A 97163-nucleotide genomic window follows, 5' to 3' on the forward strand; every position below is an offset into this window, starting at 1 on the left:
GGTTTCGGGCTCAGCGACATTCCTCGGGCCTACGGGCGCGAGTTTTCGCGGTGAGCGACAGTTCTCGCGCCCGTAGGCCCGAGGAATGTCGCTGAGCCCGAAACCCGGGCACCGGGCGCCGCGGCGCTCAGACTCACCGCTACGCCCAGCCGAGCTCGTGCAGCCGCCCGTCGTCGATCCCGTAGAAGTGGCCGATCTCGTGCACGAGGGTGGTGTGCACCTCGTCCTTGAGCTCCTCGACCGTGTCGCACTCGGCCAGGTGCTGCTTCCGGAACACGACGATGCGGTCGGGCAGCTCGCCGAAGCCGTACTGCCCGCGCTCGGTGGCCGCGACGCCGTCGTACACGCCGAACAGCTCTTCGCCGTTCTCCGGCTCGTCCTCGACGACGAACACCACGTTGTCGAGCCCGTCGACCATCTCGTCGGGCAGCAGGTCGAGTTCGTCGGTCACGAGTTGCTCGAACGCGTCGGCGGACATCTCCATCACGCAGGGATCGTCCCACACCGCGCTGACCACCCGCGGCTGAGCACCTGCGGCTGACCAACCGCGGCTGAGCCCTCGCGGCTGAGCACCTGCGGTTGACCACCCGCGGCGAAGCTGCACGGCGCCGGAGGTGCCCAGACAAACACTGAGGGAGAGCCCCGGTTGCGTCACACGCAACAGGACTCTCCCTCGACTGGGGTGAATAACGGGTCTCGAACCCGCGACCTCCTAGACCACAACCAGGCGCTCTACCAACTGAGCTATATCCACCATGTTCGAACCGGCGGACCGGCGCGACCACTCAATAGTAGTACATGCGGGACGGGGTGCGGACCACCCGTGTCGCTACTCGGCCGCAGGCTGCGCCAGCCGTGACTCCCACTTCGCCACGACGTCGGCCTGCACGGCCCGCACGTCGTCGGTGCTCGGGCCGGGCTCGGCGACGAAGCCGGCGCGGCGGTAGTACTCGAGCTCGCGGATCGACTCGAGGATGTCCGCGAGGGCCCGGTGCCCACCGTGCTTCTCCGGCGCGTTGAAGTACACGCGGGGGAACCAGCGGCGGCAGAGCTCCTTGATGCTCGACACGTCGACGCTGCGGTAGTGCAGGTGCCCGTCGACCCGCGGCATGTACTTCGACAGGAATGCGCGGTCGGTGCCGATCGTGTTGCCGGCCAGGGGTGCGGAGCCCTCGGCGGGGACGTGCTGGAGGATGTACTCGAGCACCTGGTACTCGGCGTCCGCCAGGCTCACGCCGTTCGGGATCTCCTCGAGGAGCCCCGAGGTGACGTGCATGTTCGTCACGAACTCGTTCATGTTGTCGAGCGCGGACTGGTCGGGCTTGATGACGATGTCGAAGCCGGGGTGCACGGGCTCGAGGTCGAAGTCGGTGATGACCACGGCCACCTCGACGAGTTCGTCGACCTCGAGGTCGAGGCCGGTCATCTCGCAGTCGATCCAGACGAGGCGGTCATTCGCGGTTGCCATGTCCTCGATCCTATTCCCGCCCCGCGTGCCTCCCGTACGTGCCGCTGCGCCCGCCCTGCCCGTGCCTGCCCGTGCTCGCCTGTGCCTGCCCGTGCTCGCCTGTGCCTACCCGTGCCCGCCTGTGCCTACCCGTGCTCGGGCTCGGTGGCCGGTGCTCGGTCACCCGTCCCGCGCGTCCGATCCGCGAGCGGGCGAAATGCCGCGGTCGTCTTGCGGACGCACCCGGATGTTCCGCCCGCTCGTCGATCACGTGAGCCGCATGCGGTGCAGGCGACCGCCTGGAGGCCCACCGCGCCCCGGCGGGGCACCCCGCGCCTCCAGGCGGTCGCTTCCACCCCGCCTGCCGCACCGATCCCGCCGGCCCCCGCGTCGTCACCGCGAGCGGGCGAAATGCCGCGGTCGCCCCGCGGACGGACCGCGGTATTCCGCCCGCTCGCCCACGGCGGCGCCGCGGTCGCGCCTTGGCACGCCCGCGCCCAGCCGAGCGGGCGAAATGCCGCGGTCGCCTTCTGGACGCACCCGGATGTTTCGCCCGCTCACGCGGGTGAGGGTGAGGGGTGAGGGGGAGAGAGGCCGCGCGAGCGCGCGGACGCGCGAACTGCCGGCGTGCCCGAGGGGGACACTCCGGCATTTCGCCCGTTCGTGGGGAAGAGGGGAAGTGGGGAAGTGGGGCGTGCGTGAGATGAGAGCGCGGGCCCCCGGGCGGCTAAGCCATGTCGCCGGCGGTGATGGCCTCGGCCTCGACACGCTCCGGCTCGGCACCGTCGTCGACGCGACGCAGGACCCTCGTGGTGCAGAGGATCACGACGAAGGCGACCGCGACGGACGCACCCGCGAAGACGTACGCCGCCGAGGGCGAGTACGCGTCGGCGAGCAGGGTCGCGACGGGCGGGGCGATGGCGCCGCCGATGAACCGGACGGCGGAGTAGGCGCTCGAGGCGACCGAGCGGGGGAGGTCGGTGGCCTCCATGACGCATTCGGTGAGCACGGTGTTCAGGACGCCGAGCACGAGGCCACCGATGACGACGCAGATGATCAGGCCGACCTGGGAGCGCACGACGACGGCCGCGGCGAACAGGTCGACCGCGAGCAGGGGCAGGGCGATCTTCAACACCGTCGTCCTCCGGAGACGGGCGGTGAGCATCGGGGCGACCCACACCGACGTGATCGCGAGACCGACACCCCAGCCGAAGAACGTGAACCCGATGCCGAGCGCGCCGAAGCCGAGCGGGAACGGGGTGTACGCCAGCAGGACGAAGAAGCCGATGTTGTAGAACAGCGCGGTCGCGGCGAGAGCTGCGAGCGCCGGACGGGTCAGGGCGCGGAAGGGTGCGGAGAGCTTCGTCGGTGTGGGCTTCTCGAGGCTGCCGGTCTTCAGCAGGGCGACGATGGCGATGAACGCGACGGCCATCAGGGTCGTGACGCCGAAGAACGGGCCGCGCCAGCTCACCGAGCCGAGCAGACCTCCGACGAGGGGACCGACGGCGATGCCGAGGCCGAGCGCTGCCTCGTACAGGATGATCGCCGAGGCGGTGCCGCCCGACGCTGCCCCGACGATGGTCGCGAGCGCGGTGGAGATGAAGAGCGCGTTGCCGAGACCCCAGCCGGCGCGGAAGTCGATGATGCTCCACACGCTGTTCGACGTCGCCGCCAGGACCGAGAAGACCACGATCAGGGCGAGTCCGATGAGCAGGGTGCGCTTCGCGCCGATGCGGCTGGAGACCCAGCTGGTGAAGAACATCGCGACACCGGTGACGGCGAGGTAGCTCGTGAAGAGCAGTTCGGTCTGCGCGGGGGTCGCCTTGAGGGACGCCGCGATCGCCGGGAGGATCGGGTCGACGAGGCCGATGCCCATGAACGCGACGACGCAGGCGAAGGCGATCGCCCAGACCGCGGACGACTGCTTGAGGATGGAGCCGGACTGGCCGGCGGGTGCGTGGGCGTTCACGCGGGGATCTCCGTTCCGTTGGGGGTTGTCCGGGTGCGCTGGGCGATCAGGTTCGCCGCGTGGTGCAGGACGTCCCAGTCGTCGTCGGTCAGGTCGGCGAACAACGGACCGACCGTGCTGGTGAGGGTGGAGCGCCAGGAGGCGAGTCGTTCGCGTCCGGCCTCGGTGAGTTCGATGAGCTGCCCGCGGGAGTCGTCCGGGTCGACGCTGCGGCTGACCAGGCCATCGGCGAGCATGCCGGCGACGAGTCGGGTCATCGTGGGCTGCGCCACACGGGAGGCGGTGGCCAGTTCACCGAGTCGCAGGGGCTCGTCGGTCTCGAGGATGCCGAGCGTGCGCCAGACCGCGGCGGACGTGGTGTTGCCCGTCGACTGGACGGCGCTGCGGATCAGGCGGTTGACGGAGACGAGGAGGGTCTCGATCGTCTGCTCACGCGGTGTTTCCATAGCTGAACTATATAGCCGTGCTATGCAAAGCGCAACGGAAGAGCGACGGCGGTGCAGCCGAGCAGCGACGGGCCTGAACAGACTGCACCAGCCGCCGCCTGGTAGAAGGGAGGCATGAGCGACATCACCATCCACGAAGGCGACGAGTACACCGCGATCTTCCACGGCGGCCCCTTCGACGGCACGACCGACACCCGCACCGCCACGAGCGACGCGCTGGACGACGAGGTCACGGTGTTCGCCGACGTCGAGGGCCTGCAGACGGCCTTCACCTACCGCGCCACCAAGTCCCGTCAGGTCCTCGACCAGATCTCGGTCGAGTTCACCTACGAGCCGGAGGAGTCGGACCCGGTGGACGACCTGCAGGACCGCGGCGACCGCAGCGGCGAGTTCGACCGGGAGTAGAACCCCCACCCGCCGCGTTGCAGGACCACATGCAGCTCGACCTCTGGACGTCCGCCTTCTGTGCGCCGTGCGCCGCCGCCCGCCGGGTGTCGGCCGAGGCCTCGGCGCTCGTCCCGGGGCTCACCGTGACCGAACGCGACGTGGCGGCACACCCCGACGACGCGGAAGACCTCGGTATCCGGTCCACGCCCACGATCATCGTGCGGCAGGACGACGGCACCGAGGTCTTCCGTTCACCCGGCGTCCCGACCCGTGACCAGCTCCTGCTCGCGGTGGCCAAGGCGCTCTGAACGAGCCGCAGCCGCGGCCGCGGCCGCCGCGGCCGCCGAAGCCGCCGCCGCCGCCGCCGCAGCCGTCGCAGCCGCAGGCGCCGCGGCCGTGCCAGCGGCGGCCCCCGGCGCAGGCACAGCGGCGCGGACCCCCGCGCGCTGCGACGTCGGCGCCGCCACCACCACGGGTGCCGGCGGATCGACCATCGCCCGCACGCGTCGCACCAGACGCTTCGCGCCCCGGATCGGCGCCCCGATGCCCAGCGCCACCAGCCCGAGCGGGCTGCGATCCGCCCCGCCGAGGGCGTTCTTCCGCTCCCACGCACGGCGCAGCACCCCACCGCGACTCCGCCGCGCCGGCGCCCGGTCCACCAGGGCCCCGGCGTCCCGTCGGGCCATGAGCTCCACGAGCCGGTGCTGCCAGTCGTCCTCAGAAGCTGGGTGGAAGTAGTTGTCCCGCATCCACTCCGGCCGGACGACCCCGAACCGTCCATCGACCAGGTCGACGGCGTCACCCTCGAGGCCGCTCCCCACGAACACCTCGTTGATCAGGTGCCGCCCGATGCCGAAGTCGGTCAGCGTGAGCGCGGCGACACCCCGTGCCGCCGCCTCGAGCACCGCGGTCGAGCTGATGGTCACGAGTGCCACCGCCCGGTCGAGGTGTTCGGCCATCGGCCCGCTCTCCACCACGAGGTTGGTCGGCGCGTCCGCGGGCACCAGGTCCGGGTAGGGGTGCTCCTCGCGGTGCGTCTGGTGCTCGCCGGCAGCAGCGCGCGTCTTGATGACGACGCGCCACTCCGGATGCGCCCGCGCCGTCTCGACCAGCCACCGCACGACGAGCGCCCGGTCGGCCCGCTCGGACGGCACACTCGGCTGCGCCGCGAAGACGACGGAGTCGCGAACCGTCCCACCGACACCGCCGACAGGATCGGTCGCGCCGGCGCTGCCGGTCGATCCGGCACGCCGCGCGAACGGCAGCGTTGCGAGCGCGAAGTGCGGCTCGACGCCGCCCTCGCGCGCCATCTCCTCGTACGCGCGGACCTCACGGTGGCTGTGGAGCACGAACAGGTCGGCTCGGGCGCGGAAGAAGATGCCCTTCCACTTCGACGGGAACGAGATCCCCGGCAGCCCCGACACCAGCACCGGCCGGTGCGGGATCCGCCGATGCACCTCGTCGATCACGAGTTCAGCCACCGGTCCGATCAACGACACCAGGACGGCGTCCGGCGGGTCCTGTCGGAGCTCCTCGACGACGGCGTCGACGTCCTTGGGCGCGGGTGGTTCGCGGTGCAGGTGGGCGAGTCGCCGGTCGAGCCCGCGGAACGCCGACCGCAGCTGCTTCGGACTCGCCGACCGCGGGGTCGCCACGGTGCGCAGCTCCAGGTCCCAGTCCGCCGGGGCGCTCGCCAGCAGGTGGGCGCCCCACTTCGCGAACGAGTCGGTGTCGACCAGGCCGACCACGCGTCGGACGCGTGGTGACGCGTCGGACGGGAGGCGCGCCTCCAGTCCGACCGTCGGCGCACCACCGTCACCCGGCCCGTCCAGGGCACCGGTCCGGTCGACCGGGCCGGTCACGCGCCGACGCGACGCAGCTTCGCGAGCGGTGCCTGCTCGCCGGGGAAGATCCTCTTCACGCCGTCGCCGAGGGCGGTCTCGATGATGCGGATGTCGCGGGCGAGCGTCTTGAGGCCGTGCGGCTCGAGCGACGCGGCGTGGTCGGAGCCCCACATCGTGCGGTCGAGCGTGATGTGGCGCTCGACGGCCGTGGCGCCGAGAGCGACCGCGGCGATGGAGATCTGCAGGCCGGGCTCGTGGCCGGAGTACCCGACGGGGACGCCCGCGTAGCGGTGGGCGAGGGTGTCGATCATGCGGAGGTTCGCCTCCTCGGCCGGCAGCGGGTAGGTCGACGTCGCGTGCATGAGGACGAGATGGTCGGTGCCGAGGGTCTCGACGGCGGCGTCGATCTGCTCGAGCGTGGACATGCCGGTCGACAGGATGACGGGCTTGCCGGTCGCGGCGACGGCGGCGAGCATGCCGAGGTCGGTGACGGACGCCGAGGCGATCTTGTAGGCGACGACGTTGAGGTCCTCGAGGAAGTCGACCGACGGCTCGTCCCACGGCGACGCGAACCAGTCGAGGCCCCGGAGGGTCGCGTGGTCGCCGATCTCGATGTACTGGTCGCGGTCGAACTCGACGCGGTAGCGGTACTCCAGGTAGGTCATGTCGCCCCACGGGGTACTGCGCGGGGTGTTCTTCATGTGCTCCGGCGTGGAGATCGCGGGGGTGCGCTTCTGGAACTTCACGGCTTGCAGGCCCGCGTCGGCAGCGACGTCGATGAGCTGCTTCGCGATGTCGACGTCGCCGTTGTGGTTGAGGCCGATCTCGCCGATGAGGTACGCGGGGTGGCCCGCGCCGATCGTGGACGTACCGATGGTGACGGTCATGGTGCTCCGTTCGGTGCGGGGGTGGCCCGCGTCGGGGATGGGTCTCGGGTCGTGGTGGCTGTCGGGGTCGGGGTCGGGGTCGGGGCTTCGGCGTGGGCTTCGGCGAGGGCCAGGTCGGCCTCGTCGTCGATGTCGATCGCGCCGGCACCGTCGACGACGGCCAGCTCGACGCGGCCGTGGAACCGGTGCCGGTTCTCGAGGAACCCCGCCGTCCGCATCACGTAGAAGGCGCCGGTCTCGCGGTACTCGGGCTCGCGGTCCTGCCGACGGGGCCTCGTCGCAGCGTCGTGGTTCACCGCCACCGCGGTACCGTCCGGGGCGGTCCGCCACAGGAACGCGTGTGACGGAGCGGCGGCGAACACCGCGTCGGCGTGCCCGTCGACCACGCGCGCGACGGCCGCGTCGAGGTCGGCCGGGTCGATGAACGGCGAGGTCGCCTGCAGGAAGACGAGGACCTCGGGCAGCGGCGTGCTGATCGCGTCGAGGACGTGCAGCAGCGCGGACTCCGAGGACGCCTCGTCGCCGGCGAGCTCGGGTGGACGGCGGACCACGGCGGCACCGGCGGCGACGGCCTCGGCAGCGATGGCGTCGCCGTCGGTCGTGACGACCACCTCGTCGATGCGCGCGGAACGTCGTGCCGATTCGACCGCTCGACGGACCAGCGAACGACCCGCGACCGTGCGGAGGTTCTTGCCGGGGATCCCCTTCGACCCGGCACGGGCGGGCACGACGGCGAGGACGGAACCGGTGGTGCGCATGCTCCGGACGCTACGAAGCGCGGGTGTCGTGGAGGGGAACGGGGAGCAGACGGTGGCCGACCGTTGGGCGACCGCCGAGCCCTGTCGCGGCGACGCGGCGGGGCGTGCATCGAGCGTCTGAGGGCCGCTCGCCGCTACAATCGACGCTGCTCGCCTCCGTAGCTCAGTGGATAGAGCAGGTGGTTTCTACCCACCGTGCCGCGGGTTCGATTCCTGCCGGGGGCGCCGAAGACGAACAGGGCCGCCATCCTCTCCGGATGGCGGCCCTGTTCTCGTCGTGCTGGCTACTACTCGTCGTGCTGGCTGCTACTCGTCGTGCTGGCTGTCACTCGTCGTCGTCCGCGGCACGGCGCCGGAGTTCGGCGGCGCTGATCGGCTGCGTGTACGGCGCCTCGGACGTCTCGTTCGCGTCGGCCGGCTCTGCGGGGGCCTGGTTCAGCCGCGTCGGGACGGACGTGGTGTTCGTCGCGCCGGGGGTGTCGACCCGGGGTGCCGAGGCGGGCGGGACGTCGTTGGCGGGTGCCCGGTTGACGTGGGCGTCGGCTGCGGTGGGCGTCGCAACGGGGCGGTCGGACGAGGACGGACGGTCGTTCCGCGGTGCGCGGTCGGTGTCGCCGAAGGCGCGGGTGGCGCTGTCGTCGTCCACGACCTCGGTGTCGTCCGTGCCGCGTCCCTGGGGGGAGCGGGAGGGCGAGGTCGGGGTACCCAGCGTCGGTCGGACCGGGGGTGCAGCCTCGTCGTCGCCGTACACGCGGGTGGTGTTGTCACCGAAGGAACGCGTGGCGTTCGGGTCGGCGGTGCCGCGGTTGGGGTTCGTGCCCGCACCGCGGTTCACCGAGAACGACGGGGTCGTCCCGCCGGCAGCACCTGGTGCAGCAGCACCTGGTGCAGCAGCACCGGGGGCGGCAGCGGCCGGCGCCGGAGGAGTCGAGGGTGCGGACGTGGGGCGCTGCGCCGGACGCAGCGAGGTCGTCGTCGGGGTGGGACGCTCGGCGGGAGCGGCCGGGGCCGTTGCCGGCGCCTGCGTCTGCGACTGCGTGCGCGGGGGTTCGGCCTGGTCGGCGTTCCAGTCCTGCTGGCGCTTGATCAGGTCGGCGTCGGGGTCCGGGGACTCGAACTTCCAGCGCTCGAGGTCTGCCTTGAAGAGCTTGCGCGCACGGCTCGGTCGCGCCTGCCAGTCGAGCAGGCGGTCTCGGAACTCGGCGAGGGACTGGTCGGCCTGGAAGCTGAACGTCGACGAGTTCTTCTTGATGTCGGCGATCTCGTGCTGTGCCCAGTTGGCAGCCAGCGGCGCGCCCTGCACGGGGAGCAGGCGTAGCCGGATGTCTGCGTCCTCGGCGAGGTGGTCGGCGTAGGCCCGCTCGTCGTGTCCGAGCGATCCCCACGCAGCTGCCTTGCGCGCAGCCGTCAGGATCGCGGCCACGGCCGCGTTCTTCGATTCCCGCTCCTGCAGCGCCACGACCCGCTTCGTCGCGCTGCGCCCGATGAGCGCCGCGATGACGCCCGCCACGACGATGGCGACGAAGGGGATCACAGCGCCCGAGAGCACCCGCCAACCCGTGTCGGACGAAGTCCAGTCGGTCAGGTCGTTCCACCAGTCCATGCGCGCACCATACCCACGGAACGTTCAGGCGTCGGGGAGGCCGGACGGCGTTCCGCGCATCCCACCGCAGATGATTCCAATCTGGAACATCATGACCAGCGCAGGGTGTCGACGGCGTCGTCGGCGGACCACACGCTCGGCAGCTCGACGAACCGGCGCTCGGTCTCGACGTACCGGCGGGCACGGTACGCGGTGTCGCCGGCGACGTCGATGCGGTCGACGTACCCGACGATCTCGCCGTTGGCCCGGGTGACCCGGCTCAGGTCGTCGCGGACGTCGAGGATCCGGTAGTCGCCCCGGGCGCGGGCCAGCGGGACGGTGCGGATCCGCAGTGCGGGTTCGGTGATGGTCTGCATCGCTGGCCTCCTGGTCGGTGTGGTGCCGACGCTACGGCGGACCACCGACACGCCGAGGGGTGCCATCAGATCTGGGGAACAGGGTCTCCGCGCACACTGTTGTGGAGGGACGAGGCGGCTGCATCGGCGGCCCGGAGAGAGGGAGTGGCCATGACCACGTTCGTGCTCGCAGGTGGATGTTTCTGGTGTCTCGACGCCGTGTACCGCACGCTCCAGGGTGTGCAGGACGTGGTGTCCGGCTACGTCGGCGGACACGTCGAGGAGCCCTCCTACGAACTGGTGTGCACCGGCACGACGGGGCACGCCGAGGCGGTCGCCGTGACGTTCGACGAGTCGGTGATCCCCGCCGACGTGATCCTCGACGTCTTCTTCACGCTGCACGACCCCCGTCAGCTGAACCGTCAGGGCGCCGACGTCGGCACGCAGTACCGCTCGGCGATGTTCCCGGCCGACGACGCGCAGCGCGAGCTGTTCGAGCGCGCGATCGAGCGGGCTTCCGACATCTGGGACGGCGGCATCGTCACCACCATCGAGCCGCTCTCGACGTTCCACCGCGCCGAGGAGTACCACCAGGACTTCTTCGCGAAGAACCCGGGCCAGGGTTACTGCCTCGCAGTGGCGCTGCCCAAGGTGAACAAGGTCCGGAAGGCCTACAGTCAGTACATCCTGGCGTCCTGACCCCGGGACGGCAGGGCCACAAGGAGGTGGTTCGAACATGACGGACAACACGGGAACCTGGGTCGCGATCGGTCCGGCCGGCGCGGTGGGCAGCATCCACCGTGCGGCGGACGGCTTCGAGGTCGAGCTCTACGGACGTCGACGGGCGGGTGGGCCCTACCCGTCCCTCGAGTCCGCGAAGGGTGCGGTCCACGCCGCGCTCGGACCGTTGGCCGCCCGGCCCGAGTTCCGAGCACACTGAGCGGGTCCGTCCAGGAGGCCCGGGGGACTCGTCCTCCACAGGTCACCTGATCGGGTCCACACGCCACAGATCGAGCCCGGGGCCGCTGACGCAGCCCCGGGCTCCGTGACGATCGACGCATGAACGACATCATCACCGTCTGCGGAATCGTCGCCACCGAGCCCCGGCACCTCGTCACCGAGACCGGCATCGCCATCACGAGTCTCCGACTCGCGTCGCCCTCACGGCGTTGGGACCGGGCAACCGCCGCCTGGGTCAACGGCGCGACCAACTGGTACACCGTCACCGCGTTCCGGTCGCTCGCATCGAACGTGTTCAAGTCCCTGAAGAAGGGCGACCGGATCGTCGTCGCCGGCCGGGTCCGCATCCGCACCTGGGAACGCGACGGTCGCGGTGGGACCTCGGTCGAGATCGACGCCGACGGCATCGGGCACGACCTGGCGTGGGGCATCAGCAACTGGGTCAAGGTGCCTCGACACACCTCGGACTCGGCGGTGACGCCGGGTGTCACCCCGGACGTCGACCCCCGGACCGGCGAGGTGCGCGGCCCGACCCCGGACGAGCCCGGGTCGGCTCCTGGGCACGACCAGGCCCGGGCGGACGGCGAGGAGTCGGTCGTTCACGTCGAGCCCGACCACGTCGATCGGGACGACGAACACGACCACGATCTCGACGACGCCGGTCAGGTCGACGGCCTGCGCGCCCTGGACGCACCCGAGGAGCACGAACGCACGGCCGCGTGATGCCCGTCGCGCGGATCAGTGTCCGACGATCACCAGCGCTGGGTGATCATGCCGATGCCCGCCACTTCGGTCGTGTCCCAGTTGCCGCCCTTCGGCAGGCCACTCACACGGCCGTCCACCCAGAACGTCGCTCCCTGGACCGCCGGCGAGTTGACCTGGCGTGCCTTCAGGCCGTGGAACGAGAAGTTCGTGTTCCACGTGCCCTGCAGGCCGCTCACGCCGGGCTTGTTGCGCACCGTGATCTTCACGTTGCGCATCGACGAGTGGACGACGTCGCCGTTCAGGCGGCCGTTCCCCTCGACGTTGAAGAACAGGCGCCCCTTCAGGTTCAGCCCGACCGCCGCGATCGTGTGGCCGTTCGCGAAGAAGGTCCCGACGTTGTTCGGGTAGAAGCGGAGTCCGACCGGGGTCACGTTGTGGGTCGCCGGGCCGAGGTAGCCGTACGTGAACTTGCCGTTCTGCACGCGCTCCCAGATGAACCGCGGCGCACCCTTGCTCACGGTGGACCCCTTGTCGGACTGGATCCCCACGGAGAACGCGTTGTTGTAGGCGTCGTGCACGTTGATGTACGAGGAGTACCCGGTGCCGGCCCCGCCCTCGGTGATGTTGGCGGTGTACTCGACCAGCGGAGTGCCGTGCGGGGCGACGGTGGCTGCCGATGCCGTCGCGCCGGTGGGTGCGACGAGACCGACCGCGAGTGCGACCGCTCCGACGAGGGGGAGTGCGAGCCGGCGGATTCGTGTTGTGGGCATGTCCCTGATCCTGATCTCCGTGTGGACGACGAGGCCTCTGGTGGAAGGCGAGGCAACCGTACGTCGAAGTGTGCCGATGCAACACCCCTTGTGCGCGTTCCGACAGCGGGCCGGGTTCAGTAGACTCATCGAGATATGGCTGAGTACATCTACCAGATGGTCCGCGCCCGCAAGGCGGTCGGCGACAAGCTGATCCTCGACGACGTCACGATGTCGTTCCTCCCCGGTGCCAAGATCGGCGTCGTCGGACCGAACGGTGCTGGCAAGTCGACGATCCTGAAGATCATGGCGGGTCTCGACCAGCCGTCCAACGGCGAGGCGAAGCTCACGCCGGGCTTCAGCGTCGGCATCCTCATGCAGGAGCCGGAGCTCGACGAGAGCAAGACCGTGCTCGAGAACGTGCAGGAAGGCGTGGGCGAGATCCACGGCAAGCTCGCGCGCTTCAACGAGATCTCGGCGCTCATGGCCGAGCCGGACGCCGACTTCGACGCGCTCCTGGCCGAGATGGGCACGCTGCAGGAAGACATCGACGCCGCTGACGCGTGGGACCTCGACTCCCAGCTCGAGCAGGCCATGGCCGCGCTGCAGTGCCCCCCGGGGGACGAACTCGTCACGCACCTGTCCGGTGGTGAGAAGCGCCGCGTCGCGCTCTGCAAGCTGCTGCTCCAGAAGCCCGACCTGCTCCTCCTCGACGAGCCCACCAACCACCTCGACGCCGAGAGCGTGCTCTGGCTCGAGCAGCACCTGCAGCAGTACCACGGTGCCGTCCTCGCCGTGACCCACGACCGGTACTTCCTGGACCACGTCGCCGAGTGGATCGCCGAGGTCGACCGCGGCCGCCTGTACCCGTACGAGGGCAACTACTCGACCTACCTCGAGAAGAAGCGCGCTCGCCTCGAGGTCCAGGGCAAGAAGGACGCCAAGCTCGCGAAGCGCCTGTCCTCGGAGCTCGACTGGGTCCGGAGCAACACCAAGGGCCGTCAGGCGAAGTCGAAGGCCCGTCTCGCCCGCTACGAGGAGATGGTCACCGAGGCCGAGCGCACCCGCAAGCTCGACTTCGAGGAGATCGTCATCCCGGTCGGCCCGCGTCTGGGTTCGCAGGTCATCGACGCCGAGCACCTGCGCAAGCAGTTCGGTGAGCGGGTGATCATCGGCGACCTGTCGTTCACGCTGCCCCGCAACGGCATCGTCGGCGTCATCGGCCCGAACGGCGTCGGCAAGACCACGCTCTTCAAGACGATCGTCGGGCTCGAGCCCCTCGACGGCGGCACGCTGAAGATCGGTGACACCGTCCAGATCTCCTACGTCGACCAGACCCGCGGCGGCATCGACCCGAACAAGAACCTGTGGGAGGTCGTGTCCGACGGACTCGACTACATCCAGGTCGGCAAGACCGAGATCCCGTCCCGCGCCTACGTGTCGCAGTTCGGGTTCAAGGGCCCGGACCAGCAGAAGCGCGCCGGCATCCTGTCCGGTGGTGAGCGCAACCGTCTGAACCTGGCACTGACGCTCAAGCAGGGCGGCAACCTGCTGCTCCTCGACGAGCCGACCAACGACCTGGACGTCGAGACGCTCGGCAGCCTCGAGAACGCCCTGCTCGAGTACCCCGGTTGTGCCGTGGTCATCACCCACGACCGGTGGTTCCTCGACCGCATCGCCACGCACATCCTGGCGTGGGAGGGCCTCAACGAGGACGGCACGCCGAACTGGTACTGGTTCGAGGGCAACTTCGAGGCCTACGAGGAGAACAAGATCGAGCGCCTCGGCGCCGATGCCGCGAAGCCCGGGCGCGCGACGTACCGCAAGCTCACCCGCGACTGACCCTCGTGGCGAGACTGCACGCTCCCATCCGCATGCGGTGGAGCGACATCGACGCCTACGGTCACGTCAACAACTCCGCGATGCTGCGCCTGCTCGAAGAGGCGCGCATCGTGGGGTTCTGGGGTGCGGACCCGGGTGAGGACCCGGACGGCAACCTGCCCGAGCCGATCATCGACGGTCGGCCCGGTTCGGGCACCATGACGGTGATCGCCGGCCAGCGCCTCGAGTACCTGGAGTCGATCCCGTACCTCCGTCAGCCGCTCGACATCCAGATGTGGATCGGGCGGCTCGGGGGTGCGAGCATCGACGTCTCGTACGAGGTCTGGTCGCCGGCGGGGCAGCACCCCGTCCTGTACACCCGGGCGACGACGGCGCTCGTGATGGTCGACGCGGCGACGAACCGTCCGCGTCGGCTGACCGACACCGAGCGTGCCGCGTGCGAGCACTACCTCGAGGAACCGGTCCAGTTCAGCCGGCCGTAGGCACCCGCATCATGCCCTCCTGGGCGACGGTGGCCAGCAGCTTGCCGTCACGGGAGAACATCCGGCCGAACGCGAGTCCCCGTCCGCCCTGTGCGCTCGGGGACTCCTGCGTGTACAGGATCCACTCGTCGGCGCGACCGTCGCGGTGCCACCACATGGCGTGGTCGAGGCTCGCGCTCTTGACCCCCGGGGTGCCCCAGGCGACGCCGTGCCGCCGCATGATCGGCTCGAGGATCGACAGGTCGCTCGCGTACCCGAGCACCGCACGGTGGAGCGCCGGGTCCTCCGGCAGGTCGCCTTGCACCCGGAACCAGACCGCCTGGTGCGGCACGTGCTCGCCCTGCACGTCGACGAACACCGGTCCCTCGACGTGTCGCAGGTCGAGGGACCGCGCGGCCCAGGCACGTGCGACCGGGTGGTCGATCGCGGACAGGATCGACGCGGCCGACGGCAGGGACTCCGGGTCCGGGGTGTCCACCGGGTACGGGTCCTGGTGCTCGATGCCGGTGTCCGGCACCTGGAACGACGCGATCATCGAGAAGATCGGGACACCCCGCTGGTAGGCCTGCACGCGACGGGCCGCGAACGACCGGCCGTCGTGGATGCGCTCGACGCCGAAGGTGATCGGCACGTCGATGTCGCCGGGCCGGAGGAAGTAGCCGTGCATCGAGTGGACGTCGCGTCCCTCGATCGTGCGCTGCGCGGCGACGATGCACTGCGCCAGGACCTGGCCGCCGAACACCCGTCCGCCCGGGGACCAGTGGCTGGCACCGGTCAGGATCGTCTCGCCCGTGCTCGCGCCGGTGTCCTCGAGTCGCAGGGTCCGCAGGAAGTCGGGTTCGCCGTTCACGCTGTGCAGTCTACGAACGGCTGCCCGCCGCCGTCGCAGGTCGTCGCGCCCAGGCTGCGCGGCGCCGATGGCCGGTAGGATCGGGGACGACATGGGCAACTCGTTCACGCTTCCCGACGCCGCCTCACTCGGTGACCTCCGCACGTACCTCGGACGTGCCGCTCGGATCGAGGACGGCTCGGTCCGGCTCATCGCCGACTCCGGCGTCCTGGCCGTCTACACGGCGATCCTCTACCCGCTCGGGCTGCTCGACGAACTGCCGACGGTGCTCGGGCTCCGCACGTTCTCGCTCACCGAGCCCGCGTCGATCGACACCGTGGTCCCGCTGCAGTCGCTCCTCGAGCGCCTCCGCCTGCTGGCCGAGGCGCAGGACGCCGAACACGCCGAGGGTGCCGACCCGACGCGGGCCACCCCGATCGAGGTCGAGCTGCCGCACGAGGTGCACACCGTGACGTGGGCGGCCATCTCCCCGCCCCGCGGTGGCTGGGTGCCGCTGCCGGACGTCTCCCCGGAACTCCTCCGCCGGGCCACCCGCGACGGCATCGCCGAGGTCGCCGACGCGGTGCCGTCCAACTCGGGCGAGGCCATCGTCCGGCGGATCCGTGCCGAGGTCTGGGGCCGACCGGTCCCGGGCGTCGAACACCTGCCCGCCGGCGCGGGCTTCGCGGGCGAGAGCCTCGGGTTCCTCGGGCACGACCCGGTCCGCCTGTTCGAGACGGGTCCGTGGAGCCGACTCACGACCTCGCGCGGCCACGTGCTCGTGAAGCGCCGCGCCTGGACCCTGAGCTCCTAGCGACGACGCCGACGTCGGCGACGCCACCCAGCCGCCGTGGTTGGCTGGCCGCATGCACGTCTTCCTCACCGGCGCGTCCGGCTACATCGGCTCCTCCGTCCTCCGCTCCCTCGTGGCCCACGGCGACGAGGTCACCGCGCTCGTCCGGTCCGACGAGAAGGCCCAGCACGTCCGTGACGCCGGTGGTCGGGCACTGGTCGGCGACGTCACCGACACCGACGTCGTCGAACGGCTGCTGCACGAGAGCGACGGTGTGGTCCACACGGCATCGGCGCCCGGCGTCGACCCGGACTTCATCGGCACCGCGATCGGTGCCCTGGCCGGCACACCGAAGCCGTTCGTGCACACCGGTGGGATCTTCACCTTCGGCGACTCGACGGACATCTCCGAGCAGTCGCCGATCGACCCGCCGGCGTTGACCGCCTGGCGCGGACCGAACGAGGCCCTGCTGCGGGCGAGCGACGTGCGGAGCACCATCGTCGCCCCCGGCATCGTGTTCGGGCGCGGCGCCGGCATCCCGGCGATGTTCGTCAGCGACGGCGAGCAGCCGGTGCGGCTGGTGGGCGACGGCTCCCAGCGGTGGACGACGGTGCACGTCGACGACCTCGGCGAGCTCTACGTCCTCGCGCTGCACCGCGGCGAGCCCGACGGGTACATCGTCGCCGCGACCGGGGACAACCCGACCGTCCGTCAGGTCGCCGAGGCCGGGGCCCACGGTGCACCGGTCGTCGCCGAGAGCGCCGACGCGAGCCGGGATCGGCTCGGGCGGGACTACGCCGACGCCCTGCTGCTGCACCAGGAGGCGTCCGGCGCGCACGCCCGCTCGGCCTTCGGCTGGCGTCCGTCGCGGCCGTCCCTGGTCGAGGACCTCACCTCCGGCTCGTACGTGCGCTGAGACGCGTTTTCCGAAGACGACGGCGTCCCGCCGGGCACGAGAACGCGGGGACCGGCGGACGGGAGGCCCGTGGCGGCGCCGCCACGGGCCTCCCGTCCGCCACGGGCAGTGTCCACCGCGCCGGCGTCGCGCCGGGCGCGCGTCAGTCGAAGGTGTTCGTCATCGCGTGGGCGGCGCGGTCGAGGTAGCCCCAGAGCTCGGCTTCGTCGAGGGGCGCGAACTCGAGCGACTCGACCGCCTCGTGCATGTGGCGGAGCCAGCGTTCCCGGGCCTCGGAGGTGATCCGGAACGGGTGGTGCCGCATCCGCAGGCGGGGGTGCCCGCGCTGTTCGCTGTAGGTGCCCGGGCCGCCCCAGTACTGCTGCAGGAAGGCGGAGAGGCGCCAGATCGCACCCTCGAGGTCGTCGGCCGGGTACATCGGCCAGATGACCTCGTCCTGCTGCACGCCCTCGTAGAAGCGCCGGACGAGCCGGTCGAAGGTGGGGGCGCCGCCGATCCGCTCGTACAGCGACCCCGTGGCCGAGGCGCCGTGCTCGCCGACGCGCAGGGTGATGGGCTGCGCCGGGACCCCGACGGAGCCGTTCGCGCCGGGGGAGCCGGGCATGCCGAGCGAGCCGCGCGCTCCGGGCCCGCCCGTGCCGCCGCTCGGGGGTGTGGGGTCGGTCATCGGGGGTCCTTCCCGCTGTCGGGGTCGTCCGTGCGGATCGGCTGCCCGAGGATGTTGCGCTTGGTCCGCCGGGGCTTGGTGGGTGCCGGCGTCGGCTGGGTCCGGACGGTGCGCAGGCCGTTGATCGAGGTGGCGTTCTCCCAGCCCTCGGGCATGATCATCGCCATCGCGGGCAGGGTGATGCCGAGTTCGTCGACGGCGTGCTTCAGGCGGGTGCGGAGCTCCCGGCCGACGACGTCGAGCTCGGACGCGCGGGTCTTCACGACCAGGCGGAAGACCATGCCGGCGTCGGTGATCGACTGCAGCCCCCAGATCTCGGGCTTCTCGACGATCCGCTGCCGCCAGCGGGACTCCTGCGACATCGTGACGGCGGCCTTGAGCAGGGCGTCCTGCACGGCGTCGATGTCGGTGTCGTAGGGCACGGTGATGTCGACGAGCACGCGCGACCAGCCCTGCGACAGGTTGCCGACGCGCAGGATCTGGCCGTTCGGCACGAACCACAGGATCCCGTTCACGTCGCGGATCTGCATGACGCGCAGCCCGACGTTCTCGACGACGCCCGTGGCCTGACCGGTGTCGACGACGTCACCGACGCCGGCCTGGTCCTCGAGGATCATGAAGATGCCGGACAGCAGGTCCTTGACGATCGACTGGGCGCCGACGGCGAGACCCGCTGCGACGAGCGATGCCCCGCCGACGATGCCGACTGCGGCGCCCTTCCACACAGCAGTGGCGATGATGACGAGTGCGATCGCGACCACGACCACGGTCGCGAGGTTCTCGAGGACGCTGCCGAGCGTCCGGGTGCGCTGGACGACCCGAGCCGTCTGCACGGGCGACGCGATGAGGGCCTGGGTGTCCGCGGCTCCCTGGCGCTTCTTGACGCCGTTCACGATCCGATCGACGACCTGCTTGATCATCCGGCGCAGGATCAGCCGGAGGATGATCGCGGCGATGATCGTGATGACGATCGTGATCGGCGCCTGCCAGGTGTCGACGAAGTCCGTGAACGCGTTCGAGACCAGTTTGGACGTGTCTTCGGTCGTTGCAGCCAAGTTCATATCCGGTCGATGCTAAGCGGCGGGGCCTCGGCGTCCCTGGAGGAACACCAAGACCCCGCCGGATCAGAGCAGGGGTCAGGCGTCGGCGGCCTGGACCCGGAGCGCGCGCTCGGTGCCCGCGAGGCTCTCGGACACGATGCGGCGCAGCGCCGGCGTCTCCGGGTGCTCCTCGAGCCACGCGGCGGCGGCGTCACGGAGCTCGGCCGACGCGAGCGGCGCCGGGTAGAGGCCCGAGACGATGGTGTCCGCCATGTGGTAGCTGCGCTCGGCCCAGATGCGCGTGAGCACCTCGAAGTACTTCGGTACGAGGCCCTCGAGCAGCACCGGGCTGTTCACGTGCTGGAACCCGACCGTGGTCTGGCGCACGATGGCGTTCGGCAGCTCGGACGAGTCGACCAGCGACGAGAACGCCGCCAGCTTGCCCTCGGCCGTGGGGATCGTCGCCCGGGCGCGGGCCGCGGCCTGCTCGCCCGACGCGGTCTTGTCCGCGGCGAGCTCGGCGTCGATCTCGGCGTTGTCCGCAGCACCCGCGAGCACGAGGCCCTCGAGCAGCTCCCAGCGCAGGTCCGTGTCGATCTCGAGGCCCTGGAGCGTGACCGATCCGTCGCGGAGACCCTGCAGGGTCGCGACGTGCTCGGGCGTGGACGGGATCTGCGCGAAGAACTTCACGAACTGGAACTGCGCGTCCGAGCCGGCCTCGGCCGAGGACGCGAGCTGCCAGAGCGTGTCGCCGACGGTGCGGACCGTGGCCTCGACCGAGCCCGGTGCCACGTAGTTGCGTGCGGTGAGCAGCAGCTGCGAGAGCGTCGTGCGGATGGTCGTCGACTCGGTCTCGGTCGCGATGTTGCCCAGCACGAGGCGGACGTAGTCGCTGGCCGGGGACTCGGCGTCGCGCGTGGCGTCCCACACGGAACCCCAGACGATCGAGCGGGCGAGCGGGTTCGCGATCGATGCGAGGTGCTCGATCGCGGTGCGCCGGGAGTGCTCGTCGAGACGGATCTTGGCGTAGGCCAGGTCGTCGTCGTTCAGCAGCACGAGGTCGCCGCGCTGGACGCCGACGAGCTCGGGCACCTCGGTGCGGGCCCCGTCGACGTCGATCTCGACGCGGTGGACCCGCTCGAGCTTGCCGCCGGCGGAGGCCGTGTCGGCACCGAACGGCGCGGACTCGTCGTTCCGGAAGGCGTACACGCCGATCGCCAGACGGTGCGGGCGCAGCGTCGGGTAGTCGGCGGGGGCTTCCTGCAGGACGGTGAACGACGTGATGACACCGGACTCGTCGGTCTCGATCTCGGGACGCAGGGTGTTGACGCCCGCGGTCTCGAGCCAGAGCTTCGACCACTCGGTCAGCTCACGGCCGCTCGTCGCCTCGAGCTCGACGAGCAGGTCGCGGAGCTCGGTGTTCGAGTGGTGGTGCTTCTTGAAGTAGGCGGAGACACCCGCGAAGAACGCGTCGATGCCGACCCAGGCGACGAGCTGCTTGAGGACCGAGCCGCCCTTCGCGTAGGTGATGCCGTCGAAGTTGACCTGGACGTCTTCGAGGTCGTTGATCGTCGCGACGATCGGGTGCGTCGAGGGGAGCTGGTCCTGGCGGTAGGCCCAGGACTTCTCCATCGCCTGGAACGTGGTCCAGGCCTCGGTCCACTCGGTGGCCTCGGCCGTGGCGATCGTGGAGGCCCACTCGGCGAAGGACTCGTTGAGCCACAGGTCGTTCCACCACTTCATGGTGACCAGGTCGCCGAACCACATGTGAGCGAGCTCGTGCAGGATCGTGACGACCCGGCGCTCCTTGATGGCGTCGGTGACCTTCGACCGGAACACGTAGGTCTCGGTGAAGGTGACCGCGCCGGCGTTCTCCATCGCACCGGCGTTGAACTCCGGCACGAACAGCTGGTCGTACTTGTCGAAGGGGTAGGCGACGTCGAACTTCTCCTCGAAGTACGCGAAGCCCTTCTTCGTGATGTCGAACACGTACTCGGGGTCGAGGTACGAGGCGAGCGACTTGCGCGCGAACACGCCGAGCGGGATCGTCCGGCCGTCGCGGCTGGTCAGCTCGTCGCGCACGACCTCGTACGGGCCGGCGACGAGCGCGGTGATGTAGCTCGAGATGCGCGCGGTGGGCGGGAAGGCCCAGGTCGCGACGTCGCCGTCGACGTGCGGCTCCGGAGTCGGGGAGTTCGAGACGACCTGCCACCGTGACGGCGCCGTCACGGTGAAGGAGAACTCGGCCTTCAGGTCGGGCTGCTCGAACACCGCGAACATGCGGCGGGAGTCGGGGACCTCGAACTGGGAGTACAGGTACACCTCGTCGTCCACCGGGTCGACGAAGCGGTGCAGGCCTTCACCGGTGTTCGTGTACAGCGCGTCGCTGACGACCACGAGCTCGTTCTGCTCCTGCAGGTCGTCGAGCCGGATGCGCACGCCGTCGTTCACCGCGGTGACGTCGAGCGCCGTGCCGTTCAGCGTGATCAAGTGCACGGTCTTCGTGATGGCGTCGATGAAGGTCGATGCGCCGGCGGTGGCGGTGAAGCGCACCCGCGTGGTGCTGCCGAAGCTGTCGGCGCCGCGGGTCAGGTCGAGCTCGACGTCGTACGTCTGCACGGCGACGACGGCCGCGCGCTCCTGGGCTTCGATTCGGGTGAGGTTCTCTCCGGGCACGCAACGCTCCATCTTCGCTGGGGACGCGGACGATCGGTGTCCGCGTACGGGGCCCCGGACGGCGTCGTGCGCCGGCGGGACGATGGGTTCCAGCCTAGCGACGCCGCGTACGCTCGGATCGTGACCGAGACGACTGTGGACAACCCGACCGACCCCACCACCGAGCGCACCGCCGTGGAGTTCTGGTTCGACCCGAACTGCCCGTGGGCCTGGATGACGAGCCGCTGGGTGGGCGAGGTCGCCGAGCACCGAGACCTCGACGTGACCTGGAACGTGATGAGCCTGTTCGTCCTCAACGAGGACCAGGACGTCCCGGACTCCTACAAGGAGCGCCTGCACGCCGGTCAGGTCTACCCGCGCATCGTCACGGCGGCGAGGCTCCGGCTCGGACAGGACGTCGTGAAGCCGCTCTACGACGCCCTCGGTGAGCACATCCACCACCGCCAGGAGTCCGACCCGGAGCAGGTCGTCCCCGCCGTGCTCGCCGAACTCGGCCTCGACGCCGACCTGCTCGAGTACGCCTGGACCGACGAGGTCGACGCCGCCGTGCGCGCCAGCCACCAGGACGGCATCGACCGCGTCGGACAGGACGTCGGCACGCCGGTCATCGCCGTCGAGGGCACCGCGTTCTTCGGACCGGTCATCTCCCCGGCTCCCAAGGGGCAGGAGGCGCTCGACCTGTGGGACGGCGTCGTCGCCGTCGCGAAGGTCCCCGCCTTCTTCGAGCTCAAGCGCTCGCGCACGGTCGGCCCGATCTTCGAGACCACGGACTGACGGACTGGAGGCGCGGCGCGGGCTGGCACCGCGCCTCCAGTCCCTGCTACGGTCGCTTCCGGCCGGTGAAGTATCAGGGGATGGGGATCCACATGGGGGAGTCGTACCGCGTCGACCGCGCGGCGTCCGCGAGGACCGTGGCGAACGTGCGCACGGTGGCATCCGGCGTGAGCCGACGTGCGGACGAGGTCACGCGAGCGCTCAACGCGCTCGCCGAAGCGGCGAGCGGATCGCCGGAGATCGCAGCGGCGCTGCGGTCGTTCGCGTCGGGGCGCATCGAGACAGCGTCGAGGATCGGCACGCACCTCCAGGCGGTCAGCGCGGTTGGGACAATCGCGCTCGCTGCCGTCGACGAAGCGGACGGTCAGATGGCGAGCACCGCCGATCACGCGGCAGAGCGATGAGCGGCATGGTCTCGGTCGCGTCGCTCGACGAGATCCGTCTCGACATGAGCGCCGTGGTGGACGCAGCCGCGACGCTCCGTGCCGCATCCGACGACGTGCGGACCACGGCATCGGACGGCGAGCACTCCTGGTCCACCATGCCGGCGGTGTTCGAGATGGCCGGCGTCAGCGCCGCGATGCCCGCCATGACCCACCGGTCGACCGCCGTCGCGACAGAGCTCGCCGAGAGCGCCGAGCGCCTGCACGAAGTCGTCGATCGGGCGTCCTTCGACTTCGCCGAGCTCCAGACGCGACGGGCCGCACTGGTCGAGCGGATCGCGTCGTTCGCCGGCGGGCTCCACGCCGCGGTCGAACGTCACGACGCCGCGTTGCCCGAGCCGCCGGACTCGAGCACGTCGTTGGACAAGATCCCCGGCCTCGCTGCCGAGGACGCGACGCTCCGGGCAGCGGTCTCGGACTGGAACGAACAGTGGCGAGACTGGCAACGGCGACTCGCTTCGCAGATCCGGGCCATCACCGGCGGTGACTCGACCGCCGGCCTCGCCGGGGATGAGACCGACGTGCGCACCGCGAGCCTCGTGGCGCCGATGCCGCTTCCGGGCTTCCCCTCCGCACCCTTCCAGTTCCCGTGGCCGTGGCTCGGCGCTGCTGGTGGGACCGCTGCCGGTACCGGCAGCGCCGTCGGCGGACTGTCGGCGCTCGGGCTGCTGGGCATCCTGTTCGGCCTCAGCGGGGACACGAAGCAGCAGACCCCGGCCGATGCCATGCGGCAGCGTATGGCGCAGGCGGACCAGGACGCGTGGGCCTGGACGCACGATCCGCTCACGGGCAAGCCCCGCGAGGTCGCGGGTGGCGCCGGGATCATGACGGATGTGGTCGGGCCGATGACCGGAGCGCAGGCGGAAAAGGAGATCCGGACCCGCGGGCGGCTCGGTGACAGCCCTCCTCATCGAGAGGTCGACACACCTGAAGAGGTCGTGCAGGCCTGGCGGGATCTCAGCCGTGGGGGAAAGGTCGCTGCGGATTCCACTCCTGAACGCATCGCAGTGGTGCTTCCGGACGGAACTCGCGTCCAGTACCGACGAGACAGCAAATCCGGTGGTCCGGTCGTCGAAGTGCAGAGCAACGGTGCGAAGCCGGTCAAGCTACACATGCCCAAGGGAGCCGACGCCCACGATCTGCCCGATGACGCAAAACCAGAGGGATTCGAATGAACGAACTGACCTACTACGTCCTTGCGACGACCTACAACGGAACGGGCGAGAACCTCTGGGGCTGGGCATCGACGTTCGAGATCGAACGACATCGTCCCCGCGAGGAGACGCGCGAATGGGTACTCGACAACCTTCGACGTCTCCTCGCCGAGGGACTCGTGTCCGTCGGCACGTACGAGCCGGACGGGCCCGGACGTGCCGGCTGGGACGAGTGGCAGGGCACGCCTGACGAGATCGTCGAACGAGTAGCTGCTGTCTACACGCTCGAGCCGGGCGACGTCGAGGTCCCGTTCTGGGATTGCTACATCATGGACACGCCGAAGGGAGATGCCCTGTTCGAAGCCGAGCGTGCCCGACGGATCGCCGCCGGTCTCGACCCCTTCGCACGGGATGACGGCATCTGGGATGAGGACGGCAACGTCATCGAAGAACACGGAGACGAGATCGTTGTCTGACGCCGGCCTCGAGTACGTCCCCTTCCCCGCAGAGGAAGTCCGCTCCATGCCGGACGGCTCCGTCGCCGCGATGCGTGAACCCCTCCCCGGGCACGAGGCCTACATCGACGTCATCCCGCCCGCTGACGCCGAGGACCCCCGGGTGCAGCGGCGCAGTGTCCGGCACGACGATGGCCTGACACCGAGCGCCGAGCCGGCACCCCGGACGCCCGAGGAACAGCTGCTCCTCGAGCTGACGGAGTTCAACCGGAACGGTTGTGCGACCGACCTCCGCGCGCTGCACCGCATGGTGCGGACCGATCACGAACCCGACGCCACCCGAGCCCGGGCGATGGCGCTGCGGTCCGTCGAGATCGGCCTCCGTCGGGGGCTCCTGACGAGCGGGATGTTCGTCCGCGTCGCTTCGGAGCTCGCGTTCGTCGAACCCGAGCGGAGCGCCGCTGACCGGATTGCGACCGTCCGGGAACGCTACGTCAGCGCACCCCAGGCCGGCGAGTCCGACGGTGACCTCGCGAACTCGGTCTGGCTGATGAACACGACGGACGGCGAGCGGTACGCGCGGACCCACAGCGCCGACCAGGCCAGGGACGACCGGGCGAGCGATGCTGGGCCGGCGACGACCCCGAGCGTGCCCGCGGTCGTCGTGCGGTCCTCGAGCGACGAGTGGGGCGACAAGAACCACGAGCTGCTCGCGGACAACGTCTTCGAGGAACTCCGCAACGGCTGGCTCTCGTGGGACAAGGGCATCGGCGACGATGCACTCAAGAACCTCGCGTGGGGGATCGCCGCTGAGATCGTGTACGCCTTCGACGTGAAGTGGTCGCCGGACTGGGTCGCCAAGGGCCATCCACACCGTTGGCACGACGAGGCCGGCTGGCACACACGGTGCAACGACTGCCTCGACGAGAGTCCGGCCGAAGCCGACGAAGCGGTCGCGTACTCCTGGTTCGCTGACCACCGTCCGGTCGCGCACGGTGACACCGCGCCGCCGTTCCGACCGTCGCCACCGCCCCTGGACGTCCCGATGCCGGGCACGGACTGACCGGCGGCGGTCAGACGAGCGGCAGCCGCATCATCGTCAGGTCGAGCCAGCGGTCGAACTTGCGTCCGACCTCGGGGACGACCGCGACCGTGGTGAACCCCAGGCGTTCGTGCAGGGCGATCGACCCGGTGTTGGTGCTGCAGATCCCGGCCATCATGACGTGCCGGCCCTCGGCGGTCGCGCGCGCGACCAACTCGGCCATCAGGGTCGTCGCGATGCCCCGGCCGCGGAACGTCTCGACCACGTAGACGCTGTGCTCGACGGTCAGCCGGTACCCCTGGTGCGGCCGCCACTGGGAGTACGTGGCGTACCCGGCCACGGTGCCGTCGACCTCGGCGACGACCACCGGGTACCCGCCTCCCTGCCGCTCGGCGAGCCACCCGTCGAAGTACGCACGCGGGTGCGGGGTGTCCTGCCAGATGGCGGTGGAGTGCAGGACGGCGTCGACGTGCAGGGCGTGCACGACGTCGAGGTCGGTCGGGGTGCAGTCGCGGATCACGACCCCGTTCGTCGCATATGCTGTCGTCATGTCTCACATCGTAGACGACGAGCATCTCGATCCCGCAACCGGCGCCGACGACACCTCGGTCGCCGAGCAGCGGGCGCTCGGTGAACGCCTCCAGCGGCTCCGCACCGAGCGGAAGTGGAGCCTCACCGAGCTCGCCGAGGAGTCCGGCGTCTCCCGCGCGATGATCAACCGCGTCGAGCGCGGGGTCTCCAGCCCCACCGCGACGATCCTCGGTCGTCTGTCCGGTGCCTTCGGCCTGACGATCTCGCAGCTCCTCGACGATGCCCTGGAGCACGAGGTGCCCAGGGTGACGGACCCCGACGAGGCGCGCGGGGTCCAGCGCGGCGCGACCGCCGATTCCTGGACCGATCCCGACACCGGGTACCGCCGCCGTCCGGTCTCGAGCGCGGCGTTCCCCGCCGACGTCACCGAGGTGCGCCTCCCGGCCGGCCGCGAGGTGGCCTACCCGGCGTCCGCCTACGCGTTCCTGCGGCACTGCATCTGGGTCGTCGACGGCGTGCTCGAGGCCGTCGTCGGCGGCGAGCCGACGCGCCTGGCCGCGGGGGACCGGATCGAGCTCGGCGACCCCGCCGACGTCGTCTACCGCAACCCGGGCGAGGACCCCACCCGGTACCTCGTCGTGGTGGTCCGCGCGCCGTAGTCCGTGGTGGTCCGGGCCCCGGAGCCGCAGGAATATGATCGGTTCCATGCGCATCCACCTCGGAACGGACCACGCCGGCCTCGAGTTCAACAAGACCCTCGCAACCCACCTGACCGAAGCCGGGCACGAGGTGGTGGACCACGGTCCGACCGAGTACGACGCGCTCGACGACTACCCCTCGTTCTGCATCAACGCCGCGCACGCCGTGGTGCAGGACCAGCGCGCCGGCGTCCAGGCGCTCGGTGTCGTCTTCGGTGGTTCCGGCAACGGTGAGCAGATCGCCGCCAACAAGGTCGAGGGCATCCGTGCCGCGCTCGTGTGGAACGAGTCGACCGCGCTGCTCGCCCGTCAGCACAACGACGCCAACGTCATCTCCATCGGCGCACGCCAGCACACCGAGGACGAGGCGATCCGGTTCGTCGACCTGTTCATCGCCGAGCCGTTCTCCGGCGAGGAGCGCCACGCCCGCCGCATCGCCCAGCTCGCCGAGTACGAGACCACCGGGCTGATCGCCGGCCGCCAGATCGACGCGTAGTCCGGCCCGTCAGGGGTACCGGGTAGAACGGTAGTCATGCCCGAGGGTCACTCCGTCCACCGCATCGCCAACCAGTTCACCCGGCACTTCGTCGGCAAGCGCTGCGAGGTGTCGAGCCCCCAGGGGCGCTTCGCCGCCGGGGCCGCACAGCTCGACGGCAAGCGCATGATCGCCGCGCGTGCGGTGGCGAAGCAGATGTTCCTGGAGTTCGAGGGCGACCTGTTCCTCCGCGTCCACCTCGGGCTGTACGGGGCGTGGGACTTCGCGGGCGTGATCTCCACCGCCGAGGCGCTGTCCGACGACGACGACCGCGAAGAGTCGCTCAGCTCGATCGGCGCACCGCGGCTCGCCCGCTACCGGATGGCCGAGCAGGAGAAGGCGGAGGACCCGATCGAGTCCTTCCCGCCGGACCCGGTGGGCCAGGTCCGGGTGCGGATCCTCACCGAGGACACCGTCGCCGACCTGCGCGGCCCGACGGCGTGCGTGGTGGAGACCCCGGCCGAGGTGCAGCGCGCGCTCGACAAGCTCGGCCCCGACCCGATGAACGACGACGGGCCCGAGGCCGAGAAGACCTTCGTCGACAACGTCCGCCGTCGGAACGTCGCGATCGGGCAGCTGCTCATGGACCAGTCCGTCGTGGCCGGCATCGGCAACATCTACCGCGCGGAGCTGCTGTTCCGGCAGCGCATCGACCCGTACAAGCCGGGCAAGAAGATCACGGTCAAGCAGGCCAAGGCGCTCTGGGCCGACTGGTCGAAGCTGTTGCACGACGGCGTCCGCGACGGCCTGATGATGACGATGGACGACCTGTCCGAGGCCGACCACAAGAAGGCCCTGCGCTCCCGCAAGGACCGCCACTGGGTGTACCACCGTCAGGGCGAGCCGTGCCGGGTGTGCGGCACCGAGATCCGGATGGCCGACATGGCCGGCCGGAAGCTCTACTGGTGCCCGAAGGACCAGAAGTAGCCCACGGGGCACAGACGCAGCCGCCCGCCCTCCTGGTCACAGCTCCCGGTACGTGAACCGCCCGGCCACGGCCGTCCCGAGCACCCGCATGCCGCGCAGTGCGGCGGACGACGACGCGGCGAGCGGATCGGACTCGACGAGCACCAGGTCCGCCACGTCGCCGACGGACACCCCGACCCGCCCGTCGGTCGACCCCTGCCAGGCGACGAGCGCCGAGAGCCGTTCGGCCGGGTGCCACGGGTCCCGCCCGTCGCGGTCCCGCCCGACGGCTGCCGCCATCGACACCCACGGGTCGAGCGGCGCCACCGGAGCATCCGACCCGAGCAGCAGGCGCGCTCCGGCCCGGGCGAGCGAGGCGAAGGCGAAGGCCCGGTCGGTGTGCCCGGCCCAGTGCCGGTCGGCGATGTCCCGGTCGTCCATGGCGTGTTCGGGCTGCACGGACGCGGCGACCCCGAGCCGGGCGAACCGGTCGACGTCGGTGTCGACGAGCAACTGCGCGTGCTCGATCGTGCCGCGGGCCCCGACGGTCTCGAAGACGTCGAGCGCCAGGGTGTTCGCACGGTCGCCGATCGCGTGGATCGCGGGGACGAGTCCGGCGTCGACGGCACGGCGGGTGATCGCGACGAGCTCCTCGAACGGCCAGGCGAGCACGCCGGAGCCGTCGGTCATGGCGGCGGTCCGGGTGCCGAGCGACCCGTCCGTGACCACCTTGAACGGCCCCATCGTGAGCAGGCCCCGCGTGCCCTCGACCACGTCGCCGGTGCGCAGACCCCGGGCGATGGCCTCGTCGAGCTCGGCCGGGTACACCCCGGACGCGACCCGGATCGCGTCGGTGCCGGCGTGGATCCGGCGGCGCCAGCGGTCGAGCCCGAAGCGCATCTCGAGGTCGACCACGCCCGTCACCCCGCGGGCCGCCGCGGCCTCGGCAGCGTCCGCCACGTAGGCGTCGAGCAGGTCGTCCGGCACCTGCGACAGCGCACCGGTCACGTCGAACGCGTCCTGCTCGCGCAGGACCCCGTCCTCGCCCGCCTCGAGCGGGCGGCCGACAGCAGCCGAGAAGTGCGCGAGCGCGAGCGCGTTGCACCACACCGCGTGCAGGTCCGCGCTGATCACGACGACCGGGAGGCCCGGTGCGGCACGGTCGAGCAGCTCGCGTCGTGCCGGGCGCGGCCACATCCCGTCGCGGTAGCCGTGTCCGACCAGGACGCGGTCCGTCACGCCCGCCCGCGCGACGGCGGCGAGCAGGTCGGCGGTCGCCTCGGCGGAGTCGCAGCCGGTCACGTCGACACGGCGGCGGACGAGTGCCCACTGGTCGAAGTGCGTGTGGTGGTCGCGGAGCCCCGGGCCGAGCCAGGCGCCGACGGCCTCGACCACGTCGGTGTCGACGCTCGTGGGGTCGAGCGTGCCGGCCGGCGCGATCTCGGTGACCCGGCCGTCGACGACGCGGACGGCGGCAGGGGCCCCGGAGGTGCCCACCCGCCGGACGGCGCGCAGCAGGATCTCGCTCACCGTTCCTCCAGGTCGTCGACGCGCGCAGCGTGCGCTCGCTCCATTTCGTCGGCGAGCGCCGGCGACGCGTAGGGGCCGTCGCCCCGCAGCCCGGCGACGATGCGGTCGATCACCTCGGGAGCCTTGTTCTGCGACAGCTTGGCGCGGGCGTCGAACCGGGTGACGCGGATCCGGATGCCGACGGTGCCCTTGGCCATCCGGCGGGCGGTCTCCTCGTCGATCTGCAACGACACGGGCGAGGGCATGACGTGCTCGAAGTGGTCGACGAGTTCGCCGAGGACCCGGAAGTTCTCGTCGTCGGACAGGATCTCGGGGGTACCCCAGACGTGGGCGGTGACGTGGTTCCAGGTGGGCACGAACTGCTCCGGCGGGTACCAGGCGGGGGAGACGTAGCCGTGCGGGCCCTGGAACACGACGAGGACCTCGTGCCGTCCGAGTTCGTGCGCGACCTCGTCGGGACGGCCGACGTGGGACACCAGGACGAGGGCGTCCGGGTCGTCGTCGGGGTCGGGGGCCTCGAGCAGCACCGGGTAGTGCGAGGCGACCAGCCCGGCCGCGGTGTGGGACACGATCGTCGCCCACGGGTTCCCGGTGATGAGGCGTCGGACCTCGTCGACGTCGGTCATCAGGAAGTGCGGTGTGTGGCGCATGTTCCGAGCGTGGCACAACGGGCCCGGTCGCGCGACGGGTGTCGTTTCGTCAGTGTTTCTGCGCGGTAAAACTCTCAGAGCGCATTGAAAGAAGTCTTGTGGTCGGGATTCGAACCGTCCTAGCTTTCCCACCACGACGACCGGGCAGGGATCCGGCCGCACCCGATCGAGGAGAGATCATGCGACGCAGGACGATCGCCGCGCTGGCCGCGGCGGCAACCTTGGCACTGGTGGCGACCGGCTGTTCGGCGGGCGGCGCGGCCGACGACGACGCTCCCTCGAGCCTGGTCTACGCGACCGGCGAGCCCGACCACCTGACCCCGGGACGGCAGACCGTGGCCTTCGACCAGGTGATGAGCGTCTTCGCGCCGCTGACCCAGACCGACGCCGACGGTGACCTGCACGACGTCGCGGCGAAGAGCGTCGAGAGCGACGACGCCACCACCTGGACGATCACGTTGCGAGACGGCTGGACGTTCCAGAACGGCGAGGCCGTCACGCCGGAGAGCTACGTGAAGGCGTGGAACCACGTCGCCTACGGCCCGAACGCGTGGGAGAACAGCGGTCAGCTCGCCGGGATCGTCGGGTACACCGACCTCAACCCGGCGAAGGGCACCCCGAAGACCAAGGAGATGTCGGGACTCAAGGTCACCGGCAAGGACACCTTCACGGTCACGCTCACCCACGCGGACAGCCAGTTCCCCCTGCAGCTCAGCCAGGCCCAGACGGCGTTTTACCCGATGCCCGAGGCCGCGTACGACGACCTGAAGGCGTACGACAAGAAGCCGATCGGCAACGGCCCGTACGAGATGACGAAGGCGTGGAAGGCGGACCAGGAGTTCACCGTCACGGCCTGGAAGGACTACGAGGGCACGAAGCCCGCCACCGACGAGGTGACCTTCCGCAGCTACTCCGACATGAACACCGCGTACACCGACGTCCTGGCCGGCAACGCCGACGTGCTGTTCCTGCCGACCGACAAGATGACGAGCGCGAAGGCCGACTTCGGCGACCGCCTGCACTCCTTCGACGCCCCCGGCATCGACTACCTCGGGTTCCCGCTGTGGGACGACCGGTACTCCGACCCCGACGTGCGCCGCGCGATCTCGATGTCGATCGACCGTGACGAGGTCAACGAAGCGATCTACGGCGGCCTGTACGACCCGGCCACCGCGCTGACCCCACCGTCGATGTCCGGCACCGAGGAGGGCATCTGCGGCGACGCCTGCGAGTTCGACCCGGCAGCGGCGAAGAAGCTCCTCGCCAGCGCCGGCGGGTTCGACGGCACCATGACGCTCGTCTACCCGGGCGGCACCGGCCTCGACTCCCTGTACGAGGCGTACGCCAACCAGATCCGGCAGAACCTGGGCGTCGACGCCGAGGCGAAGGCCACCACCGACTGGGCGTCCTACTACTCGGAGCTCACGGACAAGACCGTCGCCGGCCCGCACTTCGGCCACTGGGGCGCGCTGTACATCAGCCAGCAGAACACGCTCCGCGCGCTGTTCACCACGGCCGGCGGCTGCTCCCCGTGCACCGGCTACTACCAGTCCGACGACGTCGACTCGCTGCTCGCGAAGGCCGACTCCGCGGGGTCGCAGGACGAGGCGAACGGGTACTACACGAAGACGCAGGAGGCGGTCCTCGAGGACTTCCCGATCGTCCCGACCTTCTTCGACAAGTACTCGTACGTCACGAGTGACAAGATCGCGAAGCTGCCGGCGGTGGCGGGCAGCCCCGTGATCGCGCAGATCGCCGTGAAGTAGGGCGGGCATGGAGCAGCACACCGTCCTCGACCTGGTCCGCGACGTCCCCGACCGCGACGGCTTCCCGCTCGTCGACGACCTGCACACCCGGTTCGCCGCGCTCGCCGCGGCGCACCCGGACCGGGTCACGGTCACCCGGATCGGCACGAGCCGCCTCGGCGAACCCCTGCACAGCTACCGCATCGGCACCGGGTCGCACGCGGCCGTCGTGGTCGGCGGGGTGCACCCGAACGAGCCGATCGGTTCGTGGACGGCGCTGCACCTCGCCGAGACGGCCCTCGGCGACGAGCGGGTGGCCGGGCTCGACGTCACCTGGCACATCGTCCCGACGATCGATCCGGACGGCATGCGGCTCAACGAGGCGTGGTTCCACGACCCGCACGACCGGGTCTTCTACTCGCGGCACTTCTACCGGCCCGCGCCGGACAGCCAGGTCGAGTGGACGTTCCCGAACAGCTACAAGTCGGTGTACTTCGACCAGGTGCTGCCCGAGACGCTCGCGTTCATGCGGCTCATCGACGACACCGAGCCGGACCTGCTCGTGAGCCTGCACAACGGCGAGATGGGCGGCGTCTACTACTACCTGTCCGAGGACCTGCCCGACGTCGTCGACACCCTGCACGCGGTGCCGGCCGCACTCGGGCTGCCGCTCGACACCGGGGAGCCGGAGTCCCCGTACCTGCGGGAGCTCGCCCCGGCGGTGTTCGCGATGGACGGCATCGAGACGGCGTACGCCTACCTCGAGGAGCTCGGCGTCGACCCCGGCGAGCACATCCACGGCGCATCGAGTGCGGCGTGGGCGATGCGCCACGGCGCCCTCTGCATGGTGGCCGAGCTGCCGTACTGGAGCCACCCCGACGCCGACGACCCGACCCCGACCGACGAGTCGTACGCCGACCTGCTGCGTCGGTGCGCGGACGACCTCGGCGCCTCGGGTGCGGAGCTGCAGGCGTTCCTCGACGAGGCGTCGCCGATGCTCTCGATCCCGTCCCCGTTCGTCGAGGCCTCCCGGGCGTTCGTCCCGATGCTCGCCGGGATCGCGGACACCGACCGCCGCCGGGCCGAGCGGGAACCGGCCGACCGGACGGCCACCGTCGCGGAGCGCTTCGGCTGCGAGGACCTCGTCCGCTGCTTCCGCCTGCGCTACGGCGGCATGCTCCTGCGCGCCGTCGAGGCGGAGACGACCGCCGGCACGGCATCCGCGCCGCTCCGGCGGCTCCGCGACCGCCTGGCCGAGCGGTACGCGCACTGGCAGGCGGACGCGTCGGCGGGTGCGCAGCCGATCCCGGTGGGGAAGCTCGTGGGCGTGCAGTACGGGGCGATCCTCGCCTGCGCGGCGCACGTGGCGGACCCGACCCGCGCCTCCCGTCCGGTGTCGGCGGCCGTGTCGGGAGGCGCGTGATGCGTCCGACGCTCGCCGTCGGTCGCCGACTCGGCGGCCTGGTCATCGTGTTCCTCGGGGTGACCTTCCTGATCTACGCGATGACGTTCGCGCTGCCCGGCGACCCGATCAAGGCGCTCGGCGGCGAGCGCCCCCTCACCGACTCGGTCGTGCGGGCGCTGCGGGCCGAGTACCACCTGGACCAGCCGCTGTGGCTGCAGTACGTGCAGTACCTGGGCGGCCTGTTCCGGGGTGACTTCGGCACCGACTTCAACGGGCAGTCCGTGGGCGAGCAGATGGCCTCGCGGTGGCCCGTGACGATCACGCTGGCGCTGAGCGCCTGGGCGCTCGAGATCGTCCTCGGCATCGGGCTCGGCGTGGTCTCGGCACTCAGGCGCGGCACCGTGCTGGACAAGACGGTCCTCGTCGGCACCATCGTCGTCGGCGCGGTCCCGGTGTTCGTGCTCGGTGTGGCCCTGCAGCTGGTGTTCTCGGTGCGGCTGCACTGGTTCCCGGTCGCGGGCGTCGCCGCCGGGTGGCCGACCGCGTACGTCCTGCCGGCGTTCGTGATCGCCCTGTTCGGCCTGGCCGCGGTGTCCCGGCTCACCCGGACCTCGATGATCGAGACACTCGACGCCGACTACGTGCGGACAGCCCGCGCCAAGGGGCTCGCGCCGGGCCGGATCGTCGGCGTGCACGTGCTGCGGAACTCGCTCATCCCCACCGCCACCTACCTGGCGACCGACCTCGGGTACCTGATGGGCGGCACCGTCATCATCGAGGGCATCTTCAACCTGCCGGGCGTCGGGAACCTGCTGTTCCAGGGCATCCGCTCGCACGAGGGTGCCGTCGTCGTCGGCATCTCGACCGCCCTCATCCTGGTGTTCCTCGTCACGAGCGTGCTCGTCGACCTGCTGCACGCCGCCCTCGACCCGCGCGTCCGGACAGGAGCCTCCCGATGACCACCGAAGCCCTCGGCGCCACCGTCGAACCCGTCGTCGGGGTCCGGCGCCGGCCACTGCTCGCCGCCGCACGGACGCCGGGGTTCTGGGTGCCCGCGTCGGTGCTCGTGGTGGTCCTGCTCATCGCGGCGTTCCCGCAGCTGTTCGCCGGCCTGTTCGGCCACGGCGACCCCCGGGTGTGCGACCTCGGCCGGAGCGGGGCGTCACCGACCGCCGGGCACCCGTTCGGCTTCGACCTGCAGGGCTGCGACGTGTACGCGAACGTCGTCTGGGGCACCCGGTCGTCGATCGCCGTCGCGGTGCTCACGACCCTGCTCGCCGGCATGGCCGCGGTCGTCGTCGGGACCGTCGCGGGCATGGTCGGCGGGTGGGTGGACGCCGTCCTCGCCCGGCTCACCGACGTGTTCCTCGGGTTCCCGTTCCTGCTCGGCGCCGTCGTCGTGCTGAACAGCGTGGGGGAGCGGTCGGTGCTCACCGTGTCGCTCGTGCTCGCCCTGTTCGGGTGGCCGACGATGGCCCGGCTCGTGCGGTCGAGCGTCCGCAGCGTCCGGGGCGCCGAGTTCGTGCTCGCCGCCCGGACGATGGGGTTGTCGACGTGGCGGATCACCACCCGGTACGTGCTGCCGTCGTCGATCTCGCCGCTGCTCGTGCTCGCCACCATCACGGTCGGCGGGGTCATCGTGTCCGAGTCGTCGCTGACCTACCTCGGCATCGGGCTGGAGCGTCCGGCGATCTCGTGGGGGCTGCAGCTGTCGGCGGCGACGTCGCAGTTCCTCCGGGCCCCGCACATGCTCATCGCCCCGGCGGCGTTCCTCGCCGTGACCGTGCTCGCCGTCATCGCGCTCGGCGACACGCTGCGGGCCGCACTCGACCCGCGTCGGCGCTGACGGCCGTCGACCGCGTCGCGGCGGACATCGCCGCGACCGACGCGCCAGACTCGCTGCAGAACCGTTCTCGAAAGGACCACCGTGACCGACACCCTCTCCGCGTACCGGAAGACCCTGCCCTACATCCGTGAGTGGGTGTCGTACAAGGTGTGGCAGCTGCGGGTGCCCGGCGTGCAGGTCGCCGTCGGGTACGGCGGCGAGGTCCTGTTCGACGAGGCCTGGGGCTACGCCGACGTCGAGGCCGGGCGCCGCCTGACCACCACCGACCTGTTCCGCATCGCCTCGCACTCGAAGACCTTCACCGCGACGGCCCTGCTGCAGCTCGCCGAGCGCGGGTCGCTCCGGCTCGACGACACCGTCGGCACGTACGTCCCGGCACTGGTCGACGGCGGCTCCCCACTCGCCGACGCCACCCTGCGCGAGCTCATGGAGATGGGTGCCGGCGTCATCCGCGACGGGCACGACGGCGACTACTGGTCCCTGCTCCGCCCGTTCCCCGACGAGCAGGAACTCCTGGCGCTCGTGCTCGACCGGGGCCAGAAGGTGCCGACCGGCTCGTCGTTCAACTACTCGAACCTCGGCTACTCCCTGCTCGGCCTGGTCATCGCCGCGGTGTCCGGGCAGTCGTACAACGACTTCGTACGGGAGTCGATCACCGGACCCCTGGGCTTGCGGAACACCGGCCCCGACTGGGACCCCGCACGCGCCGACGACTTCGTGGTCGGGTACACCGGCTTCCACACCGCCAGGCACCGGCAGCGCATCGACCACGTCGACACCCGCGCGATGGCCGCCGCCACCGGGTTCCACGGCACCGCGTCCGACCTGGTCCGCTACTTCTCGCAGCACGTGATCGGGCAGGGCACCCTGCTCGACGACCACTCCAAGCGCCTCGCGCAGCGGAAGGCCTGGAGCGCCACCGACGACCCCGCCGCCCGCGGCTACGGCGCCGGGTTCATCGTCGACCGGATCGGCGGACGGGAGATCCGCGGCCACTCGGGCGGGTTCCCCGGCCACATCACCCAGTCGATGTTCGACCCGGCGTCCGGGCTCGTCGTGTCCGTGCTCACGAGTGCCGCCGCCGGACCCGCCACGCTCATCGCCACCGCGGTCATCGCCCTGCTCGACGCAGCGGCCGACGCCGACGCCCCGGGGACCCCGGTGCCCGACGACGTCGACACCGCCACGTTCACCGGCCGCTTCGCCAACCCGTGGGGCGTCACCGACGTCGCCCGGATCGGTGACCGGCTCGTCGAGGTCGACCCGTCCGGCCCCGAACCGATGGACACCCCCACGCGGCTCGAGGTCGTCGACTCCGACACCCTGCGGATGACCCACGGGAACCGCTTCGGATCGGTCGACGAGGACATCACCTACACGCGCGACGAGGACGGCGCCGTGCGGGCGATCCGCGGCGGTGGCGGCATGTCGCAGGAGCCGTGGTCGATCCCGGACGAGCGACCCGAGGTGGCCGCCGGGCTGGCCTCGTGACCGACGACCGGCTGCTCGGACCGGAGCGCCAGGCGTTCGTCGAGGAGTTCGCCCTGATGCTCAACGACGGCGCGGGCATGCCCCTCACCGACGCCCGGGTGCTCGGCTACCTGATGATGACCCGCGCACCGCACTCGTCGTCGTCCGACCTGCAGGCAGCGCTCGGCGCCAGCTCGGGGTCGGTGTCGATGGCCACCCGGCGGCTCGTCGACTCCGGGTTCGTGAAGCGCCACATCGTCCCCGGCGAGCGCAGTCACTACTTCCGCGCCGAGGCCGACGTCTGGGGCTCCTGGCTCGCCAGCGAACGGAAGTACCTCGACCGGCAGCGCGACATCATCGGCCGCGGGCTCGCCGTCGTCGAGGGTGCCGGCCGCACCGGCACGGGCGACGTGGACGCCGAGGTCCGCGAGCGCCTGCTCAACGGCCGCGACTACATGCAGTGGCTGCAGGGCTACCACCGCAAGATGCTCGAGGAGTGGGAGGCCTTCAAGGCTGCCCGCGACGACACCGACCCCCCGGAGACCCCATGAGCGGCACCACCGACGTCCTGACCGTCGAGCACCTCACCGTCACCTTCGACGTCGACGGCGAGGTCGTCCGCGCCGTCGACGACGCCTCGTTCACCGTCGCCCGGGGTGAGGTCGTCGCGGTCGTGGGGGAGTCCGGCTCCGGCAAGAGCTTGACCGCGATGACCGCGATGGGCATCGCCCCCGACGGTGCGCGCGCCTCGGGGAGCATCCGGCTCGGCGACCTCGAGGTCATCGGCACCGACGAGCGCACCCTCCGGTCGGTCCGGGGCCGCAGCGTGTCGATGATCTTCCAGGACCCGTCCGCGGCGCTGAACCCGGTGTTCACCATCGGGTTCCAGCTCGCCGAGGCCGTCCGACGCACCGACGGCCCGCACGACCGCGCCGCCGTCCGGGAGCGCTCGCTCGAGCTGCTCCGCGCCGTGGAGGTCCCCGAACCCGAACGCCGCCTGGGCCAGTACCCGCACGAACTCTCCGGCGGGCAGGCCCAGCGCGTGATGATCGCGATGGCGCTCGCCGCCGACCCGGACCTGCTCATCGCGGACGAGCCGACGACCGCCCTCGACGTCACGGTGCAGGCCGAGGTGCTCGACGTCCTCCGCGCGCTGCGCGAGCGCACCGGCACCGCGATCCTGCTCATCACCCACGACATGGGCGTCGTCGCGGACCTCGCCGACCGCGTGGTCGTGATGCGCCGCGGACGCGTCGTCGAGACCGGCACCGCCGAAGCGGTCTTCGCCGCACCGTCCGCCGACTACACGCGGGAACTCCTCGCTGCGGTCCCGCGGATGGGCACCGGGTCCGGCCAGGAGGCCCGGCTCGGCTCCGCCACGGAGCCCCCGGCCGCCGTGCTGGACGTCCGGCACCTCGTGGTCGAGTACGGCGGCGCCCTGCGCGGGCGCTTCCGTGCCGTCGACGACGTCTCGTTCACCGTCGGCCGTGGCGAGATCGTCGGCCTGGTGGGGGAGTCCGGCAGCGGCAAGACCACCATCGGGCGGGCCGCGGTCGGCCTCGCGCCGATCACCTCGGGCTCGGTGGTCGTCGACGGCACCGACGTCGCCGGCGCACGACGAGCCGCCCGCCGGCAGATGCGCCAGCACGTCGGCGTGGTGTTCCAGAACCCGCTCCGGTCGCTCAACCCCCGGTACACGGTCGGGCAGACCGTCGCCGAGCCGCTCCGCCAGATCCTCCGGCTGCCGGCGGTGCAGGTCGAAGAGCGTGTCGAGCGGCTCCTCGCCGACGTCGGCCTCGACGGCGGGTACGCCGAGCGCTACCCGCACGAACTCTCCGGTGGCCAACGGCAACGCGTCGCGATCGCCCGCGCGGTGGCCCTCGACCCCGCGCTCCTGATCGCCGACGAGCCGACGAGCGCGCTCGACGTGTCGGTGCAGGCCCGCGTGCTCGACGTGTTCCGCGAGCTGCAGGAGCGCCTCGGGTTCGCGTGCCTGTTCGTCACGCACGACCTCGCCGTGGTCGACACCCTGTGCGACCGGGTCGTCGTGCTGCACGGCGGCCGGGTCGCCGAACACGGGACGCGCGACGCCATCCTGCGCTCGCCCCAGGACCCGTACACACGACGGCTCATCCAGGCCGCCCCGGTGCCGGACCCCGGGGAGCAGGCACGCCGACGCTCCGAGCGACTGGCGGCCCGCGCAGGCTGAGGCGGGCGGGAGTCCGGGTCAGCGCACCTCGGCCGAGGCCCACAGCACGCCGACACCGCGGCCCACCGGGCGCAGCAGCGGCATCGCGACGAGCACCGCCGCGGCCAGGTAGGCGACGGTCTGCAGCAGCCCCGGGACCGCGATGGCCACACCGAGCGACTCCTGCGGGAGCGCCGTGAGGAGCACGGTCTCGGACAGCAGTGCGGTGACGAACCACGCCGCGGCCGCCACCGTGACGATCCACCCGAAGGCCCGCTGCACACCCGGTTCACTCCGGACGGTGACGACACCGAAGGCCACGAGCGCCGCCTGCGCGACGACGAGGAACACGTCGATCAACAGTCCGGGAACCAGTGACACGAGCGCGAACGCGAGCACGGACACCGCGAACGTGAGCGCTCGGCGGTCCCGGGCATGCACCGCGGCGACGAGCACGACGACTGCGGCGATGCCGGCGACGACCGTGGCGCCGAGGAGCAACCCGCGGGGCAGGTCCCAGGGCGCCAGCCAGACCGTCCCGACCAGTCCGGCCGCTCCGACCACCAGCGCCGCCACCACCGCGGCCGCCGACACCACCCGTACCCCCGTGCTGCTCTGCATGCCCGCACCCTATGCCCCGGGACCCCGCCAGCGGAACACGCTCCCCGCCGTTCGGGGCCCCGACGACACGCCCGTCCGGCCCCAGGTGCTCGTCCACACGACGCGGTCGACTTGACTGTTGTTCGAACACACGTTCGAATACCGTCGTGGGACGGCGTCGCGAGAACCGGTGGCAGCCCCCGGAACACCCGGAGGTCGAGCGTCCGCGCGCGTACTCCCTGTCCGAGGACGCCCGCGGTGGTGACGTCTGCCACGCCGTCACCCCGAAGCCGGTCTGGGCGTGGATCCAGTTCCCGACCTTCCACGTCCGGGTGAAGGCCTTCGCGAAGAGCTGGACCCGCGACGCCGTGCTGGTCGAGTGGGCGCAGTTCGGGCAGCAGGCCGAGGCGTGGGTGTGGCGCTCCGCGGTGAAGCACCGCACGCTCCGTGCCGACCGGGACAGCGCGAACCGGAGTCCGCAGAACGCACTGCGTTGACTTCCGCCCGCACCCCGAGGATGGTTTAGCGAACACGGGGTCAGCAAGTAACTCACTGATCGAGGCATTCGGTCCGGACCCCTGTCCCAGAAGGAGGCACCATGAAGAACGCAGCGGTGCCGTCCTGGGTCGCCCACGTGCTCACCCCGCCCGAGGTCATCAGCGCCTACGTCGAGCGTCGGATCAACGATCCGGCCCTGCTGTCGGGCGAGCAGTCGGAACCCACGTACGCAGACTTCCTGCGCGACGAGTAGACGGTCTTCTCCAGGAGGCCCGGATCACGCACCGCCGTCGGCGGACGTGATCCGGGCCTCCTCTTCGTTCACCCCACCGGTCCGCCGCGTCGGCGACGTGCCGACAGCGTCACGCCGACGCTCGCGGCGGTGACGCACGCCAGGGCGACCGTCTCGAGCACCGACAGCCCCTCGGCCAGCACCACCAGGCCGGCCAGGGCGGCGATCGCCGGGCCGAGGCTCTGCAGCACGCCGAACACCCGCGTCGGCATCCGGCGGAGCGCGAGCATCTCGAGGGCGTACGGCAGCACGCTGGACAGCACGGCGACGGCACCGAAGACGATCAGGAGCGTCGGTTCGCGCAGGACGCCGTCGACCGCGGACCGGAGCCCGAACGGCAACGACACGAGCATCGCGACCACCATCGACACGACGAGCCCGTCGACGCCGGGGATCGCGGCGCCGACGTGCCGGTTCATCACGATGTAGCCCGCCCAGCACCCGGCGGCCAGGACCGCCCAGACGACCCCGCCCACCTCGGTCACCGCGGTCGGGCCGACGCCGAGCAGCACGACCCCGGCGAGCGCCAGCACCGCCCACAGTGCATCGCGCCAGCGCCGAGTGTGCACGAGCGACAGGGCGAGCGGCCCGAGGAACTCGATCGTCACGGCGACCCCGATCGGGATGCTCGCGAACGACAGGTAGATGAAGACGTTCATGCCGCCGAGCGCCAGGCCGAGGCCGACCGCACCGAGCCACTGCGCCCGCGTCCAGTGCCGGACTCGGGGGCGGATCACCAGGGCGAGCACGACGGCGCCGATGACGAGCCGCAGCGTGGCGGCCCCGACCGCGCCGACGTCGTCGAAGTGGGTCTTCGCGATCGCGGCGCCGAGCTGGACGGACACCATCGCGGTGAGGGCCAGCAGGGGCGCGGGGACCCGGTTCATCCGCGGGCTCGGTTCATCCTCGGGCTCGGCTCATCCGAGGTAGGCGAGGACGGCGAGGACACGGCGGTGGTCCTCTCCGGTGTCCTCGAGTGCGAGCTTGCCGAAGATGCTCGACACGTGCTTCTCGACGGCACCGGTGCCGATCACCAGGGCGCGGGCGATCGCGGCGTTCGTGCGGCCCTCGGCCATCAGCCCGAGCACGTCACGCTCGCGCGGGGTCAGGGCTGCGAGCGGGTCGCGGCGGCGGCTCATCAGCTGCGTGACGACCTCGGGGTCGAGCACGGTGCCCCCGGCGGCGATGCGGCGGACGGCGTCGTCGATCTCCTCGAGCCGGGTGACACGGTCCTTGAGCAGGTAGCCGATGCCGGTCGCGCCGGCGGCGAGGACGTCCTCGGCGTAGGTGGCCTCGACGTACTGGGAGAGCAGGAGCACGCCCGTCCGCGGGGCGATCCGGCGGGTCTCGACGGCGGCGCGGACGCCCTCGTCGGTGAAGGTCGGCGGCATCCGCACGTCCATCACCACGACGTCGGGTGCACCCTCGGGCAGGGTCGCCAGGAAGGCCCGGGCGTCGGAGTACTGCCCGATGACGTCGATGCCGGCCTCGTCGAGCACGCGGGCCAGGCCCTCGCGCAGCAGGACGGCGTCGTCGACGACGACGGCCCGGATGCGTGCTGCATCCGGGCCGTCTGTCATGCCGACCAGCCTAGTGGGAGCGCGGACGCTCCCGTGGGGTCACGACCGCTGGTTCGCCGCCGTCGGGACGCCGTTCAGGGCACCGAGGGGGATCCGGGCGGTGGCCTCGGTCGGGCCGCCCTCGGGGCTCGAGACGACCAGGTCGCCGTCGAGGGCCCGCATGCGGCCGATCAGGCCCTCGATCCCGTGGCCCTGCTGCGGTCGGGCACCACCCCGACCGTCGTCGGTGACGCTGACGGTCAGGTACCAGAGGCCCGAGGCATCGACGACCAGGCCGAGGTACACCCCGGCGGTGGTGGCGCCGGCGTGCTTCATGGTGTTCGTCAGGAGCTCGCTCACCGTGAAGTACACGTTGCGCTGGATCTCCGTGGCGAGCTCCAGGCCCTCGGGCAGCCGGACGTCCAGGCCCACCGGGATCGGGGTGCGGGCGACCAGTGCCTCGAGCGCCGCGACGAGTCCGCGGTCGAGCAGGATCGGCGGAGCGAAGCCGCGTGACAGTGCGCGCAGTTCGTCGAGGGCGTCCTGGGCGTGCTCGGATGCCTCACCGATGAGCTGCTTGGCCTTCTCGGGGTCCTTCTCGAAGGCGCGCTCGGCGGCGGACAGGTCCATGCGGAGTCGCACCAGCCGCTGTTGCGGGCCGTCGTGCAGGTCGCGCTCGATCTGGCGGAGTGCCTGCCCCTCGGCGGTGACGGCACCGGCGCGGGAGGCCTGCAGACCGGCGACCCGCTGCTCGAGTTGCTCGGCCCGGAAGCCGCCCAGCAGGCCGAAGTCGACCCAGTAGTGCGCCAGGACGGACCCGCGGGCCCAGAGCGGGAAGAGCACGACCGAGGCGGCCATCGACAGCAGCCCGGCGACACCGATGCCGACCACCACGCCGTAGTCCCAGCTCGGGTACGACAGCCCACCCACACCGCCGAACGCCCAGGCACCCGCCACGACGACCGGCCAGGTGAACCCGAGGATCAGCAGTGCGCCGGCCCCGACGGTCACGACCGCGACGAGCGGGTACACGACCGCGGCGTGCAGCAGGTAGAGCCAGTAGTGCGGGTTGGCGACGGCCGACCCCGTGCGGGTCCACCAGTTCTGCTGCCAGCGGGGCGTCCAGTCCACCGGGCGGATCGGCCTCGGGTCGGCCCAGCTCATGCGGAGCTTCTCGAACTGTCCGAGCCACCGCGCCACGAACAGCGCGATGAAGAACATGAGCAGGACGAAGGGGTTGAACAGGTCTCGGAACCCGCCACCGAAGATCGCCGTCGGGAACGCGAAGTACAGCGTGCAGAGCAGCACGGCGGTGAGCGCCATGTAGCCGAAGTCCCGCGGCAGGCGCTTCCACGCGTCGCGGTAGAACTGCCCGGCGGTCATACCGGACCCGCGACCGGAACCACCGACCGGGCCGGACCCGACCCGCGGGGTGGCGCTCCACGACGCCGGCGGGGACTGCGGGGCGTCCTGGGGGTCCTGGTGGTGCTGGCGCGGGTACTGGGGCATCGGCTTGGTGGCTCCAGGGGGCACGGAGTCGCCCAGCGGGACGGTCTGGGCCTGGTCGGGCGAAGGCGTGACGTCGTGCAGCGGGACGGTTCGCGCCTGGTCGAGGCGGTCGGTGTCGGTCATGCATCCAGCCTCGCGATCGCGGAGCCGTTCCCCCATCCTGCCCTCTCCCCACCCCGGGTGGGGTTATCCCCCCTCTTGCACAGGCCGCCCGATCCACGCCCGCCGCGTCCTGCCCGTGGATCACTGTCCCGTGCGAGGTTCCGGAGTCGGTGCTGGGCAGGAGCCGCTGCACGGTATCCGGAACCTCGCACCGTGTCACGCGGGGCCGACCTCCGGCGCGGGTCAGGCGGGGGCGCGGCCGGTGGACTCGCGGACGCTCAGGGTGAGCGAGGGGCCCGGGCGTGACGGGAGCGGGGCGCTGGCATCGATCTGCGCGCGCAGCAGGGTCGCCGCACGCTGTCCGAGCTCGACCGTGTCGCGGGTGAGCGAGGTGATCGCCGGCCGGACGAGCCGGATCATCGCCGAGTCGTCGAAGGACACGATCGAGACGTCGCCGGGCACCGCGACGCCCATCTCGCTCGCCACGCCCAGCCCGGCGACGGCGAGCACGTCGTTGTCGTAGACGATCGCGGTCGGCCGGACGCTCCGGGACAGCAGGGTGCGGGTGGCGCTCGCGCCGGCCTCGGCCGAGTAGTCCGTCGGTACCGAGACCGCGTCGTCGAGCCCCTCGTCGGCAGCGAACGCCCGGAGCCGGTCCATGCGCATGGCGGTGTGCTCGAACTCGGGCCGCCCGGCGACGTGCGCGATGCGTCGGTGCCCGAGGGCGTGCAGGTACCGCAGGACGGTGTCGGTGGCGTCCGAGTCGTCGATCCAGACCGTGGGTGCTGCGCCGTCGGGTGAGGGGTGCGAGCCGACGACGACGGTCGGCATGCCGAGGTCGGCGAGCAGGGCGAGCCGGGCGTCGTCGCGACGGGGGTCGATCACGATCACGCCGTCGACACGGTGTCCGCGCCACCAGTCCCGGTAGGTCTCGAGTTCTTCCTCGGCATCGCGCGCGACGAGCAGGTTCATGCCGACGTGGGTGCCGGCGAGCCCGAGCTGGATGCCGGAGATCAGGTCGCCGAAGAACGACTCCGTGCCCAGGGTCCGGGCCGGGCGGTTCAGCACGAACCCGATGGAACCGGCCTTCGCGCCGCCGAGTGCCCGGGCCGCGGTGTGTGGCTGCCAGTCGAGCTCGCGGGCGATCTCGCGCACGCGGCGACGGGTCTCGTCGGAGACACCGGGGCGGTCGTTCAACGCGAACGACACCGCGCTGATGGACACACCGGCCCGCGCGGCGATGTCGGCGATCGTCGTTCGACGCTTGGTGGCCACGGGGTTGACTATAGCGCTTTAGTCATCCACAGTGGCTGCCACACACGGGTTCGGTGAATGCTGCTGAACCGGTTCAGCTATGACGAGGGAGTCAGACGCCATGAGGACCACCACACGCATGACGAGGGGCCGCGCCACCGCGCTGCTCGCGACGGCCGCCGCGACGGCGCTCGTCCTGACCGGCTGCTCGAGCGGCGGGAACGCGGCCGACAACGGCGACGGCGAGATCAGCGGCACCATCACCCTGCAGACCTGGGCGCTCACGCCGACCTACACGGGGTACCTCAACGGGGTCATCAAGGACTTCGAGCAGGCCCACCCGGACGCGAAGGTCAAGCTGCAGGACCAGCCCGGCGACGGGTACGCCGACAAGGTGCTCAGCCAGGCCTCGTCGAACAGCCTGCCCGACGTGATCAACCTGCCGCCGGACATCGCCCTGCCGCTCGCGAAGCGCGGGTTCTTGCAGGACGTCGCGAAGGACGACTCGAAGCTCGCCAGCACGTACGTCGCCGGCGCGTTGGACTCTTACAAGTACAAGGGAGTGGACGGCACGTTCGGGTACCCCTGGTACCTCAACACGGACGTGAACTACTGGAACTCGACGATGTTCGCCAAGTGCGGCCTCGACGCGAAGAACCCGCCGAAGACCACCGACGAGCTGTTCACGCAGGCGAAGACCATGCACGACAACTGCCCGACCGACTACCTGATGAGCCGGAAGCCCGGCCTCGGTGACTTCACGCTCGCCGGCGTCAAGGTGCTCAACGCCGACGGCACGAAGTTCACCTTCGCCGACTCGTCCAAGGCCGCCGACCTGATCGACCGCTACAAGGACGCGTACCAGGACGGCTACATGCCCTCCAACGTGCTGAACAGCGACTACCTCGGCAACTCCACCCTCTTCACGCAGGCCAAGGTCGCCTGGACCACCGGTGGGGCCACCTCGCTCGCCGACTTCGAGAAGAACAACCCGTCGCTCAAGGGCAAGGTCACCGTCAGCTCCGCACTCGACACCCCGCCGCTCTACGTGCAGGGCCTGTCGGTCTCGAGCAAGTCGAAGCACCTCGCCACCGCCGAGGCCTTCGCGGAGTTCATGACGAACGCGAAGAACCAGGAGGCGTTCGCCCACGAGGTCAACATCTTCCCGTCCACCACGTCGTCGCAGTCCGACCCGTACTTCTCGAAGGACGACGGCACGGTGAACGGCGAGGCCCGGGTCCTGGCGAACGAAGCCCTGAAGACGGCGAAGGTCATCAACCCGGTCGAGGCGAACTCCGCGATGACGGACTTCCTCGACCAGCAGATCGCCCTCGCGATGAAGGGCCAGGTGGCGCCGGAGAAGGCGCTGCAGACCGCCCAGACCAAGATGAACAGCCTGCTGGCCAACGGCTGATCCGGCCCCGGAGAAGGAAGAGGGAGGATCGTCATGCGTGCGAACCGCTGGTACACGCCCTGGTTGCTCGTCCTGCCGGCACTGATCTGGCTCGTCGCGTTCAGCCTGTGGCCCTCGATCAACACGGTCCGGTTGTCGTTCACGAACGCCAGCCCGCTCGGCGGCGTCAGCCAGTGGGTCGGGGTCCAGAACTTCGAGACCCTGCTCGCTGATCCGCAGGTGTGGGAGGCGCTGCTCAACAGCGTCATCTACATGGCGGTGTGCCTGCCGCTGCTGACGGTCCTCCCGCTCCTCATCGCCGTGCTCGTGCAGCAGAAGCTGCCCGGGATCGCGTTCTTCCGCACCGCGTTCTACACGCCGGTCATCGCGTCCGCGGTGGTCGTCGGGCTCATCTGGACGTGGATCCTCGACGACCGCGGCGTCATCAACGAGATGGCGCAGGCCCTCGGCGTCGTGCAGGGCAGCGTCCCGTTCCTGACCGACCGCTGGCTGCTGCTCCTCAGCGCCATCAGCCTGACGGTGTGGAAGGGGCTCGGCTACTACATGATCATCTTCCTGGCCGCACTCGGGAACGTCGGCAAGGACCTGCACGAGGCCGCCGCGCTCGACGGCGCCGGCGCGGTCCGTCGCTTCTGGTCGGTCACGATGCCCGGGGTCCGCGGCACCATGACGCTCGTCGGGATCCTGGTGTGCGTCTCCGCGCTCCGGGTGTTCAGCGAGCTCTACATCCTCACCAACGGCACCGGTGGGCCCGGCGGGCAGGACAACTCCCTCGTCATGCTCATCCAGCAGTACGCCCGCGGCTTCACCGGCAACCTCGGTTACGCGTCCGCCCTGAGCCTCCTGCTCTTCGTCGTGACGCTCGTGCCGATGCTCGCCCTCGCCCGGATGAACAGCAAGGCGGACAAGTGACGAACACGACCAGCACGACCGAACCCGTCATCGGCGGCGCGCAGGGGGCAGCCAGCCCGACACCGGACGTGACCGGCGCGACGGGCGCGGGACGGGCCTCCAGGCAGAACGGACGCGACGGACGCAAGCGGCGCCGCGCGGTCTGGGGCGTCATGTCCACCCGCGAGAAGGTCGTCCGCTACGTCCTGCTCATCGTGGTGCTCTTCATCACGATCGGCCCGTTCCTGTGGCAGCTGTCCACGTCGCTCAAGGGCGCCGGTGAGGACATCTACACGGCGAACCCGTCGTTCATCCCGTCCGAACCGACCATCGAGAACTACCTGAAGGTCGCCGCCGCGATCCCGGTGTGGCGGTACATCGGCAACTCACTGCTCGTCGCCGCGATCGACGTGCTCGGCAACATCGTGTTCGCGACCCTGGCCGGGTTCGCCCTCGCCCGTCTGCAGTGGCGGCACCGGAAGCTCGTGCTCGGCCTGTTCCTCGGCACCCTCGTGCTGCCCGGCGAGGCGACGATCATCTCGCAGTTCGTCACCGTGAAGGACCTCGGCCTCGCCGACAACCTGGTCGGTGTCGCCCTGCCCGGCATGATCGCGGCGCTCAACGTCCTGCTGATGTTCAACGCGTTCCGGCAGATCCCCGAGGAGATCGACCAGGCAGCGGTGATGGACGGTGCGAACGCCCTGCAGCGCCTGCGCTACATCTCGCTGCCCGCCGTGCAGGGGACCATCGCGGTCATCGCGATCTTCTCGTTCATCGGTGCGTGGGACGACTTCCTCTGGCCGCTCATCGTGCTGCAGTCGCCCGAGAACCTCACCCTGACCGTCGGGTTGCAGTACCTGCAGGGCACGTTCGCCACCGACCAGCGGATGATCGCGGCCGGCACCATGATCGCCTTCATCCCGATCGCCGTGATCTTCGCCGTCCTGCAGCGCTTCTTCTTCAAGGGCGTCGAAGAGGGCGGTGTGAAGGGCTGATGCGCTTCGGGGTCAACTACACGCCCTCGGTCGGCTGGTTCCACTCGTGGCTCGACTTCTCGCGGTCGGACACCGCCAGGGACCTCGAGGCCATCGCGTCGATCGGCGCCGACCACGTGCGGATCTTCCCGCTCTGGCCGGTCGTCCAGCCGAACCGGACGCTCATCCGGCAGCAGGCCCTCGACGACGTCGCGACGGTCGTCGACCTCGCCGGCTCGTTCGGACTCGACGTCAACGTGGACGCCCTGCAGGGGCACCTGTCGAGCTTCGACTTCGTTCCGTCCTGGCTGGACAGCTGGCACCGCCGCAACATGTTCACCGACCCGGACGTGGTCGCGTCGACCGCCGCGTACGTCCGGGCGCTCGCCGGAGCGGTCGCCGACAAGCCCAACCTGCTCGGCATCACCATCGGCAACGAGGTCAACCAGTTCGCACACGCGCCGCACCCCGCGCCGCACGCGATCACGGCGGAGCAGGGGCACGCGTGGGCGGCGGCGATGGTCGCGGCGGCGCGGGCGGGGCTGTCGGACGGGTCGTCGGCGTCGGTCGCGTCGTCCGTGTCGGTCGGCCTGGAGGCGCGGCTCGACCCCGCCTCGTCGGTCCCGCCCGCCACCGGGTCGCGCCCCGGGCCACTGGTCACCGTCGCGCAGTACGACGCGGCCTGGTACGACGACGCCCAGCCCTTCGGCCCCGAGCACGCGGCGGACCACGGTGACGCCACGGTCACGCACTCGTGGGTGTTCAACGGCTCGGCGGCCCTGCACGGCGCCCTCGGAGCCGGGTCGGTGCGGCACGGGGAGTACCTGCTCCAGCTCGCCGCGGCCTGGAACCGCGACCCCGCCCGGCCGAACTGGCTGCAGGAGGTCGGCGCCCCCACCAACGTCGTCGACCCCGCCGACGCCGCCGCCTTCACCGAGCAGACCATCCGGCACGTCCTCGACGCGCAGCAGGTGCTCGGCTTGACGTGGTGGTGCTCCCACGACGTCGCCCGGTCGCTCGCGGACTTCCCGGAGCTCGAGTACGACCTCGGGCTGTTCACGAACGACGGACGGCTGAAGCCCGCCGGCGAGGCGTTCGCCGCCCTCGCCCGCGCCGAGCACACCCGCGACGCCCGCGCCGCACCGTCGGCCACCGCGCTCGTCCTCGACGACGTGCTGCCCGACGGCACCGACCGGCACGGCACCCGCGCCGACTGCGCCCCCGGCGGTCGGTTCGCCGCCGCCTGGCTCGCCCTGGCCGAGGCCGCACCGGACGGCCGCGGCCCGCAGGTCGTCCTGCGCTCCCGACGCTCGGACACCGCGCTGCTGGCCGCCCGTGGCATCGACCACTGCGTCGACGTGCCCTCCGACCTCGACACCACCACCGTCCGCGTCGCCCACCCGGCGACCACGCCCTGACCCCGGAAGGCCCCATGCACGACGACATCCCCCTCACCACCGGACGCGCCCGACGGGTGCTCGACGAGCGGATCACCCCCGCGGTGCACGCGACCACGACGGCCCTCCAGGCCGCGTGGCACGAGCTACCGGGGGAGCCGGTCCCGCCGACCGAGGGGCTCGCGCTCACGTTCGAGCCCTACGAGGTCGGCACCCCGTGGGGTGCGGCCTGGGGCACGACGTGGTTCCGGTTGACCGGGTCCGTGCCGACCGAGTGGTCCGGACGCCGGGTGGAGGCCGTGATCGACCTCGGCTTCGACAAGAACATGCCCGGGTTCCAGTGCGAGGGACTCGTGTACCTGGCCGACGGCACCCCCGTGAAGTCGATCAACCCGCGCAACCAGTGGGTCCTGGTCACCGAGCGGGCCGAGGGCGGCGAGACCGTCGAACTGTTCGTCGAGGCCGCGTCGAACCCCGTCCTGCTCGACTACCACCCCTTCCTGCCGACGCAGGAGGGCGACGTGCAGACCTCGTCCTCGAAGCGCCTCTACGCCACCCGCCGGATGGAGCTCGCCGTCTTCGAGGCCGAGGTGCACGAACTCGCCCTCGACATCGACGTCCTGCTCGAACTGCAGGCCGAACTGCCCGCCGGGCCCCGACGCATGCGGATCCTGCAGGCCCTCGACGACGCCCTCGACGCGCTCGACCTGCAGCACATCCCGGAGACCGCCGGAGACGCCCGTGCGGCGCTCGCCGAGGTGCTGGCCGCTCCTGCCGAGGCCTCGGCGCACACGATCTCGGCCGTCGGGCACGCCCACATCGACTCCGCCTGGCTCTGGCCCGTGCGCGAGACCATCCGCAAGGTCGCCCGCACCACGTCGACCATGACCGAGCTCATCGACCAGACCGACGACTTCCTGTACGGGATGTCGAGCGCGCAGCAGTACGCGTGGATCAAGGAGCACCGCCCCGAGGTCTACGCCCGGGTCAAGGCCGCGGTCGAGGCCGGCCGGTTCCTGCCGATCGGCGGCATGTGGGTCGAGTCCGACACCGTGATGCCGACCGGCGAGAGCATCGTCCGGCAGTTCTCGCAGGGCCAGCGGTTCTTCGAGCGCGAGTTCGGCATCCGACCCAAGGGCGTCTGGCTGCCGGACAGCTTCGGGTACTCGCCGGCGCTGCCGCAGCTCATGCGCCGTGCGGGCTTCGAGTGGTTCTTCACGCAGAAGATCTCGTGGAACCAGGTCAACAAGTTCCCGCACCACACGTTCCTGTGGGAGGGCATCGACGGGTCGCGGGTGTTCTCGCACTTCCCGTCGATGGACACCTACAACTCGCGGTTGTCCGGCAGCGAGGTCGCGAAGGCCTCCCGCCAGTTCCGCGAGAACCGACTCGCGACCGGCTCGATCGCCCCGGTCGGCTGGGGCGACGGCGGCGGTGGCACCACCCGCGAGATGACCGGCACCGCCGCACGGTTGGCGGACCTCGAGGGCAGTGCGAAGGTCCGCTGGGAGCACCCGGACACGTTCTTCGACCGGGCGAAGTCCGAACTGACCGATCCGCCCGTGTGGGTGGGGGAGCTGTACCTCGAGCTGCACCGGGCCACACTCACGTCGCAGCACGGCACGAAGCAGGGCAACCGCCGGTGCGAGCAGCTGCTCATCGAAGCCGAGCTCTGGGCCGCGACCGCCGCCGCCCGCACCGACTTCGCCTACCCGTACGACGAGCTCGACGCCCTGTGGCAGCAGGTCCTGCTCCAGCAGTTCCACGACATCCTGCCGGGCACCTCGATCGCGTGGGTGCACCGCGAAGCGGTCGAGCGGTACGCCGAGACGGCCGCAGCGCTGACCACGATCATCGACCAGGCGCTCTCGGCGCTCGCCGGCACCGGGGACGCGGCCGTCGTCGTGAACCCGGCCCCGTTCCTCCAGGCCGGTGCACCCGCGCAGGGCGCCGTCGTGGCGACCGACGTGGCGGCGGTGACCGACGTGTCCCTGACGGAGCGGGACGGCGGGTACGTGCTGGCGAACGACCTGGTGCGGGTCGTCGTCGACGCGCAGGGGCTCGTGACGAGCGCCGTCGACCTGGCGAGCGGGCGCGAGGCGATCGCGGCCGGCCAGGCGGCGAACCTGCTGCAGCTGCACCAGGACTTCCCGAACATGTGGGACGCGTGGGACGTCGACCGGTACTACCGCAACCGCGTCGAGGACCTCGTGTCGACCACCGGGCTGACCGCGTCGGTCGACGAGTCCGGGGTCGCACGGGTCGTCGTGTCCCGGGCGTTCGGTGACTCGACGCTGACGCAGGAGATCGTCCTGGCGCCGGGGTCCCGCACCCTGGAGTTCGACCAGGTGACCGACTGGCACGAGACCGAGAAGTTCCTCAAGGTGGCGTTCCCGCTCGACGTCCGCGCCGAGCACACCGTCGCCGAGACGCAGTTCGGCGCGCAGAAGCGGGTGACGCACACGAACACCTCGTGGGAGGCCGCGAAGTTCGAGACCTCGATGCACCGCTACGTGCTGGTGTCCGAGCCGGGCTTCGGTGTCGCGCTCGTGAACGACTCGATCCACGGCTTCGACACCACGCGCGACGCCGTCGACGGGCACGTCACCACCACCGTGCGGCTGTCGCTGCTGCGGGCACCGCGGTTCCCGGACCCCGAGACCGACCAGGGCGTGCAGACGCACCGGTACGGCATCGTCATCGGCACCGACCAGCTCGGAGCCACGTCGGCCGGCGTGCGGATGAACGCGGGCGTACGGACCATCACGGGCGCGCACGGTTTCGAGCCGCTGGTGCAGGTGTCCGGCGACGTCGTGCTGTCGAGTGTCAAGCTCGCCGATGACCGGTCGGGCGACCTGGTCGTGCGCGTCTACGAGCCGTCCGGGCAGCGGGGGACCGGGGCCATCGCGGTCTCGGCCGACGAGGCGACCTTCGGCGCTGCCGTCGAGGTGACCCTGCTCGAGGAACCGCTCGGTGACGCCGGGGCATCGTCCGAAGTGGCCGCGTCCTCCTTCGCCGTCGACGCCTACGAGGTCCGCACCTTCCGGTTCCCGCGCAACTGACCGACCGACCGACTGACCGACTGACCGACCGTCCCACCCAAGGAGGAACCACATGAAGCAGTCCACGAAGTTCAGCATCGCGACCGCACTGGTCGCCATGCTCGCGGCACCACTGGTGCCCGCCGCAGCATCCGCGGTGCCCTCCTCGTCCGGGTCCAGCCACGGGCACGGGCACGGTGCGTCCCACGGCGGTGGTCACGGTCACGGTCACCACGCTGCGCCCGCCAAGTCGGGGCCGACGAGCATCGCCTACGTCGAGGTGAACAACGACGAGCTCGCCAACGTCGGTCGGTACACGCTGGCGAACGGCGCGAACGCGTTCGACGTGGCGATCATCTTCGCCGCGAACATCAACTACGAGGACGGCAAGGCGGTCCTGTACAAGAACGAGAACGTGCAGCGCACCCTCGACCAGGCCGCCACGCAGGTCCGCCCGCTGCAGGCCAAGGGCATCAAGGTCACGCTCTCGGTGCTCGGCAACCACCAGGGAGCCGGCCTCGCGAACTTCCCGACGAAGGCCGCGGCGCGGGACTTCGCGGCGCAGGTCTCGGCGACGGTCAAGAAGTACGGACTCGACGGCGTCGACCTGGACGACGAGTACTCCGACTACGGCGTGAACGGCACCCCGCAGCCGAACCAGCAGTCCATCGGCTGGCTCATCAGTGCCCTGCGGGCGGACATGCCGGGCAAGATCATCTCGTTCTACGACATCGGCCCGTCGTCCGACGCCCTGAAGACGGCGAACCCGTCGATCGGCGGCAAGCTCGACTACGCCTGGAACCCGTACTACGGCACCTACACGGCGCCGACGATCCCGGGCCTGCCGAAGTCGAAGCTGTCCGCCGCCGCGGTCGACATCCAGAACACCCCGCAGGCCACCGCGGTGTCGCTCGCACAGCGCACGAAGGCCGACGGGTACGGCGTCTTCATGACGTACAACCTGCCGGGAGGCGACGAGTCCGCCTACGTCTCCTCCTTCACGAAGGTGCTGTACGGACAGGCCGCGTCGTACCGCTGACGCGTCCGTCCTCCGGGTCCCGCGGCGTGGTGCGAGGGCGGGGCCCAGGGTTCGCCTGGTGCGAGGTTGCGCACTCGGTGCGAGCCCGCGCCCGTCGCACCGAGTGCGGAACCTCGCACGGAGTTCGGCGCCCCTCGCACCGTGCGAGGTCCGTGGCCGTACGATCGCCGCATGGAACTCGAGTTCCGCGGCGAGGTGATCGAGTGGCGCGGCCCGTCACCGTTCTTCTTCGCCGTCGTGCCGCCGGACGCCGCCGAGGTCATCGCTGACCTCGCGCCGGTGCTCACCTACGGGTGGGGTGTGATCCCGGCGCGCGTGACGATCGGCTCGGTGACGTGGACGACGTCGCTGTTCCCGAAGGACGGCGGGTACCTCGTGCCGTTGCGTGCGGCGGAGCGGAAGCGTGCCCGGGTGGAACTCGGCGACTCCCCGGAGATCACCCTCGAGTTCGCCGACCCCTGACGCGCGTGCCACCGACCATCACTCCTCCACAGGTCCGTCGATCGCGATGCCTCCCCACAGTCATCGACGGCGGGCCCCGGTGTCGCGGTCCTGCTCCCTACCGTCGAAGGTGTGGAGGGGAGGTGGCGATGGTCGAACGACCACGACATCCCAAGAAGGACATCGAATCGGTCATGCGCGGGGCAGAGGCGCGGGGATGGTGCTTCGCGAAGGGGAGGAAGTACTACAAGGCGTACTGCCCGTGCGGCAAACACCTGCACACGGCCCACTTGACGCCGTCGAACCCCTGGTACGTTGTACATCTGAAGTATCGGCTCGCGCGAACGGGCTGTGAGGACAGGAGAACGTGATGACGAACTACCTCGTGCGGCTCGAGTGCGTGGCGCAACTCGGGGCAGCGGACGATCCGCGCGCAGCCCTCTCGGCGGACTTCGACGCCATCGCAGAAGCACTCTTCGACCTCGACGACGTCCACGACCAGGACCTGACCGCTGACCTGTCAACCGGCACGCTCACCTTCTCGATCGGTGTCGACGCGGACGACGAGTCCGGTGCACTCGACCGTGCGCTCGGAGCCGTCCGGACCGCGCTGCACGTTGCTGGACGCGGCACTCCCGGTTGGGAGCAGCACTACCGGATGCTGCGGCAGGAAGTCGGAGAAGCGCCGCTCGGAGCGCTCTAAGGCGATCGACTGGTGGGCATCCGTCGCCGGAGTCACACCGTGCAGACGGATCGGTCCCGTGCTACTTGCAGAGCTTCAGGCCCGCGTCGAGCACGGGCGAGATGTCGATCCTCAACCCATCGACCTCAGGATTCGGTGCCCAGATGGGGTCGATTTCCGGGTACGACGTGTGGTCCTGTGCGGTGCCGTTGACCGCGTAGCGGGTGCCGTCGGGAGCCTTGAGTGTCACGACGTTCAGATCCATGCCGCCCGCGGTGATGTTCTTGCAGCGCACGACCGCGTAGGGCACCGTCAGCGGCCACTCGTCTCCGAACTTGGTGCTGACCAGCAGGCCCTTCTTCTTCTCGAGCTTCTTCGGAACGTGGACCTTGGCCGCCGGAGCAGGGGGCGCGTAGTCGGCGCAGAACCCGTCTTGCGGGTCGCCGAGCTTCACCTCGCCGCTCTTCTTCTTGGGGAACTTGACGACGACGTACCCGGCGTTGCCGCCCTTGTCGTCCGGTCCTCCGCCCGGAGCCCACGTGCGGTCTACGCAGATCACACGCTTGCTGACCTTTGACCCCGTTGACCGTCAGGCCCTCCCAGATCGGCGCATCGGGCAGTTCAGCGAGGACCCGCTTCTCGGCCTTCTTGATTCGCTTCGACTTCTTCGCGGTCGCCGTGGGCGTCCGTTCGCCGGTCGCGGTGGTCCGGGTAGGGGCAGCGGACGCCGTGCCCGCCGGCATCGCTGCCGTGCTCGCGACGATGCTGACTGCCGCGAGCGTCATGACGGCGAAGGAGAGGCGCTTGTTCACGCGAACGAGAGTAGGGCTCAGAGTCGGCACCCGATAGCCCTTGTCCGCGGGTCTCGGCGCCCGTAGCGCCAGGGTGTGATCCCGGCACGAGTGCCGGTCAGCTCGGTGACGTGGACGACGTCGCTGTTCCCGAAGGACGGCGGGTACCTCGCAGATCACCCTGGAGTTCGCCGACCCCTGACGGAGAGGTTTCGGAGGGGATGACGGGAATCGAACCCGCGTAGCCAGTTTGGAAGACTGGGGCTCTACCATTGAGCTACATCCCCGCGCCTGCGCACCAGGCGCAGCCCGACCATCGTAGCGGACGAACGAGCACCGACATGCCGACGCGCGTCATCCCGAAGCCGGACGCCGGTGCGGAGCGCACCATCCGCTGGTCGCGGGTGGTCTCGTACGCGCTGGTGGTCCTCGCCGCCGCGGTCCTGTCCCTGCGCCCCGACCTGTTCGGCGACCCGCAGTCGCAGCCCGCGCACGCACTGCTGCACGTCTGGCGGATCGTCGTCGGACTGTTGCTCGCGGTGGCCGCCCTCGGGGTCCAGGTGGCCGTCGGGATCCGGTGGCGGCGGGGTCTGCGACGCGCCGCGGAGGACGACTGAGCAACCCCCGGGAACAGCGCGCCGTCGGACCGCTAGACTCACCGGGGTCGCATGCGCCCCTCAGCGTGCGCGGCTGATCCCTGGCACGAAGCAACGGGGCGTAGCTCAGCTTGGTAGAGCGCCCGCTTTGGGAGCGGGAGGTCGCAGGTTCAAATCCTGTCGCCCCGACCAGGTCCTCCGAGCACCACCGACCACACGAACGTCAACCAACAGGAGAACATCCCTTGGCCACCAGCACCGTCGACAAGGTGAGCGACACCCGCGTCAAGCTCACCGTGAACGTGACGCCGGACGATCTCAAGCCGAGCATCGACCACGCCTACAAGCACATCGCCGAGCAGATCAACATCCCCGGCTTCCGCAAGGGCAAGGTCCCGCCGGCGATCGTCGACCAGCGCGTCGGCCGCGGCGAGGTCCTGAACCACGCCGTCGGTGACGCCATCGACAACTTCTACCGCCAGGCGGTCGAAGAGCAGGAGCTGCGCATCCTCGGCCGTGCCGAGGCCGACGTCGCCGAACTGCCGAACGTCGCGGACTTCACCGGCGACCTCGTCCTCACCTTCGAGGTCGACGTCCGCCCCGAGTTCGACCTGCCGGACTACTCCTCGTACGAGCTCACCGTCGACGCCGTCGAGGTGTCGGATGACGAGATCGAAGAGGAGCTGCAGAACCTCCGCACCCGCTTCGGCACGCTCGTGACGGTCGACCGTCCGGCGAAGACCGGCGACTTCGCGCAGATCGACCTCACCGCCAGCATCGGCGACGACGAGGTCGACTCGGCCACCGGCGTCTCCTACGAGATCGGCTCCGGCGACCTGCTCGAGGGCATCGACGAGGCGCTCGAGTCCCTGACCGCCGGTGAGTCGACGACCTTCGAGTCGAAGCTCGTCGGTGGCGACCGCGAGGGCGAGACCGCTCAGATCGCCGTCACCGTCACCGCCGTCAAGGAGCGCGAGCTCCCCGAGGCCGACGACGAGTTCGCCCAGATCGCCAGCCAGTTCGACACCATCGACGAGCTCAAGGCTGACCTCAAGGAGCAGATCGCGAAGTCCAAGACCTTCGGTCAGGGCGCCGCGGCTCGCGACAAGCTCGTCGAGAAGCTCACCGAGGACGTCAACATCCCGATCTCGGAGCAGCTCATCGCCGACGAGGTGCACCGTCACCTCGAGCAGGAGAACCGCCTCGAGGACGAGGAGCACCGCAAGGAGGTCTCCGAGTCCAGCGAGACCGCCTTCCGCTCGCAGATCCTCCTCGACGCGATCGCCGAGAAGGAAGAGATCCAGGTCTCGCAGGAGGAACTGACCCAGTACCTCATCCAGGCCGCCGCGCAGTACGGCATGGAGCCGGCCGAGTTCATCAAGGTCATCGACCAGAACGGCCAGATCCCCGGCATGGTCGGCGAGGTCGCCCGTTCGAAGGCGGTCGCGACCGTCCTGTCCAAGGTGACCGTCAAGGACACCAACGGCGACGCAGTCGACCTGTCCGCCTTCACGGCGGGCGTCGCGCAGGAGCCGGCAGGGGACGCCGAGTAACGATCTCGACGCCACCAGCATGCAAGACGGGAGGCACGGTGCCAGCTGGCACCGTGCCTCCCGTCTCGTGTTTTCCGCACCACCGCATTGCTGTCGGCGAACAGACGAGAACTGGTGCGTTGCACCCGATAAGTTCGACAACAAGCGACAACTGAACGGGAGCTTTTCCATGGCCGAAGCAACACTGAACCCCAGTGTTTTTGACCGCCTTCTGAGAGACCGGATCGTGTGGCTCGGCTCCGAGGTCCGCGACGACAACTCGAACGAGATCGCAGCCAAGCTGCTGCTGCTCGCCGCCGAGGACCCTGAGAAGGACATCTACCTCTACATCAACTCGCCCGGTGGTTCGATCACCGCCGGCATGGCGATCTACGACACGATGCAGTTCGTCCCGAACGACATCGTCACCGTGGGCATCGGCCTCGCCGCGTCGATGGGACAGTTCCTGCTGTCCTCCGGCACGCCCGGCAAGCGCTACATCACGCCGAACGCGCGCGTGCTGCTCCACCAGCCGTCCGGTGGCTTCGGCGGCACCGCTGCCGACATCCAGACGCAGGCCAAGGTCATCCTCGACATGAAGCAGCGCATGGCGGAGCTCACGGCCGAGCAGACCGGCAAGTCGGTCGAGCAGATCCTCAAGGACAACGACCGCGACAACTGGTTCACGGCGCAGGAAGCGCTCGAGTACGGCTTCGTCGACCACCTCCGCGCCTCGAGCGCCGAGGTCATCGGCGGTGGTGGCACCGTCGGCGACGGCGAGACGCCCACCAGCGCAGCCGAGCCCGACGCCCAGTCCTGATCACCACCGAAGAAAAGGAAACGAGAATGCATCTCCCCATGCTCGGTGGCGCGCAGAACGTCCCGGCTCCGTCCAATCGGTACATCCTGCCGAGCTTCGAAGAGCGCACGGCCTACGGCTACAAGCGCCAGGACCCGTACGCCAAGCTGTTCGAGGACCGCATCGTGTTCCTCGGCGTGCAGGTCGACGACGCGTCGGCTGACGACGTCATGGCCCAGCTGCTCGTGCTCGAGTCGATGGACCCCGACCGCGACATCGTGATGTACATCAACTCGCCCGGTGGCTCGTTCACCGCGATGACGGCGATCTACGACACGATGCAGTACATCCGTCCGCAGATCCAGACGGTCTGCCTCGGCCAGGCTGCCTCGGCCGCGTCGGTGCTGCTCGCCGGTGGTACCCCCGGCAAGCGCCTCGCGCTGCCGAACGCCCGTGTGCTGATCCACCAGCCCGCGACCCAGCAGGGTGGCGGTCAGGCGTCGGACATCGAGATCCAGGCGGCGGAGATCCTCCGCATGCGCACCTGGCTCGAGGAGACGCTGTCGAAGCACTCCAACAAGACGCCGGAGGAGATCAACCACGACATCGAGCGCGACAAGATCATGTCCGCGCAGGAAGCCGTGGAGTACGGCCTGATCGACCAGGTCCTCACCAGCCGCAAGAACCTGCCGGCGCTCGTCAAGTAGCACCAGCAGGAACGACGAAGGCCCCGCACCGATCGGTGCGGGGCCTTCGTCGTTGCGCGGTGGTCAGTCCTCGGTGTCGTCGGACTCCGGGGCCGGCTTGCGGCGCAGGAGCAGCAGCACCGCGACGACCACGCCGACCAGCACGACGCCACCGGCGCCGATCCAGATCGCGTCGGACGCCGCCGAGTCGCTCGATCCCGAGGCGGTGCCGGTGGTGGTGTCCGAGCCGGCGCCGTCGTCACCAGCGGTGGCGCAGGTCGGGGGCTTCGCCGCACCCGAGGCCGGGGTGAAGCCCGACGGCGCCTTCCAGGTGAAGGGGTACTCGTCGGAGACGGTGTGCCCGTCGGCGGAGACGATCTGCCACTCGACGGTGTACTTGCCCGAGTCGCCGAGTGCGGCGGTCGTGGTCATCGACGGCCCCTCGACGTCGACGCAGCCGTCCTCGTAGTACCTGCTGTCGGGTCCGACGATGCGGAACGCGAAGCCCGACCCCGAGTCGCCGATGTCGAGCAGCCTGTCGTTCGTCGTGATGTCGAACGTCTTCGGCAGCTCGGTCAGGGTGCCGCCGACCTCCGGGTCGGACGAGATCAGGTAGTTGTGCGCGCTGGCCGGACCGGCGAGCCCGAGGACCGCGCCACCGGCGATCGCGACGGCCGCGGCGGTCCCGGCCACGAGCCTCCAGGCAGAGGACCGAGGCCGGGGCCGACGCGAGCCGCGCTGTGTCACTTGGCGGAGCTCCGACGACGCGTGCCGGCGACGGCGACGACCAGGGCGACGGCGCCGAGCACCAGGCCGCCGAGGCCGAGGAAGCGGCCGACCAGGTCGGGGTCGCTCGACGCGGTCGCGCCGGTGGCCTCGGCCGACGGGGTCGCGGCGATGGGGTCACCGTCGTCGTCCGTCGCCTCGGCGGCGGTCAGCGTGATCGAGGGGGCCGGGTGCTCGGGCTCGGCTTCGCCGGCCTTCTGCTCCTGGTTCCACTCGACGCTGCCCTTCTCGCAGGTCTGGATCGCGGGGAACTCGACCAGGTCACCGGCCTTGCCGTCCGGCAGCGAGAACGAGAGCGCGAAGGTGTCGCGCTCGTCGGCGGGCAGGGGGGTCTTCGCGGTGTACGTGACGCTGGTGACGCGCTCGGCGGCCGTCTCGGCGTGGTCCTCGGCCGATGCCGAGGCCGACGGGTCGGTGTAGGGCTCGGTCGCCTTCGTGATCGTCCAGTTCGGGTTCACGGTGGGCGTGACCTCGATGACGGACTCCGGCACCTGGAACTGGATCTTCGTCGTGGGCGAGCCGTCACAGCCGTGCGGGATCGAGAAGGTCGCCGTGGTGTACGAGTTCGCTGCGGTCGACGTGGCCGTGGCGGACACGTGTGCGCTGGCCGCCGTGGCGCTGCCGAGGACGATGACGGCTGCGACACCGAGGGTGACGGCGCCGCCGGCGGCGAGACGCTTCTGCATGGGGTTCCTTCCGGGGTGGTTCTGCACCTGCTGTTCTACAAGATGTAGAGAAGTCCGGATCACCGTAGCAGGCTCGCACGCCCTGGGCGAACGCGCGGGCGGATTCCGGAGGGGCATCGCGGTCGGTGTCACCGGTTGCGGTTAGGCTCGTGTCCACGACGAGGTGCCCACCAGCAGCGGTGCACCAGCGGTGGTGCGACAGCGCGGCCGGCATGTCCAATCAGGGAGGCACGGGAATGGCACGCATCGGAGAGAGCGGCGATCTCCTCAAGTGCTCGTTCTGCGGCAAGAGCCAGAAGCAGGTCCAGCAGCTCATCGCCGGACCGGGCGTCTACATCTGCGACGAGTGCGTCGAGCTCTGCAACGAGATCATCGAGGAACGTCTGGCCGAAGCCGGCGAGGACACCTCGAGCGGGGACTTCGAACTGCCCAAGCCGCGGGAGATCTTCGACTTCCTGCAGGAGTACGTCATCGGGCAGGACCCGGCGAAGCGCGCCCTCGCCGTGGCCGTCTACAACCACTACAAGCGCATCCGGGCACAGGGGCAGATCACCGCCGCCGAAGACCGCGACGACATCGAGATCGCCAAGTCGAACATCCTGCTCATCGGCCCGACCGGCTGCGGCAAGACGTACCTGGCGCAGACGCTGGCCAAGCGCCTCAACGTACCGTTCGCCGTCGCGGACGCCACCGCCCTGACCGAGGCCGGCTACGTCGGCGAGGACGTCGAGAACATCCTCCTCAAGCTCATCCAGGCCGCCGACTACGACGTGAAGCGCGCCGAGACCGGCATCATCTACATCGACGAGGTCGACAAGATCGCCCGCAAGGCCGAGAACCCGTCGATCACCCGCGACGTCTCGGGCGAAGGCGTGCAGCAGGCGCTGCTCAAGATCCTCGAGGGCACGGTCGCCTCGGTCCCGCCGCAGGGCGGCCGCAAACACCCGCACCAGGAGTTCATCCAGATCGACACGACGAACGTGCTGTTCATCGTGGCGGGTGCGTTCGCCGGGCTCGAGGACATCGTGTCCTCGCGCGTCGGCAAGCGCGGGATCGGCTTCGGGGCACCCCTGCACAGCGCGACCGACCACCAGGACCTGTACTCCGAGGTGCTGCCGGAAGACCTGCACAAGTTCGGTCTGATCCCCGAGTTCATCGGTCGTCTGCCCGTCGTCACCACGGTGTCGCAGCTCGACCAGGCGGCGCTCATGCAGATCCTGACCGAGCCGAAGAACGCGCTGGTGAAGCAGTACCAGCGGATGTTCCAGATCGACGGCGTCGAGCTCGAGTTCGACCAGGGTGCGCTCGAGGCCATCGCGGACCTCGCGGTGCTGCGCCAGACCGGCGCCCGCGGGCTCCGGGCGATCCTCGAAGAGGTCCTCGGCCCGGTGATGTTCGACGTCCCGTCCGACGACGACGTCGCCCGCGTGGTGATCACCCGCGAGTCCGTGCTCGAGAACGCGGCGCCGACGATCGTGCCGCGGCCCCGGGCCAAGCGCGTCGAGAAGTCGGCGTAGTCCGCTTCGTCGTCCTCAGCACGAAGGCCCGCACCGTGATCGGTGCGGGCCTTCGTCGTTCGTGCGGTGCCGTGCCGTGCCGTGCCGTGCCGTGCCGTGCCGTCCGGCGCGGGAGCGCTGCGCACAACCAAAGTCACCCCGAACAACGCGGTTGCGCGGTTCGGGGTGACTTTGGTTGTGCGTACGGTGCCCGCGCCGCCGCGGCCCCCGGCCGGCGCCTGCGGCCGCGGTGGCGCCGCCGCGCCTACTCCAGCCCGCGGCGCCGCAGCAACGGGCCGACCTCGGCGTCGCGGCCGCGGAAGTCCCGGTACGCCTCGAGCGGGTCCTTCGCCCCGCCGACCCCGAGCAGGCGTTCCGCGAAGCGTCGACCAGCTGCACGGTCCAGCCCGCCGTTGTCGCGGAACCACTCCACGGTGTCGGCGTCGAGCACCTCGGACCAGATGTACCCGTAGTACCCGGCGTCGTACCCGCCCGAGAACGTGTGCGCGAAGTACGTCGACGAGTAGCGCGGCGGCACGGCCTCGACGGCGATGCCGGCGGACTCCAACGCCGAACGCTCGAAGTCCTCGACGGACGTCACCGCTGCGGCGTCGGCTGCCGAGAGCCGGTGCCACGCCTGGTCGAGCAGTGCGGCGGCGAGGTACTCGGTGGTGCCGAAGCCCTCGTTGAACCCCTCGGACTCGCTGAGCCCCAGGACGAGCTCGGGCGGCAGGGGTGCTCCGGTCTCGTGGTGCTTCGCGTAGTTCGCCAGCACGGACGGCCACGACAGCCACATCTCGTTCACCTGGCTCGGGAACTCGACGAAGTCCCGCTCGACGTTCGTGCCGGAGAACCGCGGGTAGGTGGTGCGGGCGATGAGACCGTGCAGGGCGTGGCCGAACTCGTGGAAGAGCGTCTCGACCTCGTCCTGGATGAGCAGGGTGGGGGAGCCGGCGGACGGCTTCGCGACGTTGAGGTTGTTGACCACGACGGGCAGGGTGCCGAGCAGCTCGGACTGCTCGACGACCGGGTTCATCCACGCACCGCCACGCTTGCCGTCACGCGTGTAGAGGTCGAGCAGGTACAGCCCCACCGGCTCACCGTCGTCGCCGGTGACCTCGAAGACCCGGACCTCGTCGTTGTAGCCGTGCAGGTCGGGGCGCTCGGAGAAGGTCAGACCGTACAGGGCGCCGGCGGCGTGGAAGACCCCGTCGTGCAGGACCCGGTCGGCCTCGAAGTACGGGCGGAGCGCGGTGCTGTCCGCGGCGAACTGCTCGCCTCGCAGGATCTCGGTGGCGTACGCCCAGTCCCACGACTCGATGTCGAACCCGACCGTGCGCGACCTGACCGCGCGCTCGTCGTCAGCGTTCCGTGCCGCGGCGCCGACGAGCGAGGACAGCAGCCCGTCGACGGCCTCGGGGGTCTTCGCCGTCTCGTCGGCGGTGACCACGGCGGCGTGGTTCGGGAACCCGAGCAGCTCGGCGCGCTCGGCGCGGAGCCGGACGATGCGGAGCAGCACGTCGCGGTTGTCGTACTCGTTGCCGCGACGACCGCGGGCGAGCGAGGCGCGCATGATCCGCTCGCGCAGGTCACGGTTCGCCAGTGACGACAGCCACGGGTGTCCGGTGTAGAGCGGCAGCGTGATGAGCCAGCCGTCCAGACCTCGGTCGGCGGCCGCGGCGGCCGCGGCGGACTTCGCCCCGTCGTCGAGTCCCTCGAGCTCGTCCTCGTCCGTCACGTGCACGGCGGAGTCGTTGGTGTCCTCGAGCAGGTTCCGCTCGAAGGTCGTCGTGAGGGTCGAGAGCTCCTGGTTGATCGCGGTCAGACGCTCCTTGCCCGCGTCGTCGAGGCCCGCGCCCGCCAAGGTCATCTCGGCGTGGGTCCGCTCGACCAGGCGCAGCGCCTCACCGGTCAGCCCGGCGGCTTCGGCACCGCCCCGCACCTCCTGTACGCGGGCGTACAGGCGGGAGTCGAGCGTGATCGCGTCGCGGTGGGCGGCGAGGAGCGGGGAGACTTCGGCCTCGAGGTCGTGCAACTCCGGAGTTGAGTCGGCCGACGACAGCGTGAAGAACACGTGGCTGACGCGGGCCAGCAGCTGCCCGGATCGCTCGAGTGCGACCAGGGTGTTCTCGACCGTCGGGGCGTGCGGGTCGGTGGCGATGGCCTCGACCTCGGCGCGCTGCTCGGCCATGCCGGCCTCGAACGCCGGTCGGTAGTGCTCGAGTCGCACGTCGCCGAAGGGCGGCAGGGCGTAGGGGAGGGTGCTCGGGACGTCGAACGGGGTTGCCATCTGCCCACCCTATGCACGGGTGCTGGAGTCTGTTCCTTCCCATGACACCCGGACTGGGAAGCGGAATCGGGCGTACCTGGTCGAAAGAACCGACCCGGTACGCCCGGAACGACCAGGTACGCCCGGAACGGCCCGGCGAGCGCACCCGCGCCCGGCGCGACCAGCGGACGGACGGGAGGCCCGTGGCGGCGCCGCCACGGGCCTCCCGACCGCCCCGCGTCGCGTGTCAGCGCATCGCGGCGTCGATCAGGGTCACCGCGGCACGGCGCGCGTGCGCGGCCGGCGCCGTGGTGCCGGCGATGGCCGCGGTGGTCTGCGCGCCCTCGGCGAGCAGTGCGAGCTGCGCGGCGAGTTCCTCGGCGTGCTCGGGGTCGGCGACGACCTCGGCGGTGAGCCGCTGCACGAACTGCTGGAACGAGTCCTTGTGCTCCCGCGCGATCTCGGCGACCGCGGGCGAGGTCGCGCCGAGCTCGCCGAACGCGTTGATGAACCCGCAGCCGCGGAACGTGTCGTCGCCGAACCACGACTCGAGGAAGTCGTAGACCGCCAGGAGCTTGTCGCGCGGGCCGGTCGCAGCCTCGACCGCGCCGTGCACACCCTGCTCCCACATGTCGTGGCGGCCGGCGAGCACCGCGGCGATGAGCTGCTCCTTGCCGGGGAACGCCGCGTACAGCTTCTTGAGGGACACCCCTGCGCCCGTGCGGATCTGGTCCATCCCCACGGACTGGATCCCGCGCGTGTAGAACAGCTGGTCCGCGACCTCGACGATGTGTGCTCGGACGTCCGGCTCGACGGTGCTGGTGGCCATGTGTGTACCCCGTTCCCTGAGTGTTCACCGTTCTCGACTTGCGCCGGGAACGGGCGTTCTCTACTGTAGTCCACATCGGCGGAGAACGATCGTTCTCCGCGATACTCAGGGAAGGAACGATCATGGGTGCCATCACCGTCGGAACCGAGAACAGCGTCGACATCGAACTCCACTACGAGGACAAGGGCCAGGGGCAGCCGATCGTGCTGATCCACGGCTTCCCCCTCGACGGCAACTCGTGGGAGGGGCAGGTCCCGATGCTCCTCGAGGCCGGCTACCGCGTCATCACGTACGACCGCCGCGGCTTCGGCCAGTCCTCGCAGCCGTCCACCGGCTACGACTACGACACCTTCGCCGACGACCTGCACACGGTCCTCGAGACCCTCGACCTGCGCGACGTGATCCTCGTCGGCTTCTCGATGGGCACCGGCGAGATCGCCCGCTACATCGGCCGCCACGGTGAGGACCGGATCGCGAAGGTCGCGTTCCTCGCCTCGCTCGAGCCGTTCCTCGCCATCACCGACGACAACCCCGACGGTGCCGGCCCGATGTCGTTCTTCGAGGGCATCGCCGCCGACGTGGCGAAGGACCGCTACGCGTACTTCACGAACTTCTACCAGGACTTCTTCAACCTGTCGGAGAACCTCGGCACCCGCATCTCCGAGGAGCAGGTCCGCAACGCCTGGAACATCGCGGCCGGCTCCGGCTCCATCGCGTCCGCGGCCGCACCCCTGACCTGGCCGACCGACTTCCGCCAGGACATCCCGAAGGTCACCGTCCCCGCCCTGATCGTGCACGGCACGTCGGACAACATCCTGCCCATCGACGCCACCGGCCGACGCTTCACCCAGGCACTGCCCGCGGCGAAGTACGTCGAGATCGAGGGCGCCCCGCACGGCCTGCTCACCACGCACACCGCCGAGGTGAACGAGGTCCTCGGCACCTGGCTCGCCGAGTCCTGATCCCTCGGCGATCACGCGGGAGCTCCCCGGCGGGGGCGCCCGCATCGTGAGTAGGAATGGTCGGGTCCCCACCGGGGACCCGACCATTTCTGCACTCCAAGCGAACCGCGCAGCGCGCGCCGCGAACCAGGCCGCGCGCTAGTCCTCTTCGCCCGCGTCGTCGGGGTTCGTCACCTGGGCGTGCCCGAGCGCGTCGAGGTGGATCGAGGTGCCGTCGTCGAGCTCGACGATCGGCTTGCCCTCCAGGAAGGTGAGGGTCCAGCCCCACGTCGCCGTGTCGACGGACTCCGCTGCGAGCTCGTCCTCGACCCCGCGCACGGCGACGACCATGGTCTCGGGCAGTCGCGCAGGCGGCTCCCCACCCACGTTCCAGCGTGTGCCCAACTGCATCCGTGCCTCCGATTCGGTGGTTGACGGGCCGGGTCGCCGACGCGACCCGGCCCGGAGAGCCGACGTTACGCCTGCTGCTCCGCGAGCTCGATCTCGGTGACTGCGAGCTCGTCGCCGTCGACGAACGACAGGTTCTCGATGCGGCCGACGGCCGCCAGGTCGACCGCCGCGCGCTCGATGAGCACCCGCGTCTCGGCGGGCGCCGCGACGACGGCACGCGTCACGGGCGTCTTCTGCGAGGCCTTCGCCGCCGTCTTCGCCCCGCGGATCCCGATGAGCGCATGCCCGACGGCCGCGAGCAGCCCGGTGGGGGCCGCGTCGGTCGGCAGGTCGGCCGCGGTCGGCCAGGAGGCCCGGTGCACGCTGGTGTCGTGGGTCCAGGCCCACACCTCTTCCGTCGCGTACGGGAGGAACGGTGCCAGCAGTCGGAGCAGCACGTCGATCGCGCCGCGCAGCGCCAGGACCGCGCTCGCCTGCGTCTCGTGCGTCGCGTCGGACGCGGTGCCGTACGCACGCTCCTTCACGAGCTCGAGGTAGTCGTCGCAGAACGTCCAGAAGAAGCGCTCGGTGATCTCGAGGGCACGGGCGTGGTCGAACCCGTCGAACGCCGCGGTGGCCTGCTCGACGACGGCACCGAGCTCGGCGAGCATGTCGACGTCGAGGGCCTCGGTGACGCTCGTGGCGCCCTCGGGCAGCGGGAAGCCGTAGACGAACTTCGCCGCGTTGAGCACCTTGATCGCCAGACGACGGCCGACCTTGATCTGCTTCGGGTTCTGCGGGTCGAACGCCGCGTCGGTACCGAGCTTGGACGAGGCCGCCCAGTAGCGGACCGCGTCGGCGCCGTGCTGCTCGAGGATCGACAGCGGCGTGACGACGTTGCCCTTCGACTTCGACATCTTCTTGCGGTCGGGGTCGACGATGAAGCCGGAGATGGAGGCGTGCTTCCACGGCACCACGTCGGCTTCGAGCTGGCTGCGGAGCACGGTCGTGAACAGCCAGGTGCGGATGATGTCCTGCGCCTGCGGGCGGACGTCGTACGGGTACACCAGGTCGTAGAGCGCCGGGTCGGTCTCCCACTTGCCCGCGAGCTGCGGGGTCAGCGACGAGGTGGCCCAGGTGTCCATGACGTCGAGTTCGCCCTGGAACCCGCCGGGCACGCCGCGCTGGTCCTCGGTGAAGCCGGGGGCGGGCTCGGAGGCCGGGTCGACGGGCAGCTGTGCCTCGGTCGGCACGATCGGCTGGTCGAACACCGGGTTGCCGTCGGCGTCGAGCGGGTACCAGACGGGCAGCGGCACGCCGAAGAAGCGCTGGCGCGAGATGAGCCAGTCGCCGGACAGGCCACCGACCCAGTTGTCGTAGCGGACGCGCATGAAGTCCGGGTGGAACGCGATCTCCTCGCCGCGCTGGCGGAGCGTGCTCTTCAGCTGCTCGTCGCGCGCACCGTTGACGATGTACCACTGGCGGGTCGACACGATCTCGAGGGGCTTGTCGCCCTTCTCGAAGAACTTCACCGGGTGCTGGATGGTCTTGACGTCACCGATCAGCTCGCCGGACTCGGTCAGGGCGTCGACGACGACCTTCTTCGCCGAGAACACGGTCTTGCCGGCCATCTCGGCGTAGAGCTCCCGGCCCGTCGCCGACTCGATCCAGGCGGGCTCGTCGGAACGCACACGGCCGTCGAAGCCGATGATCGCGCGGTTCGGCAGCTGCAGCTCGCGCCACCACACGACGTCGGTGGTGTCACCGAAGGTGCAGACCATCGCGATGCCGGCGCCCTTGTCCTTCTGCGCCAGGTGGTGTGCGAGCACCGGGACCTCGACGTCGAACAGGGGGGAGCGGACCGTGGTGCCGAAGAGGTCCTGGAACCGCTCGTCGTCCGGGTGGGCCACCAGGGCGACGCATGCGGGCAGGAGCTCGGGGCGGGTGGTCTGGATGACGACGTCGTCGCCGCCGTCGGTGCGGTGGAAGGCGATGCCGTGGTACGCGCCGGGCATCTCCTTGTCCTCGAGCTCGGCCTGCGCGACCGCGGTGCGGAACGTGACGTCCCACAGGGTCGGGGCGTCGGCCTGGTAGGCCTCGCCGCGCTCGAGGTTGCGCAGGAACGCGCGCTGGGCACTGGCCCGCGAGGTGTCGTCGATGGTGCGGTACGACTGGGTCCAGTCGACCGACAGGCCGAGCGTGCGGAAGAGCTCCTCGAACTGCTGCTCGTCCTGCACGGTCAGGCGCTCGCACAGCTCGATGAAGTTGCGGCGCGACACCGGCAGCTGGTCGGCGGCCTTCGAGGACTTGCCGTCCCCGCCCTCGAACGGCGGCGTGAACTCGGGGTCGTACGGCAGGGTCGGGTCGCAGCGGACGCCGTAGTAGTTCTGCACACGGCGCTCGGTGGGCAGACCGTTGTCGTCCCAGCCCATCGGGTAGAACACGTGCTTGCCGCGCATGCGCTCGAACCGGGCCTTGAGGTCGGTGTGCGTGTACGAGAACACGTGCCCGATGTGGAGCGAGCCGGAGGCGGTGGGCGGCGGGGTGTCGATCGACCAGACGGCGTCGCGGTGACCGGCGGCGTCGCGGTCGAAGCGGTAGGTGCCGTCCTGTTCCCAGACGGGCCCCCAGACCTGCTCCAGTCCGTCGACGCTCGGCTTCTCGGGCATGGGCTTGGTCATGGGTGTGCCTTCCGTACGTGTGTGCGGCACCGAGTCCGTGATGAGGTGCCTGAGTGTTCCGCGCCTGACGCGCGGTGCCCCAATCGTAGCGGCCGCGCACGCGCATGCAGCCGGACGACCGGTCGGACGCGGCCATCACCGAGCAGCGTCTAGCACACCGAACTGTCGGACACGCCCGGAGCCTGCTAGTCTTCCTGGGTTTGTCCGGCGAGCGCAGGGTTCGCAGGAGCTGCAACGTCGCCGTCCGCCGGACGCCCGAAGGAAGCACCGCACCCCGGAGGAACGACTTGGCACCGAACAACGCACCCCACCCGCACGGCGATCGGCCGTTGCGCACGAAGGGCGCCGCGAAGCGCGCTCGTCGCGATCTGACGAAGGACGACGTCACCGTCGTCGAGGAGTCGCTGCTCAAGCGTGCCGTCGCGGCTGCCGCGCTCGGCAACGCGATGGAGTGGTTCGACTTCGGCATCTTCGCGTACCTGACGGTCACCATCTCGCAGGTGTTCCTGCCGCAGGGCGACCCGGCCGCGAACATCGTCGCCACGTTCGGCTTCTTCGCCGCCGCGTTCATCGTGCGCCCGATCGGTGGCGCCGTGTTCGGCCCGATCGGCGACAAGATCGGCCGCCAGAAGGTCCTCGCGCTGACGATGATCCTGATGGCCGCCGGCACGCTCATGATCGGCCTGATCCCGTCGTACGACACGATCGGCTTCTGGGCCCCGGTCCTGCTGCTCGTCGCCCGCTTCGTGCAGGGCTTCTCGACCGGTGGTGAGTACGGCGGCGCCGCGACCTTCATCGCCGAGTACTCGCCCGACAAGCGCCGTGGCTTCATGGGCTCGTGGCTCGAGTTCGGCACCCTCGCCGGCTACGTGCTCGGTGCCTCGATCGTCACCGGCCTGCAGTTCGGCCTGTCCGAGGACGCCCTGCTCAGCTGGGGCTGGCGCATCCCGTTCATCATCGCGGGCCCCCTCGGCCTGATCGGCCTCTACCTGCGCCTCAAGCTCGAGGAGACCCCGGCGTTCCAGAAGCAGCAGGAGCAGGCCGCCGAGCGCGAGGGCCAGAAGACCCCGTTCCTCAAGCTCTTCGCCGAGAACTGGCGCTCGCTCATCATCTGCATCGGCCTGGTCCTGGTCTTCAACGTGACGGACTACATGCTGCTGTCCTACATGCCGACCTACCTCGAGCAGAACCTCGGCCAGAACGCCACGTTCGGCCTGATCCTCATCGTCATCGTGATGCTGCTCATGATGGTCGTCATCACCTTCGGCGGTCGGTTGTCCGACAGGTTCGGGCGCCGTCCGGTGCTCGCCGCCGGCTGCATCGGCTTCATCCTGCTGTCCTGGCCGGCCCTCAAGCTGGTCCAGACCGGCACCGGCGTCGGCGTCTTCGCCGGCCTGCTGATCCTCGGCGTCGTGCTGGTCACGTTCACCTCGACCATGCCGTCGACGCTGCCCGCGCTGTTCCCGACGATCATCCGCTACGGCGCCCTGGCGATCGCGTTCAACGTGTCGGTGTCGCTCTTCGGCGGGACCACCCCGCTCGCGACCGCCGCGCTCATCAACGCCGCGAAGGACGCCGGGTACGGCTGGGCCGAGGACATCCCCGCGTTCTACCTGATGCTCGCCGCCGTGATCGGCCTGGTCGCGGTGTACTTCACCAAGGAGACCGCCGCGAGCCCGCTCATGGGCTCCGGCCCGACGGTCGGCTCCGAGGACGAGATCGCCGGCGTCATCGAGGACTACAACGACCCGACGTCGGAGCTCGCGCAGTCCGACTGGGCGAAGGACTTCTCGACGAGCGAGATCCCGATCATCTCGGCCGACGCAGCGCAGAAGGAACCCTCCGGTTCCTGACCACGGGGCCGCCCCGCGGCAACCCGGCCAGGAGGCCCGGTGCACGTTCCGTCTCGGAACGCGCCCCGGGCCTCCTGGCCGTTCCAGGGCCGTCGGTGACGTCACGCGCACAGCGACAGTCCACGGGTGCGAGCGCGCGTGGACTGTCGCTCAGCCCGTGAGGCCGGCTGCGGTCCCTGCGGCGGGGCCCGCTGCCAGCCGCTCCGCGGCGTGCAGCAGCCGCGCGGTCACGGGGTGCGCCGGGCGCGCGAAGACCTCGGCGGCGGGGCCGTGCTCGACGACCGCGCCGCGGTGCACCACGAGCACGTCGTCGGCCATCCGCCGGACCGCCCGCAGGTCGTGCGACACGAACACCATCGCCACCCCGGTCTCGTCGCGGAGCCGTTCGAGCAGCCGAAGCACGGCGTCCTGCATGGTCGCGTCGAGGGCGGTCACCGGTTCGTCGAGCACGATCACCTCGGGGTCGGTCGCCAGCGCACGGGCGATCGCGAGCCGCTGTCGTTGCCCGCCGGACAGGGTGCGGGGGGAGCGGGACCGCAGCACGGGGTCGAGGTCGACCTGCCGCAGTGCCGCGTCGACCCGTTCGCCGAGCGCACCGCGTGCCCGCCGTTCGTCACCGCGCGAGAACGCGTCGGCGAGGACCCGCTCCACGCTCCACCGTTCGTCGAACGTCGCGCCCGGGTCCTGTACGACGGCCGCGACCCGGTGCCGTCGGGGGCGTCGCTCGCGCTCGGGCAGCGGGACCCAGGGGCCGTCGTCGAGCGTGACCGTGCCGGCGTCGGGCGTCTCGAGCCCGAGGAGCATCCGCGCGAGCGTCGTCTTGCCCGAGCCCGAGGCGCCGATCACCCCGAGCACCCGGCCGCGCACGAGCCCGAACGACACGTTGTCCACTGCGAGCATCCCGTCGTACTCCCGCGAGAGCCCCTGGGCCGCGAGCACCCCCCTCGCACCGTGCGAGGTCGGTTCCGAACCGTGCGAGGATCCGGCTCCCGTGCGAGCCTCGACGCCTCGCACGGCATCCGGAACCTCGCACCGAACGGCAGCGGGCGCCGCGGCAGCGCGCGACGCAGCAGCGCGCGACGCAGCAGCGGGCGACGCGGCAGCACCGGCCGCGCGCACCAGCGCCCGGGTCGCGGGGTGCGTCGGGGCCGCGAAGACCTCGGCGACCGCGCCGTGCTCGACGATCCGGCCCTCGTGCACGACGGCGACCCGGTCGGCCCACCCCGCGACGAGCCCCAGGTCGTGCGTGATGACGAGCAGCCCGGCACCCCGGGTCTGCGCCGCCCGCAGCTGTTCCATCACGGTGACGGCGACCCCGGCGTCGAGCGCCGTTGTCGGTTCGTCGGCGACCAGCAGCGCGGGGGACCCGACGGTCGCCGCGGCGATGAGGGCCCGCTGTCGCATCCCGCCCGACAGCGTTCCGGCGAGCCGGCGGTCGGTCGCGATGTCCGGGTCGAGGCCCACCGCGGCCAGGGCGTCGCGCACGGCGTCCACGCGCTCGGCCGCACGCATCTCGGTGTGCAGGCGGAGGCTGTCGGCGACCTCGCGCCCGACGGGGCGCAGCGGGTCCAACGCGCCCAGGGCCTCCTGGCCGACGTAGCCGACCCGCGATCCCCGCAGCCGGCGCCACCGCCGCTCCGTGTACCCGCCGACGTCGACGCCGTCGACCGCGAACACGTCGGCGTGCACGGCGGCGCCGGGCGCGGACAGGCCGAGCACGGCTCGGGCGGTGACGGTCTTGCCGGAACCGGACGCCCCGACCAGCGCGACGCACTCGCCGGCGTCGACGCGCAGGTCGACACCGTGCACGATCGGGGTGCCGCCGATGGCGACGGTGAGCCCGCGGACGTCGAGGACGGCGCTCACCGCGCGGCCCCGGTCCGTCGGATCGCGCGGCCGAGCACGGTGACGGCGGTCGCGAGCACCACGATCGCGAGTCCGGGGAAGGTGCTCATCCACGGCGCGGTCTGCAGGTAGGTGCGACCGTCGGCGAGCATCGCGCCCCACTCCGGCGCGGGCGGGGGCGTGCCCACCCCGAGGTAGCTCAGCGCCGAGGCCCACACGACCGCCTGCCCGACCCCGAGCGTGGCGACGGCGACGACGGGCCAGAGCGCCGTCGGCAGCACGTGCCGGACCACGGTGCGGGCGGGGGAGCGGCCGAGCAGCACCGCCGTCTCGACCACCTGCGAACTCCGGGCGGCCCGGACCAGGCCGCGCACGATCCGGGCGTAGCCGGGAGCGGTCGCGAACCCGACCGCGAGCACCGCCGGCACCGGACCCGGACCGGTCACGGCGATGACGACCAGGGCGACGAGCAGCAGCGGCAGGGCGAACGCGACCTCGGTGACGCGGCCGATGACGGCGTCGAGCAGGCGTCCGGGTCGTCCGGCCCCGGCACCGAGTCCGGCGACGACGCCGAGCAGGACGCCCACGCCGCCGCCGATCAGGGTCGCGGCGACGCCGACGACGAGCGATGCCCGGGTCCCCGCGACCACCCGTGCCAGGACGTCGCGTCCGGACTCGTCGGTGCCGAACGGGTGCGCGCCGCTGGGCGCAGCCAGGGCGTCTGCGGGGTGCACCGCGAGCGGATCCCCGCCGCCGAGCAGGGCGGGCCACGCCGCTGCCACGACGGCGACCAGGACGACCACCCCCGCCGCGATGCCGCCGGCGCCGAGCGTCCCCCCACGGACGCGCTCGGTGCCGGCGGCGGTCTGGTGGCCGGGCACTCCGGTCTGGAGGCCCGGGTCGGCGATCCCGCTCACCGCGCGCCCGCCGGACGGCCGGGTCCACGGCGTCGCGCGCCACCGGGGCGCAGGGCCGCGTTCCGTGCGGTGCTGCGCGGGTCGACGGCACGCTCGACCAGGTCGGCCACGGCCAGCACGACGACGTACGCGGCGGCCGACACCATCGCGATGCCGGCGACGAGCGGCATGTCCCGCTGGGTGACGGCGGTGACCAGGGCACGGCCGATGCCGGGCAGGGCGAACACGGACTCGACGACCACGGCTCCGGAGACGAGCGACCCGAAGGCCCACGCGGACAGCGCGATCCCGGGCAGGGCGGCGTGCCGGAGCAGGTGGCGTCCGAACAGTCCGAGGCGGGTCTCGCCCCGGCCCCGGGCGGCGAGTGCGAAGGCCGAACGCTGCGCGTCGACCACGCCGTCGCGCACGGTCTCGGCCAGGTACCCGGCGACCGGCACGGCCACGGTCAGCACCGGGAGCACCCAACCGCGCGCGGTGCCGTCACTGACCGCCGGCACCCATCCCAGGGAGGTGGCGAACACCACGATGAGCACGCTGCCGAGCCAGAAGTGCGGCATCACGCTCGCGGTGACGCTCAGGGCGCTGGTGAGCCCGGCGGCGATCCGGCCGCGCTGCGTCGAGGCCCACGCGGCGACGATCGCGAGCACCCAGGCGACGACGAGGCCGGCGACCGCGAGCGTCAGCGTGACGGGCAGCTGCTGGGCGAGGAGCGTCGCGACCGGGGTGCGGAAGGCGTACGAGTCCCCGAGCTGGCCGGTCGCCAGACGTCCGAGGAACACCGCGTACTGCACCAGGACCGGCTGGTCGAGGCCGTACTCGTGGCGGACCTGGGCGACGGCCTCGGCCGAGGCCTGCGAGCCCGGTCCACCGAGGATCGCGAGCGCCGGGTCACCGGGGATGAGCCGGATCGCGACGAAGACGATCGTCGCGACGGCCCAGAGCACGCCGATGCCCCCGGCGAGCCGCCGGACGGCCCACCAGACCCATCGCATCCGGGTCAGCGGTCGATCCAGGCGGTGCCGAACCAGGGCGTCGAGACCGGGGTGGTCCGGATGCCGTGCACGGCCGAGCGCACCAGGAAGTGGTTCTGCTGGTCGTACAGGGGGAGCACCGTTTCGCTCGCCAGGATCGCTTTCTGGGCCTGCTCGTACAGGTCGGCGCGCTCGTCGGCGTCCGAGGTGCGGGCGGCCCGCTCGAGCAGCCGGTCGAGCGCGGGGTCGTCGAGCTGGGCGAGGTTCGCGAAGTAGCCGGACGGTGCCGGTTCGATGCTCGCGCTGTCGTACAGGATGCGCAGGACGTCGGGGCCGACCTTTGTGTACGGGGCGCTGACGACGTCGTACTCGTTCGCGGCGAGGGCGGCGTACCAGCTGGACAGGTCGAGTTCGTCGAGGACGACCTTGAACCCGACGGCCTTCTCGGACGCCTGGATCTGCTGGAACAGGCTGCGCTCGGCCGGCACCGACTGGTTCGTCGAGACGGGGAACGTCACGGTGAGCTGCTGGCCGTCCTTCTCGCGGATGCCGTCCGACCCGACCTTCCACCCGGCGTCGTCGAGGAGCTGCTTCGCCTTGGTGGGGGAGTAGTCGAACCGGCTCTTCTCCGAGTACGCGAGCGGCTCGGCGCTCGAGAGCACCGAGTACGAGCGCTTCGCGGTGCCGAGGAACAGCGACTGCAGGCCGGGGTCGATCTCGGCGCCCGCGATGAAGGCCTGGCGCACCGCCTCGTCGCGGAACACCCCGTGACCGGAGTTCAGCTCGAGCCGGTTCGAGGCACCAGGGCGCGGGGCGTCGAGGTCGCGGATCGCGCCCTTCGCCGACGCGGCCTTGAGCTGGTCGGGCTGGGCGTTGTCGATCACGTCGACCTGGCCGGACTGCAGCGCGGCGTAGCGCGAGGTCGAGTCCGGCAGGAACCGCCACGTGATGCCGGACAGGCGCGGTTTCGTCGCGCCCCAGTAGTCGGTGTTCTTCGTCAGGGTGACGCGGTCGCCGTGCTTCCAGCCGGTGACCCGGAACGGGCCGGTGCCGACGGGGGACTCGCAGTTCGTCGCCTGCTCGCGCTCGAGTGCCTTCGGGGACTCCATGCCCACCCAGGGCTGCGAGAAGGACTCGAGCAGCGCGCTGTCCGGGCGGCTCAGCGTCAGCGTGACGGTGTGCTCGTCCGTGGCGGTCGCCTTCGTGATGGACTGCAGCGCCAGGTAGCCGGTGCTCGAGGCGGTGGCCGGGTCCTGCACGTGCTCGATGTTCGCCACGACCGCGGCGGCGTCGAACGGGGTGCCGTCGGTGAAGGAGACGTCGTCGCGCAGGGTGAACGCCAGGGTCTTCCCGTCGTCGCTCGTGGTCCACTTCGTCGCGAGTTCCGGCGTGGGCTTGCCGTCCTCGAGCCCGACGAGCTCCTCGATGTACTGCGTCGCCAGGAGCGCCTGCGGGTAGTTGCCGCCGACGTGCGGGTCGAGGCAGGTCGGTTCGGCGTCGCCGGAGGCGTAGGTGAGCGTGCCGCCGTCGACCGGGGTGCTGCTCCCGGTGCTCGTGCCCGGTCCGCCGCAGGCAGCCAGGACGAGCAGGACCGCCGAGGCGCCCGCGACTACGGTGAGGGTTTTCTGTACTGAGTCCAAGATCATGGCTGACCGAGTCTAGCGGTTTACTGGGGCCCATGGACGAACCGATCCGCCGCGGTGGCCGCCCCCGACGCTCGAGCGCCGAGGTGCTCGCGGACGCCGCCGCCGAGCTCTTCCTCGAGCAGGGGTACGGACGCACCACGGTCGACCAGATCGCCGCCCGCGCCGGGGTCAGCCGCGCGACGTTCTTCAACTACTTCCCGGCGAAGGCCGACGTGATGTGGCTCGAACTCGACGCCGCCGTCGCCGGGCTGCCCGGGTACCTCGCCGCGTCGACCGAGCCGAGCGTCGTCCGGGCCGTCGAGCAGGCGCTCCTCGCCGCAGCCCGTGCCCACGACCCCGAGCGGGTGCCGTGGGCCGTCGCGCAGGCCGAGGTGATGGGCATCGGGCCCGAACTGGTGGCGGGCGTCGCGGTCCGGGTGACGGCGCAGCACGAGGCCGTCGCCGCCTTCGTCGCGGGCCGCACGGGGGAGCAGCCGCGCTCGCTCTGGCCGCAGACGGTGTCCGGCGCGATGCTCGGTGCCGCCGCCGCGGCGTTCGGGGTGTGGGTCACCGACGGGGTCGGCCGCCGTGCGCTCGTCGAGTACGTCGCGGCGGCGCTCACCCCGGTGGTCGCGGGCCTCGACGCCCGCTGACGCCGTCGTCCTGCGGTCGCGCCCGGGGCGGTGGTCGTGACCGACCGTCGGTCTGGAGGCTCGTGGCGATCTGGCACCGCGCCTCCCGTCCGCCGGTCGGTCGCTCACAGAACACGCCGGCGTCTTCGCGGGACGCCGCCTCGCCGGCGAGACGCCGCCGGATTCGGCGGCGTCTCGAGCACGTGGCGGCGTCGGACGGACACGCCGGCGTCCTGCGACACCAGCCCGACACCCGCCCGCACGCCCGCACGCCCGCTGACGCTCACTCCGTGCGCAGAGTCCCCGCCCCACCGGACGCGACGTCCGAAGCCGTGCCGTCCCGGACCACCTCGGGCACGTCGCCGTCGGTCGGCACCAGCGACTCGTCGCCCGGGTAGCTCAGGGTGAGGACGGCCTCCTCGATGTACGGGCTGTCCTCGAGCGACTTCTCCACGTCGCGCAACCGCACCGCCACGTGCTCCTCGGTCTCGTTGCCCGTCAGGTCGACGGCCGCGACGAGGTACACCCGCGACGGCCCCACGAACTCCAGGTGCAGGTAGGTGACCCGCTCGACCTGCGACCGGCCCAGCAGCTCGACGAGCACCGCGTTCTCGAGTTCGGGGGACGTGCTCTGACCGAGCAGGAACCGGCGGTTGCGGTCGATCAGGACGATCGCGACGATCCCGAGCAGCACACCGATCGCGATGGAGCCGAGCGCGTCGAACACCGCCAGCCCGGTGACCTGGTGCAGGAACACCCCGAGGAACGCCACGACCAGGCCGATCAGCGCCGCCGCGTCCTCGGCGAACACCGCACGGAGCGTCGGGTTCGACGACTGCAGCACGTGCCGCAGCACCGGGACCTTGCGCTTGGTCGCGGCACCGTGCGCCTGCCGGTACGCCTGCAGGAAGCTCGTGCCCTCGAGCAGGAACGCGACCCCGAGCACGACGTAGTTGAGCACGACGTCCTCGGCCGGCCCGGTGTCCCCGAACTCCGAGATGCCGTGGTAGATCGACACGATCGCACCGGCCGTGAACAGGCCGAACGCGGCGAACATCGACCAGATGTACGTCTCGCGTCCGTACCCGAGCGGGTGCGCGGTGTCCCGCTTCTTGCCGCCCCGTCGTTCCGCGACGAGCAGGAACACCTCGTTGCCGGTGTCCGCCCAGGAGTGCGCCGCCTCGGCCACCATCGAGGCCGAACCCGAGACGAGCGAGGCGATCGTCTTCGCGATCGCGACGAGCAGGTTCGCCCCGAACGCGATCAGGACGGTGACGAGTGACTCGGGGCGTTCTTCTGCGGGCATCACTCAAGCATGCTCCCGTCCGGTAAAGTCGTGTTCCAAGAGCGTCGATCCGGCCATCACCGGGGAGCTTCCGGAAGAACGCGGAGCGCACCAGCGCCTCCGTCAGTAGAACCGGGCGGGTTCGGGACCGTCACCACCCCCGACACAGAGTGGTCGCACAGCGCACGTTGGGCGGCAAACGAGGTGGTACCGCGGAACCTGTTTTCCGTCCTCGTGGAGATCGAGCGAACCCACAAGGAGTCCCGGTGCCGTACCCGTTGAACGCCGATGCCGATGGCGTCGTCCCCTCGCCGAGCTTCCCCGCCGTCGAGCGGGGCATCCTCGCCTTCTGGAAGCGCGACGACACGTTCCAGGCGTCCATCGACGCGCGACAGGGCTGCCCGGAGTGGACCTTCTACGACGGCCCGCCGTTCGCCAACGGCCTGCCGCACTACGGGCACCTGCTGACCGGGTACGCGAAGGACGTCTTCCCGCGCTACCAGACCATGCGCGGCAAGCAGGTGCACCGCCGCTTCGGCTGGGACACCCACGGCCTGCCCGCCGAGCTCGAGGCGATGCGGCAGCTCGGCATCACCGAGAAGCACGAGATCGACGCCATGGGCATCGACGTCTTCAACGCCGCCGCCAAGAAGTCCGTGCTGCAGTACACCGACGAGTGGCAGGAGTACGTCACCCGCCAGGCGCGCTGGGTCGACTTCGAGGACGACTACAAGACCCTCGACGTCACCTTCATGGAGAGCGTGCTCTGGGCGTGGAAGCAGCTCTGGGACAAGGGTCTGGCGTACGAGGGCTTCCGGGTCCTGCCGTACTGCTGGAACGACCAGACGCCGCTGTCCAACCACGAGCTGCGCATGGACGACGACGTCTACAAGATGCGCCAGGACCAGTCCGTCACCGTCTCGTTCCCGCTGCACGGCTCGCGCGCGGACGCGCTCGAGCTCACCGGCGTGCGGGCACTCGCCTGGACGACGACCCCCTGGACCCTCCCGACGAACGCCGCCCTGGCCGTCGGTCCGGACATCGCGTACGCGGTCGTCCCGGCAGGGCCTGGAGGCGCGGCTGACGGTGGCGAAGCAGGTTCCGCCTCGTACCTCCTCGCGTCCGACACCGTGGCCGCGCACGCGAAGGAGCTCGGCTACGCCTCGGGTGACGAGGCGCTCGCCGCCGTCGCGCGCACCCTGACGGGCGCCGAGCTCGACGGCGTCGAGTACGAGCGTCTGTTCGACTTCCTGGCCGACGCCGAGGGCTACGAGAACGCGTGGCGCATCCTGGTCGCCGAGTACGTCGAGACCGGTGAGGGCACCGGCATCGTGCACCAGGCCCCGGCGTACGGTGCCGACGACCAAGAGGTCTGCGCCGCCGCCGGCATCCCCGTGGTGCTGTCCCTCGACGAGGGCGGCGTCTTCACGTCGCAGTTCGGCGAGGTCGCCGGCATGCTCTGGTCGGACGCGAACAAGCCGCTGACGAAGGCCGTCCGCGACGCCGGGCGACTGCTCCGCCAGGCGTCCTACGAGCACAGCTACCCGCACTGCTGGCGGTGCCGGAAGCCCCTCATCTACAAGGCCGTCTCGTCGTGGTTCGTCCGCGTCACCGAGCTCCGCGACCGCATGGGCCAGCTCAACCAGGACATCAACTGGGTGCCGGACAACGTCAAGGACGGCCAGTTCGGCAAGTGGGTGGGCAACGCCATCGACTGGTCGGTCTCGCGCAACCGCTACTTCGGCACGCCGATCCCGGTGTGGCAGTCCGACGACCCCGAGTACCCGCGCACCGACGTGTACGGCTCGCTCGCCGACATCGAGCGCGACTTCGGTCGCCTGCCGGTGAACGCCGAGGGTGAAGTGGACCTGCACCGGCCGTTCATCGACGACCTGACGCGGCCGAACCCCGACGACCCCACCGGCAACTCGACGATGCGCCGGATCACCGACGTGTTCGACGTGTGGTTCGACTCCGGGTCGATGCCGTACGCCCAGGTGCACTACCCGTTCGAGAACGCTGCGTGGTTCGAGTCGCACAGCCCGGCCGACTTCATCGTCGAGTACATCGGGCAGACGCGCGGCTGGTTCTACGTCATGCACGTGCTCTCCACCGCGCTGTTCGACCGGCCGGCGTTCCAGAACGTCATCAGCCACGGCATCGTCCTCGGCTCGGACGGCCAGAAGATGTCGAAGTCGCTCCGGAACTACCCGGACGTCTCCGAGGTCTTCGACCGCGACGGCGCCGACGCCATGCGCTGGTTCCTGATGTCCTCGTCGGTGATCCGCGGCGGCAACCTCGTCGTCACCGAAGAAGGCATCCGCCAGGGCGTCCGCGAGTTCATGCTGCCGCTGTGGTCGACGTACTACTTCTTCACCCTGTACGCGAACGCCTCGGGTCCCGACGGCTACCGGGCCCAGCGCCGGACCGACTCGACCGACGTGCTCGACCGGTACCTGCTCGCGAAGACCCGGGTCCTCGTCACCGACGTCCGGACGCACCTCGACGCCCTCGACACCCCGCTCGCGGCCCAGGCCGTCCGCGACTTCGCCGACGTGCTGACGAACTGGTACGTCCGCCGCTCGCGCGACAAGTTCTGGACCGGGGCCGACGCGGACGCCGGAGCCGAGACCCGTGCGGCCTTCGACACGCTGTACACCGTGCTCGAGACCCTGACCCGGGTCGCCGCCCCGCTCGCGCCGCTCGTCACCGAGGAGATCTGGAAGGGCCTGACCGGCGGGCGCAGCGTCCACCTGACGGACTTCCCGGACCCCGACGAGTTCCCCGCCGACGACGCCCTCGTCGACGCGATGGACCGTGTGCGCGACGTCGCCTCGAAGGGCCTGGCGCTCCGCAAGGCCACCGGCAAGCGCGTCCGCCTGCCCCTCGCCACCCTGACCCTGGTGGTGCCGGACCCGGCCGCGGTCGAACCGTTCGCCGACATCCTGCGCGACGAGCTCAACGTCAAGCGCGTGGTGCTCGAGGCCCAGGCCGAGGAGTCGCTGGCGCAGTACGGCATCGAGCGGAAGCTCACCGTGAACGCCCGCGTCGCCGGCCCCCGCATCGGCAAGCAGGTGCAGCAGGTGATCCCGGCCGCGAAGAAGGGCGACTGGACCGCGACCGACTCCGGTGTGACCGTCGGCGGCGTCGACCTCATCGAGGGCGAGTACTCGCTCGACCTCACGGTGGCCGACGCCTCGGTGGCCGTGGCGTTCCTCGACGAGGGCGGCTTCGTCGTGCTCGACACCGTGACCACGCCCGAGCTCGAGGCCGAGGGGCTCGCCCGCGACGTCGTCCGCGCCGTCCAGCAGGCCCGCCGCGACGCCGACCTCGACGTCAGCGACCGCATCGCCCTGACCCTCCGGGTGGACGACACGGCCGACGGCGCGGTCCGCACGCATCAGGAGCTCATCGCGGGGGAGACCCTGGCGACGAGCGTCGAGATCAAGCCCCTCGGGGCGGACGACACCACCACCGACGTCGGTGACGGTGCGAAGGTATCCGTGGAGGTAGCACGCGCATGAGTGACGACGACCAGTACGACGGCCACGAGGCGAACGAGGAGTTCGTCGGACACGACGAGTTCGACGGTCGCGACGAGGACGGCATCCGGATCCCGGTCGGCCCCTCCGGAGACGCTCCAGCCGACGCCGTGCCCTACGGCGGCGACGACGACGAGGTCCGCCGCGTCGAGGCCGCCCTGTACGCCCGCATCGGTGAACAGGCCCCCGAGCGCCGGCTGACCGCCACCCGCCGCGCCGTCGAGCTGCTCGGCGACCCGCACCTGGCGTACCCGGTGATCCACGTGACGGGCACGAACGGCAAGACGTCGACCGCGCGCACCATCGAGAGCATCGTCCGGGCACACGGTCTGCGCACCGGCCTGATGACGAGCCCGCACCTGGTGTCGATCCGGGAACGCATCGTGGTCGACGGCCAGCCGATCGCGGCGGACCGGTTCGTCGAGAACTGGGACGACATCGCCCCGGTGCTCGAGATCACCGACCGCGAGCTCGCCGACAAGGGCGAACTCCCGCTGACCTTCTTCGAGGCGCTCACCGTGCTCGCCCTGGCGTGCTTCGCCGAGGCACCGGTGGACGTCGCCGTGATCGAGGTCGGGATGGGCGGCGAGTGGGACTCCACCAACGTCGTGCAGAGCCAGGTGTCGGTGTTCACGCCGATCGCCATCGACCACGCGAAGCAGCTCGGTGCCACCGTGGCCGAGATCGCCCGCACCAAGTCGGGCATCGTCAAGCCGTCGTCCGCCGTGGTGTCGAGCCGGCAGGTCCCCGAGGCCCTCGCCGAACTCGAGCGCGCCGCCGAGCTCACCGAGTCCACCCTGGCCGTCGAGGGTACGGGCTTCAGCGTCGTCGACGTCACCCCGGCCGTGGGCGGACAGCTCATCACCGTGCAGGGCATCGCCGGCCGCTACGACGACCTGTTCCTGCCGCTGTTCGGCCGGCACCAGGCCGAGAACGCCGCCGTGGCTATCGCGGCGGTCGAGTCGTTCCTCGGCCGCGGGGCCCAGGCCCTCGACGAGGACGTCCTGTCGGAGGGCATCGCCGGCACGACCAGCCCCGGTCGCCTGCAGCCCATCGCGACCGACCCGACCGTCGTCGTCGACGCCGCGCACAACCCGCACGGTGCGAAGGCCCTGGCCGAGGCGCTGCCGGTGGCGTTCCCCTCCGAACACGTCGTCGGCGTCGTCGGGATCCTCGGCGACAAGGACGCCCGCGGGTTCGTCCGCGCGCTCAAGGACACCGTCGCGACGTTCGTCGTGACGCAGCCGCCGGGGGAGCGGGCGCTCGACGCGGACGAGTTCGCCCGTGTCGTCGTCGACGAGGTCGGCGAGGACCGCGTCGTCGTCGAGCCGTCCCTGGCCTCCGCACTGCAGGAAGCGCGCAGCCTGGCCGACGAGGCGGATGCCGAGGACGCCCTCGTGCTCGTCGCTGGCTCCATCGTGATGGTGGGCGCGGTCATGGACCTCGTGCACCGCGAAGGCGAGGCGAAGTGACGGACGCACCACGGGCCTCCCGGCCGGGCCGCGCACCGCGCACCCGGAAGCCGCGCCGCGAGCGCGGGGCGCAGGAGAGCCTGCTCTCGATCACGCTGGTGCTCGAGGCGATCATGTTCTTCTTCCCCATGCTCGTCGTCTTCGGCAAGGGCACGCTGCCGCCCGCCGCGGCCTTCGGTGGCGGCATCGGCGCGATCATCGTCCTCGCAGCTGCCTCACGTCTGACGGGCAACCGGGCCGGTGTATGGTTCGGGTGGCTGCTGCAGGCGGCCATCCTCGCCACCGGGTTCATCGAACCGTTCATGTTCGCGGTCGCCGTGGTGTTCCTGGCGCTGTGGGTCTTCTGCTTCGTCAAGGGCGGTCAACTGGACCGTCAGAACGCCGCGCGCCGAGCGGCCATGGGCGAGGACTGACCACCACATTCGACCCCGAACACAGGGAGTACTGCGTGTCCGACTTCGAAGAGACCCTCGTCCTCGTCAAGCCCGACGGCGTCGCCCGCCAGCTGACCGGTGAGATCCTCCGCCGGATCGAGGCGAAGGGCTACGAGCTCGTCGACCTGAAGATGCTCACCGCACCGCGCGACCTGCTCGACGCGCACTACGAGGAGCACCAGGGCAAGCCGTTCTTCGAGCCGCTCGTCGAGTTCATGCAGTCCGGTCCCGTCGTCGCCGTGCGCGTCGCCGGGAACGGTGCGATCGCGGGCTTCCGCTCGCTCGCCGGCACCACCGACCCGACCTCGGCCGCGCCCGGCACCATCCGTGGTGACCTGGGCCGCGACTGGGGCCTCAAGGTGCAGCAGAACCTGGTCCACGGTTCGGACAGCCCCGAGTCGGCCGCGCGCGAGCTCGCGCTCTGGTTCGCCTGAGCGGCGGGCACGACGTGACGAACAACGACCGACCCACCAAGAACGAGCGGCGTCAGCACGCCCGAGAGGTCGCACGCCAGCGCGCCGACGCCGAGAAGCGCCGCAAGCGCCGCAACAAGTGGTTCCTGCAGGGCGGCATCGGCCTGGGTATCGTGGCGATCGCCGCGATCATCGCGATCGTCGTGGTGAACGTGAACAACGCCCCCGTGGTGTCCGCAGCGGGGCCGAAGAACATGGCCACCGGCGCGATCCAGTTCACCGGCCAGGACGGCAAGGTCACGCCGGTGACCACGCCGGCCGTCTCCGCGACGGGTTCGGCCTCGCCGGTCCCGACGGCGAACAGCGACGGCGCCGTGACGGTCACCGAGTACGTCGACTGGGCCTGCCCGGTCTGCAAGCAGTTCGAGGCGGCCTACTCCGACCAGATCCTCGACAAGGTGAAGTCGGGCGACGCGACCCTGGCGATCCAGCCGGTGTCGATCCTCGACCGCAGCTACGCGGGCTCCCGCTACGCCAGCCGTGCCGCGAACGCCGCCATGTGCGTGGCGAACTACGCGCCGGACAAGTTCCTCGACGTGCAGACGCAGTTCTTCGAGAACCAGCCGGCCGAGGGCACCAAGGGCCTGACCAACTCCGAGATCGCGAAGCTCGTCAAGGCGGGCGGCGCGACCGGTTCGGACCTGTCCGAGTGCCTGTCGTCCGAGCAGTTCAAGGGCTGGGTGACGAAGTCCACGCAGGCCGTCACCACGAACGAGGCGCTCGCGGGCACGCAGGGCTTCGGCACGCCGACGATCGTCGTCGACGGCAAGCGCCTGGACGACCTGAGCACCGTCATCACCGCGATCGACGCCGCGGCGAAGTAGCACTCCCCGAACGACCGACGGCCCTCGCTCCCATCCGGGAGCGGGGGCCGTTCGTCGTGAGCGGGGAAGGCTAGGACGCTCCGCCGTGCTTCCGGACGAAGGCCGCGAACGCGTCGACGTCGGCGAGGGACGCCGCGCCGTCCGCGTTGTACTGCTCGCCGTCGACGATGATCGTCGGCGTGCTCGTGATCCCGTCGAGCGACGAGTTCGGCACCGGGTCGTTCATCGCCCGGTTCGTGGCGTCGGCGACCCACCCGGCGAAGTCCTGCCGGGCGATGCACGGTGCCACGGCCGGGTCCGTCGCCCCGGCCTGGCGCGCGAGGGAGGCCAGCTCGTCGTTCGTCAGTCCGCGCGTGCTCTCCGAGGGCTGGTGTTCGTAGAGCGAGCTGTTGAACGCCAGGAACGCGTCCGGGTCGTGGTCCGCTACGCAGGCCGCAGCCGCAGCCGACCGGGTGGAGTAGCGCGACCCGAGCGACACGCGGTCGAGCAGCCCGAGTGGATGCAGCTCGAGGGTCGCGGTGCCGTCCTCGACCCACTGTCGGATCCGGGGCATCTGGGCCGTCTCGAACTGGTTGCAGTACGGGCACATGTAGTCCGCGTAGATCGTGATCGCGGTCCTGGAGCCGTCCTGCTCGGTCGGCGTCGGAGTCCCACCGTCGGGCACCGCCCGCGTCTCGACGGGCACGATCCTGCCGTGCACCCCGGTGAGCAGGACGCCGTCGCTCGCCGCGTTCCGCGGACCCGGCCCGGCGGGCTGCACGGAGTTCGCGATCACCAGGACGACGACCGCGACCACCGCGAGGCCACCGATGACGATCCCGCTGATGCCGAGTGCGCGGCGGCGGCGTCGGCGCGACTGCTCCGCCGCCCGTGTCGCTCGCGCGCGGTCACGTGCGGCGTCCCGGCGCGCCCTGCTGCTCTCGTTCTCGCTCATCGATCCCGAGCGTAGGGGCAGCGGGGACGGCTCAGAAGCTGGTGAGCACCGCGGGGAACTTGATGATGATCGTGACGATGATGACCAGGTAGTTCGCCAGCGCGAACGCCCAGCTGAAGGGCAGGAGCGACCGCCCGACGCGCTGCGCCCCGGCGCCGAAGCGACCCTGCGCCGTGTTCCAGATCGTGAACACCCAGAACATCGGGATCGTCATCGACCAGACGAGCATGCACCACGGGCACAGGGCGCCGATGACGAAGACGGTCTGCGTGAACAGCCAGGTCACGAACACCCATGCCAGGAAGACCCCGGCGTTGAAGACGATCCAGAACCAGCGCGAACCGTTCCGGAAACCGGCGAGCAGCAGCACCGCGACGGCGATCGGGGCGACGAACCCCATGACGCCGAGCAGCGGGTTCGGGAACCCGAACAGGTGCCCCTGCCAGCTGGCCATCACGTCGGAGCAGTTGATGAACGGGTTCACGTCACAGCTCAGGACGGCCTTGGGGTTCTGGTACTTCGTGAACTCGTCGAGGACGAGCCGGAACGAGCCGAACAGGCCGACGATCCCGGTGACGAGCAGGAAGACCGCCATCGCGATCGGACGACGGGGGGCAGGGGCAGACGCGGTCACGCGGTCATCATCGCATGCGGGTTCCGGTGCTTTCCGGGTGCGGCATGCGATAATGCCTGGAGGTCGTGCGGCCAACCGCACACCGAAGAGAGCTTTCCGAGTGACGCCCCACCGGGCCGAACCCGGACGATCAGGTGCGGTGAGAGCGCACTGTGGTCGGGCAGCGTCACTCCGACGCCGAGCCGGACCGGGCCGGGTGCCCGGACCGGAACGGGCGCGGACGCAACGAGAAGTTGACGCGGACCGATCACGAGACAGCGAGCGCGGGGGCGTCGACGCCGCCCGCCACGACACAGAATTCCCGCCACCCGAAAGGGTGCGAGTGGGGCCGAGGAGTGCACCAGTCCATGGTGGAGCAGAACAACGACAACACGACCAACGACGAGAACGCGCCGAAGCGCCGGAGCCGCCTGTTCGGCGGTCGCCGCGCCCGGTCGTCCGGCCAGGAGGCTGGGCCCACGCGAGCCGGTTCCGACGCGTCGCGAAGCGACGTGGCGGCCGAGCTCGTGGGGAGGGGCGCCGAGCAGGCACCCCACGCCGACGAGACCCTCGCGCTGACGGGCGGCGCTGACGCCCGTCCCGCGGCCAGCGTCGCGTCGGCCGGTTCGCCGGACTCTCCCGATTCGCCGGACTCGCCCGACTCCCCGGCCTCGCCGGCGTCGCCCGTCGAGCCGACCGACACCGGGGCGGTCTCCGTCGCGGTCGAGGCCGTCGCCGACAGCGGTGCCGAGCCGCACGACGTGAGCACGCTGACCGGTGACCTGCCGGTCGTGACGGGCGACCAGTCGGCGACCGCGACCGACGGGGCGGACGCGGACCGCGCCTCCCGTCCGGCCGACGCCGCACCGACGGCCGAGGCGAGCGACGACGCAGCACCCGCCGACGAGCCGTTCGTGCCGAAGGCCACGAGCACGCTCAGCCTGATCTTCCACGCGCCGGTGCTGCCGGAGCTGCCGCAGCGCGCGCCCCGGTTCGAGCGCGACCGCGATCGTGACCGTGACCGTGACCGTGACCGTGACCGTGACGAGGACGACCGCTACGACCGCGAGGACCGGTTCGACCGCGATCGCGACCGTGACGACCGCGACGACCAGGGCGGCTCGCGCCGTCGCTCGCGTCGCCGTGGTTCGAGCGCTGACCGCGAGGCCCGCGAGCCGCGCGACCACCAGGAGCCGCGCCGCCGCGAGCCGGAGCTCATCACCGAGCCGCAGCGCATCAAGGGCTCGACCCGGCTCGAGGCGAAGAAGCAGCGCCGTCGTGACGGCCGTGATGCCGGACGCCGCCGTCAGGTGGTCAGCGAGGACGAGTTCCTCGCCCGCCGCGAGAGCGTCGACCGCCAGATGATCGTCCGCTCCAGCTCGTCGACGATCGAGATCGGCGTGCTCGAGGACGGCATCCTCGCCGAGCACTACATCACCAAGTCCGAGAACGTGTCGCTCATCGGAAACGTCTACCTCGGCAAGGTGCAGAACGTCCTGCCCTCGATGGAGGCGGCGTTCGTCGACATCGGTCGTGGCCGGAACGCCGTGCTCTACGCCGGTGAGGTCGACTGGAACTCCGTCGAGACCGGCAACCACGGTCGCCGCATCGAAGCAGCGCTCAAGCCGGGCGACAAGGTCCTCGTGCAGGTCACGAAGGACCCGGTCGGCCACAAGGGTGCGCGCCTCACCAGCCAGATCTCGCTGCCGGGTCGCTACCTGGTCTACGTGCCGAACGGCTCGATGAACGGGATCTCGCGCAAGCTGCCGGACACCGAGCGTGCCCGACTGAAGAAGATCCTCAAGGAGGTGCTGCCGGAGCACGCGGGCGTCATCGTGCGCACCGCTGCCGAGGGTGCGACCGAGGAGCAGCTCACCCGCGACGTGCAGCGCCTGACCAGCCAGTGGGAGGCCATCCAGAAGAAGGTCGCCGGTGGCCACGCCCCGGTGATGCTGCACTCCGAGCCCGACCTGCTCATCAAGATCGTCCGCGACGTCTTCAACGAGGACTTCACGAAGCTGATCATCGACGGTGAGGCCGCCGGCGGCACCATCGACGAGTACCTGTCGGCCGTCGCCCCGGACCTCAAGGACCGCGTCGTCCGGTACGAGGGCCCCGACTCCTTCGAGGAGTTCCGTCTCAACGAGCAGATCGACAAGGCGCTCGACCGCAAGGTCTGGCTGCCCTCCGGCGGTTCGCTCGTCATCGACCGCACCGAGGCCATGACGGTCGTCGACGTCAACACGGGCAAGTTCGTTGGCTCCGGCGGCAACCTCGAGGAGACGGTCACGAAGAACAACCTCGAGGCCGCCGAGGAGATCGTCCGGCAGCTCCGCCTGCGGGACATCGGCGGCATCATCGTCGTCGACTTCATCGACATGGTGCTCGAGGAGAACCGCGACCTCGTGCTCCGGCGCCTGGTGGAGTGCCTGAGCCGTGACCGGACGAAGCACCAGGTCGCCGAGATCACCTCGCTCGGCCTCGTGCAGATGACCCGCAAGAAGATCGGTGTCGGTCTGCGCGAGTCCCTCGACGAGGTCAACGCCAAGATCAACGACAACAACGCCGACCCGGGCCCGAGCAAGGGTCGCCGCAAGGGCCGTGGCGGGAACGGCAACGAGAACGGCCGGTCCGGCAACGGCGGGAACGGCGGCAACGGCAACGGGAACTCGGGTTCGTCGGGGCCGTCGCACGGCGCGTCCAGCCAGGCGCACCAGATCACCGACGACGTGAAGAACGCGCTGTCGCGGATCGCCGCCTCGACCCTGTCGCACGACGAGCAAGAGGCAGCGGCTGCTGCCGTGACCGCGACGGAGGCCACGGCACCGTCGTCGGCCGACGCGTCGATCGGTACGGACAGCACGGGTGGCGAACAGCCGACCGGCTCGAAGCGTCGTCGTCGTGGCCGTGGAAGCCGCGGGGGAGACCAGCAGAACGGCGACCAGCAGAACGGTGACCAGCAGGCCGCCGCGCAGGCTGGGGCCACCGAGGCCGCCGAGCAGTCGGACGCACCTGAGTCCTCGGCCACTGCCGAGCCCGCCGTGGTCGTCGAGCCCGAGGCGCGCGCGCCGAAGGCCGCTGCTCCGGCCGTCACGGAGCCCGCTGCCGCACCGAAGGCGAAGGCCCCGGCCCGTCGTCGCGTGAGCTCGAGCGCCACCGTGACCCCGACCGACAACACCGTCGCGATCCTGGACATCCCGATCGCCGCGGCGCCCAAGCGCGAGCCCCGCGCGGTCGCCCCGGACGCCGAGTCCCTGCTCGACTCGGTGCTCCAGGCGCTCCCGGAGCCGAAGCAGCCCGGACAGGGGCGCTCGCGTTCCCGCCGGGTCTCGTCGCCGAGCATCAGCGCTCCGGCCACGCCGACGGAGGAGCCGACCGACGACGCCGACGGCTCCGACGGCACAGTGATCCTGGGGAACTGACGTGACGAACCCGGGCGACCCGCAGCAGCAGCGTGGGTACTACGGTGCGGGCTGGTCCCAGCCCGCACCGCCCGGCCCGGGTGCCCAGCAGCCCGGCCCCGTGCCGCCGCAGCAGGGCGGTGTGCCGCAGTACGGGCGTCAGCCCGGTGCCGGTGCGCCGTACGCCCCGCCGCGGCCGCCCCGTGCCCCGGCAGACCCGCGTCGGGCCTTCGCGCCCGGGGCCTCGGTGACGAACACGGCCGGCGCGCTCATCGCCGTGGTGGCCCTGGTGCTCGTCGAGTTCGTGTCCGGGCTCTTCGGGCTGCTCGGCACCTCGCTCGTGGTCAGTCCGTTCCGGCACTACGGCGCCGGCACGAGCCTGCTCGGCAGCTTCACGACCGGGGTCTTCGTGGCGCCGTTCCCGTACTACGTCGGCGCGTTCCTGGCCCTGGCGTTCCTGACGCCGATCGACCGTCGCAGTCCGCTGCCGAGGCTCCTGCTCCGCGTGGTCCTCGCCGGCGCCGCTGGGACGGTGGCCCTGATGCTCGTCGGGGTCTTCACCGGGTCGCTCGGAGCGACCACCGCAGGCGCCTCCCAGCTCGTCATCGACGTGGTCACGCGGCCGCTGCAGAACGGTCTGCCGTTCACGGTGATGCTCCTGGCGACCGCCACGGCGGCCTGGCTCTGGCTCGGTCGACCGCGCCGCGGACGAGGCCCGTCGACGACCCCGGGCATGCCGGGCACCGTTCGACCCGCCGACGCGGTGCCGCCGTCGACGATCCAGCAGCCCCCGCAGCAGCAGCCCCCGGCGAACCCCTGGGGCGGTCCAGCGCCCCGCTGAGCCCGCCCGCGGCCCCTCGCACGGTGCGAGGCCCCCGCCGACCCGTGCGAGGTTCCGTACTCGGTGCGCCCGTCTCCGCGTCGCACGGAGCACGGAACCTCGCACCGTTCGCGCGGCCCTGCGAGCCGGCGGCGCGCCGTGCGAAGTGCCGCGCGGGGCGGACCCGAACCGGGCCTCCCGGCCGCCCTGACGCGCTGTCAGAGGCCGCGCTTGTCCCGCTGCGCCACGCGCAGGCCACTGCGGATCAACCGCAGCACGAGCTCGCGACCGGTCACCGCCGAGGCGCCCGCGGCGACCAGTTCGTCGTACCGCGCGAGCGGGACGTCGTAGTGGTCGTGGTCGAACGCACGGCGCGGCACACCGGCCCGCGCAGCGAACGCGTGGAGTTCCGCGTAGGATTCATCACTGACGAGGTGCGACCACAGTGTGTCGTGGGCGGGCCACGTCGGTGGGTCGATCAACACGGTCACCGTGCAATCGTACGGGTGTCGCCGTTTGACCGGACCCAGGGTGATCGAGTATTCTCGGTCCCTGGTGTCAGCGGGCCGTTCTGCCTGCGTCGCCGATCGGGCCCGGCCTACCGGGAGCCGCTCGTGCAGAAGTGGGCACCCGAGACTTCCCTCAAGCAGAGTTACGTAAGGATTTCCACGTGGTTTACGCAGTAGTGCGCGCCGGCGGCCGTCAGGAGAAGGTCGAGGTCGGCACCATCCTGACCATCGACCGTGCCAAGGCGGACGACAAGGGCAACATCGACCTCGCCCCCGTGCTCCTCGTGGACGGTGACAAGATCACGTCGGCGGCTTCCGAGCTCGCGAACGTGACCGTCACCGCCGAGGTGCTCGACGACCTCCGTGGTCCCAAGGTCATCATCCAGAAGTTCAAGAACAAGACCGGGTACAAGAAGCGCCAGGGTTTCCGCGCTGAGCTGACCCGCGTCAAGATCACCAAGATCGCGTAAGGGAGTCAACTCATGGCACACAAGAAGGGTGCGAGTTCCACTCGCAACGGTCGTGACTCGAACGCACAGCGCCTCGGCGTGAAGCGCTTCGGTGGCGAGGTCGTCAACGCCGGCGAGATCATCGTCCGCCAGCGTGGGACCCACTTCCACCCGGGCGCCAACGTCGGCCGCGGTGGCGACGACACGCTGTTCGCCCTCTCGTCCGGTTCGGTCGAGTTCGGCACCAAGGGTGGCCGCAAGGTCATCAACATCGTCAACGCGTAGTCGTTCGAACGACTGCAGCTGGAGGGGCGGGCCGAGTGCCCGCCCCTCCTTTGCTTTTCCCGCCGACGATCCCGTCGGCACAACGAAACACCAGGAGTGGACCCATGGCGACCTTCGTCGACCGCGTGACCCTGCACCTCAGCGCGGGGCACGGCGGCAACGGCTGCGTGTCGGTCCGCCGTGAGAAGTTCAAGCCCCTCGCCGGGCCCGACGGCGGCAACGGCGGTGACGGCGGCGACATCGTGCTCGTCGCCGACCCGCAGGTGACGACGCTGCTCGGCTACCACCGTTCCCCGCACCGCTCGTCGAAGAACGGGCAGCCCGGCATGGGTGACCACCGCAGCGGTGTCAGCGGCGAGGTCCTCGAGCTCCCGATGCCCGTCGGCACCGTGGTGTACGACGAGTCCGGCGACGTCATCGCCGACCTCACCGAACCCGGCATGCGCGTCGTCGTGGCCCCCGGTGGACAGGGCGGCCTCGGCAACGCGGCGCTCTCCACCACGAAGCGCAAGGCCCCCGGCTTCGCGCTGCTCGGCACCGAGGGGTGGGCGGGTGACATCAGCCTCGAGCTGAAGACCATCGCCGACGTCGCCCTCGTCGGGTTCCCGAGCGCCGGCAAGTCCTCGCTCATCGCCGCCGTCTCCGCCGCCAAGCCGAAGATCGCGGACTACCCGTTCACGACCCTCACCCCGAACCTCGGTGTCGTCGAGTCCGGTGACACCCGGTTCACCGTCGCCGACGTCCCCGGTCTGATCGAGGGCGCGTCCGAGGGCAAGGGCCTGGGCCTCGAGTTCCTGCGCCACGTCGAGCGGTGCGAGGCGCTGCTCCACGTCATCGACTGCGCCACGCTCGACCCGGGCCGCGACCCGATCAGCGACCTCGACGTCATCCTCGGCGAGCTCGAGCGCTACCCGGTCCCCGAGGGCCAGGTGCCGCTGCTCGAGCGCCCGCAGCTCGTCGCCCTGAACAAGATCGACGTGCCCGAGGCGCAGGAGCTCGCCGAGTTCGTCACCGCTGAGCTCGAGGGCCGCGGCTACCGCGTCTTCCCGATCTCCACGGCGTCCCGCAAGGGGCTCCGTGAGCTGACCTTCGCCCTGGCCGACATCGTCGAGCAGGCTCGCGCCGCCCGTGCGGCCGAGCCCGTGCCGGAGCGCATCGTGCTCCGCCCCCGCTCGGTCAACGAGAAGCCGTTCACCGTGCGCGCCGAGGGCGGCGAGGAGCACCGCTTCTACCGCGTCCGCGGCGCCAAGCCGGAGCGCTGGGTCCAGCAGACCGACTTCACCAACGAAGAGGCGATCGGCTACCTGGCCGACCGGCTCGCGAAGCTCGGCGTCGAGGACGGTCTGTTCAAGGCCGGAGCCGTCGCCGGCTCGACCGTCGTCATCGGTGGCGACGGCGGCATGGTGTTCGACTGGGAGCCCACGCTCACGTCGACCGCGGAGCTCATCACGAGCGCCCGTGGCACCGACGCCCGCATCGGTGCGACCTCGCGTCCGACCCGCAACGAGCGGCGCGAGGAGTACTTCGAGCGGATGGACGCCAAGGCGGCCGCCCGTGCCGAGCTCGAGCAGGAGCGCGTCTCCGGGCTCTGGGTGGACGACGACGTGGTGACCAGCGACCAGCTCGGCACCAGCGAGCAGGTCGAGACCAGCGACCAGAAGGACTGACCGCGGCATGACCGACACGACCGCCCGCACCGACCTCGGCCCCGTCACCCGGCGCGAGGACATCCCGCGTGCGCGGCGGATCGTGGTCAAGGTCGGTTCGAGCTCGGTCAGCGGTGACGCCGCCGGCCAGATCGGCCCCCTGGTGGACGCCCTGGCCGCCGCCTACGGCCGGGGGACCGAGGTCGTGCTCGTGTCGTCCGGTGCGATCGCGACCGGGTTCCCGTTCCTCGGACTCGAGGGCCGTCCTGACGACCTCGCCACGCAGCAGGCCGCGGCGGCCACCGGGCAGAACGTCCTGATGTTCCGGTACCAGAAGGAACTCGACCGTCACGGTGTCGTCGCGGCGCAGATCCTGCTCACCGCCGGTGACCTGCAGAACCCCACGCACCGGGTGAACGCCCAGCGCGCCATCGATCGCTTGCTCGCCCTGCGCGTGCTCCCGATCGTGAACGAGAACGACACCGTCGCCACGCACGAGATCCGCTTCGGCGACAACGACCGGCTCGCGGCCCTGGTGGCCCGGCTGCTCGGGGCCGACGCCCTCGTGCTGCTCTCCGACGTCGAGGCGCTCTACACGGCACCCCCGGAGCAGCCCGGCGCGACCCGCATCGACGAGGTGCCGTTCGGTGACGAGCTGGCCGGGGTCACCTTCGGCTCGATCGGCACCGCCGGCGTCGGCACCGGGGGAGCGGGGACCAAGGTCGCCGCCGCGCGGCTCGCGGCCGAGGCGGGCACCGCGGTGCTCGTGACCGACACGGCGCTGGTCGACCGCGCGTTGGCGGGCGAACACCTCGGCACCTGGTTCCACGCCGCGCCGCGTGCCTGAGACGGGTTGCGCCCGGAGCGGTCACGACTCGCCGTCGGCCCGGTGCCGACTGGTCGGGAACCGTCGGTGCGGGCGTCGCGGAGCGACGATCTGCGACCGTTCGCGTGGTGCGGGACGACGTGTCGTGACCGACCGACGGGGTGGATGCGACCGCCTGGAGGTCCGGTGCGGGTCCCGGGGACCGGTGGCGGGCCTCCAGGCGGTCACGACTCACCGTCGGGGCGCGGTCGTGTGGTCGGGAACCGTCGGCGCGGGCGTCGCGGAGCGACGATCTGTGACCGCTCGGCGGGCGGGGGACGACGTGTCGTGACCGGTCGACGCGGCCAGCCGCCGGGGTGGACGCGACCGCCTGGAGGCCCGGTGTGGGTCCCCGGGACCGTTGGCGGGCCTCCAGGCGGTCACGACTCCCCGTCGGGGCGCGGTCGTGTGGTCGGGAACCGTCGGCGCGGGCGTCGCGGAGCGACGATCTGCGACCGCTCGACGGGCGGGGGCGACGTGTCGTGACCGGTCGGTGCGGCGGACTGGGCTCGGAGGCACGGCGAGCGTCCGGAACGCCCGTCACAAACCGAGGGGCGGACCTACAATCGGTCCATGTCGTCGATCGCGCCCGCCCCGACCCTGGCCGACAAGCTCGTGGCCGCTCGGGCCGCCTCGTCGGCGCTCGCGACCGCGACGACCGCCGTCAAGGACGCGGCCCTCGGCGCGATCGCCGCGGCGGTGCGTGCCGCGACCGACGAGATCGTCGCCGCGAACCACGACGACCTCGTCGCCGGCGAGGACGGCGGACTCTCGTCCGGGCTGCTCGACCGGCTGCGACTCGACCCCGGCCGGATCGAAGCCCTCGCCGCCGCGGTCGAGCACGTCGTCGGGCTGACCGACCCCGTGGGGGAGCACGTGCGCGGGTCGCAGCTGCCGAACGGACTCCAGCTCACCCAGGTGCGCGTGCCGTTCGGTGTCGTCGGGGCCATCTACGAGGCGCGCCCGAACGTCACCGTCGACATCGCCTCGCTCGCGCTCAAGTCGGGCAACGCCGTCGTGCTCCGCGGCGGATCGGCGGCCCAGCACACGAACGCCGTGCTCGTCGCCCGGATCCAGGACGCGGTCGAGTCGGTCGGCCTGCCCCGCGACCTGGTGCAGACCATCGACGAGTTCGGCCGCGCCGGTGCCACCGAGCTCATGCGCGCACGCGGCCTGGTCGACGTGCTGATCCCGCGGGGGAGCGCCGCACTCATCCAGACCGTCGTCACCGAGTCGCAGGTGCCCGTCATCGAGACCGGTGCGGGCGTCGTGCACGTGTTCCTCGATGCCTCCGCGCCGGAGCAGCGAGCGGTCGACATCGTCCTGAACAGCAAGGTGCAGCGGCCGAGCGTGTGCAACGCCCTCGAGACCCTCCTGGTGCACGAGGCCTCCGCCGAACGGCTCCTGCCGGTGCTGGCCGACCGGCTGCGGGCGTCCGGTGTCACGCTGCGCGGCGACGACGCCACGCGGGCGATCGTGCCCGGGGTGCTCCGCGCCACCGACGACGACTGGGCGACCGAGTCGATGGACCTCGACCTGTCGATCCGCGTCGTGCCCGACGTCGACGCGGCGATGGCGCACATCGCACGGTGGTCGACGCACCACACGGAGTCGATCGTCACGAACGACGTCGACACCGCCGAACGGTTCCTGGCGACCGTCGACTCGGCGGTCGTGATGGTGAACGCGTCGACCCGGTTCACCGACGGCGGCGAGTTCGGTTTCGGGGCCGAGGTCGGCATCTCGACGCAGAAGCTGCACGCGCGCGGTCCGATGGGCCTGCCGGAGCTGACGAGCACGAAGTGGATCGTGCGCGGCTCCGGGCAGATCCGCGGCTAGACTGAACGGCGTCTTTCCCCGACCGAACGGAGCACGAACGATGACCCTCCTCGCAGAAGCTGCTGAGCACGCCTCCGGGGCGCCCGCGTTCGTGTTCCCCATGGTCGGCGCCCTCTTCTTCATCTTCCTCGGCTTCGTGACCTGGAGCTTCCGTGACGTGGCCTACCGCCACTCCCAGAAGTTCGAGGCCACCCGCCACCACGAGACGGGTGTCGACGAGTTCGGCCACACCAAGATCTGACCGACCACTCGATGCTCGAGACCACCGGACGGCCACGCATCGGCGTGATGGGTGGCACGTTCGACCCCATCCACCACGGGCACCTGGTCGCGGCGTCCGAGGTGGCGCGGGCCTTCGACCTCGACGAGGTCGTCTTCGTCCCCACCGGACAGCCGTACATGAAGTCCGACGTCACCGACGCCGAGCACCGGTACCTGATGACCGTGATCGCCACCGCGTCGAACCCGATGTTCACCGTCAGCCGCGTGGACATCGACCGCCCGGGGCCGACGTACACCGTCGACACCCTGCGGGATCTGCACGAACAGCGACCAGATGCCCAGCTCGTCTTCATCTCGGGCGCAGATGCCGTTCAGCAGATCGTCGACTGGAAAGACCATGATGGTCTGTGGGACCTCGCGCACTTCGTGGCCGTGACGCGTCCGGGACACGCCTTGAGCCTCACCGGATTGCCCGAGCGGGACGTAAGCTTGCTCGAAGTCCCTGCACTGGCCATATCCTCGACGGACTGCCGTGACCGGGTTCGACGGGGGTTCCCCGTCTGGTACTTGGTTCCCGACGGTGTCGTCCAGTACATCTCCAAGCACCATCTGTATCGGAGCGTTGCATGAGTTCGTCCGACGCGCACCCGCCCCTGTCGCGGCGCCAGGCGCGCGAGCGGGAGCGTGCCGCCGCGGCCGGTTCGCAGCCCGCGACGCCGGCGCGGCGCCCGCGGCCGGTGTGCCGCCGTTCCCGCCTGCTTCCGCGACCGAGATCGTCCCCGGCAGCGGTGGGCTCACCCGTCGGCCTGTCTCTTATACACATCT

93 protein-coding genes and 4 tRNA genes are annotated in these 97163 nt (G+C 70.8%); 58 read left to right on the forward strand and 39 right to left on the reverse strand.

Annotated features, from left to right (window positions below; genetic code table 11):
- Positions 1-139: 139 nt before the first annotated feature.
- The 5 genes from DEJ00_RS14585 to DEJ00_RS14605 all read right to left on the reverse strand — a co-directional run bounded on the left by DEJ00_RS14585 (position 140) and on the right by DEJ00_RS14605 (position 3862).
- Complete coding sequence (locus DEJ00_RS14585) at positions 140-484, reverse strand: metallopeptidase family protein (RefSeq protein WP_111057853.1); 345 nt, start codon at positions 482-484, stop codon at positions 140-142.
- 194 nt (positions 485-678) lie between these two features.
- Positions 679-754, reverse strand: a tRNA-His gene (locus DEJ00_RS14590).
- 75 nt (positions 755-829) lie between these two features.
- A complete protein-coding gene (gene orn / locus DEJ00_RS14595; protein WP_027464644.1) occupies positions 830-1468 on the reverse strand; it encodes an oligoribonuclease in 639 nt (212 codons plus the stop codon).
- Between the two features lie 706 nt (positions 1469-2174).
- Positions 2175-3416: an MFS transporter gene (locus DEJ00_RS14600; RefSeq protein WP_111057854.1), complete on the reverse strand. Its 1242-nt coding sequence runs from the start codon at positions 3414-3416 to the stop codon at positions 2175-2177.
- On the reverse strand, positions 3413-3862 hold the full coding sequence (locus DEJ00_RS14605) for a MarR family winged helix-turn-helix transcriptional regulator (protein WP_027464646.1): 450 nt from the start codon (positions 3860-3862) through the stop codon (positions 3413-3415). Before DEJ00_RS14605 ends, DEJ00_RS14600 begins: the two co-directional genes overlap by 4 nt.
- A gap of 114 nt (positions 3863-3976) precedes the next feature.
- Here DEJ00_RS14605 and DEJ00_RS14610 point away from each other — a divergent pair, with 114 nt between their 5' ends.
- The gene (locus DEJ00_RS14610; RefSeq protein ID WP_027464647.1) at positions 3977-4267 is read left to right on the forward strand and encodes a hypothetical protein; all 291 of its coding nucleotides are present in this window, start codon (positions 3977-3979) and stop codon (positions 4265-4267) included.
- Between the two features lie 29 nt (positions 4268-4296).
- Entirely contained in the window at positions 4297-4557 is a 261-nt protein-coding gene (locus DEJ00_RS14615) for a thioredoxin family protein (protein WP_027464648.1), read from the forward strand.
- On the opposite strand, the gene DEJ00_RS18600 is transcribed toward DEJ00_RS14615, so the two are convergent.
- Genes DEJ00_RS18600 through DEJ00_RS14630 form a run of 3 tightly spaced genes read right to left on the reverse strand, consistent with a single transcriptional unit; the run spans position 4501 to position 7738 of the window.
- Entirely contained in the window at positions 4501-6111 is a 1611-nt protein-coding gene (locus DEJ00_RS18600) for a DUF6716 putative glycosyltransferase (protein ID WP_181440197.1), read from the reverse strand. The two genes, DEJ00_RS14615 and DEJ00_RS18600, sit on opposite strands and share 57 nt — an antisense overlap.
- The gene (locus DEJ00_RS14625) at positions 6108-6980 is read right to left on the reverse strand and encodes an N-acetylneuraminate synthase family protein (protein ID WP_111057855.1); all 873 of its coding nucleotides are present in this window, start codon (positions 6978-6980) and stop codon (positions 6108-6110) included. The genes DEJ00_RS18600 and DEJ00_RS14625 overlap by 4 nt, the downstream gene beginning before the upstream one ends.
- Complete coding sequence (locus DEJ00_RS14630) at positions 6977-7738, reverse strand: cytidylyltransferase domain-containing protein (protein WP_111057856.1); 762 nt, start codon at positions 7736-7738, stop codon at positions 6977-6979. The genes DEJ00_RS14625 and DEJ00_RS14630 overlap by 4 nt, the downstream gene beginning before the upstream one ends.
- 152 nt (positions 7739-7890) lie before the next feature.
- On the opposite strand from DEJ00_RS14630, the gene DEJ00_RS14635 reads away from it, so the two are divergent.
- A tRNA-Arg gene (locus DEJ00_RS14635) sits at positions 7891-7963 on the forward strand.
- 100 nt (positions 7964-8063) lie between these two features.
- On the opposite strand, the gene DEJ00_RS18310 is transcribed toward DEJ00_RS14635, so the two are convergent.
- Together DEJ00_RS18310 and DEJ00_RS14650 are read right to left on the reverse strand one after the other, a co-directional pair.
- A complete protein-coding gene (locus tag DEJ00_RS18310; protein WP_146247984.1) occupies positions 8064-9341 on the reverse strand; it encodes a hypothetical protein in 1278 nt (425 codons plus the stop codon).
- An 89-nt stretch (positions 9342-9430) separates the two neighbouring features.
- Positions 9431-9697 (reverse strand): hypothetical protein, encoded by a 267-nt coding sequence (locus DEJ00_RS14650; RefSeq protein WP_111057859.1) that lies wholly within the window; start codon positions 9695-9697, stop codon positions 9431-9433.
- Between the two features lie 150 nt (positions 9698-9847).
- On the opposite strand from DEJ00_RS14650, the gene msrA reads away from it, so the two are divergent.
- The 3 genes from msrA to DEJ00_RS14665 all read left to right on the forward strand — a co-directional run bounded on the left by msrA (position 9848) and on the right by DEJ00_RS14665 (position 11359).
- Positions 9848-10375, forward strand: coding sequence for a peptide-methionine (S)-S-oxide reductase MsrA (gene msrA / locus DEJ00_RS14655; RefSeq protein ID WP_071246723.1), 528 nt, complete (start codon positions 9848-9850; stop codon positions 10373-10375).
- Between the two features lie 37 nt (positions 10376-10412).
- Entirely contained in the window at positions 10413-10616 is a 204-nt protein-coding gene (locus DEJ00_RS14660; protein ID WP_017886045.1) for a hypothetical protein, read from the forward strand.
- A gap of 119 nt (positions 10617-10735) precedes the next feature.
- Positions 10736-11359, forward strand: coding sequence for a single-stranded DNA-binding protein (locus tag DEJ00_RS14665; protein ID WP_111057860.1), 624 nt, complete (start codon positions 10736-10738; stop codon positions 11357-11359).
- A gap of 29 nt (positions 11360-11388) precedes the next feature.
- Here DEJ00_RS14665 and DEJ00_RS14670 read toward each other — a convergent pair whose 3' ends face one another.
- A complete protein-coding gene (locus DEJ00_RS14670) occupies positions 11389-12111 on the reverse strand; it encodes a hypothetical protein (RefSeq protein WP_111057861.1) in 723 nt (240 codons plus the stop codon).
- A 135-nt stretch (positions 12112-12246) separates the two neighbouring features.
- Here DEJ00_RS14670 and ettA point away from each other — a divergent pair, with 135 nt between their 5' ends.
- Positions 12247-13932, forward strand: a complete 1686-nt coding sequence (gene ettA, locus DEJ00_RS14675; protein WP_027464653.1) for an energy-dependent translational throttle protein EttA — start codon at positions 12247-12249, stop codon at positions 13930-13932.
- Positions 13933-13964: 32 nt separating this feature from the next.
- Entirely contained in the window at positions 13965-14414 is a 450-nt protein-coding gene (locus tag DEJ00_RS14680) for a thioesterase family protein (RefSeq protein WP_111057862.1), read from the forward strand.
- On the opposite strand, the gene DEJ00_RS14685 is transcribed toward DEJ00_RS14680, so the two are convergent.
- Entirely contained in the window at positions 14401-15264 is an 864-nt protein-coding gene (locus DEJ00_RS14685) for an acyl-CoA thioesterase II (protein ID WP_111057863.1), read from the reverse strand. The genes DEJ00_RS14680 and DEJ00_RS14685 overlap by 14 nt on opposite strands.
- Positions 15265-15355: 91 nt before the next feature.
- Here DEJ00_RS14685 and DEJ00_RS14690 point away from each other — a divergent pair, with 91 nt between their 5' ends.
- A complete protein-coding gene (locus DEJ00_RS14690) occupies positions 15356-16057 on the forward strand; it encodes a hypothetical protein (protein ID WP_111057864.1) in 702 nt (233 codons plus the stop codon).
- Between the two features lie 52 nt (positions 16058-16109).
- Complete coding sequence (locus tag DEJ00_RS14695; RefSeq protein WP_111057865.1) at positions 16110-16952, forward strand: NAD-dependent epimerase/dehydratase family protein; 843 nt, start codon at positions 16110-16112, stop codon at positions 16950-16952.
- 142 nt (positions 16953-17094) lie between these two features.
- Here DEJ00_RS14695 and DEJ00_RS14700 read toward each other — a convergent pair whose 3' ends face one another.
- The 3 genes from DEJ00_RS14700 to pepN form a co-directional block, all read right to left on the reverse strand.
- On the reverse strand, positions 17095-17619 hold the full coding sequence (locus tag DEJ00_RS14700) for a globin (RefSeq protein WP_309148144.1): 525 nt from the start codon (positions 17617-17619) through the stop codon (positions 17095-17097).
- The gene (locus DEJ00_RS14705) at positions 17616-18680 is read right to left on the reverse strand and encodes a mechanosensitive ion channel family protein (RefSeq protein ID WP_111057866.1); all 1065 of its coding nucleotides are present in this window, start codon (positions 18678-18680) and stop codon (positions 17616-17618) included. The genes DEJ00_RS14700 and DEJ00_RS14705 overlap by 4 nt, the downstream gene beginning before the upstream one ends.
- Positions 18681-18755: 75 nt before the next feature.
- Positions 18756-21335 (reverse strand): aminopeptidase N, encoded by a 2580-nt coding sequence (gene pepN, locus DEJ00_RS14710; protein ID WP_111057867.1) that lies wholly within the window; start codon positions 21333-21335, stop codon positions 18756-18758.
- Positions 21336-21455: 120 nt separating this feature from the next.
- Here pepN and DEJ00_RS14715 point away from each other — a divergent pair, with 120 nt between their 5' ends.
- The 5 genes from DEJ00_RS14715 to DEJ00_RS14735 all read left to right on the forward strand — a co-directional run bounded on the left by DEJ00_RS14715 (position 21456) and on the right by DEJ00_RS14735 (position 25224).
- Positions 21456-22109 carry a DsbA family protein gene (locus tag DEJ00_RS14715; RefSeq protein ID WP_258373699.1) on the forward strand — a complete coding sequence of 218 codons (654 nt, stop codon included), beginning with the start codon at positions 21456-21458 and terminating at the stop codon, positions 22107-22109.
- Between the two features lie 137 nt (positions 22110-22246).
- The gene (locus DEJ00_RS14720; RefSeq protein ID WP_146247985.1) at positions 22247-22513 is read left to right on the forward strand and encodes a hypothetical protein; all 267 of its coding nucleotides are present in this window, start codon (positions 22247-22249) and stop codon (positions 22511-22513) included.
- 146 nt (positions 22514-22659) lie between these two features.
- A complete protein-coding gene (locus DEJ00_RS14725) occupies positions 22660-23727 on the forward strand; it encodes a hypothetical protein (RefSeq protein ID WP_146247986.1) in 1068 nt (355 codons plus the stop codon).
- Entirely contained in the window at positions 23724-24182 is a 459-nt protein-coding gene (locus tag DEJ00_RS14730) for a hypothetical protein (protein WP_111057871.1), read from the forward strand. Before DEJ00_RS14725 ends, DEJ00_RS14730 begins: the two co-directional genes overlap by 4 nt.
- Entirely contained in the window at positions 24175-25224 is a 1050-nt protein-coding gene (locus DEJ00_RS14735; RefSeq protein ID WP_146247987.1) for a hypothetical protein, read from the forward strand. Before DEJ00_RS14730 ends, DEJ00_RS14735 begins: the two co-directional genes overlap by 8 nt.
- Positions 25225-25234: 10 nt before the next feature.
- On the opposite strand, the gene DEJ00_RS14740 is transcribed toward DEJ00_RS14735, so the two are convergent.
- Positions 25235-25753 carry a GNAT family N-acetyltransferase gene (locus DEJ00_RS14740; protein WP_111057873.1) on the reverse strand — a complete coding sequence of 173 codons (519 nt, stop codon included), beginning with the start codon at positions 25751-25753 and terminating at the stop codon, positions 25235-25237.
- Between DEJ00_RS14740 and DEJ00_RS14745 the strand changes: the two genes are divergently transcribed.
- From DEJ00_RS14745 to DEJ00_RS14755, 3 genes are read left to right on the forward strand one after another with little or no spacing between them, the layout of a single operon-like run.
- Positions 25752-26393 (forward strand): XRE family transcriptional regulator, encoded by a 642-nt coding sequence (locus DEJ00_RS14745; protein ID WP_111057874.1) that lies wholly within the window; start codon positions 25752-25754, stop codon positions 26391-26393. The two genes, DEJ00_RS14740 and DEJ00_RS14745, sit on opposite strands and share 2 nt — an antisense overlap.
- Before the next feature lie 46 nt (positions 26394-26439).
- The gene (locus tag DEJ00_RS14750) at positions 26440-26928 is read left to right on the forward strand and encodes a ribose-5-phosphate isomerase (RefSeq protein WP_027464669.1); all 489 of its coding nucleotides are present in this window, start codon (positions 26440-26442) and stop codon (positions 26926-26928) included.
- Between the two features lie 36 nt (positions 26929-26964).
- Complete coding sequence (locus DEJ00_RS14755) at positions 26965-27894, forward strand: Fpg/Nei family DNA glycosylase (RefSeq protein WP_071246661.1); 930 nt, start codon at positions 26965-26967, stop codon at positions 27892-27894.
- A 36-nt stretch (positions 27895-27930) separates the two neighbouring features.
- Here DEJ00_RS14755 and DEJ00_RS14760 read toward each other — a convergent pair whose 3' ends face one another.
- Both DEJ00_RS14760 and DEJ00_RS14765 read right to left on the reverse strand, forming a co-directional pair.
- Entirely contained in the window at positions 27931-29403 is a 1473-nt protein-coding gene (locus tag DEJ00_RS14760) for an amidohydrolase (RefSeq protein ID WP_111057875.1), read from the reverse strand.
- A complete protein-coding gene (locus tag DEJ00_RS14765) occupies positions 29400-30053 on the reverse strand; it encodes an FMN-binding negative transcriptional regulator (RefSeq protein ID WP_111057876.1) in 654 nt (217 codons plus the stop codon). The genes DEJ00_RS14760 and DEJ00_RS14765 overlap by 4 nt, the downstream gene beginning before the upstream one ends.
- Before the next feature lie 179 nt (positions 30054-30232).
- On the opposite strand from DEJ00_RS14765, the gene DEJ00_RS14770 reads away from it, so the two are divergent.
- The 7 genes from DEJ00_RS14770 (at position 30233) to DEJ00_RS14800 (ending at position 38728) form a co-directional block, all read left to right on the forward strand.
- Positions 30233-31819: an ABC transporter substrate-binding protein gene (locus tag DEJ00_RS14770; protein ID WP_258373700.1), complete on the forward strand. Its 1587-nt coding sequence runs from the start codon at positions 30233-30235 to the stop codon at positions 31817-31819.
- 7 nt (positions 31820-31826) lie between these two features.
- Positions 31827-33221 (forward strand): M14 family zinc carboxypeptidase, encoded by a 1395-nt coding sequence (locus DEJ00_RS14775; RefSeq protein WP_111057877.1) that lies wholly within the window; start codon positions 31827-31829, stop codon positions 33219-33221.
- Positions 33221-34162 (forward strand): ABC transporter permease, encoded by a 942-nt coding sequence (locus tag DEJ00_RS14780; protein WP_071405528.1) that lies wholly within the window; start codon positions 33221-33223, stop codon positions 34160-34162. The genes DEJ00_RS14775 and DEJ00_RS14780 overlap by 1 nt, the downstream gene beginning before the upstream one ends.
- Positions 34159-35049 carry an ABC transporter permease gene (locus DEJ00_RS14785; protein WP_111057878.1) on the forward strand — a complete coding sequence of 297 codons (891 nt, stop codon included), beginning with the start codon at positions 34159-34161 and terminating at the stop codon, positions 35047-35049. Before DEJ00_RS14780 ends, DEJ00_RS14785 begins: the two co-directional genes overlap by 4 nt.
- A gap of 81 nt (positions 35050-35130) precedes the next feature.
- Positions 35131-36540: a serine hydrolase gene (locus tag DEJ00_RS14790; protein WP_258373701.1), complete on the forward strand. Its 1410-nt coding sequence runs from the start codon at positions 35131-35133 to the stop codon at positions 36538-36540.
- Entirely contained in the window at positions 36537-37070 is a 534-nt protein-coding gene (locus tag DEJ00_RS14795) for a GbsR/MarR family transcriptional regulator (RefSeq protein ID WP_231495614.1), read from the forward strand. The genes DEJ00_RS14790 and DEJ00_RS14795 overlap by 4 nt, the downstream gene beginning before the upstream one ends.
- The gene (locus DEJ00_RS14800) at positions 37067-38728 is read left to right on the forward strand and encodes an ABC transporter ATP-binding protein (RefSeq protein ID WP_111057879.1); all 1662 of its coding nucleotides are present in this window, start codon (positions 37067-37069) and stop codon (positions 38726-38728) included. The genes DEJ00_RS14795 and DEJ00_RS14800 overlap by 4 nt, the downstream gene beginning before the upstream one ends.
- An 18-nt stretch (positions 38729-38746) precedes the next feature.
- On the opposite strand, the gene DEJ00_RS14805 is transcribed toward DEJ00_RS14800, so the two are convergent.
- The gene (locus DEJ00_RS14805) at positions 38747-39328 is read right to left on the reverse strand and encodes a hypothetical protein (protein ID WP_146247988.1); all 582 of its coding nucleotides are present in this window, start codon (positions 39326-39328) and stop codon (positions 38747-38749) included.
- Positions 39329-39474: 146 nt separating this feature from the next.
- Between DEJ00_RS14805 and DEJ00_RS14810 the strand changes: the two genes are divergently transcribed.
- Both DEJ00_RS14810 and DEJ00_RS18605 read left to right on the forward strand, forming a co-directional pair.
- On the forward strand, positions 39475-39804 hold the full coding sequence (locus DEJ00_RS14810) for a hypothetical protein (protein WP_035807629.1): 330 nt from the start codon (positions 39475-39477) through the stop codon (positions 39802-39804).
- 101 nt (positions 39805-39905) lie between these two features.
- Positions 39906-40058 carry a hypothetical protein gene (locus DEJ00_RS18605; RefSeq protein WP_017886018.1) on the forward strand — a complete coding sequence of 51 codons (153 nt, stop codon included), beginning with the start codon at positions 39906-39908 and terminating at the stop codon, positions 40056-40058.
- Between the two features lie 68 nt (positions 40059-40126).
- Here DEJ00_RS18605 and DEJ00_RS14815 read toward each other — a convergent pair whose 3' ends face one another.
- The 4 genes from DEJ00_RS14815 to DEJ00_RS14830 all read right to left on the reverse strand — a co-directional run bounded on the left by DEJ00_RS14815 (position 40127) and on the right by DEJ00_RS14830 (position 44542).
- Positions 40127-40984 (reverse strand): DMT family transporter, encoded by an 858-nt coding sequence (locus tag DEJ00_RS14815; RefSeq protein WP_111057881.1) that lies wholly within the window; start codon positions 40982-40984, stop codon positions 40127-40129.
- 30 nt (positions 40985-41014) lie between these two features.
- Positions 41015-41677 (reverse strand): response regulator transcription factor, encoded by a 663-nt coding sequence (locus DEJ00_RS14820; protein ID WP_027464682.1) that lies wholly within the window; start codon positions 41675-41677, stop codon positions 41015-41017.
- A 39-nt stretch (positions 41678-41716) separates the two neighbouring features.
- On the reverse strand, positions 41717-43288 hold the full coding sequence (locus DEJ00_RS14825) for a sensor histidine kinase (RefSeq protein ID WP_111057882.1): 1572 nt from the start codon (positions 43286-43288) through the stop codon (positions 41717-41719).
- 222 nt (positions 43289-43510) lie between these two features.
- Complete coding sequence (locus tag DEJ00_RS14830; protein WP_071246680.1) at positions 43511-44542, reverse strand: LacI family DNA-binding transcriptional regulator; 1032 nt, start codon at positions 44540-44542, stop codon at positions 43511-43513.
- Positions 44543-44660: 118 nt separating this feature from the next.
- On the opposite strand from DEJ00_RS14830, the gene DEJ00_RS14835 reads away from it, so the two are divergent.
- The 8 genes from DEJ00_RS14835 to DEJ00_RS14870 all read left to right on the forward strand — a co-directional run bounded on the left by DEJ00_RS14835 (position 44661) and on the right by DEJ00_RS14870 (position 54421).
- The gene (locus tag DEJ00_RS14835; RefSeq protein ID WP_111057883.1) at positions 44661-45935 is read left to right on the forward strand and encodes a sugar ABC transporter substrate-binding protein; all 1275 of its coding nucleotides are present in this window, start codon (positions 44661-44663) and stop codon (positions 45933-45935) included.
- 33 nt (positions 45936-45968) lie between these two features.
- Positions 45969-46847 carry a carbohydrate ABC transporter permease gene (locus DEJ00_RS14840; protein ID WP_027464687.1) on the forward strand — a complete coding sequence of 293 codons (879 nt, stop codon included), beginning with the start codon at positions 45969-45971 and terminating at the stop codon, positions 46845-46847.
- Entirely contained in the window at positions 46844-47821 is a 978-nt protein-coding gene (locus DEJ00_RS14845; protein ID WP_196783367.1) for a carbohydrate ABC transporter permease, read from the forward strand. The genes DEJ00_RS14840 and DEJ00_RS14845 overlap by 4 nt, the downstream gene beginning before the upstream one ends.
- Positions 47821-49218, forward strand: coding sequence for a cellulase family glycosylhydrolase (locus DEJ00_RS14850; protein ID WP_111057884.1), 1398 nt, complete (start codon positions 47821-47823; stop codon positions 49216-49218). Before DEJ00_RS14845 ends, DEJ00_RS14850 begins: the two co-directional genes overlap by 1 nt.
- Positions 49219-49232: 14 nt before the next feature.
- Complete coding sequence (locus DEJ00_RS14855; protein WP_111057885.1) at positions 49233-52259, forward strand: glycoside hydrolase family 38 C-terminal domain-containing protein; 3027 nt, start codon at positions 49233-49235, stop codon at positions 52257-52259.
- Positions 52260-52311: 52 nt separating this feature from the next.
- Complete coding sequence (locus DEJ00_RS14860) at positions 52312-53277, forward strand: endo-beta-N-acetylglucosaminidase H (RefSeq protein ID WP_111057886.1); 966 nt, start codon at positions 52312-52314, stop codon at positions 53275-53277.
- 171 nt (positions 53278-53448) lie between these two features.
- Entirely contained in the window at positions 53449-53739 is a 291-nt protein-coding gene (locus tag DEJ00_RS14865) for a DUF1905 domain-containing protein (protein WP_071246689.1), read from the forward strand.
- A 349-nt stretch (positions 53740-54088) separates the two neighbouring features.
- A complete protein-coding gene (locus tag DEJ00_RS14870; protein ID WP_111057887.1) occupies positions 54089-54421 on the forward strand; it encodes a hypothetical protein in 333 nt (110 codons plus the stop codon).
- Positions 54422-54482: 61 nt separating this feature from the next.
- Here the strand turns inward: DEJ00_RS14870 and DEJ00_RS14875 are convergent, their stop codons facing one another.
- Both DEJ00_RS14875 and DEJ00_RS14885 read right to left on the reverse strand, forming a co-directional pair.
- The gene (locus DEJ00_RS14875; RefSeq protein WP_181440198.1) at positions 54483-54854 is read right to left on the reverse strand and encodes a DUF2511 domain-containing protein; all 372 of its coding nucleotides are present in this window, start codon (positions 54852-54854) and stop codon (positions 54483-54485) included.
- A gap of 553 nt (positions 54855-55407) precedes the next feature.
- Positions 55408-55478: transfer RNA gene (locus DEJ00_RS14885), tRNA-Gly, on the reverse strand.
- 54 nt (positions 55479-55532) lie between these two features.
- Between DEJ00_RS14885 and DEJ00_RS14890 the strand changes: the two genes are divergently transcribed.
- From DEJ00_RS14890 to DEJ00_RS14910, 5 genes are all read left to right on the forward strand, one after another.
- Positions 55533-55808, forward strand: coding sequence for a hypothetical protein (locus tag DEJ00_RS14890; RefSeq protein ID WP_027464694.1), 276 nt, complete (start codon positions 55533-55535; stop codon positions 55806-55808).
- Between the two features lie 94 nt (positions 55809-55902).
- Positions 55903-55979: transfer RNA gene (locus DEJ00_RS14895), tRNA-Pro, on the forward strand.
- Positions 55980-56032: 53 nt separating this feature from the next.
- Entirely contained in the window at positions 56033-57340 is a 1308-nt protein-coding gene (gene tig / locus DEJ00_RS14900) for a trigger factor (RefSeq protein WP_027464695.1), read from the forward strand.
- Positions 57341-57509: 169 nt separating this feature from the next.
- Entirely contained in the window at positions 57510-58139 is a 630-nt protein-coding gene (locus tag DEJ00_RS14905; RefSeq protein ID WP_035807635.1) for an ATP-dependent Clp protease proteolytic subunit, read from the forward strand.
- A 26-nt stretch (positions 58140-58165) separates the two neighbouring features.
- Positions 58166-58825, forward strand: coding sequence for an ATP-dependent Clp protease proteolytic subunit (locus tag DEJ00_RS14910; RefSeq protein ID WP_027464696.1), 660 nt, complete (start codon positions 58166-58168; stop codon positions 58823-58825).
- Between the two features lie 63 nt (positions 58826-58888).
- On the opposite strand, the gene DEJ00_RS14915 is transcribed toward DEJ00_RS14910, so the two are convergent.
- Positions 58889-59497 (reverse strand): copper resistance CopC family protein, encoded by a 609-nt coding sequence (locus DEJ00_RS14915; RefSeq protein ID WP_181440199.1) that lies wholly within the window; start codon positions 59495-59497, stop codon positions 58889-58891.
- Positions 59498-59547: 50 nt separating this feature from the next.
- A complete protein-coding gene (locus tag DEJ00_RS14920; RefSeq protein WP_181440200.1) occupies positions 59548-60276 on the reverse strand; it encodes a YcnI family protein in 729 nt (242 codons plus the stop codon).
- 236 nt (positions 60277-60512) lie between these two features.
- On the opposite strand from DEJ00_RS14920, the gene clpX reads away from it, so the two are divergent.
- The gene (clpX, locus tag DEJ00_RS14925) at positions 60513-61793 is read left to right on the forward strand and encodes an ATP-dependent Clp protease ATP-binding subunit ClpX (RefSeq protein ID WP_017886000.1); all 1281 of its coding nucleotides are present in this window, start codon (positions 60513-60515) and stop codon (positions 61791-61793) included.
- Positions 61794-62037: 244 nt separating this feature from the next.
- Here clpX and DEJ00_RS14930 read toward each other — a convergent pair whose 3' ends face one another.
- Together DEJ00_RS14930 and DEJ00_RS14935 are read right to left on the reverse strand one after the other, a co-directional pair.
- Positions 62038-64062: a M3 family metallopeptidase gene (locus tag DEJ00_RS14930; RefSeq protein WP_111057892.1), complete on the reverse strand. Its 2025-nt coding sequence runs from the start codon at positions 64060-64062 to the stop codon at positions 62038-62040.
- A 226-nt stretch (positions 64063-64288) separates the two neighbouring features.
- Positions 64289-64870 carry a TetR/AcrR family transcriptional regulator gene (locus DEJ00_RS14935; protein WP_111057893.1) on the reverse strand — a complete coding sequence of 194 codons (582 nt, stop codon included), beginning with the start codon at positions 64868-64870 and terminating at the stop codon, positions 64289-64291.
- A gap of 122 nt (positions 64871-64992) precedes the next feature.
- Between DEJ00_RS14935 and DEJ00_RS14940 the strand changes: the two genes are divergently transcribed.
- On the forward strand, positions 64993-65832 hold the full coding sequence (locus DEJ00_RS14940; protein ID WP_027464701.1) for an alpha/beta fold hydrolase: 840 nt from the start codon (positions 64993-64995) through the stop codon (positions 65830-65832).
- Between the two features lie 138 nt (positions 65833-65970).
- Here DEJ00_RS14940 and DEJ00_RS14945 read toward each other — a convergent pair whose 3' ends face one another.
- Positions 65971-66222 carry a hypothetical protein gene (locus DEJ00_RS14945; RefSeq protein ID WP_027464702.1) on the reverse strand — a complete coding sequence of 84 codons (252 nt, stop codon included), beginning with the start codon at positions 66220-66222 and terminating at the stop codon, positions 65971-65973.
- A gap of 65 nt (positions 66223-66287) precedes the next feature.
- Positions 66288-68882 (reverse strand): valine--tRNA ligase, encoded by a 2595-nt coding sequence (valS, locus tag DEJ00_RS14950; protein WP_258373702.1) that lies wholly within the window; start codon positions 68880-68882, stop codon positions 66288-66290.
- 287 nt (positions 68883-69169) lie between these two features.
- On the opposite strand from valS, the gene proP reads away from it, so the two are divergent.
- On the forward strand, positions 69170-70735 hold the full coding sequence (proP, locus tag DEJ00_RS14955; RefSeq protein WP_250897950.1) for a glycine betaine/L-proline transporter ProP: 1566 nt from the start codon (positions 69170-69172) through the stop codon (positions 70733-70735).
- A 150-nt stretch (positions 70736-70885) separates the two neighbouring features.
- Here the strand turns inward: proP and DEJ00_RS14960 are convergent, their stop codons facing one another.
- From DEJ00_RS14960 to DEJ00_RS14975, 4 genes are read right to left on the reverse strand one after another with little or no spacing between them, the layout of a single operon-like run.
- The gene (locus DEJ00_RS14960) at positions 70886-72601 is read right to left on the reverse strand and encodes an ABC transporter ATP-binding protein (protein ID WP_111057894.1); all 1716 of its coding nucleotides are present in this window, start codon (positions 72599-72601) and stop codon (positions 70886-70888) included.
- Positions 72598-73497, reverse strand: a complete 900-nt coding sequence (locus DEJ00_RS14965) for an ABC transporter permease (RefSeq protein WP_111057895.1) — start codon at positions 73495-73497, stop codon at positions 72598-72600. The genes DEJ00_RS14960 and DEJ00_RS14965 overlap by 4 nt, the downstream gene beginning before the upstream one ends.
- Positions 73494-74489, reverse strand: coding sequence for an ABC transporter permease (locus tag DEJ00_RS14970; RefSeq protein ID WP_071245038.1), 996 nt, complete (start codon positions 74487-74489; stop codon positions 73494-73496). Before DEJ00_RS14970 ends, DEJ00_RS14965 begins: the two co-directional genes overlap by 4 nt.
- Positions 74490-74494: 5 nt before the next feature.
- Positions 74495-76114 (reverse strand): ABC transporter substrate-binding protein, encoded by a 1620-nt coding sequence (locus DEJ00_RS14975; RefSeq protein WP_111057896.1) that lies wholly within the window; start codon positions 76112-76114, stop codon positions 74495-74497.
- A gap of 32 nt (positions 76115-76146) precedes the next feature.
- Here DEJ00_RS14975 and DEJ00_RS14980 point away from each other — a divergent pair, with 32 nt between their 5' ends.
- Entirely contained in the window at positions 76147-76746 is a 600-nt protein-coding gene (locus tag DEJ00_RS14980; RefSeq protein WP_027464707.1) for a TetR family transcriptional regulator, read from the forward strand.
- Between the two features lie 262 nt (positions 76747-77008).
- On the opposite strand, the gene DEJ00_RS14985 is transcribed toward DEJ00_RS14980, so the two are convergent.
- The gene (locus tag DEJ00_RS14985; RefSeq protein ID WP_071245036.1) at positions 77009-78031 is read right to left on the reverse strand and encodes a cation diffusion facilitator family transporter; all 1023 of its coding nucleotides are present in this window, start codon (positions 78029-78031) and stop codon (positions 77009-77011) included.
- A 245-nt stretch (positions 78032-78276) separates the two neighbouring features.
- Here DEJ00_RS14985 and ileS point away from each other — a divergent pair, with 245 nt between their 5' ends.
- Genes ileS through DEJ00_RS15010 form a run of 5 tightly spaced genes read left to right on the forward strand, consistent with a single transcriptional unit; the run spans position 78277 to position 84755 of the window.
- A complete protein-coding gene (ileS, locus tag DEJ00_RS14990; RefSeq protein WP_111057897.1) occupies positions 78277-81534 on the forward strand; it encodes an isoleucine--tRNA ligase in 3258 nt (1085 codons plus the stop codon).
- The gene (locus DEJ00_RS14995) at positions 81531-83024 is read left to right on the forward strand and encodes a folylpolyglutamate synthase/dihydrofolate synthase family protein (protein WP_181440201.1); all 1494 of its coding nucleotides are present in this window, start codon (positions 81531-81533) and stop codon (positions 83022-83024) included. The genes ileS and DEJ00_RS14995 overlap by 4 nt, the downstream gene beginning before the upstream one ends.
- Positions 83021-83437, forward strand: a complete 417-nt coding sequence (locus tag DEJ00_RS15000; protein WP_051596525.1) for a DUF4233 domain-containing protein — start codon at positions 83021-83023, stop codon at positions 83435-83437. The genes DEJ00_RS14995 and DEJ00_RS15000 overlap by 4 nt, the downstream gene beginning before the upstream one ends.
- Before the next feature lie 35 nt (positions 83438-83472).
- Positions 83473-83892: a nucleoside-diphosphate kinase gene (gene ndk / locus DEJ00_RS15005; RefSeq protein ID WP_017885984.1), complete on the forward strand. Its 420-nt coding sequence runs from the start codon at positions 83473-83475 to the stop codon at positions 83890-83892.
- Positions 83893-83906: 14 nt separating this feature from the next.
- Positions 83907-84755 (forward strand): thioredoxin domain-containing protein, encoded by an 849-nt coding sequence (locus DEJ00_RS15010; protein WP_111057898.1) that lies wholly within the window; start codon positions 83907-83909, stop codon positions 84753-84755.
- A gap of 70 nt (positions 84756-84825) precedes the next feature.
- Here DEJ00_RS15010 and DEJ00_RS15015 read toward each other — a convergent pair whose 3' ends face one another.
- Positions 84826-85689 (reverse strand): thioredoxin domain-containing protein, encoded by an 864-nt coding sequence (locus DEJ00_RS15015; RefSeq protein ID WP_111057899.1) that lies wholly within the window; start codon positions 85687-85689, stop codon positions 84826-84828.
- A 31-nt stretch (positions 85690-85720) separates the two neighbouring features.
- Positions 85721-86323, reverse strand: coding sequence for a vitamin K epoxide reductase family protein (locus tag DEJ00_RS15020; RefSeq protein WP_071245032.1), 603 nt, complete (start codon positions 86321-86323; stop codon positions 85721-85723).
- Between the two features lie 347 nt (positions 86324-86670).
- Here DEJ00_RS15020 and DEJ00_RS15025 point away from each other — a divergent pair, with 347 nt between their 5' ends.
- Both DEJ00_RS15025 and DEJ00_RS15030 read left to right on the forward strand, forming a co-directional pair.
- Positions 86671-89724, forward strand: a complete 3054-nt coding sequence (locus DEJ00_RS15025; protein WP_111057900.1) for an Rne/Rng family ribonuclease — start codon at positions 86671-86673, stop codon at positions 89722-89724.
- A gap of 1 nt (position 89725) precedes the next feature.
- Positions 89726-90544 carry a hypothetical protein gene (locus DEJ00_RS15030; protein ID WP_111057901.1) on the forward strand — a complete coding sequence of 273 codons (819 nt, stop codon included), beginning with the start codon at positions 89726-89728 and terminating at the stop codon, positions 90542-90544.
- A 197-nt stretch (positions 90545-90741) separates the two neighbouring features.
- On the opposite strand, the gene DEJ00_RS15035 is transcribed toward DEJ00_RS15030, so the two are convergent.
- Positions 90742-91014 carry a DUF4031 domain-containing protein gene (locus tag DEJ00_RS15035; protein ID WP_110859229.1) on the reverse strand — a complete coding sequence of 91 codons (273 nt, stop codon included), beginning with the start codon at positions 91012-91014 and terminating at the stop codon, positions 90742-90744.
- A gap of 179 nt (positions 91015-91193) precedes the next feature.
- Here DEJ00_RS15035 and rplU point away from each other — a divergent pair, with 179 nt between their 5' ends.
- The 7 genes from rplU (at position 91194) to nadD (ending at position 96968) form a co-directional block, all read left to right on the forward strand.
- Positions 91194-91502 carry a 50S ribosomal protein L21 gene (rplU, locus tag DEJ00_RS15040; RefSeq protein WP_027464715.1) on the forward strand — a complete coding sequence of 103 codons (309 nt, stop codon included), beginning with the start codon at positions 91194-91196 and terminating at the stop codon, positions 91500-91502.
- Positions 91503-91514: 12 nt separating this feature from the next.
- The gene (gene rpmA, locus DEJ00_RS15045; RefSeq protein WP_017885976.1) at positions 91515-91766 is read left to right on the forward strand and encodes a 50S ribosomal protein L27; all 252 of its coding nucleotides are present in this window, start codon (positions 91515-91517) and stop codon (positions 91764-91766) included.
- 104 nt (positions 91767-91870) lie between these two features.
- Complete coding sequence (gene obgE / locus DEJ00_RS15050; protein WP_111057902.1) at positions 91871-93433, forward strand: GTPase ObgE; 1563 nt, start codon at positions 91871-91873, stop codon at positions 93431-93433.
- A 7-nt stretch (positions 93434-93440) separates the two neighbouring features.
- Positions 93441-94259, forward strand: coding sequence for a glutamate 5-kinase (proB, locus tag DEJ00_RS15055; RefSeq protein WP_258373703.1), 819 nt, complete (start codon positions 93441-93443; stop codon positions 94257-94259).
- A gap of 591 nt (positions 94260-94850) precedes the next feature.
- Positions 94851-96116, forward strand: a complete 1266-nt coding sequence (locus tag DEJ00_RS15060) for a glutamate-5-semialdehyde dehydrogenase (RefSeq protein WP_111057903.1) — start codon at positions 94851-94853, stop codon at positions 96114-96116.
- A 40-nt stretch (positions 96117-96156) separates the two neighbouring features.
- On the forward strand, positions 96157-96357 hold the full coding sequence (locus tag DEJ00_RS15065) for a hypothetical protein (RefSeq protein WP_035807661.1): 201 nt from the start codon (positions 96157-96159) through the stop codon (positions 96355-96357).
- Between the two features lie 11 nt (positions 96358-96368).
- Entirely contained in the window at positions 96369-96968 is a 600-nt protein-coding gene (gene nadD / locus DEJ00_RS15070) for a nicotinate-nucleotide adenylyltransferase (RefSeq protein ID WP_027464719.1), read from the forward strand.
- The last annotated feature ends 195 nt before the right edge of the window (positions 96969-97163 follow it).

This window comes from Curtobacterium sp. MCLR17_039, from assembly GCF_003234745.1.
GTDB classification, from domain to species: domain Bacteria; phylum Actinomycetota; class Actinomycetes; order Actinomycetales; family Microbacteriaceae; genus Curtobacterium; species Curtobacterium flaccumfaciens.

Coding starts and splice junctions, on each gene's coding strand:
- DEJ00_RS14585 (WP_111057853.1), bottom strand. CDS start 484: ATGGAGATGTCCGCCGACGCGTTCGAGCAACTCGTGACCGACGAACTC.
- orn (WP_027464644.1), bottom strand. CDS start 1,468: ATGGCAACCGCGAATGACCGCCTCGTCTGGATCGACTGCGAGATGACC.
- DEJ00_RS14605 (WP_027464646.1), bottom strand. CDS start 3,862: ATGGAAACACCGCGTGAGCAGACGATCGAGACCCTCCTCGTCTCCGTC.
- DEJ00_RS14610 (WP_027464647.1), top strand. CDS start 3,977: ATGAGCGACATCACCATCCACGAAGGCGACGAGTACACCGCGATCTTC.
- DEJ00_RS14615 (WP_027464648.1), top strand. CDS start 4,297: ATGCAGCTCGACCTCTGGACGTCCGCCTTCTGTGCGCCGTGCGCCGCC.
- DEJ00_RS14625 (WP_111057855.1), bottom strand. CDS start 6,980: ATGACCGTCACCATCGGTACGTCCACGATCGGCGCGGGCCACCCCGCG.
- DEJ00_RS14630 (WP_111057856.1), bottom strand. CDS start 7,738: ATGCGCACCACCGGTTCCGTCCTCGCCGTCGTGCCCGCCCGTGCCGGG.
- DEJ00_RS18310 (WP_146247984.1), bottom strand. CDS start 9,341: ATGGACTGGTGGAACGACCTGACCGACTGGACTTCGTCCGACACGGGT.
- DEJ00_RS14650 (WP_111057859.1), bottom strand. CDS start 9,697: ATGCAGACCATCACCGAACCCGCACTGCGGATCCGCACCGTCCCGCTG.
- msrA (WP_071246723.1), top strand. CDS start 9,848: ATGACCACGTTCGTGCTCGCAGGTGGATGTTTCTGGTGTCTCGACGCC.
- DEJ00_RS14660 (WP_017886045.1), top strand. CDS start 10,413: ATGACGGACAACACGGGAACCTGGGTCGCGATCGGTCCGGCCGGCGCG.
- DEJ00_RS14665 (WP_111057860.1), top strand. CDS start 10,736: ATGAACGACATCATCACCGTCTGCGGAATCGTCGCCACCGAGCCCCGG.
- DEJ00_RS14670 (WP_111057861.1), bottom strand. CDS start 12,111: ATGCCCACAACACGAATCCGCCGGCTCGCACTCCCCCTCGTCGGAGCG.
- ettA (WP_027464653.1), top strand. CDS start 12,247: ATGGCTGAGTACATCTACCAGATGGTCCGCGCCCGCAAGGCGGTCGGC.
- DEJ00_RS14680 (WP_111057862.1), top strand. CDS start 13,965: ATGCGGTGGAGCGACATCGACGCCTACGGTCACGTCAACAACTCCGCG.
- DEJ00_RS14690 (WP_111057864.1), top strand. CDS start 15,356: ATGGGCAACTCGTTCACGCTTCCCGACGCCGCCTCACTCGGTGACCTC.
- DEJ00_RS14695 (WP_111057865.1), top strand. CDS start 16,110: ATGCACGTCTTCCTCACCGGCGCGTCCGGCTACATCGGCTCCTCCGTC.
- DEJ00_RS14700 (WP_309148144.1), bottom strand. CDS start 17,619: ATGACCGACCCCACACCCCCGAGCGGCGGCACGGGCGGGCCCGGAGCG.
- DEJ00_RS14705 (WP_111057866.1), bottom strand. CDS start 18,680: ATGAACTTGGCTGCAACGACCGAAGACACGTCCAAACTGGTCTCGAAC.
- DEJ00_RS14730 (WP_111057871.1), top strand. CDS start 23,724: ATGAACGAACTGACCTACTACGTCCTTGCGACGACCTACAACGGAACG.
- DEJ00_RS14745 (WP_111057874.1), top strand. CDS start 25,752: ATGTCTCACATCGTAGACGACGAGCATCTCGATCCCGCAACCGGCGCC.
- DEJ00_RS14740 (WP_111057873.1), bottom strand. CDS start 25,753: ATGACGACAGCATATGCGACGAACGGGGTCGTGATCCGCGACTGCACC.
- DEJ00_RS14750 (WP_027464669.1), top strand. CDS start 26,440: ATGCGCATCCACCTCGGAACGGACCACGCCGGCCTCGAGTTCAACAAG.
- DEJ00_RS14755 (WP_071246661.1), top strand. CDS start 26,965: ATGCCCGAGGGTCACTCCGTCCACCGCATCGCCAACCAGTTCACCCGG.
- DEJ00_RS14765 (WP_111057876.1), bottom strand. CDS start 30,053: ATGCGCCACACACCGCACTTCCTGATGACCGACGTCGACGAGGTCCGA.
- DEJ00_RS14770 (WP_258373700.1), top strand. CDS start 30,233: ATGCGACGCAGGACGATCGCCGCGCTGGCCGCGGCGGCAACCTTGGCA.
- DEJ00_RS14775 (WP_111057877.1), top strand. CDS start 31,827: ATGGAGCAGCACACCGTCCTCGACCTGGTCCGCGACGTCCCCGACCGC.
- DEJ00_RS14780 (WP_071405528.1), top strand. CDS start 33,221: ATGCGTCCGACGCTCGCCGTCGGTCGCCGACTCGGCGGCCTGGTCATC.
- DEJ00_RS14785 (WP_111057878.1), top strand. CDS start 34,159: ATGACCACCGAAGCCCTCGGCGCCACCGTCGAACCCGTCGTCGGGGTC.
- DEJ00_RS14800 (WP_111057879.1), top strand. CDS start 37,067: ATGAGCGGCACCACCGACGTCCTGACCGTCGAGCACCTCACCGTCACC.
- DEJ00_RS14805 (WP_146247988.1), bottom strand. CDS start 39,328: ATGCAGAGCAGCACGGGGGTACGGGTGGTGTCGGCGGCCGCGGTGGTG.
- DEJ00_RS18605 (WP_017886018.1), top strand. CDS start 39,906: ATGAAGAACGCAGCGGTGCCGTCCTGGGTCGCCCACGTGCTCACCCCG.
- DEJ00_RS14815 (WP_111057881.1), bottom strand. CDS start 40,984: ATGAACCGGGTCCCCGCGCCCCTGCTGGCCCTCACCGCGATGGTGTCC.
- DEJ00_RS14820 (WP_027464682.1), bottom strand. CDS start 41,677: ATGACAGACGGCCCGGATGCAGCACGCATCCGGGCCGTCGTCGTCGAC.
- DEJ00_RS14825 (WP_111057882.1), bottom strand. CDS start 43,288: ATGACCGACACCGACCGCCTCGACCAGGCGCGAACCGTCCCGCTGCAC.
- DEJ00_RS14835 (WP_111057883.1), top strand. CDS start 44,661: ATGACGAGGGGCCGCGCCACCGCGCTGCTCGCGACGGCCGCCGCGACG.
- DEJ00_RS14840 (WP_027464687.1), top strand. CDS start 45,969: ATGCGTGCGAACCGCTGGTACACGCCCTGGTTGCTCGTCCTGCCGGCA.
- DEJ00_RS14850 (WP_111057884.1), top strand. CDS start 47,821: ATGCGCTTCGGGGTCAACTACACGCCCTCGGTCGGCTGGTTCCACTCG.
- DEJ00_RS14855 (WP_111057885.1), top strand. CDS start 49,233: ATGCACGACGACATCCCCCTCACCACCGGACGCGCCCGACGGGTGCTC.
- DEJ00_RS14860 (WP_111057886.1), top strand. CDS start 52,312: ATGAAGCAGTCCACGAAGTTCAGCATCGCGACCGCACTGGTCGCCATG.
- DEJ00_RS14865 (WP_071246689.1), top strand. CDS start 53,449: ATGGAACTCGAGTTCCGCGGCGAGGTGATCGAGTGGCGCGGCCCGTCA.
- DEJ00_RS14870 (WP_111057887.1), top strand. CDS start 54,089: ATGACGAACTACCTCGTGCGGCTCGAGTGCGTGGCGCAACTCGGGGCA.
- DEJ00_RS14890 (WP_027464694.1), top strand. CDS start 55,533: ATGCCGACGCGCGTCATCCCGAAGCCGGACGCCGGTGCGGAGCGCACC.
- DEJ00_RS14905 (WP_035807635.1), top strand. CDS start 57,510: ATGGCCGAAGCAACACTGAACCCCAGTGTTTTTGACCGCCTTCTGAGA.
- DEJ00_RS14910 (WP_027464696.1), top strand. CDS start 58,166: ATGCATCTCCCCATGCTCGGTGGCGCGCAGAACGTCCCGGCTCCGTCC.
- DEJ00_RS14920 (WP_181440200.1), bottom strand. CDS start 60,276: ATGCAGAAGCGTCTCGCCGCCGGCGGCGCCGTCACCCTCGGTGTCGCA.
- clpX (WP_017886000.1), top strand. CDS start 60,513: ATGGCACGCATCGGAGAGAGCGGCGATCTCCTCAAGTGCTCGTTCTGC.
- DEJ00_RS14930 (WP_111057892.1), bottom strand. CDS start 64,062: ATGGCAACCCCGTTCGACGTCCCGAGCACCCTCCCCTACGCCCTGCCG.
- DEJ00_RS14935 (WP_111057893.1), bottom strand. CDS start 64,870: ATGGCCACCAGCACCGTCGAGCCGGACGTCCGAGCACACATCGTCGAG.
- DEJ00_RS14940 (WP_027464701.1), top strand. CDS start 64,993: ATGGGTGCCATCACCGTCGGAACCGAGAACAGCGTCGACATCGAACTC.
- DEJ00_RS14945 (WP_027464702.1), bottom strand. CDS start 66,222: ATGCAGTTGGGCACACGCTGGAACGTGGGTGGGGAGCCGCCTGCGCGA.
- valS (WP_258373702.1), bottom strand. CDS start 68,882: ATGACCAAGCCCATGCCCGAGAAGCCGAGCGTCGACGGACTGGAGCAG.
- DEJ00_RS14970 (WP_071245038.1), bottom strand. CDS start 74,489: ATGCGATGGGTCTGGTGGGCCGTCCGGCGGCTCGCCGGGGGCATCGGC.
- DEJ00_RS14975 (WP_111057896.1), bottom strand. CDS start 76,114: ATGATCTTGGACTCAGTACAGAAAACCCTCACCGTAGTCGCGGGCGCC.
- DEJ00_RS14980 (WP_027464707.1), top strand. CDS start 76,147: ATGGACGAACCGATCCGCCGCGGTGGCCGCCCCCGACGCTCGAGCGCC.
- DEJ00_RS14985 (WP_071245036.1), bottom strand. CDS start 78,031: ATGCCCGCAGAAGAACGCCCCGAGTCACTCGTCACCGTCCTGATCGCG.
- DEJ00_RS14995 (WP_181440201.1), top strand. CDS start 81,531: ATGAGTGACGACGACCAGTACGACGGCCACGAGGCGAACGAGGAGTTC.
- DEJ00_RS15015 (WP_111057899.1), bottom strand. CDS start 85,689: ATGAGCGAGAACGAGAGCAGCAGGGCGCGCCGGGACGCCGCACGTGAC.
- DEJ00_RS15025 (WP_111057900.1), top strand. CDS start 86,671: ATGGTGGAGCAGAACAACGACAACACGACCAACGACGAGAACGCGCCG.
- rpmA (WP_017885976.1), top strand. CDS start 91,515: ATGGCACACAAGAAGGGTGCGAGTTCCACTCGCAACGGTCGTGACTCG.
- obgE (WP_111057902.1), top strand. CDS start 91,871: ATGGCGACCTTCGTCGACCGCGTGACCCTGCACCTCAGCGCGGGGCAC.
- proB (WP_258373703.1), top strand. CDS start 93,441: ATGACCGACACGACCGCCCGCACCGACCTCGGCCCCGTCACCCGGCGC.
- DEJ00_RS15060 (WP_111057903.1), top strand. CDS start 94,851: ATGTCGTCGATCGCGCCCGCCCCGACCCTGGCCGACAAGCTCGTGGCC.
- DEJ00_RS15065 (WP_035807661.1), top strand. CDS start 96,157: ATGACCCTCCTCGCAGAAGCTGCTGAGCACGCCTCCGGGGCGCCCGCG.
- nadD (WP_027464719.1), top strand. CDS start 96,369: ATGCTCGAGACCACCGGACGGCCACGCATCGGCGTGATGGGTGGCACG.